The 114,131-nt window shown below is 62.9% G+C and carries 105 protein-coding genes, 2 tRNA genes, 3 pseudogenes and 1 riboswitch (1 of these 111 running past the window's edge); of the genes and pseudogenes, 67 read left to right on the forward strand and 43 right to left on the reverse strand.

Annotation, left to right across the window (positions count from 1 at the left end; all coding sequences use genetic code 11):
* Positions 1-235 (reverse strand): transposase (locus BMZ42_RS00005; protein ID WP_139207812.1); only part of this gene is annotated, 235 nt, incomplete at its 3' end.
* Between the two features lie 426 nt (positions 236-661).
* Between BMZ42_RS00005 and BMZ42_RS00010 the strand changes: the two genes are divergently transcribed.
* The 10 genes and pseudogenes from BMZ42_RS00010 to BMZ42_RS17885 form a co-directional block, all read left to right on the forward strand.
* Positions 662-931 (forward strand): helix-turn-helix transcriptional regulator, encoded by a 270-nt coding sequence (locus BMZ42_RS00010; RefSeq protein ID WP_091517346.1) that lies wholly within the window; start codon positions 662-664, stop codon positions 929-931.
* Entirely contained in the window at positions 932-2,008 is a 1,077-nt protein-coding gene (locus tag BMZ42_RS00015) for a replication initiator protein A (protein WP_091517348.1), read from the forward strand.
* 60 nt (positions 2,009-2,068) lie between these two features.
* Entirely contained in the window at positions 2,069-2,587 is a 519-nt protein-coding gene (locus BMZ42_RS00020) for a DUF2840 domain-containing protein (protein WP_091517349.1), read from the forward strand.
* Positions 2,584-3,129: a S26 family signal peptidase gene (locus BMZ42_RS00025; RefSeq protein WP_091517351.1), complete on the forward strand. Its 546-nt coding sequence runs from the start codon at positions 2,584-2,586 to the stop codon at positions 3,127-3,129. Before BMZ42_RS00020 ends, BMZ42_RS00025 begins: the two co-directional genes overlap by 4 nt.
* 35 nt (positions 3,130-3,164) lie before the next feature.
* Positions 3,165-3,500, forward strand: coding sequence for a DUF736 domain-containing protein (locus BMZ42_RS00030; protein WP_091517353.1), 336 nt, complete (start codon positions 3,165-3,167; stop codon positions 3,498-3,500).
* The gene (locus BMZ42_RS00035) at positions 3,497-4,429 is read left to right on the forward strand and encodes a lytic transglycosylase domain-containing protein (protein ID WP_091517354.1); all 933 of its coding nucleotides are present in this window, start codon (positions 3,497-3,499) and stop codon (positions 4,427-4,429) included. The genes BMZ42_RS00030 and BMZ42_RS00035 overlap by 4 nt, the downstream gene beginning before the upstream one ends.
* 505 nt (positions 4,430-4,934) lie before the next feature.
* Positions 4,935-5,396, forward strand: a pseudogene (locus BMZ42_RS18470) (relaxase/mobilization nuclease domain-containing protein); the annotation flags it as partial.
* A 168-nt stretch (positions 5,397-5,564) separates the two neighbouring features.
* On the forward strand, positions 5,565-6,797 hold the full coding sequence (locus tag BMZ42_RS18195) for a DUF3363 domain-containing protein (RefSeq protein WP_478209656.1): 1,233 nt from the start codon (positions 5,565-5,567) through the stop codon (positions 6,795-6,797).
* Positions 6,798-7,013: 216 nt separating this feature from the next.
* Positions 7,014-8,228, forward strand: a complete 1,215-nt coding sequence (floR, locus tag BMZ42_RS00045; protein ID WP_024353488.1) for a chloramphenicol/florfenicol efflux MFS transporter FloR — start codon at positions 7,014-7,016, stop codon at positions 8,226-8,228.
* Positions 8,229-8,321: 93 nt separating this feature from the next.
* Positions 8,322-8,438 (forward strand): annotated as a pseudogene (locus BMZ42_RS17885) (DUF3363 domain-containing protein); the annotation flags it as partial.
* Here BMZ42_RS17885 and tetR(G) read toward each other — a convergent pair.
* On the reverse strand, positions 8,435-9,061 hold the full coding sequence (gene tetR(G) / locus BMZ42_RS00055; RefSeq protein WP_024353490.1) for a tetracycline resistance transcriptional repressor TetR(G): 627 nt from the start codon (positions 9,059-9,061) through the stop codon (positions 8,435-8,437). The pseudogene BMZ42_RS17885 and the gene tetR(G) sit on opposite strands and share 4 nt — an antisense overlap.
* Positions 9,062-9,165: 104 nt before the next feature.
* On the opposite strand from tetR(G), the gene tet(G) reads away from it, so the two are divergent.
* Positions 9,166-10,341 (forward strand): tetracycline efflux MFS transporter Tet(G), encoded by a 1,176-nt coding sequence (tet(G), locus tag BMZ42_RS00060; protein ID WP_024353491.1) that lies wholly within the window; start codon positions 9,166-9,168, stop codon positions 10,339-10,341.
* Positions 10,342-10,430: 89 nt separating this feature from the next.
* Positions 10,431-11,348 (forward strand): LysR family transcriptional regulator, encoded by a 918-nt coding sequence (locus BMZ42_RS00065; protein WP_244523093.1) that lies wholly within the window; start codon positions 10,431-10,433, stop codon positions 11,346-11,348.
* Between the two features lie 34 nt (positions 11,349-11,382).
* Here the strand turns inward: BMZ42_RS00065 and fabF are convergent, their stop codons facing one another.
* Positions 11,383-12,645 carry a beta-ketoacyl-ACP synthase II gene (fabF, locus tag BMZ42_RS00070; protein WP_081650885.1) on the reverse strand — a complete coding sequence of 421 codons (1,263 nt, stop codon included), beginning with the start codon at positions 12,643-12,645 and terminating at the stop codon, positions 11,383-11,385.
* Positions 12,646-12,649: 4 nt separating this feature from the next.
* Positions 12,650-13,159 (reverse strand): winged helix-turn-helix transcriptional regulator, encoded by a 510-nt coding sequence (locus tag BMZ42_RS00075; RefSeq protein WP_042061242.1) that lies wholly within the window; start codon positions 13,157-13,159, stop codon positions 12,650-12,652.
* A gap of 195 nt (positions 13,160-13,354) precedes the next feature.
* On the opposite strand from BMZ42_RS00075, the gene BMZ42_RS00080 reads away from it, so the two are divergent.
* The 11 genes from BMZ42_RS00080 to trbF all read left to right on the forward strand — a co-directional run bounded on the left by BMZ42_RS00080 (position 13,355) and on the right by trbF (position 24,270).
* Positions 13,355-14,314 carry a LysR family transcriptional regulator gene (locus tag BMZ42_RS00080; RefSeq protein ID WP_035302746.1) on the forward strand — a complete coding sequence of 320 codons (960 nt, stop codon included), beginning with the start codon at positions 13,355-13,357 and terminating at the stop codon, positions 14,312-14,314.
* Positions 14,315-14,438: 124 nt separating this feature from the next.
* Positions 14,439-16,424 (forward strand): conjugal transfer protein TraG, encoded by a 1,986-nt coding sequence (locus BMZ42_RS00085; protein ID WP_024353495.1) that lies wholly within the window; start codon positions 14,439-14,441, stop codon positions 16,422-16,424.
* 10 nt (positions 16,425-16,434) lie between these two features.
* Complete coding sequence (locus BMZ42_RS00090) at positions 16,435-16,914, forward strand: hypothetical protein (RefSeq protein ID WP_024353496.1); 480 nt, start codon at positions 16,435-16,437, stop codon at positions 16,912-16,914.
* Positions 16,915-17,061: 147 nt separating this feature from the next.
* On the forward strand, positions 17,062-18,045 hold the full coding sequence (gene trbB, locus BMZ42_RS00095; RefSeq protein ID WP_091517359.1) for a P-type conjugative transfer ATPase TrbB: 984 nt from the start codon (positions 17,062-17,064) through the stop codon (positions 18,043-18,045).
* Complete coding sequence (locus tag BMZ42_RS00100) at positions 18,042-18,374, forward strand: TrbC/VirB2 family type IV secretion system protein (protein ID WP_024353498.1); 333 nt, start codon at positions 18,042-18,044, stop codon at positions 18,372-18,374. The genes trbB and BMZ42_RS00100 overlap by 4 nt, the downstream gene beginning before the upstream one ends.
* The gene (locus BMZ42_RS00105) at positions 18,374-18,655 is read left to right on the forward strand and encodes a VirB3 family type IV secretion system protein (protein ID WP_024353499.1); all 282 of its coding nucleotides are present in this window, start codon (positions 18,374-18,376) and stop codon (positions 18,653-18,655) included. Before BMZ42_RS00100 ends, BMZ42_RS00105 begins: the two co-directional genes overlap by 1 nt.
* 10 nt (positions 18,656-18,665) lie before the next feature.
* Positions 18,666-21,158, forward strand: coding sequence for a conjugal transfer protein TrbE (gene trbE, locus BMZ42_RS00110; RefSeq protein WP_042060251.1), 2,493 nt, complete (start codon positions 18,666-18,668; stop codon positions 21,156-21,158).
* Complete coding sequence (gene trbJ / locus BMZ42_RS00115; protein ID WP_024353501.1) at positions 21,155-21,928, forward strand: P-type conjugative transfer protein TrbJ; 774 nt, start codon at positions 21,155-21,157, stop codon at positions 21,926-21,928. The genes trbE and trbJ overlap by 4 nt, the downstream gene beginning before the upstream one ends.
* 13 nt (positions 21,929-21,941) lie before the next feature.
* The gene (gene trbK-alt, locus BMZ42_RS00120) at positions 21,942-22,208 is read left to right on the forward strand and encodes a putative entry exclusion protein TrbK-alt (RefSeq protein ID WP_024353502.1); all 267 of its coding nucleotides are present in this window, start codon (positions 21,942-21,944) and stop codon (positions 22,206-22,208) included.
* A 2-nt stretch (positions 22,209-22,210) separates the two neighbouring features.
* Complete coding sequence (gene trbL / locus BMZ42_RS00125) at positions 22,211-23,584, forward strand: P-type conjugative transfer protein TrbL (protein WP_042060253.1); 1,374 nt, start codon at positions 22,211-22,213, stop codon at positions 23,582-23,584.
* Complete coding sequence (trbF, locus tag BMZ42_RS00130) at positions 23,581-24,270, forward strand: conjugal transfer protein TrbF (protein WP_024353504.1); 690 nt, start codon at positions 23,581-23,583, stop codon at positions 24,268-24,270. Before trbL ends, trbF begins: the two co-directional genes overlap by 4 nt.
* Positions 24,271-24,275: 5 nt before the next feature.
* On the opposite strand, the gene BMZ42_RS00135 is transcribed toward trbF, so the two are convergent.
* Positions 24,276-24,653 (reverse strand): nuclear transport factor 2 family protein, encoded by a 378-nt coding sequence (locus tag BMZ42_RS00135; RefSeq protein ID WP_024353836.1) that lies wholly within the window; start codon positions 24,651-24,653, stop codon positions 24,276-24,278.
* Between the two features lie 18 nt (positions 24,654-24,671).
* Between BMZ42_RS00135 and trbG the strand changes: the two genes are divergently transcribed.
* The 7 genes from trbG (at position 24,672) to BMZ42_RS00170 (ending at position 29,870) form a co-directional block, all read left to right on the forward strand.
* The gene (gene trbG / locus BMZ42_RS00140) at positions 24,672-25,670 is read left to right on the forward strand and encodes a P-type conjugative transfer protein TrbG (RefSeq protein ID WP_029673238.1); all 999 of its coding nucleotides are present in this window, start codon (positions 24,672-24,674) and stop codon (positions 25,668-25,670) included.
* Positions 25,667-26,794 carry a TraB/TrbI/VirB10 family type IV secretion system protein gene (locus BMZ42_RS00145; protein WP_024353506.1) on the forward strand — a complete coding sequence of 376 codons (1,128 nt, stop codon included), beginning with the start codon at positions 25,667-25,669 and terminating at the stop codon, positions 26,792-26,794. Before trbG ends, BMZ42_RS00145 begins: the two co-directional genes overlap by 4 nt.
* Positions 26,795-26,796: 2 nt before the next feature.
* A complete protein-coding gene (locus BMZ42_RS00150; RefSeq protein WP_024353507.1) occupies positions 26,797-27,018 on the forward strand; it encodes a DUF2274 domain-containing protein in 222 nt (73 codons plus the stop codon).
* Between the two features lie 134 nt (positions 27,019-27,152).
* The gene (locus BMZ42_RS00155) at positions 27,153-27,470 is read left to right on the forward strand and encodes a hypothetical protein (protein ID WP_024353508.1); all 318 of its coding nucleotides are present in this window, start codon (positions 27,153-27,155) and stop codon (positions 27,468-27,470) included.
* Complete coding sequence (locus tag BMZ42_RS00160) at positions 27,467-27,820, forward strand: toxin-antitoxin system TumE family protein (RefSeq protein ID WP_024353509.1); 354 nt, start codon at positions 27,467-27,469, stop codon at positions 27,818-27,820. Before BMZ42_RS00155 ends, BMZ42_RS00160 begins: the two co-directional genes overlap by 4 nt.
* Positions 27,817-28,215, forward strand: a complete 399-nt coding sequence (locus BMZ42_RS00165; RefSeq protein WP_024353510.1) for an HVO_A0114 family putative DNA-binding protein — start codon at positions 27,817-27,819, stop codon at positions 28,213-28,215. Before BMZ42_RS00160 ends, BMZ42_RS00165 begins: the two co-directional genes overlap by 4 nt.
* On the forward strand, positions 28,212-29,870 hold the full coding sequence (locus tag BMZ42_RS00170; protein ID WP_091517360.1) for a recombinase family protein: 1,659 nt from the start codon (positions 28,212-28,214) through the stop codon (positions 29,868-29,870). The genes BMZ42_RS00165 and BMZ42_RS00170 overlap by 4 nt, the downstream gene beginning before the upstream one ends.
* Here BMZ42_RS00170 and BMZ42_RS00175 read toward each other — a convergent pair.
* Together BMZ42_RS00175 and BMZ42_RS00180 are read right to left on the reverse strand one after the other, a co-directional pair.
* Positions 29,841-29,917, reverse strand: a tRNA-Arg gene (locus tag BMZ42_RS00175). The genes BMZ42_RS00170 and BMZ42_RS00175 overlap by 30 nt on opposite strands.
* Positions 29,918-30,039: 122 nt before the next feature.
* Positions 30,040-31,530: a sensor histidine kinase gene (locus tag BMZ42_RS00180; protein ID WP_244523094.1), complete on the reverse strand. Its 1,491-nt coding sequence runs from the start codon at positions 31,528-31,530 to the stop codon at positions 30,040-30,042.
* Positions 31,531-31,801: 271 nt separating this feature from the next.
* Between BMZ42_RS00180 and BMZ42_RS00185 the strand changes: the two genes are divergently transcribed.
* From BMZ42_RS00185 to eutH, 8 genes are all read left to right on the forward strand, one after another.
* A complete protein-coding gene (locus tag BMZ42_RS00185; RefSeq protein ID WP_091517362.1) occupies positions 31,802-32,635 on the forward strand; it encodes an ABC transporter substrate-binding protein in 834 nt (277 codons plus the stop codon).
* Positions 32,632-33,525, forward strand: coding sequence for an amino acid ABC transporter permease (locus tag BMZ42_RS00190; protein WP_091517364.1), 894 nt, complete (start codon positions 32,632-32,634; stop codon positions 33,523-33,525). Before BMZ42_RS00185 ends, BMZ42_RS00190 begins: the two co-directional genes overlap by 4 nt.
* A complete protein-coding gene (locus BMZ42_RS00195; RefSeq protein WP_091517365.1) occupies positions 33,525-34,271 on the forward strand; it encodes an amino acid ABC transporter ATP-binding protein in 747 nt (248 codons plus the stop codon). The genes BMZ42_RS00190 and BMZ42_RS00195 overlap by 1 nt, the downstream gene beginning before the upstream one ends.
* Positions 34,272-34,476: 205 nt before the next feature.
* Positions 34,477-34,611, forward strand: a complete 135-nt coding sequence (rpmH, locus tag BMZ42_RS00200) for a 50S ribosomal protein L34 (protein ID WP_091517366.1) — start codon at positions 34,477-34,479, stop codon at positions 34,609-34,611.
* Positions 34,612-34,630: 19 nt separating this feature from the next.
* On the forward strand, positions 34,631-34,978 hold the full coding sequence (gene rnpA / locus BMZ42_RS00205; protein ID WP_091517368.1) for a ribonuclease P protein component: 348 nt from the start codon (positions 34,631-34,633) through the stop codon (positions 34,976-34,978).
* A gap of 8 nt (positions 34,979-34,986) precedes the next feature.
* Entirely contained in the window at positions 34,987-36,813 is a 1,827-nt protein-coding gene (gene yidC, locus BMZ42_RS00210; protein ID WP_091517369.1) for a membrane protein insertase YidC, read from the forward strand.
* Between the two features lie 116 nt (positions 36,814-36,929).
* The gene (yihA, locus tag BMZ42_RS00215; protein WP_091517371.1) at positions 36,930-37,598 is read left to right on the forward strand and encodes a ribosome biogenesis GTP-binding protein YihA/YsxC; all 669 of its coding nucleotides are present in this window, start codon (positions 36,930-36,932) and stop codon (positions 37,596-37,598) included.
* Between the two features lie 153 nt (positions 37,599-37,751).
* Positions 37,752-38,981 carry an ethanolamine utilization protein EutH gene (eutH, locus tag BMZ42_RS00220; RefSeq protein WP_091517372.1) on the forward strand — a complete coding sequence of 410 codons (1,230 nt, stop codon included), beginning with the start codon at positions 37,752-37,754 and terminating at the stop codon, positions 38,979-38,981.
* A 65-nt stretch (positions 38,982-39,046) separates the two neighbouring features.
* On the opposite strand, the gene BMZ42_RS00225 is transcribed toward eutH, so the two are convergent.
* Both BMZ42_RS00225 and BMZ42_RS00230 read right to left on the reverse strand, forming a co-directional pair.
* Entirely contained in the window at positions 39,047-41,497 is a 2,451-nt protein-coding gene (locus tag BMZ42_RS00225) for a GcvT family protein (RefSeq protein WP_091517374.1), read from the reverse strand.
* 2 nt (positions 41,498-41,499) lie between these two features.
* The gene (locus BMZ42_RS00230) at positions 41,500-42,396 is read right to left on the reverse strand and encodes a phosphotransferase family protein (protein ID WP_091517375.1); all 897 of its coding nucleotides are present in this window, start codon (positions 42,394-42,396) and stop codon (positions 41,500-41,502) included.
* A 257-nt stretch (positions 42,397-42,653) separates the two neighbouring features.
* Between BMZ42_RS00230 and BMZ42_RS00235 the strand changes: the two genes are divergently transcribed.
* Positions 42,654-43,022 carry a hypothetical protein gene (locus BMZ42_RS00235; RefSeq protein ID WP_091517377.1) on the forward strand — a complete coding sequence of 123 codons (369 nt, stop codon included), beginning with the start codon at positions 42,654-42,656 and terminating at the stop codon, positions 43,020-43,022.
* Positions 43,023-43,400: 378 nt separating this feature from the next.
* Here BMZ42_RS00235 and BMZ42_RS18200 read toward each other — a convergent pair whose 3' ends face one another.
* The 6 genes and pseudogenes from BMZ42_RS18200 to BMZ42_RS00260 all read right to left on the reverse strand — a co-directional run bounded on the left by BMZ42_RS18200 (position 43,401) and on the right by BMZ42_RS00260 (position 50,524).
* Positions 43,401-43,610, reverse strand: coding sequence for a formate dehydrogenase subunit delta (locus BMZ42_RS18200; RefSeq protein WP_244523115.1), 210 nt, complete (start codon positions 43,608-43,610; stop codon positions 43,401-43,403).
* Between the two features lie 57 nt (positions 43,611-43,667).
* A pseudogene (fdhD, locus tag BMZ42_RS00240) lies at positions 43,668-44,474 on the reverse strand (formate dehydrogenase accessory sulfurtransferase FdhD); the annotation flags it as partial.
* 37 nt (positions 44,475-44,511) lie between these two features.
* Entirely contained in the window at positions 44,512-47,388 is a 2,877-nt protein-coding gene (gene fdhF / locus BMZ42_RS00245) for a formate dehydrogenase subunit alpha (protein WP_091517380.1), read from the reverse strand.
* A 62-nt stretch (positions 47,389-47,450) separates the two neighbouring features.
* Complete coding sequence (locus BMZ42_RS00250) at positions 47,451-49,007, reverse strand: formate dehydrogenase beta subunit (protein WP_091517381.1); 1,557 nt, start codon at positions 49,005-49,007, stop codon at positions 47,451-47,453.
* Positions 49,004-49,480 (reverse strand): formate dehydrogenase subunit gamma, encoded by a 477-nt coding sequence (locus tag BMZ42_RS00255; protein ID WP_091517383.1) that lies wholly within the window; start codon positions 49,478-49,480, stop codon positions 49,004-49,006. Before BMZ42_RS00255 ends, BMZ42_RS00250 begins: the two co-directional genes overlap by 4 nt.
* A gap of 147 nt (positions 49,481-49,627) precedes the next feature.
* Positions 49,628-50,524, reverse strand: coding sequence for a LysR family transcriptional regulator (locus tag BMZ42_RS00260; protein WP_091517384.1), 897 nt, complete (start codon positions 50,522-50,524; stop codon positions 49,628-49,630).
* A gap of 146 nt (positions 50,525-50,670) precedes the next feature.
* On the opposite strand from BMZ42_RS00260, the gene BMZ42_RS00265 reads away from it, so the two are divergent.
* The 4 genes from BMZ42_RS00265 to BMZ42_RS00280 all read left to right on the forward strand — a co-directional run bounded on the left by BMZ42_RS00265 (position 50,671) and on the right by BMZ42_RS00280 (position 53,906).
* Positions 50,671-51,231 (forward strand): NADPH-dependent FMN reductase, encoded by a 561-nt coding sequence (locus tag BMZ42_RS00265; protein WP_342028898.1) that lies wholly within the window; start codon positions 50,671-50,673, stop codon positions 51,229-51,231.
* A gap of 149 nt (positions 51,232-51,380) precedes the next feature.
* Entirely contained in the window at positions 51,381-52,547 is a 1,167-nt protein-coding gene (locus tag BMZ42_RS00270; protein WP_091517387.1) for an Mrp/NBP35 family ATP-binding protein, read from the forward strand.
* A 100-nt stretch (positions 52,548-52,647) separates the two neighbouring features.
* Positions 52,648-53,451 (forward strand): 2-(1,2-epoxy-1,2-dihydrophenyl)acetyl-CoA isomerase PaaG, encoded by an 804-nt coding sequence (gene paaG, locus BMZ42_RS00275; RefSeq protein WP_091517389.1) that lies wholly within the window; start codon positions 52,648-52,650, stop codon positions 53,449-53,451.
* A gap of 44 nt (positions 53,452-53,495) precedes the next feature.
* Positions 53,496-53,906: a hypothetical protein gene (locus BMZ42_RS00280; RefSeq protein WP_091517391.1), complete on the forward strand. Its 411-nt coding sequence runs from the start codon at positions 53,496-53,498 to the stop codon at positions 53,904-53,906.
* 25 nt (positions 53,907-53,931) lie between these two features.
* Here the strand turns inward: BMZ42_RS00280 and pdxR are convergent, their stop codons facing one another.
* Positions 53,932-55,425, reverse strand: a complete 1,494-nt coding sequence (gene pdxR, locus BMZ42_RS00285; protein ID WP_091517392.1) for a MocR-like pyridoxine biosynthesis transcription factor PdxR — start codon at positions 55,423-55,425, stop codon at positions 53,932-53,934.
* A 237-nt stretch (positions 55,426-55,662) separates the two neighbouring features.
* Between pdxR and pgi the strand changes: the two genes are divergently transcribed.
* Both pgi and BMZ42_RS00295 read left to right on the forward strand, forming a co-directional pair.
* Entirely contained in the window at positions 55,663-57,306 is a 1,644-nt protein-coding gene (gene pgi, locus BMZ42_RS00290; protein WP_091517394.1) for a glucose-6-phosphate isomerase, read from the forward strand.
* Positions 57,307-57,310: 4 nt separating this feature from the next.
* Complete coding sequence (locus tag BMZ42_RS00295; protein WP_091517395.1) at positions 57,311-58,018, forward strand: HAD family hydrolase; 708 nt, start codon at positions 57,311-57,313, stop codon at positions 58,016-58,018.
* A gap of 56 nt (positions 58,019-58,074) precedes the next feature.
* Here BMZ42_RS00295 and BMZ42_RS00300 read toward each other — a convergent pair whose 3' ends face one another.
* Positions 58,075-59,763 carry a long-chain-fatty-acid--CoA ligase gene (locus BMZ42_RS00300; RefSeq protein ID WP_244523095.1) on the reverse strand — a complete coding sequence of 563 codons (1,689 nt, stop codon included), beginning with the start codon at positions 59,761-59,763 and terminating at the stop codon, positions 58,075-58,077.
* Positions 59,764-59,794: 31 nt separating this feature from the next.
* Between BMZ42_RS00300 and BMZ42_RS18205 the strand changes: the two genes are divergently transcribed.
* Positions 59,795-60,352, forward strand: a complete 558-nt coding sequence (locus BMZ42_RS18205; protein ID WP_244523096.1) for a hypothetical protein — start codon at positions 59,795-59,797, stop codon at positions 60,350-60,352.
* A gap of 140 nt (positions 60,353-60,492) precedes the next feature.
* Here BMZ42_RS18205 and BMZ42_RS00305 read toward each other — a convergent pair whose 3' ends face one another.
* The 6 genes from BMZ42_RS00305 to BMZ42_RS00330 all read right to left on the reverse strand — a co-directional run bounded on the left by BMZ42_RS00305 (position 60,493) and on the right by BMZ42_RS00330 (position 67,377).
* Positions 60,493-61,044 carry a DUF924 family protein gene (locus BMZ42_RS00305; protein WP_091517398.1) on the reverse strand — a complete coding sequence of 184 codons (552 nt, stop codon included), beginning with the start codon at positions 61,042-61,044 and terminating at the stop codon, positions 60,493-60,495.
* An 11-nt stretch (positions 61,045-61,055) separates the two neighbouring features.
* Positions 61,056-62,690, reverse strand: coding sequence for an ABC transporter ATP-binding protein (locus BMZ42_RS00310; RefSeq protein ID WP_091517400.1), 1,635 nt, complete (start codon positions 62,688-62,690; stop codon positions 61,056-61,058).
* A complete protein-coding gene (locus BMZ42_RS00315; protein ID WP_091517401.1) occupies positions 62,690-63,646 on the reverse strand; it encodes an ABC transporter permease in 957 nt (318 codons plus the stop codon). Before BMZ42_RS00315 ends, BMZ42_RS00310 begins: the two co-directional genes overlap by 1 nt.
* Positions 63,647-63,650: 4 nt before the next feature.
* Positions 63,651-64,634, reverse strand: a complete 984-nt coding sequence (locus BMZ42_RS00320) for an ABC transporter permease (protein WP_091517403.1) — start codon at positions 64,632-64,634, stop codon at positions 63,651-63,653.
* 171 nt (positions 64,635-64,805) lie between these two features.
* On the reverse strand, positions 64,806-66,386 hold the full coding sequence (locus BMZ42_RS00325; RefSeq protein ID WP_091517404.1) for an ABC transporter substrate-binding protein: 1,581 nt from the start codon (positions 66,384-66,386) through the stop codon (positions 64,806-64,808).
* Positions 66,387-66,840: 454 nt separating this feature from the next.
* Complete coding sequence (locus tag BMZ42_RS00330; RefSeq protein ID WP_091517406.1) at positions 66,841-67,377, reverse strand: TetR/AcrR family transcriptional regulator; 537 nt, start codon at positions 67,375-67,377, stop codon at positions 66,841-66,843.
* Positions 67,378-67,523: 146 nt separating this feature from the next.
* Between BMZ42_RS00330 and BMZ42_RS00335 the strand changes: the two genes are divergently transcribed.
* Positions 67,524-68,645: an efflux RND transporter periplasmic adaptor subunit gene (locus BMZ42_RS00335; protein WP_091517408.1), complete on the forward strand. Its 1,122-nt coding sequence runs from the start codon at positions 67,524-67,526 to the stop codon at positions 68,643-68,645.
* Positions 68,642-71,725: an efflux RND transporter permease subunit gene (locus tag BMZ42_RS00340; protein ID WP_091517409.1), complete on the forward strand. Its 3,084-nt coding sequence runs from the start codon at positions 68,642-68,644 to the stop codon at positions 71,723-71,725. The genes BMZ42_RS00335 and BMZ42_RS00340 overlap by 4 nt, the downstream gene beginning before the upstream one ends.
* Before the next feature lie 99 nt (positions 71,726-71,824).
* On the opposite strand, the gene BMZ42_RS00345 is transcribed toward BMZ42_RS00340, so the two are convergent.
* Positions 71,825-72,751: a hypothetical protein gene (locus BMZ42_RS00345; protein WP_091517411.1), complete on the reverse strand. Its 927-nt coding sequence runs from the start codon at positions 72,749-72,751 to the stop codon at positions 71,825-71,827.
* A gap of 146 nt (positions 72,752-72,897) precedes the next feature.
* Between BMZ42_RS00345 and BMZ42_RS00350 the strand changes: the two genes are divergently transcribed.
* Positions 72,898-74,217: an NAD(P)H-dependent oxidoreductase gene (locus tag BMZ42_RS00350; protein WP_091517413.1), complete on the forward strand. Its 1,320-nt coding sequence runs from the start codon at positions 72,898-72,900 to the stop codon at positions 74,215-74,217.
* Positions 74,218-74,223: 6 nt separating this feature from the next.
* Here BMZ42_RS00350 and proC read toward each other — a convergent pair whose 3' ends face one another.
* Positions 74,224-75,036: a pyrroline-5-carboxylate reductase gene (gene proC / locus BMZ42_RS00355; RefSeq protein WP_091517414.1), complete on the reverse strand. Its 813-nt coding sequence runs from the start codon at positions 75,034-75,036 to the stop codon at positions 74,224-74,226.
* A 192-nt stretch (positions 75,037-75,228) separates the two neighbouring features.
* On the opposite strand from proC, the gene BMZ42_RS00360 reads away from it, so the two are divergent.
* Together BMZ42_RS00360 and BMZ42_RS00365 are read left to right on the forward strand one after the other, a co-directional pair.
* Complete coding sequence (locus BMZ42_RS00360; protein ID WP_091517417.1) at positions 75,229-77,055, forward strand: hypothetical protein; 1,827 nt, start codon at positions 75,229-75,231, stop codon at positions 77,053-77,055.
* A 110-nt stretch (positions 77,056-77,165) separates the two neighbouring features.
* A complete protein-coding gene (locus tag BMZ42_RS00365; protein ID WP_091517418.1) occupies positions 77,166-78,062 on the forward strand; it encodes a bifunctional methylenetetrahydrofolate dehydrogenase/methenyltetrahydrofolate cyclohydrolase in 897 nt (298 codons plus the stop codon).
* 167 nt (positions 78,063-78,229) lie between these two features.
* Here BMZ42_RS00365 and BMZ42_RS00370 read toward each other — a convergent pair whose 3' ends face one another.
* From BMZ42_RS00370 to BMZ42_RS00380, 3 genes are all read right to left on the reverse strand, one after another.
* Positions 78,230-79,021, reverse strand: coding sequence for a TIGR02186 family protein (locus tag BMZ42_RS00370; RefSeq protein WP_091517420.1), 792 nt, complete (start codon positions 79,019-79,021; stop codon positions 78,230-78,232).
* A gap of 2 nt (positions 79,022-79,023) precedes the next feature.
* A complete protein-coding gene (locus tag BMZ42_RS00375) occupies positions 79,024-79,947 on the reverse strand; it encodes a sulfite exporter TauE/SafE family protein (protein ID WP_091517780.1) in 924 nt (307 codons plus the stop codon).
* 194 nt (positions 79,948-80,141) lie between these two features.
* The gene (locus tag BMZ42_RS00380) at positions 80,142-83,699 is read right to left on the reverse strand and encodes an SEL1-like repeat protein (protein WP_091517782.1); all 3,558 of its coding nucleotides are present in this window, start codon (positions 83,697-83,699) and stop codon (positions 80,142-80,144) included.
* 420 nt (positions 83,700-84,119) lie between these two features.
* On the opposite strand from BMZ42_RS00380, the gene BMZ42_RS00390 reads away from it, so the two are divergent.
* The 10 genes from BMZ42_RS00390 (at position 84,120) to BMZ42_RS00435 (ending at position 95,315) form a co-directional block, all read left to right on the forward strand.
* Entirely contained in the window at positions 84,120-84,554 is a 435-nt protein-coding gene (locus BMZ42_RS00390) for a MerR family transcriptional regulator (RefSeq protein WP_420492428.1), read from the forward strand.
* 694 nt (positions 84,555-85,248) lie between these two features.
* Positions 85,249-87,039, forward strand: a complete 1,791-nt coding sequence (locus BMZ42_RS00395; RefSeq protein ID WP_091517424.1) for an acyl-CoA dehydrogenase C-terminal domain-containing protein — start codon at positions 85,249-85,251, stop codon at positions 87,037-87,039.
* 302 nt (positions 87,040-87,341) lie between these two features.
* On the forward strand, positions 87,342-87,770 hold the full coding sequence (locus tag BMZ42_RS00400) for an endonuclease domain-containing protein (protein ID WP_091517784.1): 429 nt from the start codon (positions 87,342-87,344) through the stop codon (positions 87,768-87,770).
* On the forward strand, positions 87,767-88,939 hold the full coding sequence (locus BMZ42_RS00405) for an acyl-CoA dehydrogenase family protein (protein WP_091517426.1): 1,173 nt from the start codon (positions 87,767-87,769) through the stop codon (positions 88,937-88,939). The genes BMZ42_RS00400 and BMZ42_RS00405 overlap by 4 nt, the downstream gene beginning before the upstream one ends.
* A gap of 8 nt (positions 88,940-88,947) precedes the next feature.
* Complete coding sequence (locus tag BMZ42_RS00410; protein WP_091517427.1) at positions 88,948-89,433, forward strand: OsmC family protein; 486 nt, start codon at positions 88,948-88,950, stop codon at positions 89,431-89,433.
* Positions 89,426-90,634, forward strand: coding sequence for an acetyl-CoA C-acetyltransferase (locus BMZ42_RS00415; RefSeq protein ID WP_091517429.1), 1,209 nt, complete (start codon positions 89,426-89,428; stop codon positions 90,632-90,634). The genes BMZ42_RS00410 and BMZ42_RS00415 overlap by 8 nt, the downstream gene beginning before the upstream one ends.
* Before the next feature lie 201 nt (positions 90,635-90,835).
* Positions 90,836-93,052, forward strand: a complete 2,217-nt coding sequence (locus BMZ42_RS00420) for a 3-hydroxyacyl-CoA dehydrogenase NAD-binding domain-containing protein (RefSeq protein WP_091517431.1) — start codon at positions 90,836-90,838, stop codon at positions 93,050-93,052.
* Positions 93,053-93,311: 259 nt separating this feature from the next.
* Positions 93,312-93,851: a thioesterase family protein gene (locus BMZ42_RS00425; protein WP_091517432.1), complete on the forward strand. Its 540-nt coding sequence runs from the start codon at positions 93,312-93,314 to the stop codon at positions 93,849-93,851.
* Positions 93,852-93,922: 71 nt separating this feature from the next.
* Positions 93,923-94,576: a S24 family peptidase gene (locus tag BMZ42_RS00430; protein WP_091517435.1), complete on the forward strand. Its 654-nt coding sequence runs from the start codon at positions 93,923-93,925 to the stop codon at positions 94,574-94,576.
* A complete protein-coding gene (locus tag BMZ42_RS00435) occupies positions 94,557-95,315 on the forward strand; it encodes a thermonuclease family protein (protein WP_139207815.1) in 759 nt (252 codons plus the stop codon). The genes BMZ42_RS00430 and BMZ42_RS00435 overlap by 20 nt, the downstream gene beginning before the upstream one ends.
* On the opposite strand, the gene BMZ42_RS00440 is transcribed toward BMZ42_RS00435, so the two are convergent.
* A complete protein-coding gene (locus tag BMZ42_RS00440) occupies positions 95,304-96,962 on the reverse strand; it encodes a lysine--tRNA ligase (protein ID WP_091517439.1) in 1,659 nt (552 codons plus the stop codon). The genes BMZ42_RS00435 and BMZ42_RS00440 overlap by 12 nt on opposite strands.
* A gap of 163 nt (positions 96,963-97,125) precedes the next feature.
* Here BMZ42_RS00440 and BMZ42_RS00445 point away from each other — a divergent pair, with 163 nt between their 5' ends.
* Positions 97,126-97,539, forward strand: a complete 414-nt coding sequence (locus BMZ42_RS00445; protein ID WP_091517441.1) for a tellurite resistance TerB family protein — start codon at positions 97,126-97,128, stop codon at positions 97,537-97,539.
* 40 nt (positions 97,540-97,579) lie between these two features.
* On the opposite strand, the gene BMZ42_RS00450 is transcribed toward BMZ42_RS00445, so the two are convergent.
* Entirely contained in the window at positions 97,580-98,422 is an 843-nt protein-coding gene (locus BMZ42_RS00450; protein WP_091517443.1) for a transporter substrate-binding domain-containing protein, read from the reverse strand.
* 309 nt (positions 98,423-98,731) lie between these two features.
* Between BMZ42_RS00450 and BMZ42_RS00455 the strand changes: the two genes are divergently transcribed.
* Positions 98,732-100,789: a glycosyltransferase family 2 protein gene (locus tag BMZ42_RS00455; protein WP_091517446.1), complete on the forward strand. Its 2,058-nt coding sequence runs from the start codon at positions 98,732-98,734 to the stop codon at positions 100,787-100,789.
* Here BMZ42_RS00455 and ppk2 read toward each other — a convergent pair.
* The gene (ppk2, locus tag BMZ42_RS00460; protein WP_091517448.1) at positions 100,726-101,610 is read right to left on the reverse strand and encodes a polyphosphate kinase 2; all 885 of its coding nucleotides are present in this window, start codon (positions 101,608-101,610) and stop codon (positions 100,726-100,728) included. The genes BMZ42_RS00455 and ppk2 overlap by 64 nt on opposite strands.
* Before the next feature lie 144 nt (positions 101,611-101,754).
* On the opposite strand from ppk2, the gene apaG reads away from it, so the two are divergent.
* Positions 101,755-102,147, forward strand: coding sequence for a Co2+/Mg2+ efflux protein ApaG (gene apaG, locus BMZ42_RS00465; RefSeq protein WP_091517450.1), 393 nt, complete (start codon positions 101,755-101,757; stop codon positions 102,145-102,147).
* A 9-nt stretch (positions 102,148-102,156) separates the two neighbouring features.
* Here apaG and BMZ42_RS18365 read toward each other — a convergent pair whose 3' ends face one another.
* From BMZ42_RS18365 to BMZ42_RS00490, 7 genes are all read right to left on the reverse strand, one after another.
* The gene (locus BMZ42_RS18365) at positions 102,157-102,288 is read right to left on the reverse strand and encodes a hypothetical protein (protein WP_280139821.1); all 132 of its coding nucleotides are present in this window, start codon (positions 102,286-102,288) and stop codon (positions 102,157-102,159) included.
* A gap of 83 nt (positions 102,289-102,371) precedes the next feature.
* Entirely contained in the window at positions 102,372-102,632 is a 261-nt protein-coding gene (locus BMZ42_RS00470; protein ID WP_091517452.1) for a hypothetical protein, read from the reverse strand.
* Positions 102,633-102,752: 120 nt separating this feature from the next.
* Positions 102,753-102,914: a hypothetical protein gene (locus BMZ42_RS17890; protein ID WP_175556583.1), complete on the reverse strand. Its 162-nt coding sequence runs from the start codon at positions 102,912-102,914 to the stop codon at positions 102,753-102,755.
* Positions 102,915-103,026: 112 nt separating this feature from the next.
* Complete coding sequence (locus BMZ42_RS00475) at positions 103,027-103,377, reverse strand: MliC family protein (RefSeq protein ID WP_091517454.1); 351 nt, start codon at positions 103,375-103,377, stop codon at positions 103,027-103,029.
* A 68-nt stretch (positions 103,378-103,445) separates the two neighbouring features.
* Positions 103,446-104,438, reverse strand: coding sequence for an Hsp33 family molecular chaperone (locus BMZ42_RS00480; protein WP_091517456.1), 993 nt, complete (start codon positions 104,436-104,438; stop codon positions 103,446-103,448).
* A 122-nt stretch (positions 104,439-104,560) separates the two neighbouring features.
* Complete coding sequence (gene argF, locus BMZ42_RS00485; RefSeq protein WP_420492432.1) at positions 104,561-105,481, reverse strand: ornithine carbamoyltransferase; 921 nt, start codon at positions 105,479-105,481, stop codon at positions 104,561-104,563.
* Complete coding sequence (locus BMZ42_RS00490; protein WP_091517460.1) at positions 105,475-106,668, reverse strand: aspartate aminotransferase family protein; 1,194 nt, start codon at positions 106,666-106,668, stop codon at positions 105,475-105,477. The genes argF and BMZ42_RS00490 overlap by 7 nt, the downstream gene beginning before the upstream one ends.
* A gap of 383 nt (positions 106,669-107,051) precedes the next feature.
* Between BMZ42_RS00490 and BMZ42_RS00495 the strand changes: the two genes are divergently transcribed.
* Positions 107,052-107,567, forward strand: a complete 516-nt coding sequence (locus BMZ42_RS00495; RefSeq protein WP_091517462.1) for a GcrA family cell cycle regulator — start codon at positions 107,052-107,054, stop codon at positions 107,565-107,567.
* Between the two features lie 188 nt (positions 107,568-107,755).
* Here BMZ42_RS00495 and phoU read toward each other — a convergent pair whose 3' ends face one another.
* The 3 genes from phoU to BMZ42_RS00510 form a co-directional block, all read right to left on the reverse strand.
* Positions 107,756-108,481, reverse strand: a complete 726-nt coding sequence (phoU, locus tag BMZ42_RS00500; protein ID WP_091517464.1) for a phosphate signaling complex protein PhoU — start codon at positions 108,479-108,481, stop codon at positions 107,756-107,758.
* Positions 108,482-108,574: 93 nt separating this feature from the next.
* Positions 108,575-109,630 (reverse strand): ATP-binding protein, encoded by a 1,056-nt coding sequence (locus BMZ42_RS00505; RefSeq protein ID WP_091517465.1) that lies wholly within the window; start codon positions 109,628-109,630, stop codon positions 108,575-108,577.
* A 32-nt stretch (positions 109,631-109,662) separates the two neighbouring features.
* Positions 109,663-110,856 (reverse strand): O-succinylhomoserine sulfhydrylase, encoded by a 1,194-nt coding sequence (locus BMZ42_RS00510; RefSeq protein ID WP_091517467.1) that lies wholly within the window; start codon positions 110,854-110,856, stop codon positions 109,663-109,665.
* Positions 110,857-110,904: 48 nt separating this feature from the next.
* A riboswitch (SAM riboswitch) is annotated at positions 110,905-110,982 on the reverse strand.
* A gap of 76 nt (positions 110,983-111,058) precedes the next feature.
* On the opposite strand from BMZ42_RS00510, the gene BMZ42_RS00515 reads away from it, so the two are divergent.
* Complete coding sequence (locus BMZ42_RS00515) at positions 111,059-112,150, forward strand: 2'-deoxycytidine 5'-triphosphate deaminase (RefSeq protein ID WP_091517785.1); 1,092 nt, start codon at positions 111,059-111,061, stop codon at positions 112,148-112,150.
* A 53-nt stretch (positions 112,151-112,203) separates the two neighbouring features.
* Positions 112,204-112,277 (forward strand) — tRNA-Gly (locus BMZ42_RS00520).
* A 6-nt stretch (positions 112,278-112,283) separates the two neighbouring features.
* Here BMZ42_RS00520 and BMZ42_RS00525 read toward each other — a convergent pair.
* Positions 112,284-113,174 (reverse strand): universal stress protein, encoded by an 891-nt coding sequence (locus tag BMZ42_RS00525; RefSeq protein ID WP_175556584.1) that lies wholly within the window; start codon positions 113,172-113,174, stop codon positions 112,284-112,286.
* 156 nt (positions 113,175-113,330) lie between these two features.
* Positions 113,331-114,131: the 3' portion of a magnesium transporter gene (gene mgtE, locus BMZ42_RS00530; protein WP_091517470.1), read on the reverse strand. Its footprint extends 540 nt past the window's final position; only the last 801 of its 1,341 coding nucleotides appear in the window; the start codon falls outside the window, past its right edge — the gene reads right to left on this strand; its stop codon occupies positions 113,331-113,333.

Here is a 114,131-nt window from a genome sequence, read left to right on the forward strand (position 1 = left end):
CTTCCATCATCTGGATAAAGATGCCTTTGTCGCCCCAGCGTTTCCAGCGGTTATAAAGCGTCTTCGCCGGGCCATATTCCTTCGGCGCATCGCACCACCTGAGCCCGTTGCGGTTGACGAAGATGATGCCGCTCAGAACGCGTCGATCATCAACGCGCTGGCGACCATGGCTCTTGGGAAAATAGGGCCGAAGACGAGCCATTTGCTCGTCCGTCAGCCAAAACAAATTGCTCATCAGTCAGGCTCCTATACGCCCGTCTGAATCACACCCATTCCTCTAAATCAATGGGTCCTGAGCCTAGACGGCCCTATGACCTTTGGGCGGGTAGCCTTGGACATACGCCATAGGCTCCCCGACCATAGGGTCGAGGATCGTGGTGCCGTCACGGCCGGCACCAACCGCTAGTCAGGGGTTACTAAGCCCCAGAGCAGCGCGTCTGCTCCGCGTCTATTCTTATCCGACCCACGCGGGAATGTCTTTGCCTAATCATTGCGGCAGACAATGACGCGCTGAAAAGCCTCATCTTTTGACCATCGGACCTTCCTTATTGGGGTGCCGCCAGCGCATAGGCGCAAATGCGGCACGCTACGCGCCGCCGGTCCCTCGCCATGGTTCGCCACAGACCGCTGCCGCTCCCGGCAGTTCAACTGGAGGTGATCCATGCCCAACCCGATTGCGGGCCTGCCGCCGCGCCTGTTGCGCACCAAGGAAGCCGCGCGCTTCCTCGGCATATCCATCCGCACCCTTGAGAAACATCGCACCTACGGAACGGGCCCGACCTATCGCAAGGTCGGGGGCCGTGTCCTCTACACCGTCCGCGATCTGGAAGACTGGAGCGCGGGCGGCGAACGCAAATCCACCCGCGACAAGACAGCAGGCACCGTCTTTCCGGCGCGTCCGCTCACCCCCGAAGAACGGGGCGACCGCTAGATGCTGCGCGAGGACGGGCACGACCCCGCGCAGCCGGCCGAGGATAGCGAGCGCAGCCGCCTAGACCCCTTCGTGGTCGCAACGGGCGACGCGCCGCCGCGTGACCAGCGCGACTTGATGGAGCGGCCATTCTTCTCGCTTGCGAAGACACCGCGCACCAAACCGATTCTCTACAAGGCCGCCGACATAGAGGTGCAAGTGTTCGGGATGCCCGAGCACGGGATGGCGACCATTTGGGACGCCGATTTGCTGATATGGGCGGCCTCGCAGATCGTCGCGGCCGAGAATGACGGCCTCGCCACGTCGCGCTTCGTCCGCTTCACGCCCTACCATCTGTTGCGCGCCATCGGACGCCCGACCGGCAATCATCAATACCGCCTCCTGAAAGCTGCGCTGGCGCGGCTGCAATCCACCGTCATCGCCACCACGATCCGCAACGGCCCGCATTGGCGTCGCCGGCAATTCTCATGGATCAACGAGTGGGAGGAAATGACGACGCGCGCCGGCCGCGTCGAGGGCATGGAGTTCGTCCTGCCCGAATGGTTCTACAACAGCGTCATTGATCGCTCGCTGGTCCTGACCATCGACCCAGCTTATTTCCGGCTGACTGGAGGCATCGAGCGATGGCTTTACCGCGTCGCCAGAAAGCACGCCGGGCACCAGCGCCACGGCTGGATTTTCGAGGTCGCGCACCTTCATCAGAAATCCGGCAGCCTCGCCCGGCCGTCCGACTTCGCGCTTGACCTGCGCCGCATCGCGGCCCGTCAGCAACTCCCCGGCTACCGCCTCCAGATCGAGCGAGAGGACGGCCGCGAGTTGCTGCGCATCCGCCCCGAAAACTCATCAACAGGCACTGTTGATAACCCTGTTAATGCCATCGGCAGATCAGGCGCACGGGGTATCGGCACATCAGGCGCATCACTATCGGCAGATCAGGCGCACGAACCGCAGCTAACGCTTTGGCCTGAAAAGCGGAATCCGACCGCTAACTTATCTAACAGAGAATCTAACTCTTTTTCTTTGACGCGCGCGCAGGCGAAGCGTGGTGCCGGTTCTGCCGGGAACGGCGAGCCATGACGCACGCTGTTGACGCAGCGCACGCGCGCAACCCCACCAGCACATCGCCGGAGACGCACAATGACCCGTCGCGCCCATCGCAGCGCGCACGGCCGTCCGCTGCCGGACGGGCCTGCGCCCTTCACCACATTGGTCGAGCTGACTTTCGAGAAACGCCGCATCGAGCATTGGATCAGGTTCGGCCGCAAGAGCTATGAACAGATCATCGACCGCCGCCGCAGCGTCGTCGGCTTCGCGTCGGGCAGCGTCTTTGCCTTCGTGCGATGGGCGAAAGGCGACCATGGCACAGTCGTTTCCCGCATCGACATTGTGCGCGCCATCGGTCGCGGCGAGCCGTTCCAGACATTGCCCTTCGTCCGCCCCGGTGGCGAAATCCTGTTGCGCCTCGATAGCTGGTCCAAGGTGCAGCGCGGGCTTGCCGCCATCGACGCCGTGGAATCGCTCGGCCTCGATCCGGCCGACGCTGCACCGGAACACTGGCGGCACGTCCACAACCGTTTGACCGCCAATCTGGAGCCGCACGCCTACACGCCCGAGCGACATGCCGAGTGGCTTCACCGCCGAAGGATCGAGCCATGACGCGCCGCCGCACCCTCACGGTGACGGCGCTCGCCGTCCTCGGCATCGCCGCCGCCAGCGCCGTCGATTGGCCTTTGAGGCTCATCTGGAACGCCACGGCCAGCGCGCCCATCGGCTTCTACACCGTCGAGCCGGCCGACGCGCTCGACGTGCCCGAGCTGGTCGCCGTCATGCTGCCCGAACCGCTCGCCGCCTCCATGGTCGAGCGCGGCTATATCGCGCGCGGCGTCCCGCTCTTGAAGCGCGTCTTGGGCCTGCCGGGGCAGCAGGTTTGCCGCTTGCGATCCACGATCACGATGAACGGGATCGAGATGGGCGAGGCGCTGGAGCGTGACAGCCTCAGCCGCGATCTGCCCGTCTGGCAGGGCTGCCGTGTCATCGGCGACGGCCAGCTTTTCCTCATGAATTGGGAAGTCCGCGACAGCCTCGACGGCCGCTATTTCGGACCCATCCCCGCAGCTTCCGTCATCGGCCGAGCGGTCCCGCTCTGGACCGATGAGGAAGGCGTCGGCCGCTACGAGTGGCGCGCGCCGACGCACTGAAACCATCCCCGAAAGCCAATCACAGGAGATTTTCCATGGCAGAAATAGGCACCTTCACCCGCACCGAAATCGGCTATGCCGGAGAGCTTCATTCGTTCGGCCTCCACGAAAAGCTGTTCATCGTCCCGGCCAAGCCGAGCGACATGAAAAACGCGCCCGACTATCGCCTGCGCCTCGATAGCGAGGACGGCCCGGACGCTGGCCCCGCATGGAAAGACTCCAGCGAAAATGCCGGCGACTTCGTGTCGATGAGACTGGAGGGACCGATCTTCCCGTTCCCGATCCGCGCCAAGCTGTTCCAGTCCAACGACGATCTTTCGGTCTGGACGCTGCGTTGGAAACACCCCCGGAAAGTCGAGGACGAGGAATGACGGCCGCGCGCGTCCGGCCCGCCATCCGGTTCAAGATCGTCATCCCTTTGTTCGCGGAAAAGCCGTCTCATCCCTTCGTCCCGCTCTGCGACCAGACGGCCGGCGCGCATAGCGAAGGTCAGGGGCGGCCATCGGCCGGCGCTTGCGCCTTGCCCTTGACCGCAGCGAGCACGCTGGCAGGCTGGTGTCGAAGCGGAGACAGGACTGCATGGCATTATGCCGTGCTGATACTGGCCGGTGCGCTTTCCGTTTGCGCCGGATCGGGCGTCGCGGTCGCGCAATCCGCGCCCGTCGAGCGCCCGGCCGCCGCCCATCCCTATGCGGCTCACATCGCCGAGGCGTCGCAGCGTTTCGGCATACCTGAGCATTGGATCGTCGCGGTGCTACGCGCCGAGAGCGCGGGCGACGTGCGCGCGGTCTCAACGGCCGGCGCGACGGGATTGATGCAGGTGATGCCCGACACATGGGCGGGCCTGCGCGTCCGCTACGGCCTCGGCCGCGATCCCTACGACCCGCGCGACAACATCCTCGCAGGCACGGCCTACCTGCGCGAAATGTTAGACCGCTACGGCAATGTTGCGGCGATGCTGGCGGCGTACAATGCCGGCCCCGGCCGATACGATGAATATCTAGCGACCGGCCGGACCCTGCCGGCCGAGACGCGGGCCTATATCGCCGCGCTCGCGCCGATCCTCGGCGGCGCGACTTCAACCGAAGCGCCGTCATCGGCACCGCCACCGCCGCCAGATTGGCGCGAAGCACCGCTGTTCGTTATGCATCCGGGCGATGCACGGGCTGTCGCCGCGCCGCCGTCCGACGCACGATCCGGCGACGGCCGCGCGACCGTTCCGGCGCGCGATGCCGTCGATGCAAAGTCGCAGGGCGACGGCATTTTCGTCGCCGACGCAAGCGGTTCGGAAACGCCATGAGGGCGACGTTTCCGCGCTCGGCGGCACTCATTCCGGTGTCCAGTCAGGCAGGTTTTTGCCCGGCTGGATTCCCGGCAGGAGGGGCAGAAAAGGCAGAAAGGGCGGAGGGCAAGATTAAAGAAGACGGCACCATATGGGGCCGCTTCTGGAAATTGTTGTTGTCTGCACACTGGTTAGGTGGCCGGTTCCGGCACCATGGTTTTGAGGGGCCGCGTGCCGCGATTTTGCGCAAAGCCTTGGCTTTGCAGGGTTTCGAGCGGCACCATAGGCGCAGATCGGCCGTTTTTCGGCGGTTTGGGCTGGAGTCGTGCCCTTGAGCGCCGACGACGAAAACCGCTTCCGTCCGAAGCCCGGCCGCATCCGATCCGACACGCCGAAGGCCGGCAAGACCAAGAGCTTTTTCACGCAGGTCAGGAAGATCACCCGCCAGCATCAGGCGGCAGCCTCACGCGATCCTTCCATGCCGTCATCCGCGCGCCCGTCATCGCCGGGGCGGTCTCGCGCCATGGCCGCCAGCGGCAAGGGCGTGAAGCGCGGCCGGGGCGCGAGCTTCGTGCGCGCCCGGAACATATCCGGCAACTGGCATCATCGCCAGCCGGGCAGCCGCCGCGTGATCGTCAAGCAGCGCAGCGTCCGGGCCGCATGGAAGGGCGGCCGTGCCCGCGCGCATCTGCGCTATGTCCAGCGTGACGGAACCTCGCGCGACGGCGAACGCGGCCAGCTCTATTCGGCGCATGAAGACCGCGCCGATGGCGACGCCTTCCTTGATCGTGGTCAGGATGACCGCCATCAATTCAGATTCATCGTCTCGCCCGAGGATGGCGCGGAGCTGTCGGACCTCACGGCCTACACCCGCGATTTCATGAAACAGGTGGAAGGCGACCTCGGCACGAAGCTGGATTGGGTTGCCGTCAATCACTACAACACCGGCCATCCCCATGTGCATGTCATCGTCAACGGCCGCGATGATACGGGCGGGGATCTAGTCATCAACGGCGACTATCTCGCCAACGGCCTGCGCGAGCGCGCCAGCGAGCTTGCCAGTCTGGAACTCGGCCCCGTTACCGAGATTGAGCAGACCCGCAAGCTGTCCGCCGAAATCGACCAGGACCGTTTCGCCCGCATCGATCGCGCCATGGCCGAGGAAGCCGATGCCCGTTTCGTCGACCTGCGCCACGAGCCGGCAGCGCCGAGGCGGCAGTTCGAGCGAACGCTACGCCTGCGCAGGCTCGCCAAGCTGGAGAAGATGGGGCTGGCGACCGAGCACGCGCCCGGTGTTTGGGAATTGAGCAAGGACATGGAACCGGTCTTGCGCGAGTTGGGCGAGCGGGGCGACATTATCCGCACCATGCACAAGGCGCTTGGGCCGCAGGGCGGCGAACGCGATCCCATGAGCTTCCAAATCCATGACGGAGCGCCCGAGACGCCCATCGTCGGCCGCGTCGTGGACAAGCACCTGTCCGACGAGCTGGGCGAGAACCTGACAATCGTGGTGGACGGGATCGACGGCCGCACACACCACATTGCCGGCATCGCGCCCGAGCGGCTGGAGGACGCCCGCATCGGCAGTGTCGTCCAGATCGGCCCGGCCGAGGCGGCAGCCCGACCGTCCGACCGCAGCATCACCGCCATCGCCGAGGACGGCATCTATCGGCCGAGCCGTCATCTGGAGCAGGCGAAATTCGAGGGCCGCGTTCCCGGCGGCGACTATGAGGGCTATATCGATGCCCATGTCCGGCGGCTGGAGGCGCTGCGCCGGGCCGGCATCGTCGAGCGCATCGACGCCGACCAATGGCGCATCCCAGATGATCTGGTCAGCCACGCGGCTGATTACGATGCCGGCCGCGACCGGCAGGCCAGCGTTCGCGTGCTTTCCCCGGTTGATCTGCAAAGGCAGATACGTTCGGACGGCGCGACATGGCTGGACCGGCGATTGGTCCATGGCGAAACGGCCGACCTTGCGCCGACCGGCTTCGGGCAACAGGTCCGCGAAGCCATGGACCAGCGCCGCGAGCATCATATCGAACAGCGCGACGCTACGCGCAACAGGGACGGCCGCATCTTCTACCGGCGCAATCTTCTCGCCACCCTGCGCGAGCGGGAAGTTGCGCGCGCCGGTGCGGAGATGGCCGAGGGCAAGGCGCTGCCGTTCCGCGCCGCCAAGGATGGTGAGAGTGTCAGCGGCAAGTTCACCGGGACTGTCCAGCTAACGAGCGGCAAGTTCGCCATCGTGGAAAAGAGCCACGAGTTCACCCTTGTCCCGTGGCGGCCGATCATCGACCGCCAGCTCGGCCGCGAGGTCGCGGGTATCATGCAGGGCGGTTCGGTGTCGTGGCAGTTAGGGCGGCAGCGGGGGTTGGGGCTATAGGAGCCAACGATACCGCATTGCAACGCAACAAATAATTCGATAAGAGCTGCTATTCAATTTCGTAATCGTGGAGCCATCAGCATGGGAAATTCCAAGTCAGCAGACAAGTAAGCCGCAACATCAGAATTGTTGTTGCGGCGCTCTGTAAGACCAATCCCATCTGATTGCTGACGAGCAGACGCTGCCCGGTATCCTTAATCGAGCGGTTGATTCGTCATGACCACCACACGCCCCGCGTGGGCCTATACGCTGCCGGCAGCCTTGCTGCTTATGGCTCCCTTCGACATCCTCGCGTCGCTGGCGATGGATATTTATCTTCCAGTCGTTCCGGCGATGCCGGGCGTCCTGAACACGACTCCATCCATAATCCAACTCACGTTGAGCTTCTACATGGTGATGCTCGGTGTGGGCCAAGTGATCTTTGGGCCACTCTCCGATCGCGTCGGGCGACGGCCGATCCTGCTTGTAGGCGCAACGGCTTTCGTTGCTGCGTCTCTGGGAGCGGCTTGTTCTTCAACTGCATTAGCCTTTGTTGCGTTTCGTCTGGTTCAAGCAGTTGGAGCATCGGCCATGCTGGTGGCCACCTTCGCGACCGTGCGCGACGTATATGCCAATCGTCCCGAAGGTGCCGTCATCTACGGCCTTTTCAGTTCGATGCTGGCGTTCGTGCCTGCGCTCGGCCCTATAGCCGGTGCGCTGATCGGCGAGTTTTGGGGATGGCAGGCGATCTTCATCACACTGGCTGCACTGGCTTCGCTCGCACTCTTAAACGCCAGTTTCAGGTGGCATGAAACCCGACCGTTGGATCAGGCCAGAACGCAACGATCTGTTTTGCCGATCTTCGCGAGTCCGGCCTTTTGGGTTTACACAGGCGGATTTAGTGCCGGCATGGGCACATTCTTCGTTTTCTTCTCGACAGCCCCCCGTGTTCTCATAGGCCAAGCCGGCTATTCCGAGATCGGATTTAGCTTGGCCTTCGCGACTGTCGCGCTGGTCATGGTCACGACAACCCGCTTCGCAAAGTCCTTCGTTGCCAAATGGGGTATCGCGGGATGCGTAGCGCGCGGGATGGCGTTGCTCGTTTCCGGCGCGATCCTGTTGGGGATCGGCCAACTTTTCGGATCGCCGTCATTTTTCAGCTTCATCCTGCCGATGTGGGTTGTCGCGGTCGGCATTGTCTTCACGGTGTCCGTTACCGCCAACGGCGCACTTGCGCAGTTCGACGACATCGCTGGATCAGCGGTTGCGTTCTACTTCTGCATCCAAAGCCTGATAGTCAGTATCGTCGGGACATTGGCGGTGACGCTGTTAAACGGCGATACAGCGTGGCCCGTGATTTGTTACGCCACGGCAATGGCAGTGCTGGTGTCGTTGGGGCTGGCGCTCCTTCGATCCCGTGATGCTGCCACCGAGAAGTCGCCAGTCGTCTAGCCGACGACTGGAAGCAAGCCCGCTCCGATGCGGCGCAATAATCATCGAAACCTTGTGAATGGCGGTATCCTGTCCGGCAAGATACCGCTCATTTCCCTTGTCCCGTGGCGGCCGGTCATCGACCGCCAGCTCGGCCGTGAGGTCATCGGCATCGTGCAAAGCGGATCGGTGTCGTGGCAGTTGGGGCGGCAAAGGGGCATAAGCCTCTAATCTGTTGTAGATGAACGCAGCCGCTCGAAACCAGCGATGAGGCTGTCGAGTCCGAAGTTGAACGCAGCATCCATGCCGTCTGTTTCCAACTCGTGAAACAGATCGTGCAGGAAGGACGACGGTGCTTGCTCGGACACATCTGGCCTGTCCGGAACTCTCTCATCGGCATCAGATGCCTGCTGCTCGAGAACGGAACCGACCACATAGTGACTGACCGCCCGGAGCGCCCAAACAGCGTGCTTCGGACCAAAGCCCGCCGCGCAGAGAAAGCGTATTTGTGTCTCGGCAGCGCCAAAATTCGGTTCTGTCGGTCGAGTGCCGGCATGGATGCGCGCCCCGTCGCGATAATAGAGCAACGCCGTTCTGAAACTCTGGGCGTTCTCTTTCAGGAATAGCCGCCAGTCTTCGTTCTCTTCGGGTAGCGAGCGGGTGTGGCGTTCCGTCAGCATTGCCTCGGCCAGTGCGTCAAGCAGCGCGCGCTTGTTCTGGAAATGCCAGTAAAGCGCAGGCTGCTGAACCTTGAGGCGTTCAGCGAGCTTTCGCGTCGTCAGGTTGTCCATGCCAACCTCGTTCAGCAGCTCCAGCGCCGCTGCGATCACGGTGCCCTTGTCCAGTTTGGTCATTCACGTTCCTTCGCCAACGCTTGACAATTTATCACCGATAAGTTCTATGTCCATGTCCTTATCATTGATAAAGTCGCTCGCATTGAGCGGCGCTGGAGTTTCAGGTGCGCAGCTCTGCCATCATCGCCCTGCTGATCGTCAGTCTCGACGCCATGGGACTCGGCCTCATCATGCCGGTCCTTCCGACGCTTCTGCGCGAGCTTGTGCCGGCGGAGCAGGTCGCTGGTCACTATGGTGCTTTGCTGTCACTCTATGCGTTGATGCAGGTCATCTTCGCGCCCGTGCTTGGACAATTTTCAGATGCTTACGGTCGGCGTCCGGTGCTTCTGGCTTCCCTTGCGGGGGCCGCAGTCGATTACACGATTATGGCATCAGCGCCGGTCTTATGGGTGCTCTATATCGGCCGGCTCGTCTCCGGCATCACGGGCGCAACCGGAGCTGTAGCTGCCTCAACCATTGCGGATTCGACGGGGGAAGGTTCTCGCGCACGCTGGTTCGGCTACATGGGGGCCTGTTATGGGGCAGGCATGATTGCCGGGCCAGCACTTGGTGGTATGCTCGGTGGTATTTCTGCCCATGCTCCGTTTATCGCCGCTGCCCTTCTCAACGGCTTCGCGTTCCTGCTAGCCTGCATTTTCCTCAGGGAGACTCGTCGCGGCGATGGCGAGACCGGAAAGCCGGTTCGCATCAAACCATTCGTTCTGTTCCGGCTGGATGATGCATTGCGCGGGCTAGTGGCCCTTTTCGCAGTTTTCTTCATTATTCAACTGATCGGCCAGGTCCCTGCGGCCCTATGGGTCATATATGGCGAGGATCGTTTTCAGTGGAACACCACGACCGTTGGCTTGTCGCTCGCGGCGTTTGGAGCAACACACGCGATTTTTCAGGCGTTTGTTACCGGCCCTCTTTCAAGCCGGCTTGGAGAACGGCGCACGCTACTGTTTGGCATGGCTGCGGATGCGACTGGCTTCATTCTTCTGGCTTTTGCCACGCAGGGATGGATGGTGTTCCCGATTTTGTTGCTGCTTGCCGCCGGAGGTGTTGGCATGCCGGCCTTGCAGGCAATGCTTTCAAACAATGTCAGCAGTAACAAGCAAGGAGCTTTACAGGGAACGCTTACAAGCCTCACCAATCTAAGCTCTATCGCGGGACCGCTTGGCTTCACGGCACTCTATTCTGCCACCGTAGGAGCATGGAACGGTTGGGTTTGGATTTTCGGCGCGATCCTCTATTTAATATGTCTGCCAATACTACGCAGACCTTTCGCAACTTCATTGTGATTGAGTCATGGCGAATTGGTATGCGTAGACTTACGAGAAATGACGGATTAAATCCGTTGAGCAATCATCTCCTTTCGGGGCGAGTGCCAATGATGACCTTAGTTCACACTCTCGCTGTCGCCGAATATCTCAACTTCCGTCACGCCGCCAATGCGCTCGGCGTTGCACAGTCCAGCGTCAGCGCCCGCGTGAAGGCACTGGAAGAAGACCTCGGCATCCTCTTGTTCGAGCGTCATGCACGCGGCGTTCGGCTGACCGAGGCCGGACGCCATTTCGTCGAGCGGATAGCCGTAGGTATTGACCAACTCGACCATGCGGTGAAAACCGCCGGCATGGCGGCAGCCGGAGAAAGCGGCCGGCTTCGTATCGGTATCCATGCCCTGATTCCGCATAGCTTCCTCGCAAAGCTGATCGGCCAATACCGCAAGGATCACCCCGATGTTGAAGTCGAGATCGCCGAAGGCCCGGCCCGTGAAGCGGTGGTGCAGCTTCGCGCCGGCAGGTTGGACGTGGCGTTCGTCGCGGGCACGCCCCAACCACCCGACTGCCATTCCCGTCGCACATGGACCGAACCGCTCTTGGCGGTGCTACCGGAACGGCATCCGCTCGCCAAGCGGTCAGCCGTCACATGGCCCGATCTGGCAGGCGAGACGTTCCTTGTCCGGCATGGCGGCACTGGACCGCAGGTTCATAGCCATATCATGCTACGCCATGCCGAGCGCTGGCCTGCGCCGTCGATCCTGCGCTTCGACGTGGGGCGTGGCACCCTTTTGTCCTTGGTCGGACAGGGCTTCGGCATCACCATCGTCGGCGCGGCCACGGCGCTGTTGCCGACAAACGGCATTGTCTTCTTGCCCTTCGCCGACGAGCCGGAGCCGGTCGCCTTCTCGGCTGTCTGGTCGCCGTCCAACCGCAGCGCGGCGCTTCGTAACCTGCTCAGCCTCGCCAACGACATGGGCCGGCAGGTCTGCACGAATTCAGTACTGCCACGGATAGCGAGGGCGTGAGCCGAAGTGGTCGCGGAAGCACCGTCCGGGACTGTTATTGCCATCGCCGGAAAGCGACACTTGCATTAACGCCGCCAAAGCCGAATCCGTTGGAAATGGCATGTTCCATGAGAACAGGCCGTGCAGATTGGCGAACCAGATCGATACCTACGGCAATAGGATCGGGGCTCTCCAAATTTCTCGTTGGGGGAGCGATTTGATCCCGTAAGGCGAGTATCGTGAAGATCGCCTCAATGCCGCCAGCGGCACCGAGTAAGTGCCCCGTCGCTGACTTCGTGGCGCTTACAGCTACATCATGATCGCCAAAAACGGATTTTATCGCGGCTATTTCTCCTCGATCCCCTACGGGGGTGGAGGTTGAATGAGCGTTCAGATGTTGAACATCGTTGGGCTTCAAACCGGCACTTTGTAGCGCGATTTTCATTGCACGGGCCGCGCCTCGACCGTCCTCTGGACCGGCAGTCACATGGTGTGCATCAGCGCTTGTGCCGTATCCTACCAATTCGGCTATGGGTTTGGCACCCCGAGCAAGGGCATGTTCCAATTCTTCTATGACGATCAGACCCGCCCCTTCGGACATTACGAAACCATCGCGCTCGGTGTCGAACGGCCTTGACGCCATTTCAGGTGTAGTATTGTAGCCGGTAGATAGTGCTCGCGCGGCAGCAAATGCCCCGAGACTAACCTTGTCAATGCACGCTTCTGCTCCACCGCACAGAGCGATATCGGCTTCGTTGGAGCGTATCAGCCGCGCGGCGTCTCCGATGGCCTGAACGCTCGCAGCGCAGGCGGTTACAGGCGTGCCAATTGGGCCTGTAAATCCATGCCTGATGGTAACGTGTCCTGCTGCAAGGTTGGCAAGAAACGACGGCACGGTAAACGGTGAGAGCCTCCGTGCTCCCCGTGTATCCGTTATGCGAACTGCCGAAGCGATAGCAGGAAACCCGCCTATACCAGAGGCGATAATTGTCGCCGTGCGCTCACGTTCGTAGTCGCTCGTGGGATGCCATCCTGCCGTTTCAAGAGCCTCCTTCGCGGCCGCAAGTGCAAACAGAATGAAGCGATCCATTTTTCGTTGATCCTTTGTGTCAACGATTAAATCTGGATCAAAACCGGCTTCGGAATCTTCAATCAGGCTGGGAACGATTCCCCCGATTTTCACCGGTAGATCATTGGAGATTTCATCAGGCAAATTCCTGATTCCCGATTTCCCGTCGAGGAGTCTTTTCCAGCTTATTTCAGTGCCAGAACCAAGGGGGCCAACTAAACCCATGCCGGTTACAACAATTCGGCGCATTGGATTATTCCGTTTCTTTTTCTGAGCTTATTCGCTTCATGCGATTTATGACGCGCATCGTTTCCTCTGTTGCGGCGGGGCCTGCCAGAAGAACGGTGTTTTCGGGAGTGATTGCTTCTCCTGTATTCGCGTCGATGATAACGGCGGTCCTCTCCTGTCCGGTTTTCTTGTCACCAAGGCGCATGGCTATTTCATTGGGCGCAAGGTTCCGGTTCCCCCATGCGAACAGGGCGATTGCTACCGGATAGAAATCTCGCCCCTTGTCGGTAAGGACGTATTCAAATCGAGGCGGATGATCATTGTATCGTTGCCTTTCAAACAGTCCTTCCGCCGTGAGATGCTTCAATCGCCTCGCCAAAATGTTCGCGGAAATACCGAGATTCTTCTCGAATTCATCGAATTTGCTAAGCCCTTGGAAGGCGTCTCGCAGGATCAGGATGCTCCACCAGTCACCGACGCTTTCCAGCGCTCGGGCTGCGGGACACTCGAATGACAGAAAGCTTGTTCGTTGCATGACACATCCATAATGGTGTAACTTCCATCATGCAAGTCACTTATGCGCAGTAGGCGACATAGTAGGAGGGGTAATCCAATGCGTCATTCTAAGGGAGCCAAGCACCTGCGTCTGCTACGGCGTGGAACAAAGCACTGTAGTGGCATTTGAGCGATGCGGCGGCGATCAGCACCGATGGATGGTTGCCCATGGGGTATGCCGACCACGCTCGGATCGCGTATCCCCCTCGCATCGCTGATCCAGACACTCGCCGTCGCCGAATATCTGAACTTCCGCCACGCCGCCAATGCGCTCGGCGTGGCGCAATCCAGCGTCAGCGCCCGCGTGAAGGCGCTGGAAGAAGACCTTGGTATCCTTCTGTTCGAGCGTCACGCGCGCGGCGTCCGACTGACCGAGGCCGGACACCACTTCGTCGAGCGGATAGCGGCCGGCGTCGATCAACTGGACCATGCAGTGAAGACCGCCGGCATGGCGGCAGCGGGAGAAAGCGGCCGGCTTCGTATCGGTATCCATGCCCTGATCCCGCACAGCTTCCTCGCAAAGCTGATCGGCCAATACCGCGAGGACCATCCCGGCGTTGAAGTCGAGATGACGGAAGGGACAGCTCGCGAAGCGGTGATGCAGCTTCGCGCCGACCGGCTGGACGTGGTGTTTGTCGCGGGCACGCCCGAGCTGCCAGACTGCCACACCCACCCGATCTGGACCGAACAGTTGGTTGCCGTGCTGCCGGATGGGCATCCACTCGCCGGGCAGTCGGCCGTCACATGGGCCGATCTGGCCGGCGAGACGTTTCTTGTCCGGCATGGCGGCACAGGTCCGCAGGTTCATAGCCATATCGTGCTGCGCCATGCCGGGCGCTGGCCCGCGCCGTCAATCCTGCGCTTCGACGTGGGGCGTGGCGCGCTGCTGTCCATGGTCGGACAGGGCTTCGGCATCACCATCGTCGGAGCAGCTACGGCGCTGCTGCCCACGTCCGGCATCGTCTTCCTGCCTTTCGCCGATGAGCCAGAGCCGGTTGCGTTCACCGCCGTCTGGTCGCCGTTCAATCGCAGCGCCACCCTGAAAAACCTGCTCAACCTTGCAAACAATATGAGGCGTTGCGGCGATTCGCCCGGCCAGTTGCGCAGCGGCGATCACCCGGCCGGATGGCGGTGAACGCAACCCGTCCTATTTGCCGCCGATAGTATCCGGTAGCCCTCCCGCACCCCCTTTCCTGTTGCCTGTCCGGTTTTGCCTACTCTCTGATCGGCTCCGTTTCTTTTGCCGACTGGAGCCTGCATTGCGCGGAGGCCGAATCCTTTGGGGTCAAATCGCTGTCGTCTTCACCATCGTTCTGGTGATGGTGTGGGCAGCGACGCAATGGACGGCGTTCCGCCTCCGCTTCCAGCTCCAGCTTGGCAATCCGTGGTTCGAGCTGGCGGGCTGGCCGGTCTATTATCCGCCGGCCTTCTTCTGGTGGTGGTTTTCGTTTGACGCCTATGCGCCCGCAATCTTCGTCGAAGGTGCCATCATCGCGGCGTCCGGCGGTTTCATCGCCATCGCCGCCGCCATCCTCATGTCGATCATCCGGGCACGGGAGGCGCGCAACGTCGCCACCTATGGTTCGGCGCGATGGGCGGAGGATCGCGAAATCCGCGCCGCCGGTCTGCTCGGCCCCGATGGCGTGGTGCTCGGCAGATACGACCGGCACTATCTGCGCCATGACGGGCCGGAGCATGTGTTGTGCTTCGCCCCGACTCGCAGCGGCAAAGGTGTCGGGCTGGTGGTACCGACGCTGCTGACATGGCCGGGAAGCTGCATTGTCCACGACATCAAGGGCGAGAACTGGACTCTGACGGCCGGCTTTCGCGCCCAGCATGGCCGCGTCCTGCTGTTCGATCCCACGAACGCCAGATCGTCCGCCTACAATCCGCTGCTCGAAGTGCGGCAGGGGGAATGGGAAGTCCGCGACGTGCAGAACATCGCGGATATTCTGGTCGATCCCGAAGGCAGTCTCGACAAGCGCAACCATTGGGAAAAGACCAGCCATTCGCTGCTGGTCGGCGCGATCCTGCATGTTCTCTATGCGGAGAAGGACAAGACCTTGGCGGGCGTCGCCAACTTCCTGTCCGATCCCCGCCGTCCGGTCGAGGCGACCTTGCGCGCCATGATGGATACGCCGCATCTCGGCGAGGCGGGCGTTCATCCCGTCATCGCGTCGTCGGCCCGCGAGCTGTTGAACAAATCCGAGAACGAACGGTCGGGCGTGCTCTCCACCGCCATGTCGTTTCTCGGCCTCTACCGCGATCCCGTGGTGGCGCGGGTGACGGCGCGATGCGACTGGCGCATTGCCGATCTGGTCGGCAGCCGCCAGCCCGTCACGCTCTACCTTGTCGTGCCGCCGTCCGACATAAACCGCACAAAGCCGCTTATCCGCCTGATCCTCAACCAGATCGGCAGGCGGTTGACCGAGGAATTGACCACCTCCGGCAAGCGCCATCGGCTGCTATTGATGCTGGACGAGTTTCCGGCGCTCGGCCGGCTCGATTTCTTTGAATCGGCGCTCGCCTTCATGGCGGGCTACGGAATCAAAGGCTTCCTGATCGCGCAGAGCCTCAACCAGATCGAGCGCGCCTATGGCCCGAACAACGCGATCCTCGACAACTGCCACGTCCGCGTCAGCTTCGCCACGAACGACGAAAGGACGGCGAAGCGTGTTTCAGACGCATTAGGCACGGCGACCGAGCTGCGCGACTCCACCAACTACGCAGGGCACCGCCTAGCCCCGTGGTTAGGTCACTTGATGGTGTCGCGGCAGGAGACGGCCCGGCCGCTGCTCACGCCGGGCGAAATCATGCAGCTTCCACCCACCGACGAAATCGTCATGGTCGCGGGCACGCCGCCGATCCGCGCCATCAAGGCGCGCTATTTCGAGGATGCGCGATTGCAGGAACGCATCCTGACCCCGCCCGATCTGGTCGCCGCTCCGCTGGCGCCCAGCCCATCCGCCGATGATTGGTCCGGCCGCGTGGTCGCGGCGGAAAGCCGTTCCGCGACGTGCGGAAGCGAGGCCGAAGGCGATCCGGCCAATGCGGGCATCCGCCGCGAGCCGGAATTGCCCGAGCATGAGGAAATCGTCGCCCCGCCGCCATCCCCCGAACAGGAGTTCGAGTTTCTGGACGACGAGCCGGACGTTGACGCGGCCAAGGCCCGTGCCATGCGCCAGCGCATGAGGATGGTGGCGCGGCAGGTGGCGATGAACCCCGATGATGGAATCGACCTTTGAGGATACGCCCATGGCAACCAGAACCCGCCTGAATCTCTATTTCGACCCCGCGCTCATTCCACAGATCGAGGCGATGGCGCTGCGCCGCTCGGTGGCGCTGCGCCGCAATGTCTCGAAATCCGCCATCGTTGAGGCGGCGGTCATGTCCTACCTGTCCGGCGATTCCGCCGACCAGCTTGAAGCCGCCATGTCGCGCCGCTTGGACAAGCTCGGCCGCCAGATCGACACGCTCGACCTAGATCTCGCCGTCCTTGGCGAGGCGGTCGCGCAGTTCATCCATTTCTGGATGACCCTCACGCCGCCGCTTACGGGAGCCGCACAATCCGCTGCCCGCGCCAAAGGCGCGGAGCGCTTTGAGGGCTTCATGCAGAATCTCGGACGGCGTCTGGCGACGGGCGACAGGTTCCTCAAAGAGCTGTCGCGTGACCTCGACTCACTTCCCGACGATCCGTTGCCGGACGAGTCCGAGAGCAACGGCGATCAAGAATAAGTATTCGGACCCATCCTATTTACCGCCGTTCGCCGCCGATCACCGCACGCAGCTAGATACTTGTTGAACCGGCCAGATTTCGGCCTCTCTTAATCGACCCCGATCCGGGGATGGCCTGTCGCGTCCCCGCAAGAAGCCGGGGCCGACATGACCACCAACCACCAAAGACCGGAAGCCATTGCGCGCGGCGCACGCATGTTGCGCACCGCGCTCGGCCCCGCCATTGCCCGGCTGCTCGAAGACCCGGCCGTGGTCGAGGTGATGTTGAACCCGGACGGGCGGTTGTGGATCGACCGCCTGTCCGAAGGGCTTTCCGATACGGGCGAGCGCCTGTCCGCCGCCGATGGCGAACGCATCGTTCGGCTGGTCGCGCATCATGTCGGCGCGGAGGTTCATGCCCGCAGCCCGCGCATCTCGGCCGAGCTGCCGGAGTCTGGCGAAAGATTCGAGGGCCTGCTGCCACCCGTGGTCGCCGCCCCGACCTTCGCCATCCGCAAGCCCGCCGTCGCCGTGTTCAGCCTCGACGACTATGTGGCGGCGGGGATCATGTCCACCGATCAGGCCGCGACGTTACGCGCGGCCGTTTCCTCCCGCGCAAATATCCTCGTGGCGGGCGGCACCAGCACCGGCAAGACCACGCTGACCAATGCGCTGCTCGCCGAGGTGGCGAAGACGGCGGATCGCGTCGTCATCATCGAGGATACGCGCGAGCTGCAATGCGCCGCGCCCAATCTAGTGGCGATGCGGACGAAAGACGGCGTGGCGACGCTTTCCGATCTGGTGCGTTCCTCGCTGCGCCTGCGCCCCGACCGCATCCCCATCGGCGAGGTGCGCGGATCGGAAGCCCTCGACCTCCTGAAAGCGTGGGGAACGGGACACCCCGGCGGCATCGGCACCATCCATGCAGGCACCGGCATCGGTGCGCTCCGTCGCCTTGAACAGCTCATCCAAGAGGCTGTCGTCACCGTCCCGCGCGCCCTGATCGCCGAGACAATCGACCTTGTTGCTGTCCTTTCCGGGCGCGGTTCCGCGCGCCGGCTTGCCGAGCTTGCCCGCGTCGAAGGGCTGGGGCCGGACGGCGACTACCGCATCACCCCCGCAATCCAAACCAGCACAGGAGAATCTTCATGATCCGCACGATTTCGCGCGGCTATCGCTTCGCCGCGACCGCCGCATCCACCCTTGCTATCAGCTTCATGCTCGCCCCGGCCGCCCATGCGTCGGGATCGTCGATGCCGTGGGAGCAACCGCTTCAGCAAATCCTTCAGTCCATTGAGGGACCCGTCGCAAAAATTATCGCGGTGATAATTATCATCGCCACCGGCCTGACCCTCGCGTTCGGGGACACCAGCGGCGGCTTTCGCCGTCTGATCCAGATCGTGTTCGGCCTGTCGATTGCTTTCGCCGCGTCGAGCTTCTTCCTGTCGTTCTTCTCGTTCGGCGGCGGGGCGCTCGTTTGATGGCCGTCGCGTTCGAGCAACTGGACGCCGTGCCGGGCTTCACGGTCCCGGTTCACCGGGCGCTGACCGAACATATCCTGCTCGGCGGCGCTCCGCGCGCCATCGCCATCATGAACGGAACGCTGGCCGGAGCCGTGGGCCTCGGCCTGCGCCTCTGGCTGATCGGCATCGCCATCTGGGCAATCGGCCACTTCGCGGCCGTATGGGCGGCAAAGCGCGATCCCCTCTTTGTCGAGGTCGGGCGGCGGCATCTCCGCATCCCCGGTCATTTGGCGGTTTGAGGGTGCAGCCATGATGAACCTTTCCGAATTCCGCCGCACCGCCGCGCGCCTCTCTGATTATCTGCCATGGGCCGCGCTGGTCGGTCAGGGCGTTGTGCTCAACAAGGACGGCAGTTTCCAGAGGACGGCGAAGTTTCGCGGTCCCGATCTGGATTCCGCCGTCGCGGCCGAGCTAGTCGCCGTCGCCGGCCGCATCAACAATGCCGTGCGCCGCCTCGGCTCCGGCTGGAGCATCTTCGTCGAGGCGCAGCGTAGCGAAGCCGCCACCTATCCCGACAGCACCTTTCCCGATCCCGCGTCGGCGCTGGTCGATGCCGAGCGTAAGGCCGGTTTCGAGGAAGCGGGCGCGCATTTCGTGTCCGGCTACTTCCTCACCTTCCTCTGGCTGCCCCCGGCCGAGGAAGCCGCCCGCACTGAGGCATGGCTCTACGAGGGCCGGGAGAAAACGGGGGTGGACCCGTGGGAAGTCCTGCGCGGCTTCATCGACCGCACCGACCGCGTGCTGGCCTTGCTTGACGGCTTCATGCCCGAGTGCCGTTGGATGGATGACGGCGCGACGCTGACCTATCTCCATTCCACCATCTCGACCAACCGGCATCGTGTGCGCGTGCCCGAGGTGCCCATGCACCTCGACGCGCTGCTCGCCGACCAGCCCTTGACCGGCGGGCTGGAGCCGCGCCTTGGCGACGCGCATCTGCGCGTGCTGACCATCGTGGGATTCCCGACCGCGACGACGCCGGGCCTGCTCGACGAAATGAACCGGCTGCCGTTCCCATATCGGTGGAGCACCCGCGCGATCCTGCTCGACAAGACCGATGCAACCCGGCTGCTGACCCGCATCCGTCGCCAATGGTTCGCCAAGCGCAAGAGCGTCGCCGCGATCTTGAAAGAGGTCATGACAAACGAGGCGTCCGCGCTTGTGGACACCGACGCCGCCAACAAGGCGCTCGACGCCGACATGGCGTTGCAGGAGCTTGGGGCGGACGTGGCGGGCATGGCCTACGTCACGGCGACCGTCACCGTATGGGATGCCGACCCGCGCCTTGCCGACGAGAAGCTGCGCCTGGTCGAGAAGATCGTTCAGGGCCGCGACTTCACCGCCATGCCCGAGAGCGTCAACGCGGTTGATGCATGGCTCGGCAGCCTGCCCGGACACGCCTACGCGAATGTCCGTCAGCCGCCCATCAGCACTTTGAATCTCGCCCACATGATCCCGCTATCGGCGGTGTGGGCGGGGCCGGAACGGGACGAGCATTTCGGTGCGCCCCCTTTGCTCTTTGGAAAGACCGAAGGCTCAACCCCGTTCCGGCTAAGCCTCCATGTCGGCGACGTAGGCCATACCCTTGTCGTCGGCCCCACTGGCGCGGGCAAATCCGTGCTGCTCGCCCTCATGGCCTTACAGTTCCGGCGCTATGAGGCCAGCCAAGTCTTTGCCTTCGACTTCGGCGGTTCGATCCGCGCCGCATCGCTCGCCATGGGCGGCGACTGGCACGATTTGGGCGGCGGCCTCACGGAAGGGGCCGAGACGTCCGTTTCGCTCCAGCCGCTTGCCCGCATCCACGATACCTATGAACGCGCATGGGCGGCGGACTGGATCGCCGCCATCCTCATGCGCGAGGGGCTAACCATCACGCCCGAGGTCAAAGAGTATCTTTGGACGGCGCTGACTTCGCTGGCCTCGGCCCCCGTCGAGGAACGCACCATCACCGGCCTTGCCGTGCTGCTGCAATCCAACGATCTGAAACAGGCGCTCCGGCCGTTCTGCGTCGGTGGGGCCTATGGCCGGTTACTCGACGCCGAGACAGAGCATTTGGGATCGGCGGACGTGCAGGCGTTCGAGATCGAGGGGCTGGTCGGGACCGGCGCGGCTCCGGCCGTGCTCGCCTACCTGTTCCATCGGATCGGCGACCGGCTCGACGGGCGGCCGACGCTTCTCATCATCGATGAAGGCTGGCTCGCGCTGGACGACGAGGGTTTCGCCGGCCAGCTCCGCGAATGGTTGAAAACGCTGCGCAAGAAGAACGCCAGCGTCATCTTCGCCACGCAAAGCCTGTCCGACATTGACGGGAGCAACATCGCGCCCGCCATCATCGAGAGCTGCCCGACGCGGCTCTTGCTGCCGAACGAGCGCGCCATCGAGCCGCAGATCACGGCCATCTATCGCCGCTTCGGCCTCAATGACAGGCAGATCGAAATCCTCGCAAGGGCCACGCCCAAGCGGGATTATTACTGCCAAAGCCGCAGGGGCAATCGCCTGTTCGAGCTTGGCCTGTCCGAAGTCGGCCTCGCGCTCTGCGCCGCATCCGCCAAATCCGACCAGACGCTCATCGCGCAGATTGTCGCCGAACACGGCCGCGATGGCTTCCTCGCCGCATGGCTACAGGCGCGCGGCGTCGATTGGGCTGCCGACCTGATCCCGAACCTCACCAATCTCGCCGACCGACCGGAATCCGCCGCGCCGGCCGCGCCGGATATCCACCCCACACAGGAGATTCTTCCATGACCTATTCCAAGATCGTCGGGGCCTCGGCCCTCGCGCTGGCGCTCGCCGTGCCCGTCGCGTTGTCGCCTATGCTGGCAAGCCCGGCCCATGCGCAATTCGGTTTCGGCCGCATCGTCTATGACCCGTCCAACTATGCGCAGAACGTGCTCACGGCAGCGCGCACTCTGGAGCAGATCAACAACCAGATCACCAGCCTCCAGAACGAGGCGCAAATGCTCATCAATCAGGCCCGCAATCTGGCGAGCCTGCCGTATTCCTCGCTCCAGCAGCTCCAGCAGAACGTCCAGCGCACGCAGCAGCTTCTCGGCCAAGCGCAGAACATCGCGTTCGAGGTCGGGCAGATCGACCAAGCGTTCCAGCAGCAATATGGCAACGTCTCGCTTTCGGCGACCGAAGCCCAGCTTGTCGCCGATGCGCGCGGCCGCTGGGAGAATACCGTTGGCGGCTTGCAGGACGCGATGCGCGTTCAGGCGGGTGCGGTCGGCAACATCGACAGCAACCGCGCCGAGATGGCCGCGCTTGTCGGCCAGAGTCAGGGCGCGACCGGGGCATTGCAGGCGACGCAGGCCGGCAACCAGCTTCTCGCGCTCCAGTCGCAGCAGCTTTCCGACCTAATCGCGGTCATCTCGGCAAACGGCCGCGCCGACGCGCTGACCGAGGCAGAGCGCGCGACCGCCGCCGAGCAGGGCCGCATCCAGCGCGAACGGTTCCTGACGCCGGGCAGCGGATACCAGCCCGGCAACGCGCAGATGTTCAACGGCAACAACTGACGGGAGGCTCGCCATGGACGGCAAGATGCTGGCCCGGCTCGGGGCCGTGGTGTTCATCGCCATCGCCGTCACGGCGACCGCAATCGACATGGCGCGGAAGGACGAACCTTCCGTGCTACCCCCGGCGTCGGCCTTCCAGCCACCGGCCGATCCCCTGCGCGAAACCCTGCGCCGTTGCCAGCAGCTCGGCGAGGCGGCGGCGAGTGACACCGACTGCCTCGCCGCATGGGCTGAATCCCGCGACCGCTTCCTCGGCCGTGACCGCAGCGAGGCGCGCTGACCATGGGCAACACGGGCGTCATCGACAATTTTCTCGGCGTATTCACCTCCTACATCGACAGCGGTTTCGGGCTGCTCGGCGGCGAGGTCGCCTTCATCGCCACGACGCTCATCGTCATCGACGTGACGCTTGCCGCGCTCTTTTGGGCATGGGGCGCGGATGACGACATTATCGCGCGGCTGGTCAAGAAGACCCTGTTTGTCGGTGTCTTCGCCTACATCATTTCAAACTGGAACAACCTCGCCCGCATCGTCTTCGAGAGCTTCGCCGGCCTCGGCCTCATGGCGTCGGGTACCGGCTTTTCCGTTTCCGATCTGATGCGGCCGGGCCGCGTGGCGCAGACCGGCCTTGATGCCGGCCGGCCGCTGCTCGATTCCATTTCCGACCTGATGGGCTGGATCGCCTTCTTCGAGAATTTCATTCAGATCGCGTGCCTGCTGTTCGCGTGGGCGCTTGTGGTGCTCGCGTTTTTCATTTTGGCGATCCAACTTTTCGTGACGCTGATCGAGTTCAAGCTGACCACGCTGGCCGGCTTCGTGCTGATCCCCTTCGGCCTGTTCGGCAAGACCGCGTTCATGGCCGAGAAGGTTTTGGGCAACGTGGTGTCGTCCGGCATCAAGGTCTTGGTGCTCGCCGTCATCATCGGCATAGGCAGCACCTTGTTTTCGCAATTCACGGCCGGTTTCGGCGGGGCAACCCCGACCATCGACGAGGCCATGGCGATTGTGCTTGCCGCGCTGTCTCTGCTCGGCCTCGGCATCTTCGGTCCCGGTATCGCCAACGGCATCGTCTCTGGCGGCCCGCAACTCGGCGCGGGCGCAGCCGTGGGAACCGGCCTTGCGGTCGCAGGTGCAGGCGTCGCCGCTGGCGGCGGGGCCATGCTCGCCGCCAAAGGTGGTGCTGCTGCCCTGTCCGGTGGAGCCGCGGCCGTTCGGGGAGGCGCGACCGCCGCGGGCGCGGCGACCGCTGCCTATAACCTCGGCTCGCTCGGCCAGACCGGAGCGGCGGGCGTTGCCTCCGGCCTCGGCGGTGTCGCCCGAGCGGCAGGCTCGGCCGCCGTCTCGCCGCTCAAGCGCGCAGCCTCCAGCGCAACATCCCAAGCAAGCGAAAGCGTCAAGTCCAGCTTCTCCGCTGGCGCAAAGGCCGGCTTCGGCGCGACTGGCGGCAGCTCGACCATGAGCACGGTCGGCGGCGCGAGCGCCGCCCCGGCCGCCGCGCCGCCGACTTCCCCCGATGGTCCCCCGGCTTGGGCGCAGCGGATGCAGCGCCGGCAGGCCCTCAACCACGGCACCGCCATGACAGCCCATGCCGTCCGCTCCGGCGACAGCCACGGCTCCGGTTCCTCCGTCAACCTTTCCGAAAGTGACCGCTCATGAGCATCTTCAAACGACCCGCAACTCATTACGGCAAATCACCCGAACCCGAGACGCCCTACCAGAAGGCCGCGCAGGCGTGGGACGAGCGCATCGGCTCTGCCCGCGTGCAGGCAAGGAACTGGCGGCTCATGGCCTTCGGCTCCCTGATCCTTTCGGCCGGCTTCGCCTCGGCGCTGGTCTGGCAGTCGGCGCGCGGGACCGTGGTGCCTTGGGTTGTTCAGGTCGATAATCTCGGGCAGGCGCAGACCGTCGCGCCGGCCCTAGCCGACTATCGCCCGACTGACCCGCAAATCGCTTTCCACCTCGGCCGCTTCATCGAGCAGGTCCGCGCGATCCCGGCCGATGCGATCATTGTCCGCCAGAATTGGCTTCGGGCTTATGAGTGGACCACGGATCGAGGCGCGGCTGCCTTGAACGACTACGCCCGCGCCAACGACCCGTTCACCCGCGTCGGCCGTCAGCAGGTCGCCGTCGAGGTCTCGAGCGTCATCCGCGCGTCCCCCAACAGCTTCCGAGTGGCGTGGACCGAACGCCATTTCGAGAACGGCCAACTCTCCACGACCGAACGCTGGACCGCGATCCTGACCATCGTGATTCAGCCGCCTCGCAATGCCGAGCGCCTGCGCGCCAATCCGCTCGGAATCTACGTCAACGCAATTTCGTGGTCGCGGGAGATGAGCCAATGAAAACTTCAGCTTGCATCAATCACCTCGCTGATCTTTCCCTCGGAGATCATGAAAAACGAGGTGCCCGTCATCTCGATCTCCTGCCCGGCCTTCCAGCCATTGGGCAGGTCGGTCTTGACCTTGGCGCGATAGCCGATGCGCACGGCTGCACGGTCGTCTATCGCGATACAGTCGAGGATCGTCTGTTCTCTTTCAGCAAACAACTGGACGCCCTGTTCCGCCAGCGCACGGAATGCCTCGATCCCGTGCGTTTCGTTCGTCGTCTCTCCGTTCGATCTGTTGATAAACCGAACGTCGCCCGACAGGCAGTCGAGCATCGCCTGAACATTCATCCTGTTGTAGGCGTCGATATACCGGGCAACAATCGTCGGCACAGAATCCATTCTGTCGATTCCTCCTTACTGATCCTGAAGTCGCTAACCTATGCGATTTTTGCGACGGCGTTTGCAATTACTTTGGCAGGCTGCGCGACCAACCGGACACCGCAATTCAGCTACGATGCCAGCGTTCCGCCGCTGCCGACCGTGCAGGCGGCGGCAACCGACAACACGCCCCGGCCGCTGCATGTGCCCCCGGCATGGACCGTGGCGCGCGGCGGCACCGCCGCAGGCACACCGACCGGCCGCGTCGAGAACGCAAATGCCGCCGCCCGCGTCGAGCCGCGCCGGGAAGGCTACTACAACGCCATCCAGATTTATCCGTGGTCGGAAGGCGCGCTCTATCAGGTCTATGCCGCAGTCGGGCAGATCACGACCATTGCGCTGGAGCCAGGCGAGAGCCTGACAGGCGCGGGGCCGATCGCGGCCGGCGATACGACAAGGTGGATTATCGGCGACACAGAGAGCGGCAGCGGTGCAAACCGCCGTGTCCATATCCTCGTGAAGCCGACGCGCCCCGACATTTCCACCAACCTTGTCGTCACCACCGACCGGCGCACTTACATGCTCGAGCTGCGCGCGCGGGAATCGCTCTACATGCCGGCCGTGGCATGGGCCTATCCCGCACCGCCTGCCGGCCAGCGCCAGACCGTTCCGGCCGCACCCATCATTCCCGCCGAGGCAGCGCGGAACTATCGTTATGGGTTGCAGGTGCAGGGCGATAGCCCGCCATGGCGGCCGGTTTCCGTCTTCGATGACGGCAGGCGCGTTTATATCGTCTTCCCGGCTGGGATCGTGCAGGGCGAGATGCCGCCGATCTTCGTGCTTGGCGCGAACGGCGAGCCGCAGATCGTCAACAGCCGTGTCCACCAGAACGTCCTGATCGTTGACCGCCTGTTCGGCACGGCCGAACTGCGCCTTGGTTCTGGCAACCGCCAGCAGACGGTCAGGATCGTCCGCACCAACCCGACGCAGGCCGCAGCCCAGCCGGCCAGCGCGACCACGGGAGGATCGTCCTCATGAGCGATACCGATACCGCCGCACCCATGCGCCTGCGCGCTGAATCGCCCCGCGTCACCCGCCTGTCCCGCAAAATGCTGGCAGGCGTCGGAGCCGTCGCGCTTCTCGGCTTCGGCGGGGCGCTGATCTACGCGCTCCAGACCCGCGACGGAGGGCCGGACGGCGGCGAACTTTACTCGACCAACAACCGGCAAACCGCCGATGGGCTGGCGGGCCTGCCGAGCGACTATAGCGGCCCGGTGCTCGGTCCCGCGCTGCCGGGCGACCTTGGCCGCCCGATCCTTGACGCGCAGAACAGGGGCCAGCCAGTCGCGCCGCCCGTCATGACGACGCCCGCCGTCGATCCCGAGGAAGAACGCCGCAGGGCCGAGGAAGAAGCCGCGCGCTTGAGCAACGTCTTTTTCCAGTCCGGCCCGCGCACGGTAGCGCCAGCCGGCACGGCCATGCCCGGCCTTGCCGGTCTTGGCCTCGGCGGGCAGCCCGCGACACAGGATCGCCACGCGGCGTTTCTCAACGGGCCGGTGGACCGGCAGACCGTCGCCCCGGATCGCGTTGTGCCGCCAGCATCGCCCTATATCCTTCAGGCCGGGGCCGTGATCCCGGCCGCGCTCATCACCGGCATCCGTTCCGACCTTCCGGGCCAGATCACCGCGCAGGTGACGGAGAACGTCTATGACAGCCCGACCGGCTCGCTGCTCCTGATCCCGCAGGGCACCCGCATCATAGGCCAATACGATGACGGCGTGACCTTCGGCCAGCGCAGGGTGCTCTTGGTGTGGAACCGCCTGATCCTGCCGGGCGGCCGCTCCATCGTTCTGGAGCGCCTGCCGGGCGCGGACGCCAGCGGCTATGCCGGCCTTGAGGACGGTGTTGATTACCATTGGTGGGATCTAATGAAGGCCGCAGGGCTATCCACGCTGCTTGCAGTCGGCTCGGAGCTGGCCACGAGCGACGAGGACCGGCTGATCCGCGCCATCCGCGACGGGGCGCAGGATACCGTCAATCAGGCCGGCCAGCAGATCGTCCAGCGCCAGTTGCAGGTTGCGCCGACGCTCACCATCCGGCCGGGCTTTCCGGTCAGGATCATCGTCACCCGCGATCTTGTGTTCGAGCCGGCAGGAGGTTGACCATGACGAAACTGAAACTCGGCCCGCTGCCCGACGACAAGCCTGTCAAGGTGACGGTGGAACTGCCCGCGCCGCTTCACCGCGATCTGATCGCCTATGCCGAGGTGCTGGCCCGCGAGAGCGGCCAGCCCGTTGCCGATCCCGCCAAGCTCATCGTTCCGATGCTTCAACACTTCATCGCCACGGATCGCGGTTTCGCCAAGGCGCGGCGAGCCTCCAGCTAACCCCATTCCGGCAGGGGTGCCGCCAGCGCATAGGCGCAAATGCGGCACGCTACAGGCCGCCGACTGCCCTCCATGGTTCGCTTAATTCCGGGGCCAATAGCGCCCCGGAATCCGCCAGAACCAAGGAGGATTCCATGTGCGCAGAGCGCCGCCGCGCCCGCAAAGGGCGACCGCGACAGTCGATCCCCGAACCACTTCCCGACGATCTGTTCGACTACGCCGACGATCCTACGCCGGACGACCGGACGCGAGCCGGCAACACGCCACTTCTCGGCCCGGACGGCCAGAGGATGCGCGTTACCGACGATTGGCCGGAGGACATTCCCGTTACCGAGGCCGAGATTGACGTGTTCGAGCGCTGGTTCGGCGATGTGTTCGACGAACTCTTGAACCCGGGAAAGCCGGATGACAGCTTGCAATTCCTATCTCAAACTGATAGGAAAAAGGCATGAGCGCGGATCGTGATCCGGGCCTCGACACGCTTCTGGACCTCGACGGACAGATGCTCTTTGTCGATCCAGAGGGCGGCCATTGGGTGAAGTTCGTCGTCACCCGCGTTCCGGCATCCCCGGAGAAGCCGCACGGCCTCGATTATTCGCTCACGCTTCACGGGCCTTCGGGCGAACGACTGGTCGGCTTCGACAATGCCCACCCGGTCGGCCGGGGCAGGCGCGGCGAGCCGATGGACCATCGGCACCGCTTTCAGACCGTGAAGCCTTACGCCTACGAGGATGCGGCCACGCTGCTGGCCGACTTCTGGCAGACCGTGGACGCGGTATTGAAGGAACGAGGTGCCCTATGACCACATTGAAAGTCGGGATTGCCGACTATGAAGAAATGAAGGCCCGCACCATGCGGATCGCGCGCGGCGAGGAAAAACCTGCGCCCAGCGATCCGAAGGTGTGGTTCACCTCGACCGAATCCTTTGCCAAGGTGCTGTCGGCCGGCAACCGCGAACTGCTGCGCATCATCGCCGAGAAAGCCCCGGCATCGCTGGAGGAACTGGCGGAAATCACCGGCCGGGCCGGCTCCAACCTGTCACGCACCCTGAAAACCATGGAGAGCTATGGCCTTGTGCGGTTTGAACCGGGGCATGGACGCAAACTCGCGCCCAAGGTGGTGCATGACCGGGTGGAGCTGGCGTTGCCCCTGATCGACCGCCCCAAGGCGAAGAAAGCTATGGGAGGCCAAGCATGAACAAGCACAGCCCAACCACTACCGCCCGTGCCGCCCTCTATCTGCGCGTCTCGACTGCCCGGCAGGCCGAGCATGACATTTCCATTCCCGACCAGAAGCGGCAGGGCGAAGCCTATTGCGAGCAACGCGGCCTGCAACTGGTGGAGACGTTCATCGAAGCAGGCGCAACCGCCACCAACGACAAACGCCCCGAGTTTCAACGAATGATCGAAGCGGGCACGACCAAGCCCGCGCCCTTCGATATTGTCGTGGTCCACTCGTTCAGCCGGTTCTTCCGCGATCACTTCGAGATGGAGTTCTACGTTAGAAAGCTGGCGAAGAACGGCGTCAAGCTGGTGTCCATCACGCAGGAGATGGGCGACGATCCCATGCACCAGATGATGCGGCAGATCATGGCGCTGTTCGACGAATACCAGTCGAAGGAGAACGCCAAGCACGTCCTGCGCGCCATGAATGAGAACGCCCGGCAAGGCTTCTGGAACGGCGCACGGCCGCCTATCGGCTATCGCATCGTCGCAGCCGAGCAGCGGGGATCGAAGATCAAGAAGAAGCTGGAGATCGACCCGCTGCACGCCGACACCGTGCGGCTGATCTATCGCCTGTTCCTCGAAGGAGACGGCACGTCCGGCGCGATGGGCGTAAAGGCCATCGCCACCTATCTCAACGAGCGCCGCTTCTTCACCCGCGACGGAGGGCGTTGGGGATTGGCGCAAATCCACGCCATCCTGACCCGCACCACCTATATCGGCGAGCACAGGTTCAACACCCGCTCGCATAAGGACCGGGAGAAGAAGCCGGAGAGCGAGGTCGCTATCATGGCGGTGCCGCCCCTAATCGAGCGCGAGACGTTCGACGCGGTGCAAGCCCGCCTCAAGTCCCGCAATCCCATGGTGACGCCTGCACGTGTCTCCAGCGGCCCGACGCTCCTGACCGGCATTTGCTTCTGCGCCAAGTGCGGGGGAGCGATGACCCTTCGCACCGGCCAAGGCAGCACGGGCGCGACATACCGCTACTATACCTGCTCGACCAAGGCCCGGCAGGGCAAGACCGGCTGCAAGGGTCGCACAATCCCCATGGACAAGCTGGACCATACGGTCGCCGATTATATCGGGGACCGCCTGCTCCTGCCCAAGCGGTTGGAAACCGTCCTTGCCAGCGTCATCGACCGCCGACAGGAACGCACCGAACGCCGCCGCGAGCATCTTGCCGAGCTTCAAAGGCGAATCACGGAAGCCGACCAGCGGCTCGGCCGTCTCTTTGACGCCATCGAAGCCGGCATGGTGGACAAGGACGACGCCATGGCAAAGGAACGCATGGTGAGCCTCAAGGCATTGCGGGATCAAGCCGCCGCCGACGCGGAGCGCACGCAGCTCGCGCTCGATAGTTCAGGCAATCAGGGCGTCACCCCCGATATGCTCAAGGGGTTTGCCCGCAAAGCCCGTGAACGGATCAAGCTCAACGATGGCGGCTACCGCCGCGACCATCTACGCGCGCTGGCGCAGCGTGTCGAGGTTGCCGACGACGAGGTTCGCATCATGGGATCGAAGTCGGAACTGCTGCGAACGTTGGTCGCCGCTTCAAGCGTAGAAACGGCGGCGTTCGGCGTTCATAGTTCTGTTCTGAAATGGCGCGCCCGAAAGGATTCGAACCTCTGACCCCCAGATTCGTAGTCTGGTGCTCTATCCAGCTGAGCTACGGGCGCGTGCCATGCCGATTTCTCGGCGGAGCCGGTGATCACTGCTAGGTGGCCCGGCGTTGTGGGCGTTACCTATCTACTCATTTCGCCAATTGCAAGCGGGATTTCGCAAAACTTTCAAAGAGATTTCATGCGGGCCTGCGAAACGTGCCGCGGGCACTGTGGATATCCACAGGCTGGTCGGGAATTGCGATCTCGAACACGGTGCGCCCGCCGTCGCGCTTTCCCGCCAGCTTGATCGTGCCGCCATGGGCGCGCACCAGTTCGTGCGCGATGGCAAGGCCAAGGCCGGTGCCGCCGCTGCGGGCCGCGCCGCGAAACGCGCTGAACAGGTTCTCACGCGCCTTGGGCGGCAGGCCGGGGCCGGTATCCTCGACAAAGATGCGGCACACGCTGCCTTCGCGCTCGCCATGGATCGCGAGGCGTTTGACCACGACATTATCCGCGTCGGCCGCCATCGCCTGTACCGAATTGCGGGCGAGGTTGGAAAGAACGCGGAAAATCTGCTCCGAATCGGCGTCGATCTCGACTTCCGAATCGACTGCGTTGACGAACTCGATGTCGGAATCAGGTGCCAGTCCGAGAAAATCCTCCACCTCTTCGACCAGAAGGCGTAGGCGCAGGCGGCGGCGGGCGGGCGGCGCTTCCTGTGTGCGGCCATAGGCCAGCACTCCCTCGGTGTAGGAGGCGGCGCGGTCGATCGCGCGCACCAGGCGTGGCGCGAGGCTTTGCGCCAGCGGGTCCTTCACCGTCGCCAGCCGGTCGGAAATCAGCTGCGCGGCGGCGAGGGTGTTGCGCATGTCGTGGTTGATCTTGGAAACGGCAAGGCCGAGATCGGCCAGATGTTTCTGCTCGGAGAGCGTGCGTTGCAGTTGCGACTGCATGGCGGCAAGTTCGCGTTCGGCGACGCCGATCTCGTCATCACGATGGGCGTCCGGGCGGATGATTCGCGTCGGGTCGTCCGGTGCCTCGGCAAAATCGAGCATGGAGCGCGTCATCACCCGCACGGGCCGTATCATGATCCGGTTGATCGCGTAGTACACCAGCCATGCGGTCACCAGCGACAGGATGAGTGCCAGCACAGCGACATTGCGAGCATAGCCGAGCATCGACTTGCGCAGATTGCCATCGCCCATCACCAGTTCGAACTCGCGTTCGTGGTCGCCGACGGCGCCAAACACGCGCAGCGTCCGTTCGCCGCCGAAGAACAGCGTGTCGAGCGCGTCGGTCAGCGCTTCGAGAGGGGGTGTGTCGTCGAGGTTGATGTGATCGTCGACGGCGGGAGGCATCTGCGATACCGCCAGCAACTGCGAGACGCCCTGCGAGCGCACCGCAACGGCTTCGGCGCCGAGCGAGATCAGCACATCATCCTGCACCTGCTGCGACAGGCTGCCGGGGGCGCTCTCGACCAGCACGATGCCGACGGCGGCGGCAGTGGCCAGCCGTTCGTCAAGCCAGCGCAGCCGGTACTCGGCCACCGATGGCAGGAAGATCAGCACTTCGGCCAGCATCACGAACAGGATCGTCAGCAGCAGAAGCTTGGTCGACAGCCCACGCGACAGCGGCACCTGCTCATCGGTGCGCTCTTGCCCGCCAGCATCATCAAGGGTCGGCCGCACGATGGTCCCGCTCCAGAAATGGCTGTCCCCGCCCGAAAAAATGGCAGTCCAAGCCTTGTCAGATCTTGCAAATAGGAATTTGCGGCAATTTTGCGAGGAATTGAGGTTGAAAAGCGGCGCGGCGCAAAGACAAGGCACCTTTTCGCCGGCAACACAGAAGTATCTTCTCTACTAAGGCCTTGGTGCGCGGATGAAAATTCTTGTCTGTCCACACTTGTGCCGCCTATGGTGGACCAACGAGATGTAATTGTCCGGACGGGGAGGAGTTTTCATGTCCATGGCACTGACAGGTGTTTATCGCGCGCTCATGGCTGTGGCCGTATCGCTCTTTGTCGGGGGCGCCGCGTTGGCGCAGGAAAAGACGCCGCAGGATCCGCGCCTGCACACGCCGGGCAAGTTGACGGTCGCCACCAGCGATCCTGCCTATCCGCCATGGGTGATCAACAATGCGCCGGAAAGCGGCGAAGGCTTCGAGAGCGCGCTGGTCTATGCGTTGGCCAAGGAGCTCGGCTTCGAAAAGGACGATGTCGTCTGGGTCCGCGAGACCTTCGAGCAGGCGATCGCGCCGGGCAAGAAGAACTATGATTTCGGCATCCAGCAGATTTCGGTGACGGAAGCGCGGGCGCAGATCGCGACCTTCTCGCAGGTCTATTATCAGCCCGACAAGGCGCTGGTGGCGCTGCCGGGCGGTCCCGCTGACGATGCGTCCACCTTCGATGAGTTGCGTAAGCTGCGCTGGGGCGTCGCGCTCGGCACCACCGACCTGACCTATGTCGAGAACATTCTCGGCGTGAAGAACGCGGCGGTCTATGACGATCAGGTCGGCGTCTTCCAGGCGCTGCAGGCACGCCAGATCGACGCGACGGTGGTCGCCGTTCCCACCGCGCTCTATCTGACCGCGGTGCAGGTTCCGGATGCCTCGATCGTCGCGCTTCTGCCGGGCGATGAGAACGATCTTGGCCACGGGCTGATCTTCCAGCAGGGCAATCCGATCGTCGGCTGGATCGATGAGGGGCTGATGGGCGTCGTCGGCAAGGGCGTGGTGGACGATCTGGTCTACCAATATCTTGTCGCCGACCCCAATGTGAAGGTCATCAACGAATGAGGCCCGATGCCGCGTCGCCGGCATTCGTCGGCGCGGCAGAGGAGGCGCTCACAGACAGCCCGCCACCGCCGCCCGCGCGGCGCAGGACCAGTCTGCGCGACCAGATCGTGCCGATATTCACCAGTCTTGCCAGCGTCGCTCTGTTTTTCGGGGTGATCGCCTATGTGGTCACCTCTGCCCCGGAGTGGCCGCGCATCAAGCGGCAGTTCTTCAGCCTCGATGCGATGATCGAGGCGTTTCCTGCGGTGCTGCGCGGCTTCTGGATCAACATCCAGGTATGGCTGATCGCGCTGGTGGCGATTGCCCTTTGGGCGATGGTGCTGGCGCTGGCGCGTTCGCTGCGGGGGCCGTGGTTCGCGCCGCTGCGCATTTTTGCGATTGTCTATGTCGACGTGTTCCGCGGCCTGCCGGCCTTGCTGCTGGTGCTGCTGTTCGGTTTCGGCATTCCGGCGCTGAACCTTCCGGGGCTGCCGTCCAGCGGCCTGTTCTGGGGCACGGTGGCGATGATCCTGTGCTACGCCGCCTATGCTTCCGAAGTGTATCGCGCCGGCATCGAGGCGGTGCATGACGGGCAGCGCATGGCGGCCAAGTCGCTCGGCCTGACTCAATGGCAGGCGATGCGCTACACGATCTTGCCGCAGGCGATCCGCAATGTGCTGCCGGCGCTCCTCAATCTGACGGTCGCCTTGCAGAAGGACGTCGCGCTGCTGTCGGTGATTGGCGTGCGCGATGCGGTGCGCGAGGCGCAGATCTACACCGCGCAGACTTTCAACTATTCGTCGCTGATTGCAGCCGCTGTCCTGTTCATGCTGGCAACCGTGCCGATGGCGCGCCTCACTGATTACATCTCGCGGCGCGATCGCTTGCGTCGTCTTCAGGGGGCTGCGTGATGGAAGATCGCGTTTCCATCGATTCTGTCACCAAATATTACGGCAGCAAGCTGGTGCTCGACCGGGTGAGCCTTTCCGTCAGGCGTCACGAGGTGGTCTGTCTCATTGGCGCGTCGGGGTCGGGCAAGTCGACGTTGCTGCGCTGCATCAACCGGCTGGTCGAATACGACCATGGCGTGATTCGGCTCGATGGCGTTGCGACCGAGGATCCGTCCTTTGGCAAGGTCGGGCTCTACCGGCGCATCGGCATCGTCTTTCAGGCCTATAATCTGTTTCCGCACATGAATGTGCTCGACAACATCACGCTGGCGCCGCGCCGGGTGCATGGTGTGGCGCGCCGCGCGGCGGAGGACAAGGCGCGCGAGCTGCTGGCCGGCTTCGGCATGAGCGAGCATGCCCTGTCTTATCCAGAGCAATTGTCCGGCGGGCAGCAGCAGCGCGTCGCCATCGTGCGTGCGCTTGCCACCAATCCGCAGGTGCTGCTGCTCGATGAGGTGACGGCGGCGCTCGACCCGGAGCTGATCGGCGAAGTGCTGCGCATTGTCCGACAGCTCAAGGATGACGGCATGACGATGGTGATCGTCACCCACGAGATGGGCTTTGCACGCGAGGTGGCGGATCGGGTGTGTTTCCTTGAAGGCGGACGCATCGTCGAACAGGATGCACCGTCGCGTCTGTTCGCCAGCCCGCAAAACCCGCGCACCCAGAAATTTCTTCAGCGCATCATCGAGGCCGGGCGGTTATAGAGCGGGCTGCATTGAGGCGGCTGTGAGAAGGGCTGACGCAAAGCGAGCTCTCATTGACTCGCCCTGCGCATCCACCTATAAGCCCGGCCACGCTCGGGCCTTCGGTTTCGGCGCAGCTTGATGCTGTTCAGAAACGAAGCGGGCGAACGCTCCTGCTCATAAAGAGTCAGATCTAAGAAGGGCCGCACACCGCGGTATTAAACAAATGAAGCGCACCTACCAACCTTCCAAGCTTGTTCGCAAGCGTCGTCACGGTTTCCGTGCCCGTATGGCCACCAATGGCGGCCGTGCAGTGATTGCCGCACGCCGCTCGCGCGGTCGCAAGCGGCTGTCCGCTTAAAGCCCGGAAGGCCGGAACCTTGTCGGACCGGCCCACCGGTAGAATTCCCGGGCGCTTGAAAAAGCGCTCGGAATTCCTGGCCGTGCGACGCGGAGAAAAGCGTCGTGGACGGCTTTTTCTGCTTGAAGTGCTTGATCGTGCAGATGGCGATGCGCCCCGCGTCGGGTTCACCGTCACCAAGAAAGTGGGCAATGCGGTGGTCAGAAACCGCGTCCGCCGACGGCTGAAAGAAGCCACGCGCGTTCATGCCGCTGATGACATGACGACGGGCAGCGACTATGTGATCGTCGGGCGACGCGAAGTGCTGAATGCCTCCTTTGACGATCTGAAGCGGGAACTGTCCCGCAGAATACGTGGCTCGCGGTAAGGGTACCGATGGAAAACAATCGTAATTTCTTCATCACGATCGCGCTTTCCGTGCTGATCCTCGTGCTTTGGCAGGTGTTCTACATGAACCCGCGCGTCGAAGCACAGCGTGAGGTCGCCCGCATCGAAGCCGAGCGTAACCAGGTTGCTCAGGAAGCCGTCACGCCGCAAGCCGGCGGTGGCGCAGCGGATATTCCCGGTGCCGCGCCTTCGGATAGCGCCGCCTCCGTGCCGGGCGCAGCGCTTGGCGGGCCACTTGGCCCGACCCGTGATGTCGCGCTGGCTGCGAGCAATCGCATCGCTGTCGACACGCCGCGTCTGAGCGGTTCGATCAATCTCGTTGGCGGTCATATCGACGATATCCTGTTGAAGGACTACCGCACGACGGTTGAGCCGAATTCGCCCAATATCGAATTGCTGCATCCGGCCTCGATGGCCGATGGCTATTATGCCGAAGTCGGCTTTGTCGGCAGCGAGTCGACGGGAGAGGTTCCCGGTCCGGCCACGGTCTGGTCCGTCGAGGGCGAACAGACCCTGACCCCGGCAACGCCCGTGACCTTGACCTATACCAATGACAAGGGCCTGACCTTCACGCGCACCATCGCGGTCGACAACAATTACATGTTCACCGTGTCCGACGCGGTGGCCAATGCCGGCAGCGCGCCGGTCACCTTGTCGAACTATGGCCGTATCGCGCGTATTGGCCAGCCGCATACCGACGGCTTCTTCATCTTGCATGAAGGCCTGATCGGCGTCACCGGCACTGAAGGGCTGCAGGAGATCAAATATTCCGATCTCGCCGAAAAGCGCCAGATTCAGCCGGGCAAGTCGCAGGATGGCTGGATTGGCGTCACCGACAAATACTGGGCCGTCGCCATCGTGCCGTCGAGCGCGCAGCCGTTCCAGCCGCGCTATGCCTATTTCGATGATGGACGCACCCGCTATCAGGCCGACTTCCTGACCGATCCGCTGGTGGTCGAGCCGGGCCAGTCGCGCACGGTCGAGACGCTGGTTTTCGCTGGCGCCAAGGAAACCGCCCGCATCGACGCCTATCAGGACGAGCGCAACATCCGCCAGTTCGACCTTCTGATCGACTGGGGCTGGTTCTATTTCATCACCAAGCCGATGTTCTATCTCATCGACTTCCTGTTCAAGATGCTGGGCAATTTCGGCCTTGCCATCCTTGCGACCACGGTTGTCGTGAAGGCCATCTTCTTCCCGCTCGCCAACAAGTCGTACAAGTCGATGGCGAACATGAAGAAGGTGCAGCCCAAGCTGCTTGAAATCCGCGAGAAATACGCGGACGACAAGATGAAGCAGCAGCAGGCGATGATGGAGCTGTACAAGACCGAGAAGATCAATCCGCTCGCAGGTTGCTGGCCGATCCTGATCCAGATCCCCGTGTTCTTCGCGCTCTACAAGGTTCTCTACGTCACCATCGAAATGCGCCACGCGCCGTTCTTTGGCTGGATCAGGGATCTGTCCGCGCCGGATCCGACCTCGCTGTTCAACCTGTTCGGTCTTCTGCCGTATGACGTGCCGTCCTTCCTGATGATCGGTGTCTGGCCAATCATCATGGGCATCACGATGTTCCTGCAGATGCGCATGAACCCGACACCGCCCGATCCGACGCAGGCCATGATCTTCAACTGGATGCCGGTGATCTTCACCTTCATGCTGGCGACGTTCCCGGCCGGTCTGGTGATCTACTGGGCGTGGAACAACACGCTGTCGATCACCCAGCAGGGCATCATCATGAAGCGTCAGGGCGCCAAGATCGAATTGTGGGACAACCTCGTCGGCCTGTTCAAGCGCAAGCCCAAGGCAGCCGAATAGGCGCAGCGGGAAATACATTGACAGAAGGCCCGGACGACGGGCCTTCTTTGTGTCTGCTGTTGGGTGTGCGCCCTAAAGGACGCAGCCGGCAGCACAATAATTCAGGGACGAAACCGATGACAGATGTGACCACTCCCGTACTCAGCGAAACCGCGCGTGGTCTCTTCAACCATCCGTGGGTGTTCATCCGTGGCGTGCCGTCGCTTAAATTCCTGCCGCCAGAAGGGCCAGCCGAGATCGCCTTTGCCGGCCGCTCCAATGTCGGCAAGTCGTCGCTGATCAACGCGCTGGTGGGCAAGAAGGGGCTTGCGCGCACGTCCAACACGCCGGGCCGCACGCAGGAACTGAACTACTTCGTCCCGGATGGCTATTCCGGCGAGAAGGGCGACCTGCCGCCAATGGCGCTGGTCGACATGCCCGGCTATGGCTATGCGCAGGCGCCCAAGGAACAGGTGGAGGCCTGGACCAAGCTGGTGTTTGATTATCTGAAGGGCCGCGTCACGCTCAAGCGCGTCTATGTGCTGATCGATTCGCGCCACGGCATCAAGAAGAACGACGAGGACGTCCTTGCCCTGCTCGACAAGGCTGCCGTGTCCTACCAGATCGTCCTGACCAAGCTGGACAAGATCAAGGCTGCTGGCGTGCCGCGGCTGATGGCTGAGACCGCCGAGAAGATCAAGAAGCGTCCGGCGGCGTTCCCGCAGATCCTGGCGACGTCTTCCGAGAAAGCGGAAGGTCTCGACGAATTGCGCAACGCTATTGCGCTGGTCGTCAACGGCGGTTGAAAACCGCTTCGCGCCACCATTACCTAGCGTAAAGTTTGTGGCGCAAGCCATGTGCTTGGCATACGATTGCGTTGCCTGTGGGGAAATTGCGTCCGAAGGCGCAGACAGGCGGCGCGGAGCCGCGAGGTTTCGCTTCTTGGAGGAGGGGAACCTATGGCTTCAATCGGAACTTACGTCATCTACATCATCATGGCGTGCGCGGTTGCCGGTGCCATCGCATCGATCCGCAACGCTGAAGAAGGGCTCGGCAAGGAATTCCGCGAAGGCATCTATGCCATCGGGCCGATCTTCATTCCGGTCGCCGGCATCATGGCGTCGATTCCATATCTGTCGGAATTTGTCCGGGTGCTGGTTGGCCCGCTCTTTTCCGCCATCGGCGCCGATCCTGCGATTGCCGCCACCACCATCATTGCCGTCGACATGGGCGGCTATCAGCTTGCCGACGCCCTGGCGCAGACCCGTGACGGCTGGATCATGGCCTCTGTGGTCGGCTACATGGCCGGCGCGACGATCATCTTCTCGATTCCCGTCGGTCTGGCGATGCTGCAAAAGAGCGACCACAAATATATGGCGCTCGGAATCATGTCCGGCATCTTGAGCGTTCCGATTGGCGTGTTCATCACCTGCGCGCTGCTCGCCATCTCGGGCATGGATGTGCGCCCCGCCATCGCCACCGCAGATCCGGAAACGATGCATGCCATCGGGCTGGGCTTTGGCACCATCATCATCAATCTCTTGCCGCTGATCGTGTTCTGTGGCGCCATCGCGCTCGGCCTGCGCTTCATCCCGGATGCCATGATCACCGGCTTTCTCTGGTTCGGTCGCATCATGTATGCCGGCATCACGCTGGTTCTGGTGTTCTCGATCGTCGAATATTTCACCGGCTTCTTCTCCAACGTCATCGGCGGCTGGGGCTTTGACCCGATCATCGCCGACGAGGCGGACCAGTTCCGCGCCCTCGAAATCGCCGGCTATATCGGCATCATGCTCGCCGGCGCGTTTCCGATGGTCTACCTTCTGACCAAATATCTTGCCGGCCCGATGGAAGCGTTGGGCAACAGGATCGGGGTCGAAGCGCAGGGCGCAGCCGGACTGCTGGCGGCTTGCGCCAACATTCTGGCGATGTTCCGCCTGATCGCCGGGATGCGTCCGAAAGACAAGGTGCTCGCCATCGCGTTCGCCGTCTGCGCCGCGTTCATGTTCGGCGATCACCTCGCTTTCGCCGCCAATTTCCAGCCGACAACGATCCTGCCATTGCTTCTGGGCAAGATTGGCGGCGGCATGGCTGGCTTTGCCATCGCATTGTGGCTGTCGGTGCCAAAGGCGGAACAGCTGGCCGCCAGCGAGCCGGATATGGCCATCGTGCAACCGGCGATTGCCTGACACAGCAAGGGGGACAGTCTGACCGGACTGCCCCCCTTTTCTTTCCAAATGCTCGAAAGCTCGGATCAGGCCTTCACGCGCTCTGCCTTCGGGTCGTAGAGCGGCTCCATGTGCAGCGTTGCCGCAACAGTTTCCATCGCCACCACCAGCTTATAGGTGCCGGAGTGGAGGAACGCGTCGCTGACGCCGCCATCATGGCGGACATAGCCGTAGCCGATGTTCTTTCCGACCGTGTAACCATAGCCGCCCGAGGTGAGATAGCCGACCGGCACGCCATCGCGCAGGATCGTTTCGCGTCCGACCAGCACCACGTTAGGGTCATCAACGGTGAAGCCGGCAAACCTCTTGGCCGGCTGCTGGCCGATTGCCGCCTGCGCCGCCTTGCGCCCGAGGAAGTCCGTGTCCTTCTTCAGCTTCACCGCCCAGCCGAGTCCCGCTTCAAACGGTGTATCGTTGGGCGTGATGTCCGAGCCCCAGGCGCGATAGCCCTTTTCGAGACGCAGCGATTCCAACGCGCGATAGCCAACCGGGCGGATGTCATAGGGCTTGCCCGCCTGCATCAGCGCGTCGAACACGTCGCCGGTGGCATTGATCGGGATATGCAGTTCCCAGCCAAGCTCGCCGACATAGGTGACGCGCAGCGCCCGCACGAGATGGCCGGCAATGTCGATCTCGCGCACATGGCCAAACGGGAACGCAACGTTCGACACATCCGCCGCCGTCACCTTCTCCAGCACCCGCCGCGCCTCCGGTCCCATCAATGACAACGTGCCGAACTGTTCCGTCACATCGCTTAGCGTTGCATCGAGGCCGGCGTCGATATGGTCGGCGATCCAGCCAAGATCGTGGGTACGGAAGCCGGTGCCGGTAACGATGTAGAACAGATCGTCCGCCAGCCGCGCCACGGTCAGGTCGGATTCGATGCCGCCGCGCGTGTTGAGCAGCTGCGTATAGGTGAGGCGGCCCGCTGGCTTTGCCACGTCGTTGGCGCAGATCCAGTCGAGCGCCTTTTGCGCATCCTTGCCGCGCAGTTGATATTTGGCGAAGGACGACTGGTCGAACACGCCGACCTTGTCGCGCACATGCGCATGCTCGCGCCCGACCGCGTCGAACCAGTTCTGCCGTCCCATCGAATAGACATCCTTGCCGCCGCCCTCTGGCGCAAACCAGTTGGGCCGCTCCCAGCCGAGCTTGGAGCCGAACACCGCGCCATGCGCCTTCAGCCGCTCATAGAGCGGCGAGACGATGGCCGGGCGACCGCTGTCATATTCTTCATGCGGATAGCCGATCGTGTAGTGCTTGCCATAGGCTTCCAGCGTGCGCTCGCGCACCCAGTCGCGGTCGCGATGCAGGCCGGAGAAGCGGCGAATATCGACGGTCCACAGATCGAGCGGCGCTTCGCCATCGACCGCCCATTGCGCCAGCACCCAGCCTGCGCCACCGCCCGACGCGATGCCGAACGCGTTAAAGCCCGCGCCGACGAACATGTTGGCGCATTCCGGCGCCGAGCCGAGGATGAAATTGCCGTCGGGGGTAAAGCTCTCGGGGCCGTTGATCATCTGCTTGACCCCGACATTCTCCAGTTCGGGAATGCGGATCATCGCCTGTGTCATGTGCTGTTCGAAATGGTCGAAATCGTCGTCGAATAGGCGAAATTCCCATTCGTCCGGAACGTCGCCCCCGGCAAGGCCGGTTGTCCAGGCCTGCGGGTTCGGCTCATAGCCGCCCATCACCAGTCCGCCGACTTCCTCCTTGAAATAGATGCGCCGGTCGGGATCGCGGATCGTCGGCGCGTCGCTTGCCAGTCCCGCTACCTTCTCGGTGATGATGTATTGATGCTTGACCGGTTGCAGCGGCACGTTGATGCCAGCCATCGCGCCGACCTGCCGCGCCCATTGGCCGGCGCAGTTGATCACCGTGTCGCAGGCGATGTCGCCTTGCGTCGTCTTCACCTTGACGATGCGGCTGCCATCCATCTCGAAGCCGGTGACGCGCACCCCTTCAACGATTTTCGCGCCATGCATGCGCGCGCCCTTCGCCAGCGATTGGGTGATGTCGGACGGGCTTGCCTGTCCGTCGGTCGGCAGCCATGACGCGCCGACGAGGTCCGACACGTCCATCAGCGGCCACATCCGTTTCACTTCTGCCGGCGAGATCAGCTGCATGTCCATGCCAAAGCTTTTGGCGGTGGTCGCCAGCCGCTTGAATTCGGTCCAGCGGTCCTGATTGGTTGCCAGCCGCAGGCAGCCGGTCATCTTCCAGCCGGTCGCAAGGCCAGTCTCGGCCTCCAGCCCCTTGTAGAGATCGACCGAATACTTCAGCACCCGGGTGATCGAGGCCGACGAGCGCAGCTGGCCGACCAGCCCTGCCGCATGCCAGGTCGAGCCGGAGGTCAGCTGGCCCTGTTCGAGCAGCAGCACGTCGGCCTTGTGATCCTTCGCCAGATGGTATGCGGTGGAGCAGCCGATGATGCCGCCGCCGATGACGACGTAGTGCGCGTGGGTTGGCAGCGCCATGGTCAGGCCTTTCCGTAGCTGGTGCGATAGGCATCGAGCATGGCGTCGAGCCGTTCCAGGTTTTCATCCGCATAGGCGACGAAATCGACGCCGGGCGTGTTGAGATGCAGTTCGGAGACCATGCTCCACATCGCCTCGCGCAGCAGCGAGGCGCATTGCATCGCGGCCATCGACTTGCGCAGCGCCGGAGTCGGCGTGGCATCGAAATAGATCCCCAGCAGTTCCTCGGTCTCTTCCGGCGAAAAGCCTGCATTGGACGACAGGCCCGCCAGATCAAACATTGCGGTCGAAAACCCGGCATATTCGAAATCGATCAGCCAGAGCCGGTCGCCGGTATCCAGCAGGTTTGCCGGCAACAGGTCATTATGGCCGAACACGATGGGCAGCGGCAGCTGTGCCTTCTCCAGTTCATCGGCGAGTTCCAGATAGATGCCAAGTTCGGGCACCTTGCGGCTGTTGCCTGCTTCCAGCGTGCGGGCATAGTCGCGGATGACGTGGAACACCCAGAACATGAAGCCTGCGCCCGACACATGAGCGGCCATCGTGTCGTGGTAGTCGCGCATGATCCTGGCGACGCGCGGCAAGTTCTCGCGCACATCTTCCGGCGTGAATGTCCGGGCGCCGAGATGCGCGCTGACCATGACGCCGGGGCGGTAATATTCCAGCGCCGGGGCAAAGCCTGCCTCATGGGCGGCGCGTGCGGTCATCGCCTCGCGCTCGCGGCAGACATGATGAAACGGGTAGTCGCTGCCGAAACGCACCACGTGGCGTCCGGCATCGTCGACCACAAGGAAATTCTCGTTGGACAGCCCGCCATGTAGGGGCTCGACCGTGATCGCGCCCTGCCACAGCGGCAGCGCGCGAATGCGACCCGCAGTTGTTTCGGTCAATTCTTGCATCTCCTCCCAGCGTGCAAAAGAGAAGACTAAGCTGAACTTTCTGCCGGTGCTAGCGCATGTCTGACGAAAATGGGGACCGGATTGAAGCTTCAGGTGTCAGGCATGAACTTTTCGCGGCACCGAAAGCTGTCCTGCCTCGCGGTTCTGGGGCTGGTGACGCATCCTGCAGTCGGTTGTTTAGGGTTTTCTAAAAAACACGTGCAAGCGCCGCCGTTTGGTGAGATATTTCCTTCACCTCTATGAAGGGAGGGGAACAAATGCCAAGGTTGTCGAACTATTATTTCGGAACTGCCATCCTGTTCCTGATTGCCGGCATCATGGTCGGCCTGCACATGTCGATGACGCAGAATTACACATCCACCGGTGCGCATGCTCACATCAACCTTCTGGGCTGGGTGACCATGTCGCTGTTCGGCATTTATCTCGCACTCAATCCCGCCAAGGCCGCATGGGGTTTGGCGCGGATTCAGTATTACGTCTATGTGCTTGGCGTGCTGGTGCTGACGTGCAGCCTGTATCTGTTGCTGAACGGTTATCAGCAGATGGAGCCGGTTGTCGCCATCTCGTCGCTGGTTGCCTTTCTGGGCGTGCTTTTGTTCGCGGTCATCATTTTCCGCCGCGCCTGAAAGCCTGTCATGCGCCTGTCACATGCCGCGCGTATTACAACCAGGAACCGAACACCCAGCCAATGACCGCGGATGAACCGGCAGCGGCAGGGAAATCGGGAGAAGGTCGGGCTCACCCGGCCTTTTTTCTTTTTTTCAAAGCAATCCCAGCAAAAGTGCGAAGCGGTTTTGCGTTCGGGATTGCGTAGAAACAAGGAACCGCAGCAATCCCAGCAAAAGTGCGCAGCGGTTTTGCGTTCGGGATTGCTTGGGAAAGGGAACCGGAACAATCCCAGCAAAAGTGCGAAGCGGTTTTGCGTTCGGGATTGCGTAGAAACAAAGAACTGAAGCAATCCCAGCAAAAGTGCGAAGCGGTTTTCGTCTGGGGTTGCGTAAAACCTATGCTGTCGCGTGCTCTTCGGCGGGGCGTCGGATCGAAGCGCCGGCTTCCGCCACGATGGGCCGCAGCCCTTCGCCGCCGGCATCCAGCACCTCGAAGAACTGCCGGCGCATGCGTGGCTCCCAAAACTTGTTGATGTGTTCGGCAATCCCGGCAACCCCTTCCGCATGCGGCTTGGATTCGAAGAAGACGCCGATCTGATTGGCCATGCGAATGATCTTGGCATGGCGATCCTGGCTGTGCGCCTCTTCTTGCTGCACGTCATCAACTCCGATTTTCAGTCGTTCCGGGTGGGTAAACACGTCGAATTCGTCGCCGCGCACCAGCGCGACCAGCGTCATGCCCGACATTTGCGCCGTGCGCACGGCCAAAGCCGTCGGGGCGGAAACGGCAACGATGAACGGCGAGCCGATGGCCGCCGCCTTCTGCACCATCTCGACCGACACGCGCGAGGTCACGATCACCGCGCCGCTGCCGCCGTCGATGCCGGCCTTGGCGAGTGCGCCCGCAAGCTTGTCGAGCGCGTTGTGGCGGCCGACATCCTCGCGCGCTGCAACGATGCCCTTGCCGGGAATGTAGAAGCCGGCGGCGTGCACCGCGCCGGTCTGGGCGTGAAATGGCTGCTGGCGCGACAATTGCCGCACTGCGCCGGTGATGTCGTCTTCATTGAGCGTCAGCGTCGAGGCGCGCACGTCGCTGGCGCTGCGCATCGCCTCATCGATCGACTCGATGCCGCACAGCCCGCATCCGACCGGACCTGCCAGCCGCCTGCGCCGCGCCTGAAACCGCGTGTTGGCGCTGTCCTTGAGGCGGATCTGGATATCCACCCCGGACTCAACATCCTCCACGTTCACCGAGGCGATCTCGTCGAGATGCGAAATGATCCCCTCGGTCAGCGAGAAGCCGAGCGCGAAATCGTCAAAGTCGGCGGGGCTTGCCATCATCACCGCATGCGTCGTGCCGGCATAGGACAGCGCCACCGGCGTTTCTTCCGGCACGTTGCGGTCGGCCCGGCTGGTGCCGTCCTTGCGGTGGGCGATGCGCGAGGCGGTGCTGATCGGCGGGCGGCTCATGGCGTCAGTTTCCTTCATGCCGACCCGCTGTACCGCATCATTCTGCGGCCTCCAGCGGCTTGGCGATCACGCGCGAGCGGCGCGACAGGTCTTCATATTCTTCCTGCCATTCCGATGGCCCGTTGGACGGAGCCACCTGCACCGCCGTCACCTTGTATTCCGGGCAGTTGGTCGCCCAGTCGGAGAAGTCGGTGGTGATGACATTCGCCTGCGTGTCGGGGTGGTGGAAGGTGGTGTAGACCACGCCCGGCGCCACGCGGTCGGTGATCAGCGCGCGCAGCGAGGTCGATCCGGCGCGCGAGGCAACCCGCACCCAGTCCTCATTGCGGATGCCGCGCTGTTCGGCGTCGTGCGGGTGGATTTCCAGCCGGTCTTCTTCATGCCAGGCATTGTTGCCGGTGCGCCGCGTCTGCGCGCCGACATTGTACTGCGACAGGATGCGACCCGTCGTCAAAAGCAGCGGGAAGCGCGGGCCGGTCTTCTCGTCGGTGGCGACATATTCGGTGCGGATGAACTTGCCCTTGCCGCGCACGAAGCCGTCAATATGCATGATCGGCGTGCCCATCGGCGTCTTCTCGTTGCACGGCCATTGCACCGAGCCGACCCGCTCGAGGAAGTCGAAGGAGACACCGGCAAAGCTCGGCGTCGTCTGCGAGATCTCGTCCATGATCTGCGACGGGTGGGTGTAGTTCCAGTCGAGGCCGAGTGCGCGGGCCAGCGCCTGCGTCGCCTCCCAGTCGGCATAGCGCGCCTTCGGCTCCAGAACTTTGCGCACCAGATTGATGCGGCGCTCGGCATTGGTGAAGGTGCCGTCCTTTTCGAGGAAGGTCGATCCCGGCAGGAACACATGCGCAAAGCGGGCTGTCTCGTTGAGGAACAGGTCGTGCACGACGACGCATTCCATCGCTGCCAGACCCGCCGAGACATGCCTGGTGTCCGGGTCCGACTGCAGGATGTCCTCACCCTGAATGTAGATGCCCTTGAACGAGCCTTCGACTGCCGCGTCGAGCATATTCGGAATGCGCAGGCCCGGCTCGTTGTCGAGCTTCACGCCCCACAGGCTTTCATAGATCTCGCGCACCGCGTCGCCGGAGATGTGGCGATAGCCCGGCAGTTCGTGCGGGAACGAGCCCATGTCGCACGAGCCCTGCACGTTGTTCTGGCCGCGCAGCGGGTTCACGCCGACGCCACGACGGCCGATATTGCCAGTCGCCATCGCCAGATTGGCAATCGCCATCACCGAGGTCGAGCCCTGGCTGTGTTCGGTCACGCCGAGGCCATAATAGATCGCGCCATTGCCGCCGGTGGCATAAAGGCGCGCCGCGCCACGGATCGTTTCGGGATCGACACCGGCATAGGCGCCAACCGTCTCCGGGCTGTTTTCCGGCATCGCCACGAACGACGCCCAGTCCTGGAATTCCGCCCAGTCGCAGCGCTCGCGAATGAAGGCTTCGTCGAACAGCCCCTCGGTCACGATCACATGCGCCAGTGCGGTCAGCACCGCGACATTGGTGCCCGGCTTCAGCGGCAGGTGGAAATCGGCTTCGACATGCGGCGTGCGCACCAGGTCGATGCGGCGCGGGTCGAGCACGATCAGGCGCGCGCCTTCGCGCAGCCGCTTCTTCATGCGCGAGCCGAACACCGGGTGTGCGTCGGTCGGGTTTGCACCGATCAGCAGAACGACATCGGTGTCTTCGATGGAATCGAAGTCCTGTGTGCCAGCCGAAGTGCCGAAGGCTTGCCCGAGGCCATAGCCGGTGGGCGAATGGCAGACGCGGGCGCAGGTGTCGACATTGTTGTTGCCGAAACCCTGCCGCACCAGCTTCTGCACGAGGTAGGTTTCCTCGTTGGTGCAGCGCGAGGACGTGATGCCGCCGACCGCGCCGCGACCATATTGGTACTGTATGCGGTGAAATTCGCTGGCGGTATATTCGAGGGCCTCTTCCCACGACACTTCGCGCCACGGATCGGTGATCTTCTGGCGGATCATCGGCTTGAGGATGCGGTCCTTGTGGGTGGCATAGCCATAGGCGAAGCGACCCTTGACGCAGGAATGACCGTGGTTTGCATCGCCGCCCTTGTAAGGCACCATCCGCACGACCTCGTCGCCCTTCACTTCGGCCTTGAACGAGCAGCCGACGCCGCAATAGGCGCAGGTCGTCACGGTCGAGCGTTCCGGCATGCCCAGTTCCAGCACGGACTTTTCGCGCAGCGCGTCGGTCGGGCAGGCCTGCACGCAGGCACCGCACGACACGCATTCGGACTCGATGAAGCTCTCGTTCATCGAGGCGACCATCCGGCTTTCGAAGCCGCGTCCCTCAATGGTCAGCGCGAAGGTGCCCTGCACGTCCTCGCAGGCGCGCACACAGCGCGAGCAGACGATGCACTGCGACGGATCATAGGTGAAATAGGGGTTGGATTCGTCGTGGGCGATATAGTCGATATTGAGCGAGCCGTTGCCGGGCGCGAGATGGTTGCGGCCATCGCTGCCATAGCGCAGATCGCCCAGCCCGACATCGCGCGCCACCTTGTCGAACTCGCTTGCGCCGGTGCCAGCCGTCTCGCCACGCCCGATGGCGTGGTCGGAAGCGTAAAGCTCCATCACGCCGCGCCGCACGGCGGTCAGCCGGTCCGACTGCGTCTTGACGACGATGCCCTCGGCGACCGGTGTGGTGCAGGACGCCGGCATGCCGTTGCGCCCTTCGATCTCCACCAGGCAGACCCGGCAGGAGCCGAACGCGTCGACCATGTCGGTCGCGCACAATTTGGGGATTTCCACCCCGGCTTCCATCGAGGCGCGCATGATCGAGGTGCCTTCGGGCACCGTCACGCTCTTGCCGTCAACGATCAGCGTGACCTGCTTTTCCGCCTTGGATTCAGGCGTTCCGTAATCGATTTCGTGGACCAGACCCATGGTTCAGGCTCCTGAGAAAGATATAGCGCACGAACGCGGCAGGATAAGGGGCGCAAGCTGGCTCATTCGGCTGCCTCCAGCGCCGCGCGCGGGCGGAAATCGTCGGGGAAATGCGTCAGTGCGCTCATCACCGGGTAGGGGATGAACCCGCCCAGCGCGCACAGCGAGCCGAACTTCATCGTTTTGCAGAGGTCGGTAACCAGTTCGATCTGCGCTTCGGGCTCGATGCCCTGCGCCAGCCTGTCGAGCGTCTCCATGCCGCGCACCGAGCCGATGCGGCAGGGCGTGCACTTGCCACAGCTTTCGACGGCGCAGAACTCCATCGCAAAGCGCGCCTGCTTGAGCATGTCGGCGCTGTCGTCGAACACGGTGATCCCGGCGTGGCCGATCAGCCCGTCCTTGGCGGCAAAGGCTTCATAGTCGAACGGCGTGTCGAACAGATCGCGCGGGAAGTAGGCGCCCAGCGGTCCGCCCACCTGCACGGCTTTCACCGGGCGCCCGCTGAACGTGCCGCCGCCGATCTCATCGACGAGCTCGCCAAGCGTCATGCCGAAGGCCGCTTCAAACAGGCCGCCATGCTTCACATTGCCGGCAATCTGGATCGGGATCGTACCGCGCGAGCGGCCCATGCCGAAATCCTTGTAATAGGCCGCGCCCTTGTCGAGGATCACCGGCACCGAGGCCAGCGAGATGACATTGTTGATCACCGTCGGCTTGCCGAACAGGCCTTCAATCGCTGGTAGCGGCGGCTTGGCGCGCACCACGCCGCGCTTGCCTTCAAGGCTGTTGAGCAGCGAGGTTTCTTCGCCGCAGACATAAGCACCCGCGCCCGCGCGGATTTCCATGTCGAAGGCATGGGCCGAACCCATCACGCTGGTCCCGAGGATGCCGGCGCGCCGGGCGATCTCGACGGCACGGTTCATCGTCGCGATGGCGTGCGGATATTCCGAGCGCAGATAGACAAAGCCCTTGGTCGCGCCCGTGGCGATACCGGCAATCGTCATGCCCTCGATCAGCACGAAGGGGTCACCCTCCATGATCATCCGGTCGGAGAAGGTCGCCGAGTCGCCTTCATCGGCATTGCAGACGATGTATTTCTGGTCGCTTTGCGTGCCCAGCACCGTGTTCCACTTGATGCCGGTCGGAAAGCCTGCGCCACCGCGTCCGCGCAAGCCGGACTCGGTCACGGTCGCCACGATGTCGGCGGGCGCCATGCTGGCCGCTTTTTCCAGCCCGACGAGGCCGCCATGGGCGCGATAATCGTCGAGCGACAGCGGGTCGGTGATGCCGCAGCGTGCAAAGGTCAGGCGCGTCTGGCGGGCAAGGAAGGGGATTTCCTCGACCCTGCCGAGCGACAGGCGGTGAGCGCCGCCGTTGAGGAACCCGGCATCGAACAGCGCGCCGACATCGCGCGCCATCACCGGGCCATAGCCGATGCGGCCTGTCGGTGTTTCCACCTCGACCATCGGCTCCAGCCAGTAGAGCCCGCGCGAACCGTTGCGCACGATCTGCGCGTCGATGCCGCGCGCGGCCAGTTCCTGGGCGATGGCTTTTGCCACCTTGTCTGCACCCAGCGCCAGCGCGCCGGAATCTGCGGGAACGTAAATCTTCGTGGTCATGCCCGCACCTCGGCAACAATCTCGTCGGCCTTGGCGGCGTCCAGCCGTCCGATCACTTCGCCGTCCAGCATCGCGGAGGGCGCGCAGGCGCACAGGCCGAGGCAGTAGACCGGCTCCAGCGTCACCGCGCCGTCAAGCGTCGTCTGGTGGAAGTCGATGCCGAGCAGGCGCTTGATCCGCTCCGCCACCGCGTCCGATCCCATCGACTGACACGCTTCGGCGCGGCACAGCTTGAGCACATGCCGTCCCGCCGGAGCCTTTCGAAAATCGTGATAGAAGCTGGCGACGCCATGCACTTCGGCGCGCGACAGGTTCAGCGCGTGGGCGATGACCGTCAGAGATTCCTGTGGCAGATAGCCGAAATCGGCCTGAACCTCATGAAGAATGGGAAGCAGCGGGCCTTCGAGGCCGGCGAGCCGCTCTACGATCTCCGCCGTCCGTGCCGAGACTTCGGTACCTTGCGCCTGCACCATGCGGCAGCGCCCTCCCTGCATACATACTCAACGTTCCTCTATGAGATACTGCGCATCCGCACGAGAAAATCAATAAAGCTGCGCCGTTGATTGATAGAAGAACCCTATCAAGCGCGAGCGATGTATACAGTTGAACTGTTCGGTCGGCTATTTGCTCTGGAAGGCTTTTGCCAGCCGCTGCGCCTCCTCAAGCAGTGCGGCGACCAGCGGGGTGCGCGGCTCGCGCGCCGCCACCACCAGCCCGACGCTGTGCGAGGCGTCCGGCCCGACAATCGGGATCGCCCGGATCGGCTCGGCAAAGCCGAATGTTTCGGCCAGGTTCAGCGGCATGATTGACGACCATTTGCCGGTGCGGATATGCGAGAACAGCACGATCATCGAGTTCGATTCCAGCGTCGGTCGCGCCGATGCGCCCGCTTCCGCCAGATGATGATCGATGATGCGCCGGTTCTGCATGTCCGGTGTCAACAGACACAGCGGCCGTTCGGCGACTTCCGACCAGGTGACCTGCTCGCGTTCCGAAAGCGGCGTGCCTGCCGCCGTGATCAGCTGATAACGCTCGGCATAAAGCGGCACTGACAACACCCGCCCCAGCGGCTCGTTGTCGAGATAGGTGATGCCGGCATCAATGTCGAAATTGCCCAGCAGCGACAGCACTTCAATTGAGGTGCGCGACAGGATGGTGAACGACACGCCCGGATGGCGCTCGCGAAATGGCGTCGTCAGAAGCGGCGTCATCGCCAGCGCGGTCGGAATCGCGGCAATGCGCAGCCGTCCCGACAAGCCGCGCCGTGCCGCGTGCATTTCCTCGCGCATGGTGCGCGTGTCGTTGGTGATCCGCCGCGCCCAGACCAGCACCTGCTCGCCTTCCGGCGTCAGCGCCTGAAAGCGCGAGCCGCGCAGCACCAGCATCACGCCAAGCTGGTCTTCCAGCTGCTTGATCCCCGCCGACAGCGTCGGCTGGGTGATGCCCAGTTCCTCGGCTGCCTTGCCGAAGTGCCGCGTGCGCGCCAGCGCCATGAAGAATTCGAGCTTGTCGATCATGGCGGCAAGCCTAGCCGAGGCGCGTGCGCCACGCCAGCAGGGCAGTCACCTGAAAGTGCCTGCTTGTCCTTTTTGCTGCATCGCGTCATCAGGTCCGCAAGGCGTCCTCCCGCGCCTGCAAATCTGAAATGAAGAAGTGAATTGCAATGAAACTCAACATCATCATCGGCAGCACGCGTCCGGGCCGCATCGGTCCCAAGGTTGCAGCGTGGGCCGAAACCTTCGCCCGCGAGCACGGCAAGTTTGACGCCAATCTGGTCGATCTGGCCGATTTCGCCCTGCCGGTCTATGACGAGCCCAAGCATCCGCGCATGCAGGATTATGCGCATGACCATACGAAGAAATGGGCTGCGTCCGTCGATTCCGCCGACGCCTACCTGTTCGTGACGCCGGAATACAACTATTTCCCGCCGGCTTCGCTCATCAACGCCCTGAGCTATCTGAGCCATGAATGGGCCTACAAGCCCGCGGCAGTCGTCAGCTATGGCGGGATTTCGGGCGGTCTGCGGGCCGCGCAGGAACTGAGACTGATGCTGACCACGCTGAAGATCATGCCGATCCCGGAGGGCGTGCCGGTGCCGATGGTGTTCGGCATGCTGAACCCCGAAACCGGCTTCACGCCGACTGAACCGGTTGTGGACGGCACCCGCCTGGTGCTGGACGAATTGCACAAATGGGCTGACGCACTGACGGCGCTGCGCCAGTAGTCAGCTTCGCTGGAGGCCGGGCGTCGCAGGGCCCGGCCTTCCGTGACGTGGAATAGCTGGCCTGCGACGCTGGCAGACTTGGTTCGCGCGCCAAACTGGACTATCTCAGATGCAGCCAACGGCTTGAGCCCAAGGGGTAGTGCTTAAAGATGTCAGTTACCAAAGACGCCGTCATTGAAACGCTGAAGACCATCAAGGGGCCCGATTTTGAAGGCGATCTCGTATCGCTCGGGCTGGTCTCGGATATTTTCATAGCCAACAACAAGGTTTTCTTCTCGATCACCGTGCCAGCGGATCGCGCCCAGGCGCTTGAGCCGCTGCGTGCCGCCGCCGAACGTGCGGTCAAGGCAATTCCCGGTGTCGAAGGCGCGGTCGTCGCGCTTACCGCGGAAAAGAAGGGCGGCGGCATGGAATCTGCCCCGCCGCGCCCCGCACCTGCGCCACGTCCCGCCGCTGCCGCGCGTCCGGCTGCGCCGCTTGCGCCAGCAGGTCGCCAGCAGGGCAAGGCCGGCGTTCCGGGTGTCGGTGCCATTATTGCCGTTGCGTCCGGCAAGGGCGGCGTCGGCAAGTCGACCACGGCGGTCAATCTCGCGCTTGGTCTTTCCACGCTCGGCCTCAAGGTCGGCGTGCTCGACGCCGATATTTACGGCCCGTCGATGCCGCGTCTGCTCGGCATTTCCGGTCGTCCCGAAACGGTTGACGGTAAGGTTCTCAAGCCGATGCAGAACTACGGCATCAAGGTGATGTCGATGGGCTTCCTCGTCGAAGAGGAAACGCCGATGATCTGGCGTGGACCGATGGTGATGTCGGCTTTGTCGCAGCTTCTGCGCGAAGTCGAATGGGCGCCGCTCGACGTGCTCGTGCTCGACATGCCGCCCGGCACCGGCGATGCCCAGCTTACCGTCGCCCAGCAGGTGCCGCTCGCCGGCGCCGTGATCGTCTCGACGCCACAGGACATGGCGCTGATCGACGCACGCAAGGGCATCAACATGTTCAAGAAGGTCGACATCCCGCTGCTCGGCATCGTCGAGAACATGAGCTACTTCCTCGCCCCCGACACCGGCGCGCGCTACGACATTTTCGGCCATGGCGGTGCCCGCCGCGAGGCCGAGCGTCTCGGCGTGCCGTTCCTGGGCGAAGTGCCGCTGACGATGGATGTGCGCGAAAGCTCCGACGGTGGCCGCCCGGTCGTTGCCTGCGATCCCGAAGGCGCACAGGCGAAGATCTACCGCGCCATCGCCGCCAAGGTCTGGGAGCGTGTTCAGGTCGAGCAGCAGGCAGCCAAAGCCGCCGCGCCAACGATTGTGTTTGAGTAGAGGGAAGGGGAGTAGGGAGTTAGGGGAGTAGGGAAAATACCTGCTGCCTGTTCCCTTACTCCCTTTTTCCCCTATTCCCCTAACTCCGGAGGAACCCCGCTTGACCGAAACGCCCGTCATCTTCGAACGCCGCGACTTCTATGCTGTCATCACGCTTAACCGCCCGGATCGCCTGAACTCGCTCAATGAAGCGATGCATCTGGCCCTGCGCGCCGCACTGGAAGAGTGCGAGGCGGATCCAGATTGCGGCGCGATCATCCTGACGGGGGCAGGGCGGGGCTTTTGCGCCGGGCAGGATCTGGCCGGTCGCGATCCGACCTTGCAGGGCGAAAGCCCGGACCTCGGCAGCACCCTGCAGACCTATTACAACCCGCTGGTGCGCAAGCTGCGCGCCATGCCCAAGCCGGTGATCTGTGCGGTCAACGGCGTTGCAGCGGGTGCCGGGGCCAACATCGCATTGTCCTGCGACATCGTTCTGGCCGCCCATTCGGCGAAATTCATTCAGGCCTTTTCCAAGATCGGCCTCATCCCCGATGCGGGGGGCACTTACTGGCTGACGCGTCATCTGGGTGAGGCGCGCGCCAAGGCGCTGGCGCTCACCGCCGCGCCGCTGTCGGCGGAAGATGCCGCCAATTGGGGTCTTATCTGGAAGGCGGTTGCCGATGAGCAGCTGATGGCTGAGGCCGTCGCCCTTGCCGAAGGCTTCGCCAATGGTCCGACGCGTGCGTATGGACTTACCAAGCAGGCGATTCAGGCAGCCTCGACCAATTCGCTCGAAGAGCAGCTCGACCTTGAACGCTCGCTGCAGCAGCAATGCGGCTGGTCCGACGACTACAAGGAAGGCGTGCTGGCGTTTCTGGAAAAGCGTCCTGCCGATTTTCGCGGTGCACGCAAGAAGCAGTAGCGTAAGTTTTCACTTACCGAAACCCAGTGACGGGAAACCGCATCATGACGCGTCGCAACTCTTCTCTCGGTTTCCTTGGCCGGTTCGGGCGCTCTGCCGATCTGCGCGCCCTCGATGCCGCCTTGCGTGCTGTCGATATCCATCCGGCAATGGTGCCGGATGGCGCAAAGCTGACCATCGTCAATCTGATGAAGGACCAGTGGCCCGATCAGGAGCCGCCGCAAAGCGCCTATCCGCCGGTGGCGCAGCTGTTCGGTTTCTGCATCGTCGGGCCGGACGAGTTCGCCCGCGCCAATGGCCCCGATGCCACGGCTGAGGCTGAACGGCGTCTCGACAGGGCACTTGAGCGCGAAGAAAGCTTCGACGCCCAGCTCGTGCTGCTGGCGCTGCATTCAAAGCTCGTCAGCCCCAAGCTGGTCGAGCTTTACGGTCTCAGCGCCTCCAGCGAGGATTGAGAAGATCAGCCAGGCAGCGTGCTACTTATGCCGCCGCGCGTCGTTGCACCGCCTGTGCCAGCTCCCGAATTCCCGGCTCGATATTGTTGAGCGTGATCGACGAGAAGCCGAGCCGCAGGAAATGGCCGTTCTGCTGCGGCTGATCGAAGAAGCGCGCGCCTTGCTCGATCAGCACGCCCCGTGCTGCCGCCGCTTGCGCGATGGCCGCGCCATTGGTGCCGCGTTGGCCGCGCAGCCAGATCGAGGTTCCGCCCGGCGTGTCGGTAATGTGCCATTCCGGCATCTGCGCCTCGATCGCTTGCGTCAGCCGCTTGCGCCGCTCGGCAAAGGCCGTTGAAAGCCGGCGCACCAGCGCTTCATGATGGCCCAGCGACAGGAACAGCGCCACGGCGCGCTGGTTGTTGGCGGGCGGATGGCGCAGCATGAAGCGGCGCAGGGCCCGCAACTCCGCGATCAGCCCCGCCGAAGCAACGATGTAGCCAAGCCGCAGGCCCGGTGCGAGCGTCTTCGACAGCGAGCCGACATAGATCACGCGTCCCGCGCGGTCCTGTCCGCGCAGCGCCTGCTGCGGTGCGTCATCGACCAGCTGGCTGTCATAGCCATCCTCGATGATCAGCCGGTCATGCTTCTCGGCATCGTCGAGAATCTGCTGGCGACGTTCCTGCGACAGCGGCACCATCGTCGGGCAGTGGTGGTTGGGCGTGACGAACACGAAGTCGCTGTCACGCGGGATTGCCGAAGGGTCGATGCCTTCCTGGTCCACCGGCACGGGCGTCACTTCAGCGCCGGCAAGCCGGAAGATCGAGCGCGCATCGGGATAGCCGGGGTCTTCCATCGCCACCTTGGTGTCGCGTCCCATCAACAGCGTCGCCAGCATGTAGAGCGCGTGCTGCGCGCCCAGCGTCACGATGATCTCGTCCGGATTGGCGAAGATGCCGCGCCGGGGCAACAGCCGCGCCTGGATCTGTTCGATCAGCAGCGGGTCGTCGCGGTCCACCATGTCGGCGGCCCAGTTGCGGATTTCCAGCACCGCCAGCGCCATGCGGTTGCACTCGCGCCATTCGGCGGTCGGAAACAGCGACGGGTCGAACTGGCCGTAGACAAACGGGTAGGACGCCTTGATCCAGTTCTCGTGCTTGCGCGGTTCGGGCATTTCGGACGGCGCCATCTTGCGCCGCGCCTTCCAGTCGATCGTGTCCTGTTTTTCCTTGATCCCCGGCTCGCGGATGCGCCCCGGCGTTGCCAGCACTTCCGGGTTCACGAAGTGCCCGCGCCGTTCCTTGGCGACGAGAAAGCCCTGATCGACCAATTGCTGGAACGCCAGCACCACCGTCCCGCGCGCCACGCCAAGCTTCTGCGCCAGAATCCGGCACGAGGGCAGCGGCATCGAGGCCGCGATCTGCCGGTCGAGGATGGCAGCGACGATTGCCTGACGGATCTGTGCCTGAAGGGTCTGCCCGGAATCGGTCGAAATTCGAAACAGCCCGGACCAGATAGCCGGATCGGTACGTGATGACATGCAATGCTCCCCAACTGCACCGGATCCACTGGGCTGCGGTTCTGGCTCAACGCATTGAAGACTGGTCCAATGATTTGCACCAGTGAAATAAATTGATCGTACCAATGCGCATCACTGATACGTGCGATTTGCGCCAGAACCGTGCCTTGGCCGTCTGTTTTGACAATTGTCGCTTGAACCCTGACGCTCTCGGGGCATATGAGTTGCGGCACCTTCTGCTGGTTTGCGGAGATTGATATGGGCACCAAGAATTTCGACGCAGCTCTTGCCGCGCTCAAGGCTCACCGGGAACAGCAGGGTGATTTCGACCTGCGCGCGGCGTTCGCTGCCAATGGCAATCGTTTCGAGGCGTTTTCTGCCCGGCAGGACGACCTGCTGTTCGATTTCTCCAAATGCGCTCTGACCAGCGAAACGCTGACGCTGTTGCACACGCTTGCCATCGCGGCAGGTGTGGAAACGCGTCGCGCCGCGATGTTTTCCGGCGGCAGGATCAACAACACCGAGGACCGTGCGGTGCTGCATGTCGCCTTGCGCGCGCAGCAAGGTGAGCGCGTGATGCTCGACGGCCATGATGTCGCCGAAGACGTGCACGCCGTGCTTGCGGCGATGGCGGACTTTGCCGAAGGCATCCGCAGCGGCGATCTGACCGGCGCCACCGGCAAGCCGATCACTGATGTCGTCAATATCGGCATCGGCGGCTCCGATCTCGGCCCGGCGATGGCGACGCTCGCTCTGGCGCCCTATCATGACGGGCCGCGCACGCATTTTGTCTCCAATATCGACGGCGCGCATATCGCCGACACGCTGAAGGGTCTTAGCGCCGAGACCACCCTGTTCATCATCGCGTCCAAGACCTTCACTACCATCGAGACGATGACCAATGCTGCCACCGCGCGGCGCTGGGTCGCCGAGAGGCTTGGCGAGGAAGCTGTCGGCCATCACTTTGCCGCCGTTTCCACTGCGCTCGACAAGGTCGCCGCCTTCGGCATCGCTTCTGATCGCGTCTTCGGTTTCTGGGATTGGGTCGGCGGGCGCTATTCGGTGTGGTCGGCTGTTGGCCTGCCGGTCATGATCGCCGTCGGCGCGGACAATTTCCGTCAGTTCCTGGCCGGTGGCCACGCCATGGACCGGCATTTTTCCGACACGCCAGCCGCCCGCAACGTGCCGCTGCTGATGGGGTTGGTCGGCTATTGGAACCGCGTCGTGTGCGGCTATCCGACCCGCGCGGTGATCCCGTACGATCAGCGCCTTGCGCGCTTGCCGGCCTATCTGCAGCAGCTCGACATGGAGTCCAACGGCAAGGGCGTCACAATTGATGGCGCGCCGGTGGCAACGCCGACCGGGCCGGTGGTGTGGGGCGAGCCGGGCACCAACGGCCAGCACGCCTTCTTCCAGCTTCTCCATCAGGGCACCGACATTGTGCCGGTCGAGTTTCTCGTCGCCGCCAACGGCCACGAGGCGGATTTGCGCTTCCATCACGAATTGCTGCTCGCCAATTGTTTCGCGCAATCGGAAGCGCTGATGAAGGGGCGCACGCTCTATGAGGCGCGCGCGCAGATGCTGGCGAGGGGCATGTCTGCCGATGAGGCCGAACGCCTCGCACCGCACCGTGCGTTCCCCGGCAATCGTCCGTCGGTCACGCTGCTCTACCGGATGCTCGATCCCTATACGCTGGGGCGCTTGATCGCCCTTTACGAACATCGCGTCTTCGTTGAGGCGCAGCTATACGGCATCAATGCCTTCGACCAATGGGGCGTCGAACTGGGCAAGGAACTCGCCACCGGCCTCTTGCCTGTCGTGGAAGGCAGAGAGAATGCCGCAAACCGCGATGCCTCCACCGCAGGCCTCGTGGCACATATGCACGAACTTCGCGAAGGATAATCTGTTGGCCGAAATCAAGGGCATTCTGTTCGACAAGGATGGCACGCTTGTCGACTTTCATGCGACGTGGTTCGCTGCCGGCGACACCCTCGCCATGCGCGCAGCCGAAGGCAATCGCGAGCGCGCCAATTTATTGATGGAGCAGGCGGGGTTCGATTTCGAAACCCATCGCTATCTGCCCGATTCCGTGTTTGCCGCAGGCACCAACGCTGACATTGTCGAGTTGTGGTATCCCGAGCTCGACCTTGCGGCGCGAAACCTCATTCTCGCCGATTTCAACAGTTTCACCTCGTCGCAGGATGCGGCAACGCCGGTGCCGCTGGCAGGCTGCCGCGACACGCTTACGACGCTGCACGCGCGCGGCCTCAAGCTTGGCATCGCCACCAACGATTCCACCAGCGGGGCGGAGCGGACGTTGCTCGCCCTCGGCGTGGCGCAGATGTTCGAGGCGGCCTATGGCTATGACGCGGTCGCCAATCCGAAACCCGCGCCCGACACCGTCTATGCGTTCTGCGACCTGACCGGCCTCAAGCCGTCGCAACTCGCCATGGTCGGCGACAATCGTCACGATCTGGAAATGGCAAAGGCCGGCGGCGTCGGCCTTGCGGTTGCGGTCCTGTCCGGCACCGGCACCCGAGAATCGCTCACCCCGCTCGCCGACATCGTGCTCGACTCGATCAGCGATCTTCCGGCCTATCTGGCCGGGGCTTGAAACTGGCGTCATGAAAAAGCCCGCGCGAAGCGGGCCTTTTAAGTTGTCTCGTCGGATCAGCGCAGCTCGCGCCGCAGGATCTTGCCGACATTGGTTTTCGGCAGCTCGTTGCGGAATTCGACATGGCGCGGGCGCTTGTAGCCGGTCAGGTTGTCGCGGCAATAGTCGAGAATGTCCTTCTCGGTCAGCGCCATGTCCTTGCGCACCACGAACACCTTCGGCACTTCGCCCGACTTCTCGTCCGGCACGCCGACAGCTGCCACTTCCAGAATGCCCGGATGCATCGCCAGCACGTCCTCGATCTCGTTCGGATAAACGTTGAAGCCGGAGACGAGGATCATGTCCTTCTTGCGGTCGACGATCTTCACATAGCCCTTCTCGTCCATGAAGCCCATGTCGCCAGACTTGAAGTAGCCGTCTTCGGTCATCACCTTGGCGGTCTCGTCGGGGCGGTTCCAGTAGCCGGCCATCACCTGCGGGCCGCGGATGAGGATTTCACCGACATCACCCAGCGGCAGATCGTTGCCATCGTCGTCGCGGATCGCGACATCGGTGGACGGGATCGGCAGGCCGATGGTGCCGGAGAAGGATTCCGCGCTGAACAGGTTGGCGGTCGCCACCGGCGATGTTTCCGACAGGCCGTAGCCTTCCGAGATCATGTTGCCGGTCAGCTTGTGCCAGCGTTCGGCAACCGCGCGCTGCACCGCCATGCCGCCGCCAAAGGTCAGCATCAGCGGCTTGAAGTCGAGCTTCTGGAAGTCCTCATTGTTCAAAAGTGCATTGAACAGCGTGTTGAGGCCGGGGAAAACGTTGATCGGATGCTTCTGCAGATCCTTCACGAAGGCCGGAATATCGCGCGGATTGGCGATCAGCACGTTCTCCGCGCCTTGCTTCATGCCCATGAACGCGTTCACGGTCAGCGCGTAGATATGATAGAGCGGCAGCGGGCACACGAAGACGAGGCGCGTCGGGCGCTGGCGCTTGGTGAAGGCGGTTTCGAGCCATGCCTGGTTCTGGCTGGTATTGGCCAGGATGTTGCGATGGGTCAGCGTCGCGCCCTTGGAAACGCCCGTCGTTCCGCCGGTATATTGCAGGAAAGCCACGTCCTCCTGGCCGATATCGACCTTCTTGAACGTTCTTGAGCGGCCGTCCTTCAGCATGTCCTTGAAGCTGATATGGCCCGGCAGGTTCCAGTTCGGCACCATCTTCTTGACGCGACGCACCACCAGATTGACGACATGGCCCTTCAGCCCGAGCATGTCGCCCATGGCGGCCACGACGACGTGCCTGACCGGCGTGTTCTTGATGACGGTTTGCAGCGTGGTGGCGAAATTCTCCAGAATGAAGATCGCCTCCGCGCCGGAATCCTTCAGCTGGTGCTCCAGTTCGCGCGGCGTATAGAGCGGGTTGACGTTCACCACGGTGTAGCCGGCGCGCAAAACCGACATCAGCACCACCGGATATTGCAGCACGTTCGGCATCATGATCGCGACGCGCGCACCCTTCTGCAGGCCTTTCGACTGCAGCCAGGCCGCAACATGCAGCGAGGCTTCATCGAGCTGTGTGAAGGTCAGGCTCTTGCCCATCGAGGTGAAGGCGGGACGGGTCGAATATTTCGCACAGGCCTTGGTCAGCATCTCGGCCAGCGAATTGTCCTCGATCGGTCCGATCTCTGGTTTCACGACGCTTGGATAGCTGGAGAGCCAGGGTTTGGCAGCGTAAGGCGAGGCAGGAGTAGCAGTCACGGTTTCAGGCGCTTTCACGGCAGCTTTGGTCTTGGAGCTGTCAGTCGTTGGTGTTTTAGCCGCAGTTTTCGCCGCAGTTCTTGCTGGCTTGTCGGCTGTTGCTGCCTTGGCGGCGGGTTTGGCTGACGCCTTGTCGGCGGCGGGTTTCGAGGCGGTCTTGGCTGGAGCCTTTGGAGCAGCGGCAGCTTTGGTCGTGGCTTTCGCGGCCGGCGCGCTCTTGGCTGCAGCCGGCTTGGCGGTTTCTGCCTTCGGCGCGGCAGCGGCCTTTGTGGGAGCAGGCTTCGCCGGGGTGGCCTTTGCGCTGGCCTTCGCCACCGGTTTTGCCGCGGTCTTCGGCGCGCTCGCCTTTGCCGTCGCCGCTGCGGCCTTGGCAGGCGTCGCCTTTGGCTTTGGCGTGGTCTTTGTCTTGGCGGCGCTGTCCGCGCTTTTTGCTGCCGAGGCCTTCGAGGTGGCGGCCTTCGGGGTGGCGGCTGGTTTTGCCGCAGCCTTGCTGGCGGTCTTCACCGCTTCCGGCTTGGTGGTCGCTGGTGCGTCGGTCTTCGTCGAAGCTGCTTTTGCCGGTGTTTTCGCCACTTTGGTTTCCTCCTGAGTTGGGGGGTCTGCGGCGCGCCTGTCCGGCACGTCTCTTGCGTCTTCAAAGTCTGTCTGGCTCTGAAGACCGCCCCGCCTTATCTCGTCAACTATGGCGACAATTTCGAGCGGTGCAAGTCTTCAGCAGGCAGGATTGCGCTATTGGCCGTATCCTGGGTGGCTTTCCAGAAGTTCGACTTCCGCTGCGGTGCTTTCGCGGCCCAGCGCCTTGTTCCGGTGCGGGAAGCGACCGTATTTGGCGACCATGTCACGATGCTCGATGGCGAATTTCAGGCCGTTCTCGTTGCCGAGGCTACGGAACAGGTCGACGCATCTTTCCTGGTCCGCCATCACCTCGGAGTGCATGAGCGGCATGTACATGAACTGCTTTTCGGTGTCCGACAGCTGCCGGTCGAATTCCCGGTCGAGCGCGCGACGGGAAAGTCCGAGCGCCATGTCGTCGGTGCCGAACGCCGCCGGCGAGCCGCGATAGATGTTGCGCGGGAACTGGTCGAACAGGATGATCGCGGCCAGCGCCGTGCGAGCATCTTCCACGCTGTCGACGCGGAAGTTGCTGCGCATGTCCTGATAGAGCGGTTTGAAGCGCGTCTTGATCGTCTCGTCGAGCGTCTTGTCGCCGCCAAACCAGTCCTGTGCGGTCAGTTCCTTGAACCAGAAGTCCAAAACTTCATCGACCCATTTTTCGCTCATCGCGAACTCCTTCAGTTTACCTTCGAGATGTCCGGAACCGCGTTCAGGAGCATCTGGGTATATTCGGCCTGCGGGTTGTCGAAGATGTCGTCAACCTGACCCTGTTCCACCAATACACCCTTGCTCATGACACCCACATCATCGGCCATCTGGCGCACAACCGCGAGGTTGTGGCTGATCAGAAGATAGGTGAGGCCATACTCGTCTTGAAGGCTGCGCATCAGGTCGAGCACCTGCGCCTGCACCGACACGTCGAGCGCTGACGTCGGCTCGTCGCAGACGATGAATTCCGGCTGGCTCGACAGCGCGCGGGCAATGGCGATGCGCTGGCGCTGGCCGCCCGAAAATTCGTGCGGGAACTTGCGCATCGAGATCGGGTCGAGACGCACCTTTTCCAGAAGGTCCGCCACCCGCTCTTCGGCTTCGCGCTTGTTGGCGACCAGCTTCAGCGCCCGCATCGGCTCGGCGATGATGTCGCCGACGCGCCAGCGCGGGTTGAGGCTGGCATAGGGATCCTGGAAGATCATCTGCACCCGCTGGCGGCGCTGCTGGGTGCCCGAGCCACCGGCCCAGATGTCGTCGCCCTCGAGGAGCACCTGGCCGTTGGTTGGCTTGATCAGGCCGACGAGCATGCGCGCGCAGGTCGACTTGCCGGAACCCGATTCCCCGACCAGCCCGTAGGTCGAGCCCTTGCGGATGTTGAAGGAAACATCCTGCACTGCCTTGACGACGGTGCGCTTGGAGCCCTTCAGCATGCGGTCGAGCATGCCCGGCGACAGGTCGAAGTCGCGTGTCAGGTTCTTCACCTGCACCAGCGGCGTTGCTGCCGGCGGCACGTCGTGGCGGCGCGTCTCGTCCTTGATCGACGGGATCGAGTTGATCAGGTTGATCGTATACTCTTCCTGCGGACGCTTGATGATGTCGCCGACGGAGCCCGTCTCGACGATCTTGCCCTTGTTCATCACGATCATGCGGGTGGCCGTCTCGGCAATCACGCCCATGTCGTGCGTCACCAGCATCACGGCAGCACCCCGGCTTTCGCACAGCTGCTTCAAGACGCGGATGATCTGCGCCTGCACCGACACGTCGAGCGCCGAAGTCGGCTCGTCGGCGATGATGAGGTCGGGCTCCGCCGACAGCGCGAGCGCGATCACGACGCGCTGGCGCATGCCGCCCGAAAACTGGTGCGGATAGCTGTCGATGCGCGTTTCGGGGGAGGGGATGCCCGCCTCCGCCAAAAGGTCGATCGCCCGCTGACGCGCCTGCGCCTCGTTCATCGGCAGGTGGCGGCGGATCGTCTCGATCAGCTGTTCACCGATGGTGTAAAGCGGGTTCAGCGAGGTCAGCGGGTCCTGGAACACCATGCCGATGCGCTTGCCGCGCAGCTTGGCCATCTCGTCGGGGGGCAGATTGTCGATGCGCTGGCCGCTCAGATAGACCTCGCCGCTGGCAATGCGCCCCGGACGGTCGATCAGGCCGATGATGGCCGAGCCGGTCATCGACTTGCCGGCGCCGGACTCGCCCACCACGCCAAGGATTTCCCCCGGCATGATGTCGAACGAGACGCCGTTGACGGCGGTGAAGAGACCGCGTCGAAGTGGAAACTCCACCACGAGATTGCGGACTGAAACGATAGGTTCGCTCATCAGCGCAGCCTCGGATTCAGCGCATCGCGCAGCCAGTCGCCCAGAAGGTTCACGGCCAGCGCAAGCAGGATGAGGGTGATGGCGGGGAAGAACAGGATCCACCATTCGCCCGAGAACAGGAACTGCTGGCCGATGCGGATCAGAGTTCCCAGAGATGGCTGGGTTGGCGGAACGCCGACGCCGAGGAATGACAAGGTCGCCTCTTCGATGATCGCCAGCGCGAGGCCAATGGTCGCGATCACCAGCACCGGTGCCATCACGTTCGGCAGCACATGGCGCACGAGGATGAACAGCGGATGCACGCCCATGATGCGGGCGGCCGACACATAGTCCTTCTGCCGCTCCACCATCGTTGCGCCGCGAACGGTACGGGCGAACTGCGCCCAGTTCGACAGGCCGATGGCGATGATCAGAACCCAAAGGGCCATGTTTTCCTGCTTGCTCGGCGGAATGATGCCGCGCGCAATGCCGAAGATCAGCAGTGCAATCAGGATCGCCGGGAACGACAGCTGGATGTCGGCGACGCGCATGATCACCGCGTCCGTCTTGCCGCCGACATAGCCTGCGGTCAGGCCCAGCGAGATGCCGATCAGCATCGCGAAGGCCGTTGCCAGAACGCCGACGAACAGCGAGACGCGGCTGCCATAAAGAATGGTGGAAAAGACGTCGCGGCCCTGATGGTCGCTGCCCATCAGGAAGTAGTTGCCCATCATCGACTGCGAGTTGGGCGGCGTGAAGCCGTCCATCAGGTTGAGGCTCGACGGGTCGAACGGATTGTAGGGCGCAATCCACGGCGCAAGCAGCGCCGCGCCGATCAGCAGCACGGCGACGATGGCCGCCACGATGGTCACCGGCGAGCGCCGGAACGAAAAGAAGATGTCGGAGTCCCACATGCGATAGAGGCGCGATCTGGGTTTGGCGGCCGCCGGAGGGGCCAGGTTCGGTTGAGTTGTCATGGGGCTACTTTCCCGATCCGGACGCGTTGATCCGCAAGCGGGGATCGACTGCGTAGTAGAGGATGTCGACGATCAGGTTGATGACGACAAAGACGAAGGCGATGAACATCAGGTAGGCCGCCATCACCGGCACGTCGACGACCTGCACGGAGTTGATGAACAGCGAGCCGACGCCCGGCCATTGGAACACGGTTTCGGTGACGATCGAGAACGCGATCACCGAGCCCAGCTGCAGACCGGTGATGGTGATGACCGGCACCATCGTGTTCTTCAGCGCGTGGCCGAAATTGATCGCCCGGTTGGACAGGCCGCGGGCGCGCGCGAACTTGATATAGTCCTGGCGCAGCACTTCCAGCATTTCGGCACGCACCAGCCGCATGATCAGCGTGAGCTGGAACAGCGACAGGGTGATGGCCGGCAGGATCAGCGAGCGCAGCCCCGATTCCGTCAACAGGCCGGTCTTCCACCAGCCCAGATCGACCACCTGGCCGCGCCCGAATGAGGGCAGCCATTGCAGTTCGACGGCAAAGACATAGATCAGGCCGATACCGATCAGGAAGGTGGGCAGCGACACGCCGACCAGCGACAGCGTCATCACGACGCCGGTCAGGAAGCTGCGTGGCTTGAGCGCGGTGAACACGCCGAGCGACAGGCCGAACACCAGCGCGATCAGCGCCGAGGCGAAGGCCAGCTCGATGGTTGCGGGCAGGCGGCTCATGATCAGTTCCGTCACCGGCGTCTGCAACCGGTAGGAAATGCCGAATTCGCCCTGCAGCGCATTGCCGACGAAACGACCGAACTGGACGTAGAACGGATCGTTCAGGCCAAGGCGCTGGCGAAGATCTTCGAAGTCTTCCAGCCGCGAATCCTGTCCGAGCAGCGAAGCTACCGGGTCGCCGACATAGCGGAAGAGCATGAATGAGATGAGAGCGACGACGCCCATCACGACGATGGACTGCGCGAGCCGTCTCAGGATGAAGGCAAGCATGGTTTTATCCCCGTCTAGGCGTCTTGTTCGAAAACCCTACGAACAGCGCAAGCTGCACAAGCCACGGCTTCCGGCATGCGAAAGTCGGGCGCTGCGAGACTATGATTTCGGGATGCTAACGAAAAAGGCCCGCGCCGCAATGGCTGCGGCGCGGGCACTTGTTCTCGTCGGTTACTGTCCGATCGTGATGTTATACAGGCGCGGCTGGTTTTCCGGATGAACCGCCAGCGACAGGCCGTCCTTCATCGCATAGGCCAGCACCTGGTTGTGGATCGGCAGCAGGACGCGATCTTCCTGAACCTTCGCCCAGATCTCTGCAATCGTCGCGTTGCGCTTGTCGAGATCGACTTCGGTGCCCAGCGACTGGATCTTGGCGTCCAGTTCCTTGTTGGAGTAGCCGCTCGGGTTGTAGGCGCCGTAATGGCCTTCCTTCGAGTGGATAAGGTCGTTGAAGACATAAGCCGAGTCAAAGGTTGGAACACCCCAGCCGAGCAGGTAGAAGTCTGTCTCTTCGTTCTGGATCAGCGGCGAGTGCTGGGTGACCGGACGCGATGCCAGCGTCACCTTGATGCCGATCTGGCCGAGCATGCCGACAACGGCCTGGCTGATCGCCTCGTCGTTGATGTAGCGGTTGTTCGGGGTGTCGAGCGTGATGGTGAAGCCATCTGCGTAGCCGGCATCGGCGAGCAGCTTCTTGGCGCCTTCAATGTCAGCCTTTTCCGGATAGGCGTCGAGTTCTGGCGTCCAGCCATTGACGAAGGGCGGGTTGGCGACGCCGGTCGGCATCGACTGGCCGCGCATCACAACCTGCTTGATCGCGTTGCGGTCGATCGCAAGATGCATCGCTTCACGCACGCGCACGTCGCTGAGCGGGTTCTTGTCGGTGATGTTGGACGTCTTCAGCGGGGCTTCCGAGACGCGGTAGCCGAAATAGATGAAGCGGTTTTCCGGGCCGGTTTCGACCTTGAGGCCAGCGGTGTTGCTGAGGCGCTCGATGTCCTGCACCGGCACGTCCTGGACGAGATCGACTTCGCCCGACAGAAGCGCTGCCACGCGGGTCGCGTTGTCGGCGATCGGCAGGAAGATGATCTCGGTCACTGCCGGCTTGGTTTCAGCCCAGTGGTTTTCGTTGATCTTGAGCACCGAACGCACGTCCGGGTCACGCGATTCCAGAATGTAGGGGCCAGTGCCGTTGGCGTTGCGCACGGCATAGTTGTCATCGGCGGAGCCAGCTTCCTGAACCGTCACGGCGTTGTTCGCCTCGGTCCAGGTCTTGTCCATGATGAAGGTGTTGGTCAGGTTGTTCGGATAGAGCGGCGACGGGCCGGCCATCTTCACTTCGACGGTGTGGTCGTCCACAGCGGTGACGCTCTCGACCGATGCGTGCAGCTGCTTCATGTTCGACTTGTCCGAACGCGCGCGGTCGAGCGAGAACACGACGTCTTCTGCGGTGAAGTCCGCGCCATCGTGGAACTTGACGCCTTCGCGCAGCTTGAACACCCACACGTTCGGGTCGTCGGCCTTGACGCTCCAGTCGGTTGCCAGACGCGGGATCAGCGAGCCGTCGACTTCACGATCCACCAGCGTCTCGTAGATGTGGTGAGCAAATGTGTGCGTCACGCCCTGGTTCTGCGAGTGCGGGTCGAGCGTCAGCGAGTCCGAGTTGCGAGCCCAGCGAACCGTTTCGGCCGAAGCCGGCATGACAGCGGCGCCGATCGCAATGATGCTCGCAGTAAGAAGAAGTTTGCGCATAGTGGTTCCCAAACCTTATTGCTTGTTGTTGCGTTCCCCGTGAAGGCCTGAGCCCTGCCCACGATTGGGCAACACCTTAACGAGGGGGAGCGCGTTTGGAAAGCGCCCTTTTTACAGGCTGGGCGACGCCACTTTGTTGTTATCTAAGCAATTGATTTCATTGTCACAAACGGGAATTTTCTGTGGATTTCCGGGTGCCGGGATGCCGAATCCGAAGGGCCTCGAAATGCGAAATTTCTCCGCGTTGTTTCAATCTTGAAATATTGTTCGCCGAACAGGCCGTCGCGCGACATATTCCACCGGCAGCCTTGTGGACAAATTTGCCCACTACTTGGCTGGCAAGTGTCTTTGGCGTTTTTTTATCCGATTTGGGGTGTTCCGGCGCGTCTACTTGGCGCATTGCAGTAGATGGCGGTCGCGCCTCTGCGTGACCGGCCTTGCCCGCTCCGGGTGGTCAGTCCCGGACCATCTGACGCAGCCGGGCCACGACGTCGTCGAAAATCGTTTCGGGAAGATGCTGGAAGTCAAAAAGGGCGTTCGATCGGATGCCCTGCAATGCAAGATATGCGATCGTTGCGTCGGTCCGGTCGCGGGCCGAGGACTGGATGCGTTCCAGAAGCGCAGTGTGCTGCTTGCGGATCGGCTCGATGAATTCGGGGTTTTCGGCAAGGGCGGCGAGGAGTCCCGAAGGCGGCGGTCGCCCGAAGCTGCGTTCCTGCACGAACATCTCGACAACGGCTGCGCCGACATTGCCGCTCTGGCTGCTGCCAGTGCCGATCCTTGCCGCCAGCTCGGCTTCGAACTGTTCGATGAAGCGTTCGACCAGCGCTTCCAGCAGCTTGGCCTTGGTGGGGAAATGATAGAGCAGGCCGCCCTTGGAGACGCCCGCCCGCGCGGCAACCGCGTCCAGCGACATGTTCCCGGCGCCATTTACATGGGTCAGTTCTTCTGCAGCGCGAAGCAGGCGGCTGCGAACGGTTTCCTTGGGCATCCGGTCCAACTGGCGATCATCCTCCTTGACATAACCGTCCAGACGGTACAGTAACGTTCATCTAACAGCAACCCTGACGTGCTAGGTCTTTACCGAAGCGCCTCCGGGCCCTATGTTTTTTTACCCACTGCTGGGAATCTCGACCCATGATAAAGCGTTTTCTAATCGCCATCGTTCTGCTCGTGCTCGTGGCCGGCGGGGTGGTCGGCTTCAACATGTTCCGCGATCAGGCGATCGAGCAATTCTTTGCCAATATGCCGGTCCCGAACGTCACCGTCTCCGTCACCAAGGCTGAGCCGTCCACCTGGACCCCTTCCATCGAGGCGATTGGCACCGTCAATGCCGCGCGCGGCGTCGATCTGACCGTCGAGACGACGGGCATCGTGCGCAGCGTTGACTTTGAGGCAAACCAGATTGTCGAGGGCGGCGCCCTGCTGCTTCAGCTGGATGACGACATCCAGCAGGCGGATCTGGAAGTGGGCCGCACACAGGCCGAACTGGATCGCCAGAATCTGCGCCGCTCGCAGGAATTGCAGCAGCGCGGCGTCGGCTCCAGCGTCTCGCTTGAGGCGGCTCAGGCAGCTGCCTCGGTTTCGGCAGCTCAGGTTTCGCGCCTTGAATCGGTCACGGCCCAGAAAAAGCTGGTTGCCCCGTTCAAGGGCACCATCGGCATTCCGCGTGTCGATCCGGGCCAGTATGTCTCGCCCGGCACGATCATCGCGACGATCCAGGATCTGGAAACGATGCGCGCCGACTTTACCGTTCCCGAGCAGCAGCTGTCGTCGGTCAAGATCGGCCAGCGCGTGCGTCTTGGGGTTGGCGGCAGCGATTATCCGTTCACCGGCGAAGTCATCGGCATTGATCCCAAGGTCGACCCGGCCAGCCGTCTGGCTTCGGTGCGCGCGCGGATCGACAACACCGATGGCGCGCTGACGCCGGGCCAGTTCGTCGAGATCAAGCTCGACCTCGACGCCGAGGAAAACATCATCGCCCTGCCGCAGACCACCGTCGTCACCAGCCTTTATGGCGACTATGTCTATGTCGTGCGCGAGCGCGAAAAGCAGGAGGGCCAGGAAGAGGCGCAGCTGGAAGTCCGTCAGGTCTTCGTTCAGGTTGGTCGCCGCGCCGGAACGCTTGTCGAGATCGCATCGGGTGTTGCGGCGGGGGATCAGGTCGTCAATGCTGGCCAGAACCGTCTCAACAATGGCTCGCCGGTTGTCATCGACAACACGATCGACCCGTCGAAATCGCAGGCGGCAGCAAAATGAATTTCTCCGCTCTCTTCATTCGCCGGCCGGTCCTGTCGACCGTGCTGGCACTCCTGATCCTGCTTCTGGGATTTCAGGGTCTGTTCAACCTGCAGGTGCGTCAGTACCCGGAGGTTGAGGAAACCGTCATCACGATCACGACCGTATATCCGGGAGCCAGCGCCGAGCTGATCCAGGGCTTTATCACGTCGCCGATTTCGTCCGCCGTCTCGACCACCGAGAACGTCGACTATGTCACGTCGCAGAGCCGTCCGTCGGCCAGTGTCGTGACCGTCCAGATGCAGCTTGGCTCCAATCCGGACATCGCGCTGACCGAAGTCATGTCGAAGGTGCAGCAGGTGCGTGGCCGGCTTCCGTCCGACGCTGATGATCCGATCATCGTCAAGGGCACCGGCATGCAGTTCGCCACGATGTATCTGGCGATGCAGAACCCCAACATGACGCCCGAGCAGCTCACCGAATATATCGAGCGCGTCGTGCGTCCGCGTATGTCCACCATCGAGGGCGTTGCCGAGGTCCAGATCATGGGCGCGGCCAACTATTCGATGCGGGTGTGGATCGACCCGATCCGTCTTGCCGCGCATGGTCTGACCGCCACTGAAGTTCTGGCCGGCATCAACGCCTCCAACTTCCTTGCGGCGCCGGGCAAGACCCGCAACGAATATGTCACCTATTCGGTGAACATGGACTCCACGCTGCAGACCCCGGAAGCGTTCGGTGCCCTGCCGCTGCGCGCCAAGGGCGACGATGTCGTGCGTCTGCGTGACGTTGCCCAGGTGGAGCTTGCCGCCAAGAGCAGCGACATGGTGGTGAACTTCAACGGCCAGCCCGGCACGTTCATCGGTGTCTTCCCGACACCGTCGGCAAACCCGCTGACCACCGCTGCGGCCGTTCATGCCGAGCTGCCTGCAATTCAGGCGAGCCTGCCGGATGGCATGTCGATCACTGTCATGTTCGACGCGACGGAATCGATCAGCGCGTCGATCACCCAGGTGTTCAAGACCATCGCCGAGGCGGTTGTCATCGTTGTGCTGGTGATCCTGCTGTTCCTAGGCTCGTTCCGTTCGGTGCTGATGCCGATCATCACGATCCCGCTGTCGCTGATCGGCGTGTGTTTCGTTCTTCTCACCCTTGGCTATTCGATCAACCTGCTGTCGCTGCTGGCGATGGTGCTGGCGATCGGCCTCGTCGTCGACGACGCCATCGTCGTGGTCGAGAACATCCACCGTCACATCGAGGACGGCATGGCGCCGATGAAGGCGGCCTTTGTCGGCATGAAGGAGATCACCGGCCCGGTCATCGCCATGACGATCACGCTGGCAGCCGTTCTTGCGCCGCTGGCCTTTACCGGCGGCCTCACCGGCGCGCTGTTCCGCGAGTTCGCCCTGACGCTGGCGGGCGCAGTTGTCATCTCCGGTCTCGTCGCCTTGACGATCACCCCGATGATGTCGGCCCGTCTTCTCAAGCGTGGCAATCACAGCCGTTTTCAGATCATCGTCGACAGCACCTTCGAGAAGCTTGCCAATGGCTATGAGCGGCTCGTGTCGGGATCGCTGAAATATCGCCCGGTGACGCTGCTTGTCGTGCTTGTGCTGGTCGGACTTACCGGCTTCATGTTCGTCAAGACGTCGTCCGAGCTTGCGCCGGAAGAAGATGAAGGCGCGCTCTTCTCGCTGGTGACCGCGCCGCCTTACGCGACGACGGACTACACCCGCTCCTATACCGACCAGATGCGCGAGCTGACCAAGGACATCCCCGAGCTTGACGCGAATTTCTCGATCGTCGGTTTCGGCGGCCAGACCAATTCCGGCATCGCGCTGTGGGCGTTCAAGGACTGGTCGCAGCGTGAACGGTCGCAGAAGGAACTCCAGCAGGAGATCCAGCAGCGGCTGACGAAGATTGCCGGCGTGCAGGCACTGGTGTTCGCGCCGCCATCCCTTCCGGGTGCCGGTGGCGGCCTGCCGATCTCGCTGGTCATCCAGTCGACCGGCGATCCGAGCCAGGTCTTCGAGGTTGCCGACGAAATCCGCCAGAAGGCGCAGGCGTCGGGCCGCTTCCTGTTCGTGCAGAACTCGCTGTCGTTCGACGCCCAGCAGGTCACGGTCACGGTCGACCGCAACCGTGCTGCCGCGCTCAACCTGCCGGTTCGCGATGTCGGAAACACGCTCAGCCTGCTCGTCGGCGGTGCCGCCGTCGCGCAGTTCGAGCGCGATTCCAACAGCTACGACATCATCCTCCAGGTGCCGCAGGAATATCGTGACAACCCGGCGCGTCTGGGCGACTTCTTCGTGCGCAGCACCACCGGCCAGATGGTTCCGCTCTCTGCCGTCGTCGACATCACCACTGGTGTTTCGGCGGCTGCCATCGAGCAGTTCAACCAGCTCAACTCGGCGACGATCTCGGCTCTGCCGATGATCGGCATCTCCACCGGCGACGGCCTTGCCGCGCTTGAGGAGATCGCGCGGCCGCTGCTGCCCGATGGGTTCTTTATCGACTATTCGGGCCAGTCGCGTCTGGAAGTTGCGCAGGGCAACACCATCCTGATCGCTTTCGCGCTTGCCGTCATCGTGATCTATCTGGTGCTGGCCGCTCAGTTCGAAAGCTTCCGTGATCCGCTCATCATCCTGATGACGGTGCCGCTGTCGATCTTCGGCGCGCTGTTGCCACTCAATCTTGGGCTGGCAACGCTCAACATCTACACGCAGGTCGGTCTGATTACGCTGATCGGCCTGATCACCAAGCACGGCATCCTGCTGGTGGAGTTCGCCAACCAGCAGCGTCACGAACACGGGCTCAACCGCTTCGAGGCCATCGTCGCTTCGGCCAAGGTGCGCCTGCGTCCGATCTTGATGACCACCGCCGCCATGGCGCTCGGCGTCGTGCCGCTGATCCTGGCGTCGGGTGCCGGCGCTGCCGCGCGTTACTCGATGGGTCTGGTGATCTTCACCGGTCTGATCATCGGAACGATGTTCACCCTGTTCGTGGTGCCGATGTTCTACACCTTCATCGCCAGCAAGAGCGTCCACCGCATCGTCGACGAGAACGGCGACGATCCGGCGCTGGCCGAACCGGCCCACTGATCGCTGACAAACAAAAAGGCCGGGAATTTCCCGGCCTTTTTCTTGAGCTAAAGCAATTCCAGCAAAACTTACGCGGCGGCGTAGCGTCCGCAATTGCGTCTAGACGTCCATCTTGAGTGCTGCAATGCCGATGCTGGCCGCTGCGGCCGCTGGCGCAGGAAATGCCAGCTGCTCTTCATTGCCACTAAAGTCTTCGTCTTCAATAACTTGCGGCGGTTCATGGCCTTCCGCTAGGGCAGATAGGTGATTTGCCATTGCAGCAAAGCTGTGGGCGGCGTCGATGTTGCGCTGGGCTGCCACGCGGGCGCCGTTCAGGGTGTGGCAGGCGACTTTGAGTGCCTCTTGCGGGTCGGCTGGCGCGGTCTGTTCGATGGTCGCCAGATCGTCTTCGATTCGCTGCGCCAGCTTCTCGGCGCGTTTGGCCAGTTGCTCTGCGGCGGCGGCGATGTCGCCGGCCTGCGCCGCCAGTCGGGCATCCGGCAAGGTGGATGCGGCGAGCCTTGCTTCGAGGTTTTCCATCGCCCGGTTGAAGTCGTCCTGATAGGGGCGGTAAAGCTCCGGCAGGTCGACGGTGATGCGCACCTTGTAGTCGCCGTCGGCCAGCCGGCTGATCCCCGCGCCCAGCAGGCGCGCCACGGCGGCGTGGATCTTGCCGGTGCGGCTGCGGTCGGCAACGGCAAGGCGGCTGCGCTCCAGCGCAGCGGCCAGCGGCGCGGTTTCCAGCGCGTTCGGCAGCACCGGAATGGCGGTTTCGGTGGCAAACAGGCGCTCGACATTGCGCGTCATCGGATCGAGCAGTTCATGCAGCGCGCGCCGCGAGGCAACCCATGTTGCCGCCGCCACACCAAACGGGGCCAGCAGGAACGGCGCGACGACCAGCACGGCGCGCGCCTCGCCTTCGGGCACAAGGCTCCAGGCCAGAAGGCCGATTGCCGAGGCGCTGGCGGTGGCAATCCCCGCAGCCAGCGCGGGGTGCGCGGCGGGAGCCATCCGGCGCCCGGTTCCATGCTGTTCATTCTGGTTCATGCTAGCCTTGCTGCGCCACGTCAAATGACATCACCTATAGGCAACCAAGCTTGCACGAAGTTTGCGCCGGCTCACTTCGTCGCGCCACGGTTGAACAATCGCTGGCGCTCGTCTATTTCCGCGCAGACTGATCGAAGGATGCCTCCATGACCAATGTTGCCTTGACGGGCCTTGCCCGTGACCTTGCACAAAGGGCTGCGGAAGGCCGCCCCGTTCGGATCGGGGTCGTGGGTTGCGGCGAGATGGGCACCGACATCGTCACGCAGGTGGCGCAGATGCAGGGCATCGAGGTCGCGGCCATCGTCGCGCGTCGCCCGCATCAGGCGCACGATGCGGTGCGCATCGCCCAGCGCGAGGCTGACAGCGCCGTAGAGGTCCAGACCGATTCGGCGATCAGCGCCCTCATCGAATCCGGCAAGACCGCCATCGTGCCGGATGCCGACCTGCTGATGAACAATGGCCTCATTGACGTCATCGTCGACGCCACCGGCAAGCCGGTCGCCGGTGCCGAGATCGGCCTCAAGGTGATCGAGCACGGCAAGCATCTGGTGATGATGAATGTCGAGGCGGACGTGACCGTCGGGGCCTATCTCAAGCAGATGGCCGACAAGATGGGCGTGGTCTACACCGTCGGCGCCGGAGACGAGCCGTCCTCCTGCATGGAACTGATCGAGTTCGTCACCGCGATGGGGCACACGGTCGTCGCCGCCGGCAAGGGCAAGAACAACCCGCTCAATCATGATGCGACTCCGGACGACTATCGCGAGGAAGCGATCCGCCGCAACATGAACCCACGCATGCTGGTCGAGTTCGTTGACGGGTCCAAGACCATGGTCGAGATGACCGCCATCGCCAACGCCACCGGCCTCGTGCCCGACCTTCCCGGCATGCACGGCCCCGCCGCCACGCTCGAGCAATTGCCCAAGGTTCTGTGCCCGGTCGAGGATGGCGGCATCCTGTCGCGCAAGGGCGTGGTCGATTATTCGGTCGGCAAGGGTGTTGCGCCGGGCGTGTTCGTCATTGCCGAGATGGCGCATCCGCGCCTGCGCGAGCGCATGAACGACCTGAAGCTGGGCGAGGGGCCGTACTTCACCTTCTTCCGCCCCTATCACCTCACCAGCCTTGAAGTGCCGCTGTCCTGCGCGCGCGCCGTCATGTATGGCAAGGCCGACATGGTGCCGCTGCAAAAGCCGGTCGCCGAAGTCTGCGCCGTTGCCAAGCGCGATCTTGCGCCCGGCGAGCGTCTCGACGCCATCGGCGAATACACCTACCGCTCATGGGCAATGTCGGTCGGCGATGCGCGCGCTGCCAATGCCGTGCCGTGTGGCCTGCTGGAAGGCGGCACTGTCACCGCGCCGATCGCCAAGGGTGAGCTGATCACCTATGCCAACGCGGCCCCGCAGCCGGATTCGCCGCTTGTCGCCCTGCGCCGCAAGCAGGATGAGATGGTCGCGGCGCTGGGCTGACCGCGCCTATTTGCCAAGCTCGATGGAACGCAGGCGGGCGGCTTCTACCGCGTCGCCGACCAGTTTCTTCAGCCGGTCTTCGCCCATCAGCACGTTCAGCGCCGCGGCGGTGGTGCCGTTCGGGCTCGTCACCTGCCGTCGCAGTTCGCCCGGCTCGTCGCTGCTTTGCGCGGCCAGCGAGGCTGCGCCATAAACCGTCTGCATCGCCAGAAGCTTTGCCGTCTCGCTTGGCAGCCCCGCCGCTTCCCCCGCTGCCGTCAGGCATTCGATGAAATGAAACACATAGGCCGGGCCTGAGCCGGAGACGGCGGTCACCGCGTCCATCTGTGCTTCGTCCTCAATCGTGGCCACAGCGCCGCTCACCGCCAGAAGGTCGCGCACATGGGCGTTGGTCGCGGTGTCGACATGGGCGTTGGCATAGACCACCATCATGCCCTTGCCGATCGCGGCGGGCGTGTTGGGCATGCAGCGCACGATCGCCGCCTCATCGCCAAGCAGCGCAGCGAAGGTCGCAACCGGCGTTCCGGCGGCCACGCTGATAAAGGTCGCGCTGTCGCTGAACCGCGCATAGGCTGGCACCACATCGAGGATCGACTGCGGCTTGACCGCAAACAGCACCAGCCGTGGCGCTTCCGCGTCGCTGATCGCGGCAGCGTCTTCATGGGCCTGCACGCCCAAAGCGGCGGCGCGTTCGCGCAGGGCCTGCGCCGGTTCGATCACGATCACGTCTTCAGGCTTGAGATGCCCGGCGGCAATCCAGCCTGCCAGCATCGCGTAGCCCATGTTGCCGCATCCCACCAGAACCAGTTCCGCCGCCATGTGTTATCTCCTGATTGCCGCCGTTCGCCGGTCGGTCGCATCATCTATGCATAGCGCGCGCATCCTCCATTGCAACCGTTTGCCACCGGCGCGAGCCTGGCGGTTAACGTTTTGTTTCCCATCCGCGTTTAGCTTGGCTTAACCATGGAACCGTCCGGTTCGTGCCGATTTGCATAGCCTGAGAGCCACCCGATGCCTCGCCTGGATGATCAGTTCACGCCGTCCCTTGCGCCTTCGCTTCCGGCGACGGCAAGTTCCGCGCGCCGCGCCATCATCGGTTTGACGCTGGCCGGGGCAGTGGCGGGAAGCCTTGTTGCGCTGGCCTGGCCTGCCACCTTCCGCGCCACCAGCGAGGTGATGCTCGCGCCCTCCGTCGCCGCTTTGCCCGATGCAACCTCAAGCGCACTCATCGACGGCCAATTGCGCGCGCTGCGCTCGGGGGCAGTTCTTCGCGCTGCGGTCGAGCAGCTCAATCTTGCCGCCGATGGCGAGTTCAACGGCAACGATGCCGGCCCCTTCGGCCTTGGCGGCACGCTTGCCAATATCGGCAGGCTGGTTGCCGGCGACGGGGCGATGATCGACGAACGCCGCCAGCGCGCCGTCGAGACGCTCGCAAGCCGCATCGACTTTGAGCGCATCGGCAATTCGCCGCTGGTGGCAATCTCGGTCCAGACGGCCGACCCGCAAAAGTCAGCTGACATCGCCAATGCGCTGTCCCAGCTGTTCGTGGCCGAAATCACCGGCTCGACCATCGCCACGCAAGCCCAGGCGAATCACGAAGCGCTCAAGGGCGAGCTTGTGGCTGCCGAGCGCGCCGTCGCCGCGTTTCGCACCGAAAACGGCCTGCTGGCCTCCGCCGAAGAGATCGACCTTCTCACCGAGCAGCTGGCTTCCGCCCGTGCGCGCACGGTTGCGCTCAACACGCAGATTGCCGCCGCGCGTGACCCAGGCATCGACCTGATGGCGACCGGCTCGATCACTCCTTCCGATGCAGCCGCGGGGAACGTCTCCGCGGTCGACGATGTGCGCCTGCGCGTCGCCGATCACAGGCAGCGCGTCGATGCCCTGTCGGCCCGCCTCGGCCCGCTTCATCCCGAACTGATCAGCGCCAAGGCCGAGCTGGACAGCGCCCAGCGCGAACTCGATGCCGAGACGCGTCGCCTTTCCTCGGCGCTGCAAGGCGAGCTTGCCGCCGCCGTGCGTCAGGAACAGGAATTTGCCGCCCGCGTGGCGCAGGTGAAGAGCCAGGGCGAGGGCGCCGACGACAAGCTGTCGATCCTGCGCGATCTTGAGCGCGTGGTCGAAGAGCGCCGCGCGGCGCTGGAGGCGGCCAGGAACGACACCGCTGCAGCCAGTTTCGCTGGCGACGGAACGCGCATCGTTGCGGCGGCAGACACGCCGTCGCAGGCGTCGGTTCCGCCCTTGCCGGTGCTGTCGCTCGCCGGCGCGCTTGCGGGGCTACTGTCGGGCCTCGGCCTGAGCGCATGGCGGCGTGAGCGCGACGAGGGCGAGCACGAAGACGCCTATCGCGTCGATGACGAAGCGCCGCAGGATTTTGACGAGCATCACCACTGGGACGAGGACGAGGGTCACCTGTCCGAAGCCGACACTCACCATAGCGAGGCACCCGAGATGTATTCCAATTCCCGCCGCAGCCGCCGCGACGAGCCTGCCCACTACGCGCAGCCTGAACCGGTCACGCAGGCCCATTGGGCGCCCCAGCACCCCGCACCACAGCCAATGGCGGCTCCCGCAGCCTGGCATCAGCCCCAGCAGGCTCCCGCCTACGCCCAGCCCTATCCGGGCCAGCAGCCTTATGCCCAGCCGCAGGCGCCGACGGTGGTTTATGTGCCGGTCGCCGTCCCCGCGTCGATGCACCAGCATCTGACACAGGAGCAGCTGGCGCTCCACGCCTTCATCGACCAGCGCACCGATGCCGCACTCGACGAAATTCGTCACAGCCTGCGCGCCTTGCGTGAAGCGATCGAGGATATCGCCGAGGATCGCTACTACAACTGATTGCGACCGACTGCCGCTCTGTCGCCTTTGCTGCCGCCATCGTCGCCTTCTGCGCTTGAATTGCGCTTCAGGGGATGGCACTTCCTGTGCAACGAATGCGGAGAGGGCAGATGGCTCAGCTAATTGACGGAAAGCAGATCGCCGAGACGGTTCTGGCGACGGTAACGCAGACGACCGGCGAACTGTCCGCGAGGGGCATCACACCCGGCCTCGCAGTGGTCATCGTCGGCGAGGATCCCGCCAGCCAGGTCTATGTCGCGTCGAAATCGCGCAAGGCCAAGGAATGTGGCTTTCATTCCGTCCAGCACACGCTGCCTGCCGATACCGATCAGGCGACCCTCGTCGCCCTCATCGAAACCCTCAACGCCGATCCTGCCATCCACGGCATCCTCGTGCAGCTGCCGCTGCCGGACCACATCGATTCCGGCGTCATCATCCAGACGATCTCGCCTGAAAAGGACGTTGACGGCTTCACCTTCGTCAATGTCGGTCGCCTTGGCACCGGCGAGATCGACAGCGCCTTCGTGCCCTGCACCCCATCGGGTGCGATGATCATGATCGAGCGGGCCCGTGGCCGCGACCTGTCCGGCCTCAACGCCGTCGTCGTCGGTCGCTCCAACATTGTCGGCAAGCCGATGGCCAACCTGCTTCTGGCCGCCAACTGCACCGTCACCATCGCCCATTCGCGCACGGCCAATCTGCCGGAACTGTGCCGCAGCGCCGACATCCTCGTTGCCGCGGTTGGCCGTCCGGAGATGATCAAGGGCGACTGGGTCAAGCCCGGCGCAACCGTCATCGACGTCGGCATCAACCGTATTCCGGCCCCGGAAAAGGGCGAGGGCAAGACGCGCCTTGTCGGTGATGTTGCCTATGACGAAGCCGAGAAAGTTGCCGGTGCAATCACCCCCGTTCCGGGCGGCGTTGGCCCGATGACGATTGCGCTCCTGATGGCCAACACCCTCGTCGCCGCCTGCCGCACCGCCGGCATCACCCCGCCGAGATTCTAGCGCCTGTCTCCCGAAAGTGGGAACCGGTTTCGGGCACAAGACATGCGCAAGAACAAGCACGTCTCCCGAAAGTGGGCACCGGTTTCGGGCACAAGACATGCGTCACCAAAAACACATGAAGCGTGTGCTGCGACGTCGGAAGAACGCGACACGCTTTAGCCCGCCCATCAATCCTTACGGAATATCAGCCTGCCGAGCCAGCCGGTCAGAAAGGCCAGCAGCACGGCGAAGATGCCGTAGGCGAGGCCGTTCGTCTGGGCGTAGCGATAGATGCTCTGTTCGAAACCGGCCTTGGTGATCACCAGCTGCGCCGAATTTTCCTTGATGAACGCGCCGTTCTTGAACAGGAAGGCGCGGGCGCGGTGGGTGCCCACCGGCACGTTCGGCGCCAGATGCAGCGAGGCGCGGAACAGGTTCTGCGACAGGAATTGCACGCCGCCGATGCGCTCGCTGTAAAGCCCGCTGGCGCGCTTGCGCTCGCGCAGCGCGGCGGTGAACTCGGTGATCGTCGCGGCATCGCCGTTGCGGTCATAGGGCGTCACCGTGACGTTCTCGCTGCCGAGCGCCATCTGGCGGTAGTTTTCCGGATAGGTGATGTCCTGCAGCGCGCGCGATGTGGCCAGCGAATAGGACACCGGCACGTTGAGGAAGGTTTCCGACTGGGTGTTGATCCACATGCCGAGCACGCGGGTTTTCTTGCGCACCACCACCGGGCGCGGCGGGCCTTCCAGCACCACGATCACATCATAGCGGCCCTGGCGGCTGACCAGCGGATCGGCATTGTCGAGCGCGCCGAAAATTGTCAGGTCCGCGCCGGAAAAGTCGGTGGTGATCGACACGCGGTCGGTGGAAAGACCGATCTGGATGTTTTCCTGCACCGGGTTTTCCGGCGCCTGCGCGTGCGCAGGGGCCGGGGCCGTCAGCATGAGGGCAAGGGCGGCGAGGGCGAGTGTCCTCATCCTCACAGCCCCGAAAGGGAAGAAAGCGAATAGGGCGAGCTTGGCGGCACGAACAGATCGAACCCCAGCCGCATCGCCACCGCCAGCACCAAAAGCGCCAGGAGGGCGCGCAATTGTTCGCCGCGCAGCTTCTGGCCCGCCCGCGCGCCATATTGCGCCCCGGCGACACCGCCGACCATCAACAGGAAGGCCAGCACGACGTCGACCGTCTGGTTGGTCGCCGAGTGGACGATGGTCGTGTAGGCGGCGGTGAAAATGATCTGGAACAGCGAGGTGCCGACAACCACATTGGTCGGCACCTTGAGCAGATAGATCAGCGCCGGAACCATGATGAAGCCGCCGCCCACGCCCATGATCGAGGCGAGGAAGCCAATGAACACGCCGATCACGATCACCGGAATGACGCTGACGAACAGCTTGGAGGTGCGGAACCGCATCTTCCAGGGCAGCCGGTGAATCCAGTTGTGCTGCGTTGCCTTGGGCGCTGTGCCGGGCAGGGTGCCTCTGGCCCGCTGGATCGCGCGCACGCTTTCCACCAGCATCAGCGCGCCGACAGTTCCCAGCAGCACGACGTAGAGCAGCGACACGAACAGGTCGAGTTGGCCGACGCTGCGCAGCAGCGAAAACACCCAGACGCCCACCGTCGAGCCGACGACGCCGCCTGCCAGCAGCACGGTTCCCAGCTTGAAGTCGATGGTGCCCTTCTTGAGATGCACCAATGCGCCTGAAACCGACGACGCGACCACCTGGTTCGCGCCGGTCGCCACGGCGATGGCTGGGGGAATGTTGTAGAAGATCAGCAGCGGCGTGATCAGAAACCCGCCGCCGACGCCGAACATGCCTGAAAGAAAGCCAACGGCAGCCCCCATGGCCAGTAGCATGACCATGTTGACGGACATTTCTGCGATCGGGAGATAGATGCCCACCGCCAAACTCGACTGCTCGTGACCTGACTCAGGAACCGTTCCATCACAACGTGGTCAGGACGGTCATTCGTTCTTGCGCCTGCGCCGGCGCGAAGTCAAACCGCAGGTTCCATTTAGCGCGGAAAACGGAAGCTTTTGCAACCGTTTGCGGCTTTCGGCTCCAGCGAACTGAAATTCCCCACCTGGTCGAAGGCTCAGCGCCGTTCCAGCAGCGCCTTGACCAGCGCTTCATCGACCTCGCCGGTCGCCAGCATGCCGTTGTCTTTCTGGAATGCGGCGATGGCAGCCACCGTCTTCTGCCCCATCAGGCCGTCCTCGGTGCCGGCTGCGTAGCCGTTCTTGTTGAGGATGTGCTGGATGTTGCGCACAGCCTGGGTCATGTCGACGCTGGCGGTGGTCGTGGTGTCCTCGCTCCAGCTTTCGGGGCTGGCGACGTCGTTGGCTTCCGCGCTCGGGGTCTTGGCGCGCCACAGCTCGACGGCGGCGCGGGCGGTCTCCAGCTGCTCGGGGCGCAATGCCTTGGCGACTTCGTCGCGCTTTTCAGCCGCGTCCTTGTCGCCGCTCTGCGCCACCAGCGCGAACCATTTGTAGGCTTCGCTCAGATTCTGCGTCAGGCCGACCCCCTTGGCCGACAGGATCGCCAGGTTGAACTGGCTGTCGGTGACGCCGAATTCGGCGGCTCTGGAGAACCAGCGCGCGGCGGATTCATTGTCGGTGGTGCCATCGGCGCCCATCGCAAACAGCACGGCAAGATTGTGCATCGCAGCTGCATTGCCCTGTTCGGCGGCGAGCTGGTACCAGGTCTTGGCCTGTGCGACGTCGCGTTCGACGCCGTTGCCCTTCTCATACATGTTGCCGATGCGGTACTGCGCCGGGGCCAGCCCCTGTTCGGCGGCCTGGCGGTAATAGTCGGCTGCAGCGCTCATGTTGACGTCGCCGCCGCGCCCTTCGGCATAGCGGTTGCCGATTTCGAACAGCGCCTTGGCGTCGCCGGCAGCAGCGGCTTCGCGCAGCGGCAATGGGCCTGCATCCAGCGGGATGGTTTCGGCCTGAACCTGCGGCGCTTCGACGGCAGGTGCGATCTCTTCAGTCGCCGCTGCGCTATCCTCGGTCGCCGTTTCCTCGACAGCCTGCGTTTCGATCGGGCTTGCCGCCTCGACATTCAGCCAGTCGGTGCTGGCAGCCTCGCTTGCCTGCACCGATGTTTCGGCCAGCGGCGGCACAGCGACGGGATCGGCGAAAGCTTCGGCGATTTCGGTTGCCGCTGGTTCGACGGCATCTGCGATCTCGACCTGGCCCTGTCCCATCAGGCCCTTGCCATATTGCAGCGCTGCCAGTGCCAGAAGCACGGCGGCAACGCCCATCAGCACCGGCTTGCGGCGGCCTTTCAGCGTGTTGAGAAGGCTGCCGGAGCCGCCCTTGGTTGCGGGCTCAGCGGCCTGTTTCTTCATGCCGCCGGCTTCGGCAGCGGCGGCCTGCGCGGCGCGGCGCGCGGCGGCGATGAAATCTGCCTTGGCAGCGTCCGCTTCCGCACCGCGACCCGACTGGCCGCGTTCGTCGCGCACACGGCGCATGATCGCGTTAAGGTCCGGCGCGCCGGAGCCCGGCTCCAGCGGACGGTTTGCCAGTTCTGGGTCGATCCGCACTTCCGGGTCGATTGCAGGCGCTGCGCTTGGTGCCGATGCGCCATCCGCCCCGCCCTGATCTGCGGCAGTGGCGGCCTTCTGTTCCGTCGCCTTGCGGCCTGCAAAAGCCCGGCTCAGCCCGCCGAGCATCGAGCGCCGCTTCTTGACGGTGCCATCGGCTTCCGCCTTCGTTGCGTCCAGCGCTGCGCCTTCGAGGTCGAGTTCAGCCTCGACGCCAAGCGAATCGAGCGTCACCGCATCGTCAGCCGGGGCAATCGAGGGCGTGTCCTTCATGCCGAAGGTGCGTTCGCGCGTTGCGGTCTGCAGTGTTTCGACCGCGCCGAGGCGGTCGACGATCTTCAGCAGCGTGTCGTGGATTGCCTCGAATGTCTTGCCATTGCGCTCGTCCGACTTGCGCGTCAGCGTTTCGAGCGACTTGAGGTCTTCGACCAGCCCGACCACCAGCAATCCTTCGCCGGTTCCCGGCTGGAATGCGCGCACGGCCTCTTCTGCCGCCTGGCGGGCGGCTTCCATCACGTCGTTGCGGCCCTCGGCGATTGACTGCTCGATCTGGTCGAGGCGCGGCAGCAGCTGCGCGGCTTCGGCGCTGGGCTGCGGCTGCGCGATATGGGCCGTCAGCCCGGCGATCTGCGCTTCAAGGCTGCGGATGAGGTTGGGGTCGACGCCGGCCTGCTGCGGCGCGGTTTCGATATGGCTGGAAATTGCGTCGAGCCGCGCTTCAAATTCGCGAATCGCGCGGTCGTCCTGCGCGGTGCTTTTCTGGTCGATGCGGGCGGCAAGCTCGGCAAAGCGCGCATCCATCGTCTCCAGCAGATAATTGTCCTGCGCCAGCGCGTCGTCCTGGCGCTGCTGCAAGGTCGCCGACAGCGACAGGAACCGGTCTTCGATGCCGCGGAACACATCGTCGATGTCGCCGGCCTGCGGCGTTTCGTCGAGCTTGCGCGAGATCTGTTCGATCTGCGCCGCCAGGCGGTCGATGGTGGCGCCGGGAATGTCGACGCGGTCGGCAATCTCGTCCATCCGCCGCGCCAGCACCTCGATCTGGACGCCCAGCGAATGCGAATTGTTGTCCTCGACCACCTTTTCGAGCTGACGCGCCATCATGGCGATGCGCTGCTCCAGCCGCTCGAACGGCTCGCCCTGCATCGACGAAACCGATGCGCTCACCGATGTCTCGATGGCGCGCGCGATTTCTTCGAGGCGGTCCTCGATGGTCGCCAGTGTTTCCGGCGCAATCCGGTCCTGCCGGTGGGCGATCCGCTCCACCGTGCCGCTCAGTGCGCGCATTTCGTCTTCCAGCGCCAGCATCGACACCGATGTCGGCAGCGCCTTCACCGCGTCGCCGATCTGCTCCAGCCGTGCCGACAGCGAATCGAGCGCGGCATGGCCCGCCGTGTCGTGGCGATCCTGCTGCAGATGGCTGGCAATGTCGCTCCAGCGCTGGTCAAGTTCGTCCCAGCGCCGGTCGAAGGCGCGCACCGTGTCTTCACGGGCCATCTGGCCCAGCGCGCGCTTCATGTCCTCCATCTCATCACGCAGAAGCGCGATCTGCCGGTCGCCCGGCTGGCCACTCATCTTGTGGATCATCGCGGCAAGGCGTTCGAATTCGACGCTCAGTTCGGCGACGTGGCTCGCCGGGGCTGCCGTGTGCAGCGCGTGCCGGATGTCTTCCTTTAGTCGGGCAAACTCTTCGCGCAGGCCCGCGCTCATCTGCTGGCGCAGCTCTGCGCGCAGGGTGTTCAATTCGTCGGCAACGGCACGTTCATTGAGCGCGCGTGTGCCGTAGGGCTCGCGCCGGTCGCCGGCGCTGCGCTCAAAGCGCGGGCGGCCACCTGTTGCGGCGCCCATTGATGCTGGCGCTGCGGCATAGGCCGCACGCCGTGGCGCGGCTGGCTCATAGGGCGGCGTATGCGACGTGGCGGAAGACAGGCGCTGGCTGCGGGTGCGCAAGCCAGCGGCTTCACTGCGCGGCTCGCGTGTCGGGCGCATTCTCTCCAGACGGCTTTCCAGTTCGTCCAGCGTGCTGCTCAGCTGCTCCAGCGAGGTGCTGGGGCGGCGTCTGCGACCTGCATTCATCGAATCAAGGTAGGACTGTCTGTTGTTCATCGAAGCGTCCGCCGCCGCATTGAGTGCCGAAGTGCCGGCTGTTTCTGCCTGGTCTGCCAAACGCCTTGCAGAGAGCGGCTTTGTTGCCTTGCGCGCTGTCTGGTCTGGCGTTGGGGGAAGAACCGTGCGCAACGAATTACATGGGTGACACGGGATACCGCCGCACACACCATTCCCCACACATGGTAAACAAGCCGTTAACCATCTTTTCGGGAGAGGCCGCTGCGGCAGGCGCAGTGCCCCTGCGTCAGGAATTCGCACTTGCAGCATTATTTTTATGGCACTATATGCCCGCCATCGAACGGGTCGGCGACGGCCCGTTTTTGATGTGAGTGTCCATTCACCGGAAAGCCTTCAACCTCCAAGGTTCTTCCACTTGGTGCCGTGCTTCGTATGGCGCCATGTACGCGGATATTGAAAATGATGAACATGGTTCCGGCCAGCGAAAGCCTGGCCAATGCTACCGAATTGTCGGATGCATATATTCGTATTGGTGACCTGGCGAAGCAGTTCGGCGTCACCCTGCGCACTCTGCGTTTCTATGAAGACAAGGGCCTCCTGACTCCCAAGCGGGAAGGCAACCAGCGTCTCTACAGCCAGCGCGACGTGACCCGGCTGCGCCTGATTACGCTTGGAACCAAGGTCGGTTTCTCCCTGCGTGAGATCAAGCAGGTCATGGATATGTACGATCCGAACGGCAGCAACACTCGGCAGCTGCGCTTTCTGCTTGAAAAGTCCGAACGTCAGATGGGCAAGCTGGAAAAGCAGCGCGCCGAGATCGACGAGGCGATTGACGAGCTCAGGAACAGCATGGACGGCTGGCGCGAGCTTCTGACCCAGCGTCAGGCCGCCTGATCGCCACCGATCCCGATCCTTCTGAAAAGCCCGCCTCGTGCGGGCTTTTTGTTTAAGCATGCCTCCCGAAAGTGGGAGCCGGTTTCGGGTCAAAGGCATGCGTGAAAACGAGCATGTCTCCCGAAAGTGGGAACCGGTTTCGGGATCAAGGCATGCATGAAAACGAGCATGCCTCCCGAACGTGGAGACCGGTTTCGGGTCAAAGGCATGCGTGAAAACGAGCATGTCTCCCGAAAGTGGGAACCGGTTTCTGGTTAGAGACATGCGTAAGAGCGAGCATGCCTCCCGACAGTGGGAACCGGTTTCGTGAGCAGCTAAAGCGCCAGGCGCGACTCTCAAAAGATCGCGACGCGATTCAGTGTGCGGCGGGCCTGCCGATCACCTCTGGCCAGCCACGCACCGCCCCACTTCCTAGCCTTGCTCCGTGTCACCGCGTCCGCGCGGCACTTCTGCCCCGACACGCTTCCCGCCTTGCCAGTTGCGAGCAACGCCCTTCCGTCGCATCAACGTCGCGTCCCGTCGTCATCCTCGGCTTCCCCCGGTGCATCCAGCCCCGCTCTTGCGCGAATTTTCACCTTCCGACTTCACAATTGACGTTTACGCAAACGTCAATTGTTGGTAATATGTGGCATCCTGGAACAACCGGCGGCATGATCCGGTCTGCTGCCTCACGCCTGCTGTCTGGAGGACATCCATGCCAATTTACAAGGCTCCCGTCGCCGATACCCTGTTCGTGCTCAATGATGTGCTCGGCTATGAGCGTTACGCCAACCTTCCCGGTTTTGCCGATGCCGGCCCCGACATGCTCGAAGCGATCCTTGGTGAAGCCGCGCGCGTCGCCGAAAATGTCATGCACCCGCTCAACCGCGTTGGCGACGAACAGGGCTGCGTCCGTCACGAAGACGGTTCTGTCACCACGCCGAAGGGCTTCAAGGAAGCCTATGACCAATATCGCGAAGGTGGCTGGATGAGCCTGTCGCTGCCGGCGGAATTCGGCGGACAGGGGCTGCCCTACACGATCCACTCCGCCGTCGGCGAGTACATGTCGTCGGCCAACATGGCGCTGATGATGTATCCGGGTCTGACGCAGGGCGCGATTGCCGCGATCCTGGTCCATGGCACCGACGAGCAGAAGCAGACCTATGTGCCGAAGATGACCGAAGGCGTCTGGACCGGCACGATGAACCTGACCGAGCCGCATTGCGGCACCGATCTTGGCCTGCTGCGCACCCGCGCCGTGCCGACCGGCACTGGTTCCTACAAGATTTCCGGCCAGAAGATTTTCATCTCGGCTGGCGACCACGACATGGCCGAGAACATCATCCATCTGGTGCTCGCCCGCATCGAGGGCGCGCCGGAAGGCACCAAGGGCATCTCGCTGTTCATCGTGCCGAAGTTCAAGCTCGATGCCGACGGTAATCCGGGCGAGAAGAACGGCGTTTCGTGCGGCTCCATCGAGGAGAAGATGGGCATTCACGGCAATTCGACCTGCGTCATGAATTATGACGATGCCGAGGGCTTCCTCATCGGTGCCGAAAATGGCGGCTTGCGCGCCATGTTCGTGATGATGAACGAGGCGCGTCTCGGCGTTGGCCTGCAGGGTCTGTCGATCAGCGAGATCGCCTATCAGAACGCCGTTGCCTACGCCAAGGAGCGCATCCAGGGCCGTTCGCTGTCCGGCCCGAAAGCGCCCGAGCTGAAGGCCGATCCGATCATCGTTCACCCCGACATCCGTCGCAACCTGATGAACATGAAGGCGATCAACGAGGCGGGTCGTGCGCTGCTGTTGTGGACCGCGCTTCAGGCTGACGTCACCCGTTCCTCGCCCGACGAGGCCGCTCGCCAGACGGCGGAAGACCACATGGGCCTGATGACCCCGATCATCAAGGGCGTCCTCACCGACAAGGGTTTTGACCACGCCGTGATGGCGCAGCAGGTCTTCGGCGGCCACGGCTATATTGAAGAGCACGGCATGAGCCAGTTCGTGCGCGATGCCCGCATCGCCATGATCTATGAGGGCGCCAACGGCATTCAGGCGCTCGATCTCGTTGGCCGCAAGCTGGCGATGAATGGCGGCCGCGCGGTGCAGACCTTCTTCAAGGAAGTCGGCGATTTCTGCGAGGAAAACCGCGCCAACGAGCAGATGGCTCCGTTCACCAAGGGCATTAAGAAGGGCCTCAACGATTTGCAGGCGGCAACCATGTGGCTGATGCAGAACGCGATGGCCAAGCCTGACAATGCCGGTGCCGCCTCGACCGACTACATGCACCTCTTCGGTCTGGTCGCGCTCGGCTATATGTGGGGCCGCATGGTCAAGACCGCGCAGGAAAAGATCGCCGCCGGCGAAACCGCGCCGCTCTACGAAGGCAAGCTGGTCACCGGCCGCTACTTCATGGACCGCATCATGCCCGAAACATCAGCCCATCTCGCCCGCATCTCGTCCGGCGCGGACTCGATGATGGCCCTCGACGCGGAAGCGTTTTGAGGTCTGGCACAGCCTGCTCCCTCCCCCTCGAGGGGAGGGTGGACATCCGCCGCAGGCGGATGGACGGGTGGGGTTATCTCCACCCGGCTCGACCTTCCTTTTTCCACGTCCCGCCCCGTCGTACCCACCCCACCCCGGCGCTTGCGCGCCGACCCTCCCCTCAAGGGGGAGGGAGATCCGGCGGCCTTTCCCTCCCCCTTGAGGGGAGGGTGGACAGCCGCCACAGGCGGATGGACGGGCGGGGTTGCGTCGGCAGCGCGTCAGCGCTTCTATGCTCCGGCTATCCGGGGAGGGGCGTTATCGTGCCGCGCACACGTGTCAGTGCCGAGATGCGTCACAAGGCACGCTCGTTGCGCAATCACGCGACGCGTGCGGAGACACTGTTATGGTACGAGCTTCGCGACCTTAAATCGCAAGGCATCAAGTTTCGTCGCCAATGCCCGATCGGGCCGTATATTGCCGATTTTGTCTGCCCGGCTGTTCGGTTTGTTTTGGAGATTGATGGTGACAGCCACGAGCGCGAGGAGGGCAAGCGGCATGACGCAAATCGCGACGCCTATTTGCGCTCGCTGGGGTATGAAGTTTTGAGAGTTGATGAGCCGGACGTGATTCACAGTGCCTGGCACGTCTCACAAATGGCAAAGAATAAAGTCGCGGCCCTCGTCAGCGACCCCACCCGACCGCTTCGCGGCCACCCTCCCCTCGAGGGGGCGGGAGAGGAGAGATCATGAGCACGAACCCAGCCACCATTCTCGATCTTCCGAAACCGGCATGGGCCGATGAAGAAGTCGCCATGCTCTACGACATGGCCACGCGCTTTCTCGAGGCCGAGATTGCGCCGCGCTATGAGGAGTTCGAGAAGGCCGAGATCTTCGACCGCGAGAGCTGGAAGAAGGCCGGTGAAAACGGCCTGCTCTGCGCCTCGATCCCCGAGGAATATGGCGGCTCGGGCGGCACCTTTGCCCATGAGAGCGCGATCATCGAGGCGATCAGCCATGTCGGCGTCGACGGGTTCGGCATCGCGCTGCACAATTCCATCGTCGCGCCCTACATCCTTCATTATGGCTCGGAAGAGCAGAAGAAGAAGTGGCTGCCGAAGATGGCCACCGGCGAACTGATCGGCGCCATCGCCATGACCGAGCCGGGCGCAGGTTCCGATCTTCAGGGCGTCAAGACTCGCGCCGAGAAGGACGGCAACCACTACCGCATCTCCGGCTCCAAGACCTTCATCACCAACGGCCAGCTCGCCAATCTCATCATCGTCGTCACCAAGACCGATCCGTCCGCCGGTGCCAAGGGCACGTCGCTGATCGTGGTCGAGACCGATGAGGTCGAGGGCTTCGAACGTGGCCGCAATCTCGACAAGGTCGGCCTCAAGTCCAACGACACGTCGGAACTGTTCTTCAACGACGTGCGCGTGCCGACCTCGAACCTGCTCGGCTCCGAGGAAGGGCAGGGCTTCATCCAGCTGATGCAGCAATTGCCGCAGGAACGGCTCCAGATTGGCACCACGGCGATTGCCGCCTGCGAAAAGGCGCTGGCGCTGACCATCGATTACGTCAAGGAGCGCAAGGCGTTCGGCAAGTCGATCCTCGAGTTCCAGAACACCCAGTTCAAGCTCGCGGAACTGAAGACCGAGGCCACCATCGGCCGCGTCTTCTACAATGACTGCGTCGCGCGTCATATCAATGGCGGCCTTGATCCCGTCACTGCTTCCATGGCCAAATACTGGCTGTCGGATTTGCAGGGCAAGATCATGGATGAATGCCTGCAATTGCACGGCGGCTATGGCTATATGAATGAATACCCGATTGCGCGCATGTGGCGTGACGCGCGGGTGCAGCGCATCTATGGCGGCACCAACGAGATCATGAAGCTGCTGATTGCGCGCAGCCTTTAGGAGCTGGAATGTCAACGCATATCGCGGAAGTGATCTGGCGCGCGCGCCCGGGCGATGAGTTCCTCGCCGGTCGCTATTCGCGTTCGCACGAGCTGCGCTTTGACGGTGGGGCGGTTGTCGCCGGCTCGCCGTCGCCCTCTGTCGTCCCGGCCCCCTGGTCGGACGCGGCGGGCGTGGACCCGGAGGAGATGTTCGTCGCCTCGCTGTCGTCCTGCCACATGCTGTGGTTTCTCGATTTCGCGCGCCGCGCCGGTGTCGAGATCCACGCCTATCACGACCTTGCCGAAGGCGTGATGGCAAAGAATGACGAGGGCCGCATCGCCATCACCCGCGTCGCACTCCGGCCCACCATCGACAGCGACGCCGATAGGGCGACGCTCGAAGACTTACATCACAAGGCGCACGAGGCCTGCTTCATCGCCAATTCGGTGAAGTGCGAGGTCGTCGTGGAGCCACAAACCCGTTCTGAAGGGAAGGAAGCAGATCATGTCTGATGCTTATGTCTATGACGCCGTGCGCACGCCGCGCGGCCGCGGCAAGAAGGATGGCTCGCTGCACGAGGTGCCGGCGGTGCGTCTGGCCGCCAAGGTTCTGGAAGCCGTGCGCGACCGCAACGGCCTCGACACCTCCCAGGTCGATGACATCATCTTCGGTTGCGTCGATCCGGTCGGTGAAGCCGGTTCCGTGATCCCGCGCTCGGCCTCGTTCGAGGCTGGTTACGATCAGCGCGCTCCGGGCATCCAGCTGTCGCGTTTCTGCGCCTCGGGCCTCGATGCCATCAATCTCGGCGCAGCCAAGATCGCCGGCGGTTCCGACGACATCGTCATCGCCGGCGGTGTTGAATCGATGTCGCGCGTCGGCATGGGCATGTCGGGCGGTGCCTGGTTCATGGACCCGTCGGTCGGCCTGCCGGGCTATTTCGTGCCGCAGGGCGTTTCCGCCGACCTGATCGCCACCAAATACGGCTTCTCGCGCGACGACGTCGACGCCTATTCGGTCGAAAGCCAGAAGCGCGCCGCCCATTCGTGGGAGCAGGGCTACTTCAAGAAGTCGGTCGTGCCGGTCAAGGACCAGAACGGCCTCGTCATCCTCGACCATGACGAGCACATGCGTCCCGGCACCGACATGCAGTCGCTGGCCTCGCTCAACCCGTCCTTCGTCATGCCCGGCGAGATGGGCGGCTTCAACGCCGTCGCCATCCAGCGCCACCCGGAAGTCGAAGCGATCAACCACGTCCACCATGCCGGCAATTCGTCGGGCATCGTTGACGGTGCTGCCGCCGTGCTGCTCGGCTCCAAGCGTGCCGGCGAGACGATGGGCCTCAAGCCACGCGCCCGCATCCGCGCCTTCACCAATATCGGTTCGGAACCGGCCATCATGCTGACCGGCCCGGTCGACGTGACCGAGAAGCTGCTTGAAAAAGCCAACATGAAGATCTCGGACATCGATCTGTTCGAGCTCAACGAAGCCTTCGCTTCGGTGGTGCTGCGCTACATGCAGGCGTTCGACATTCCGCACGACAAGATCAACGTCAATGGCGGCGCGATTGCCATGGGCCATCCGCTCGGCGCCACCGGCGCGATCATTCTCGGCACCGTGCTCGACGAACTGGAGCGCCGCAATCTCAACACCGCTCTCGTCACGCTGTGCATCGGCGCGGGCATGGGCACCGCGACGATCATCGAAAGGGTCTAGCACGGGGCTTTCCCTCCCCCTTGAGGGGAGGGTCGGCGCGTCAGCGCCGGGGTGGGGTCCTCGCGGCCACGCTCAACGTAATTTCAAAGGCCGTGCGCGGCATCGGGAAACCCCACCCGGTACGCTTCGCTCGCCACCCTCCCCTCAAGGGGGAGGGAAACCGCGGCCCCGCCGCAACCGTTTTCAAGGAGGAATTCTCCAATGACTGATTACAAGAACTTCACGGTCGAAACCGATGCAGACGGCATTGCGCTCGTCACCTGGGACATGAAGGACCGTTCGATGAACGTCTTCACCGAAGAGGTGATGGACGAACTCGACAAGATCATCGATCAGGTCGTCGCCGACGCGGCGGTCAAGGGTGCCGTCATCACCTCCGGCAAGGAGACCTTCTCCGGCGGTGCGGACCTGACCATGCTGCAAAAGATGCTGAGCGTCTTTGCTGCCGAGCAGGCCAAGGACGAAGACAAGGCGATCCAGCTTCTGTTCGACAATGCCGGTCGCATGAGCCAGCTGTTCCGCAAGCTGGAAACCTGCGGCAAGCCTTGGGTTTCCGCCATCAACGGCACCTGCATGGGCGGCGCATTCGAAATGTCGCTGGCCTGCCATGGTCGCGTCGCCGCAGATAGCGACAAGGTCAAGATGGCGCTGCCAGAGGTCAAGGTCGGCATCTTCCCCGGCGCCGGTGGCACCCAGCGCGTCCCGCGTCTGGCCGATCCGCAGTCGGCTCTGCAGATGCTCACTTCGGGTCAGAACCTGTCGCCGAAGAAGGCGAAGGGCATGAACCTGATCCACGAGATCGCAGCTCCGGACCAGCTGATCGAAACCGCCAAGGCGATGATCAAGAATGGTTTGAAGGCGGTTCAGCCGTGGGATGAAAAGGGCTTCAAGCTGCCCGGCGGTCCGGTCTATTCGGCAGCCGGTGCAAATCTGTGGCCGCCAGCAATCGCGATCCTGCGTCGCGAGACCTATGGCAATTATCCGGGCGCTGCGGCGATCCTGAAATGCGCCTATGAGGGCCTGCTGGTTCCGTTCGACACCGCCCTGCGCATCGAACAGCGCTACTTCACCCAGATCATGCGCTCGACCGAAGCCCGCATGATGATCCGCTCGCTGTTCGTCTCCTTGCAGGAGCTGAACAAGGGTGCGCGTCGTCCCGCTGGCGTGCCGGAGACGAAGTTCAAGAAGATCGGCGTTCTCGGCGCTGGCTTCATGGGCGCAGGCATTGCCTATGTCACGGCCAAGGCCGGTATCCCGGTCGTCCTGCTCGACCGCGACATGGCGTCGGCTGAAAAGGGCAAGGCCCATTCGGCTGGCCTGATGGACGGCGCGATCAAGAAGGGCCGCGCAACGGCAGAGCAGAAGGACCAGCTTCTGTCGCTGATTACGCCCACCGTCGACTACAAGGATCTTGAGGGCTGCGACCTCGTCGTTGAAGCCGTGTTCGAGGATTCCGAAGTCAAGAAGGGCGCGACCCAGCAGACCGAGGCGGTCATCGCTTCCGATGCGATCTTCGCTTCCAACACCTCGACCATCCCGATCTCGTCGCTGGCGCAGAACTCGTCGCGTCCGGCCAATTTCATCGGCATCCACTTCTTCTCGCCGGTCGACAAGATGATGCTGGTCGAGATCATTCTGGGCGAAAAGACCGAGGACAAGGCGATTGCCACCGCGATCGACTATGTCCGCGCGATCAAGAAGACCCCGATCGTCGTCAACGACACCCGTGGCTTCTACGTCAACCGCTGCGTGCTGAAATACATGGCCGAAGCGTTCCAGATGCTGATCGAGGGCGTTCCGGCGGCGATGATCGAAAACTCGGCGCGCATGGCCGGCATGCCGGTTGGCCCATTGGCGCTGACCGACGAAACCGCCATCGACCTTGCCCAGAAGATCATGAAGCAGACCATCCGCGATCTCGGCGAAGGCGCTGTCGCCGCCGATCAGTTCGCGCTGGTCAACACCATGGTCGACACCCATGGTCGCCATGGCCGCAAGAACGGCAAGGGCTTCTACGACTATCCGGAAAAGCCAGCCAAGAAGCATCTCTGGGCTGGCCTCAAGGATCTCTATAAGCAGCAGGACGCCGACAAGATTGATGTTGAGGAACTGAAGCAGCGGTTCCTCGTCACCATCGCTCTGGAAGCTTCCCGCGTGATGGAAGAGGGCATCGTCACCGATCCGCGTGAAGCCGATGTCGGCTCGATCCTCGCCTTCGGCTTTGCGCCCTACACCGGTGGCGCGCTCAGCTACATCGACGGTATGGGCGTCAAGCAGTTCGTCGAACTGGCCAATCGCCTCGAAGGCAAGTACGGCGCGCAGTTCAAGGCGCCTGCCTTGCTGATCGACATGGCCGCAAAGGGTGAGACGTTCTACGACCGTTTCAACCCGTATCCGAAGGCCGACAAGGCCGCCTGACCGGAGTTGTCACCCTCTCCCCCGCGGGGGAGGGTGATTTCCTGTCGTTGACACCGAAATGACGAAAACGCGCCGGTCTATTTGCGGCATTGTCCTTTACCGGCGCGTTTTTGGACTCGTTTTGCCACGCTTCGTCGCACAGAGTTCGCAAGTCATTGATTTTCAATCACATCTCAAAGGAAGCTGGAAAAACTCTTCCACCTTCCTTTGAAATGTGGATCACTTTCCACCGCGTTTGAAATCAAGGGGTTGAGCCTGAATGTATGTCTGGGGACGCCTTGCTCGCATGATGCTGACCGCCAAATCGCGCGGTCGCTATATGATGGGCGATGAGAGCAGGCTGAAGTTTCGTTGCCTGCCAACCGACATCGATTCCAACATGCATCTCAACAATGCGCGCTACATGATGCTCGCCGATGTTGGCCGCATCGACATCTTCTATCGCGCCGGCCTGATCGACCTCGCCCGCAAGAATGGCTGGGCTCCGATGATGGGTGGTTTGCAGACTGTTTTCGTTCGCGAAATCCGGCTCTGGAAGAAGTTCGAGGTCGTTTCCACCGTCGAAACCTGGGAAGACACGCAAGTCATCGGTCGCCATCGTTTCGTGCTTGAAGACGGTCGCACGGCGGCGTTGGTGATGACGACTGCCGGAATTTATGACTTCAAAAACAAGAGCTTCCTGCAAATCGACGATCTCGTCGCCCAGCTCGGCGCGTCCATCCGTCCGCGCGAACCGAGCGAGGAAGAGCGCATCTTCATGGCCTCTCACGGGCGTCTGCGCCAGCTCGCCAAGGGCTGAGTTCTGGACAGCCCGTATCGCATGTCTTACCTATTGAGAGAGGCATTTTTTCCTGTTTCGAAGGACGTCCGATGCTTTCGCATGAACAGGTTTGGGCTGCAATCGACGCATTGGCCGAGCGCCATGCCCTGTCCGTGTCGGGGCTCGCCCGCCGGGCAGGTCTCGATTCTACCGCTTTCAACAAGTCGAAACGCTATTCCGCCGATGGCCGTCCGCGCTGGCCCTCGACCGAATCGCTTGCCAAGATCCTCGAGGCGACCGGCGCTTCATTTAGCGAACTCATTGAATTGGTTGAAAATTCCCGCTCTGGCGTAGCGCAATCAACGCCCCGGCGCGCTTCCTCCACGCTGCCCATGATGGGCTTTGCGCAGGCCGGAACCGGTGGCTATTTCGACGACGCCGGTTTCCCGGTCGGGCAGGGTCTTGAGGAAATCGATGCACCTGCCGAGGCCGGCGAGGGCGCTTATGCGCTGAAGGTGTCGGGCGATTCCATGATGCCACTTTATCGCGATGGTGATATCCTGATCGTGCAGCCGGGGGCGAGCTTGCGCAAGGGCGACCGCGTGGTCGCCAGAACGCGTGGCGGTGAAATAATGGCCAAGGTGCTCGCAGCGCGCACGTCCGAAACGGTGACATTGATGTCGTTGAATCCGGTTTATCCGGATCGCGCCCTGCCGTTGGTCGAAATCGAGTGGATGGCAAGAATTGTCTGGGCAAGTCAATAGGTTAACCGCGCCCGTCGCGTTGCTGGCGCTCGGTGGAATCGCTGTCGCAGCCTTTTTATATACGGTTGCGGGCAATCGGATTCTCTCGCAATCGTCGGTCGTTGACGCTGGCGAGATGATCCTGGAAGTGCCGGAAATCGGAGAGCTGGATCTCGGCCCCGAAATCGTTGCGGAGACGGTCGTGCCCGTCATCCGTCCGGTCGCCCCCGACATTCTCGGCGCGCCGATCATCGAACCCGGCCAGTTCGAACGCGTCGAGGACCGCGATCCACTGAGCCCGATGGGACGTGCGACCGATCCGCGTGACCTGCCACCACAACCGACCGCGCTGCATCGTCCCGTCGTGACCGCCGCCGGCTCCTTCGAAGCGCAGGGCCACAAGGTGGTGCTCGGTGGTATCGAAGTCACTGATCCGCAACAACAATGTGGCGATAGCGGCAAGCAGTGGCCATGCGGCATCCACGCCCGGACGGCATTCCGAACCTGGCTGCGCGGCCGTGCGCTTTCGTGTGTGGTAACGCCTGTGCCGGTTCAGGAGGCGGTCGTCAGCGACTGCACCCTCGGCACTCACAATCCCGCTGAATGGCTGGTTTCCCAAGGTTGGGTCAAGGCTGCCGCCGATGGCCCCTATGCGAAGCTTGGGGCTCAGGCCGAAAAGGAAAGGCGAGGCCTGTTTGGACCCGCCCCCGATAGTTCAATTCCGTCCACTGCGTTGCCGCAGGTTCAATCAGGCAACTAGCTGACCGCTCAGCGCTTTTTCGATCAGGCCACGCGTGTTGTCGATGCCGTAAAGCGCCGCAAACGAGCCAAAACGCGGCCCGCGCTCCTGTCCGATCAGCACCTGATAGATCATCTGGAAGAAGGCGACCGAAACACCGGGTCCGCCTTCCGGGCTCTTCTTGCTATGGTCCTGATAACGCTCGATATTGCGTGCGACGTCGAGCGCGGCGTTCTGGATCGCCTCGCCATCGGCGTCTGCCGGAAGGGTGCCAAGCTTGTCCGACAGCGCCTTGAGCGCCTCCGTCTCGACCTCGTCGGCAGCACGGAACACCTTGGTTGGCCTGACGAAATCGTCGAAATAGCGGATCGCATAGCCAACCAGTCGGTCGAGTTCCGGATGGGTCTCCGGCGTCACGCCCTCAGCATGGCGCGAGATGAAGCCCCACAGTACCGCCTTGTCATGGGCGTTCGAGGCGCTGACCAGATTGAGCAGCAGCGCGAACGACACCGGCAGGTCGATCACCGGCGGGTTGCCATTGTGGATGTGATAGACCGGATTGCCCAGACGCTCCTTCCAGCCCTGCCGCTGATAGGCGGAGAGGAACTGGTAATATTCATCGACGGCGCGCGGAATGACGTCGAAATAGAGCTTCTTGGCCGTGCGCGGCTTCTGGAACATGTAGAGCGCAAGGCTTTCCGTCGGCGCGTAGGTCAGCCACTCGTCGATGGTCAAGCCGTTGCCCTTCGACTTGGAGATCTTCTCGCCGTTCTCGTCGAGGAACAATTCGTAGACGAAATGCTCCGGCGGACGCCCGCCGAGCGCCTTACAGATGGAATCGTACACGCCCATGTTCGGGCCGTGGTCCTTGCCGAACATTTCGAAATCGACGTTGAGTGCCGCCCAGCGCGCGCCGAAATCGGGCTTCCACTGCAGCTTCACATTGCCGCCAAGGATCGACTGGGTGACTTCCTCGCCGTCCGGATCGTCATAGGTGATGGTCGCGTTGACGGCATCGACCTTCTTGATCGGCACATAGAGAACCTGGCCGGTCTTGGGTGAGATCGGCAGGAACGGCGAATAGGTCGCGCGGCGCTCTTCGCCGAGCGTCGGCAGCATGATGTCCATGATGGCGTCATAGCGCTCGGCAACGCGGCGCAGGATCGGGTCGAACTTGCCCGACTTGTAAAATTCCGTCGCGCTTTCAAAGTCATAGTCGAAGCCGAACGTGTCGAGGAAGCGGCGCAACATGGCGTTGTTATGCGCGCCAAAGCTGGCATGCTCGCCGCCGAACGGGTTCGGCACGACGGTCAGCGGCTTGTGCAGATGCGGCTCGAGGAACGAACGGTCCGGCACGTTGTCCGGGATCTTGCGCATGCCGTCCATGTCGTCGGAGAACGACAGCAGGCGTGCGGGAACCTTGCCTTCGGTGAGGATGCGGAAGGCATGCAGCACCATCGTGGTGCGCGCCACTTCGCCGAATGTGCCGATATGCGGCAGGCCGGAGGGGCCATAGCCGGTCTCGAACAGGACGACCTGCGGCCAGTCCTTGCCCTCATACCGTTTGACGATCTTGCGAGCCTCCTCGAACGGCCATGCTTTGCTCTCCTGCGCGGCGGCGAGGATTTCAGGCGAAAGCGTGAGCGAGTTGGATCGCGTATCAGTCATTGAGGGCTTCCTGTGAGAGTTTGCGGGCACTGGGCCAGTGCGGGGCCAGCGCTCGCAAGCTCTAGGCTTGGTTTCGCAAAACGTCAATGTTTGCGCGGGTTTTACGTTGCGATGCGGCCTGTGCGCACCTATTTTCGGCCCAGTTCAAACGATGGAGAACCCCATGTCAAAACCTACACCGCAAGAAGCGCTCGTCTATCTGATGGTCATCATGTCGGCGGCCGACCGCGATATGGGAGACCGGGAGCTGGCGCGGATCGGTGCGATCATCCGCACGCTGCCGGTGTTTGAGGGGTTCCCGCAGGCCCGCACGCTTGAAGTGGCGCAGCAATGCCAGCAATTGCTTCAGGAAGAAGCCGGTCTTGGTGGCCTGCTGGCGTTGATCAGGTCGGCGCTAAGCGACGAGCTTCGCGAGACGGCCTATGCGCTCGCGGTTGAAGTTGCTGCTGCCGATATGTCGGTGAAGGAGGAGGAAACGCGCGTGCTCGATATCGTGCGGGATCAGTTTGCAATCGATCCGCTGGTGGTTGCGGCGATCGAAAGCTCGGCTGCCATCCGTCATCGCCGGGCAGCCTGACCGTATCCAGGGGCGCAGCGTCTCGTTCGGGGCGCTGCGCTCAGTAGAAGCTGATCGGAAAGTGACGCAGATAGAGTTCGGCGAAGGTGCCGTTGACCGTCAGGTCACGCAACGCATAGTCGAATGCCTCGGCAAGCAGGGCTTTCGTGTGCGGGACGGCGATGGCAAGGCCGGAGCCGAGAAATTCCGGCGCGATATAGGGGCCGCCGACGAAATGGCAGCAATCCTGCGAATTGCTTCCGGCCAGCCAGAAAGACAGGCGCATGCCGTCGCCGAATATGCCGTCGAGCTTGCCGCCACGCAGCCCCTCAAACAGCCATTCAGGCCGCGCGAAGGTCACCACCTGGGCATCGGGGAAGTAGGTGCGGAGCATGGCCTCATGGGCAGACCCGGCCAGAACGCCGATGCGCCGGCCCGCCACGGTGCTGTGCATCGGCTCGGCCAATGTTGACGAGCGCGGTACGGCGAAGCGGGCGGGGAAGCGCAGATAAGGACGTGAAAACGCATAGCCGGTGCGTGTTTCAGCTGTCACCGGCGTGCCGGCGATGAGAGCTTCGCCCTGACCGGAGCCGATCGCCTCTTCCAGTTCGTCCCATGGCAGTGCCTGAATCTGGCACAGGTCGGCAATCTGCAATTCACGACAGATGGCGCGGACCAGATCGACGTGAAAGCCGGTCAGTCGCCCTTCGGCATCCAGATAGTTGAATGGCGGAAAATCGACGGTCGTCAGGAAGCGCACCCGTTCGACCGATGACAGGTCGGGCCGCGAGAGCCGTTCCTTCTCGTCCCAGTAGTCCGGGATGGCTGGTTGCGCCAGCGCGGATATGACCCACGCTGACAGCGCCAGAGCGGACAGGACAGCGATTTTCAGCAGATCATTCATGGCGCGCCGGATTGCAGGGGGCTGGTCTTTTATTCGCGCCTGCCGCCGCCGTGTCAACCGCGACACGGGGCCGTAGGGTCCATCCAGGCGATGCGGCAAGGATGGATCAAATATAGCTGCAAGCAAAGCGACTCATCATGCTTAACGAAGTCTTGCCAGAAAAGATTATTGGAATAGACTTCAATTCGGGTGGGCTGGATAGATGAATAATCTCGTCAATTTTCGAATTGAACGTCCAGGCTTTGTTGTGTCGCGGCGGGCGTCGACCTGCCCTGCGATGAGAAACCCCGCACAGCTGATGCGGCGGCGATGGTAGCGCCGGCGCCACATCGCGAAAAATTCCCGCACGGACTGGCGGGTGTGGCGAGCGTGTGGCGCGGCGGACGGATGATGGCGCCGGCACGTCGCCCGGACCTGCGCGGATCGCGTGACATGCCGCGCAATGTGGATGCGATCCTGGCGGTCATGGTGCCATGGCAAGCCATACTCGATCGGCTCAATATCTCACGGGTGCAGGCCTATGACCTTGCCGAGCGTGCTTTGTCCAATGGCTCCAGTTTCCTGCAGGAATGGCTTGTCTCGGGTCTGAACGGCGATGTCGAGATCTATCGCGCGATTGCGGATTATCTCGGGCTGGGGTTCCTGCCGGAGATCGCGCCGGACCGGCTGGTGCTGAACGAGCGCCAGTGTCTCGATCTGCTGCGCCAGAGCGCGTCGCCACGGGTCGTGCCCTTGGCGCAGGCGGGCGGAAAGCTGCAATTTGCGCTGGTCGACGGCAATCTCGACATTTCTGCGCTGCGCGAACGCCTGACGCGCAATCCAGGGCTACGCCAGCGTCTGCATGTCGGGACACCTTCCATGTTGCGCCGGGCTCTGTTTGTGCGCTGTGAAGAGCGGCTGCTGGAAGATTCACGCCATTCGCTGTTTCGCAGCCGACCGGAATTGTCGGCGCGTCTGGTGGCGAATGGCTGGCAGGGGGCGATGGCGGCGACACTCGTGCTGGTCCTTGTCTGGGGCATGCTGGTTGCACCATGGGTGACGCTCGCTGCGCTCAATCTCATCGCTGCGCTGACGTTTTGCGCCTGTCTTCTGTTGCGGTTGTTTGCGGTCAAGGGTGCCGGGCCTCTCGATCTTGCGCCGCTGCCACCGCCCCAACGCGCGCAGATGCCGGTCTATTCGGTGCTGGTAGCGCTGCGCAAGGAGCGCGCGGTGCTGCCGCAATTGCTGGTGGCGCTCGGCCAACTGCAATGGTCGCGCACCCGGCTGGAGATCAAGCTGGTGTGCGAGTGTGACGACGTGGAAACGCTGAGCGCACTGAAGGCGATGCAGCTGCGCGGCAATATCGAGATCATCGAAGTGCCGCCATCGGAGCCGCGCACCAAGCCGAAGGCGCTGGCCTATGCGCTGGCGGCCTGCAGTGGCGAGTTTGTCACGCTCTACGATGCCGAAGACCGTCCGCACCCGCTGCAACTGGTCGAAGCCTGGCAGCGCTTCGCCATCGAAAGCGATGAGATGGCCTGCCTGCAGGCGCCGCTGGTGATCACGAACATCGCCCACAGCGGTGTCGCGCGGATGTTCGGCTTTGAATATTCCGGTCTGTTTCGCGGCCTCTTGCCCTGGCTGGCGCGCCGCAGGCTGGTGACGCCGCTGGGTGGGACATCGAACCATTTCCGGATGGCAGCACTGCGCAAGGTCGGCGGCTGGGATCCATACAATGTGACCGAAGACGCGGATCTCGGCCTGCGGCTGCGCCGCTATGGATATCGCACCGGAACGCTGTCCTATCCCACTTTCGAAGATGGGCCGGAGGATGTCGCGACATGGTTCCCGCAGCGGGTGCGCTGGTTCAAGGGCTGGCTGCAAACCTGGCTCGTGCATATGCGCGACCCGGCGGTGTTGCGGCAGGAGCTGGGGCTGGGCAACTTTCTGGTGACCCAGGTGCTTTATCTGGGCATGGTGCTGTCGGCGCTCGTGCATCCCGTGGTGCTGGGCACGGTGTTGCTGTCGGCGCTGCGACTGACGATCATCGCTCCGACTGCACTCGATATTGCGCTGCTGATCTTTGCCGCGGTGAGCGTGGCGGGCGGATATGGCGTCTTCATCTGGCTGGGCGGGGTGACGCTGGGCCGCGGCGAGCGACGCGGGTTCTGGCGCGTCGTCGCCATGACCCCCGGTTACTGGCTGCTGCTGTCAGGCGCAGCGTGGCGCTCGCTGTGGGAAATCCATCGGCGACCGCACCACTGGGCAAAGACGGCGCATCTGCCCGCCCGTCCCATCGTGGTCGTCAGCCAGGCCAGGAAACCTCAAGGGCCGCCGATGATTGCCGCGTCTTCCTCGCCGATAGCGCTTTCGTCCCGACCATCATAGGGAATCGAAAGCAACAGGCGGCGGATGACGGCAAGGCGCGCGCGACGTTTGTCATTGGCCTGCACCACGATCCACGGTGTGTCCTGCGTGTGGGTGCGTTCGAACATCTCGTCACGCGCTTTCGTGTAGTCGTCCCACTTCTCGATGCCGGCAATGTCGATTGGCGAGAATTTCCAGCTTTTCAGCGGGTCGTGGCGGCGATCATGAAATCGCCTGAGCTGGGTTTCCTGGCCGATGGCGAGCCAGACCTTGAAGAAGCGGATGCCGTCGGCGACGATGCCGCGCTCGAAATGTGGTGCTTGCTCAAGGAACAGCTCATGCTGTTGCGGGGTGCAAAAGCCCATCACCGGCTCAACCCCGGCGCGATTGTACCAGGACCGGTCGAAGGTGACGAATTCCCCCGCCGTGGGGAAGTGAGCGACATAGCGCTGGAAGTACCACTGCCCGCGTTCGGTCTCGGTCGGTTTGGGCAACGCAACGTTGCGCGCGGTGCGCGGGTTCATGTACTGGCGCATGGCTGCGATCGTGCCACCCTTGCCGGCGGCATCACGCCCCTCGAACAGGATCATTACGCGTTCGCCGGCGCTTTGCAGCCAGTATTGCAGCTTCACCAGTTCGATCTGCATGCGCTCGAGCGCCTGCTCGTAATCTTCGCGCTTCATGCGCTTGTCATAGGGGTAGCCACCAGCACTCAGGTCGCTGTCATCGATCCAGTTCGGCAATTTTGGGTCGTCGATGTCGAAGGTGCGTTTCTGGCCGTTGATTTTCAGCTTGATCGGCTTGGGTTTGGTCGAGGACTGCGATTTGCCAGCTTTTGCCATGGGTGGTTTTCCTCTGCGTGACGGCGATGCTATGTCCGTGTCTCGTGCCGGTCCAGCGCATTTTTGGCTGCTGCGGCACGCAGGTTTCTCTTGAGTTTCGACCCGGCGGGTCCATATGCAAATATGAGGAAGCGGAAAAACTGCATGTATCGAAGCACCACACGCGATGTCGACGTCGAGGTCGTCCCGTTCTATCTGGCCGACCGTTCCAGCCCGGAAGACAACCACTATGTCTGGGCCTATCAGGTGACGATCTCCAACAAGTCGCAGGAGCCGTTGCAACTGATCGAGCGCTACTGGCGTATCACCGACGCGGCAGGCAAGATCGAGGAAGTGCACGGGGCAGGGGTGGTCGGAGAAAAGCCGGAAATCGCGCCCGGCGACGCATTCCAGTACACGTCCGGCTGTCCGCTGCGAACGCCGTCCGGCTTCATGGTCGGCACCTATACGATGCAGACGAAGCTGGGCGAGCGGTTCGATGTTGCGATTCCGGCATTCTCGCTCGACATGCCCGAAGCACGCCCCTCGATCAATTGATGCGGGTGGTCAGCGTTTGGGCGCGGGCAGGCGGCGCGGTTTCGCATCGCTGTCAGCCAGCTTTGCAGGTTGCAGCAGCTGGTTTTCCTGACAGATTTTCCACAAGGCCCATGAACCCAGAGCCAGAAGAAGCAATCGCATAGCCACATCTCCAAAATTGTCTCAGACAACTTGGAAGTGCGGCGGAAAGTTCCGTGGGTGCGCGAAATGATGTTTGCTGGCGGTCAGCCCGCGTCGGCGTCTTCCGGCTCGGGAAAAAGATCGGTGTCCATCAGGGCGCGGCCGAAACGGTAGAGAATGTCGGCGGCCAGATCGCGCTGCTCGCCCAGGAGGCGGTTATAGGCCTTGCCGGCGGCGAAATTCATCCGCCGATGGGCTTCCGGGTCAAGGTCGTGAATTGCCTGCGCAATACAGATCGCGATCTCGCAAACTGCCTCTGCGGTTTCCTCTCGCAATTCAGCGCGGGTTGCGGCCATGTCCGGCATGCTGGTCCTGTCATCGCTCCTCTGGAGCCCGTCGGCATCAGCCGGTCCTTCCCACTCCAGTTGGATGCACGATTGCACGCCATCCCTTGAGGTTTGATTAAGGCTGGAGGGCGCTGGAGATCAGCGCACGAAGCGAGTGGAACATTCGTTGCCGGCCCATTGCTCGCAGGCGACGCGTTGTCCCTCAGGCCCGATGGCAAGTTCGGAATGCCTGACCAGCGACGAGAAGCCCCAGCCGAAGGCGGCGGCCATCGCAACAATGAGCAGAAATTTCGCGGTCATGATCGGTGTCCACTCCCAGTTCCCGACCCCCGCCGCAACGGGACTCTTGCGGCTAAAATCTTCATAAAATCTTGCCGCTAGCGTTAATCTGTGAGGCCTTATTGTGGCTTCGTCACGAGGCCTCGCGGCAGGATATTGCGGGGGCGTCCTCGCCGCCTTCCATCAGGTCGTACAGATCGGCGCTGTCGCCCTTGGTCCACCAGATATATTGGCCGCCGGCATAACGCGCACCGGATGCCGACACGACGTTGGACGCCACGACCGTCTTGTCCTCGAACTCCAGCAGTGCCAGCGAAATGTCGCCGGCATTGATATAGCTGACATTGATGGTGCGATCACCGCAGGCATAGCTCGCCTCGACGGTCTCGGCCTCGACGCCTTCTGGCAGCGGGATTTCAAGGCTGGCCGCTGACGCTGTGGCGGCAAGGCCGACAAGCGTCAGGGCGGTAAGCAAACAACGCATCCGTACTCTCCAGTCTACAGTCCGGCGGACTATACAGGCAGTTTGCGGACAGAATAAAGCCCGTGCTGCTATTCGACCGGGGTCAGTTCTGCCGGGTCGAAGCTGTATTTTTTCGAGCAGAACTGGCAGGAGACGTGAATCTGGCCGTCTTCGGTGCTCTCGGCGATCTCCTCGGCGGAAAAGCCCTGAAGGATGGTCTGCAGCTTTTCGCTCGAACAGCTGCATTGATCGATGACGTGGACGCCTTCATAGACGCGCACGCCGTGCTCGTGGAACAGCCGGTAGAGCAGCCGTTCCGATCCAACCGTCGGATCGAGCAGTTCGTCCGCGCCGACAGTGCCGACCAGCGCCTGAACTTCAGCCCATGCGTCATCGACAGGCAGATGGTTCGAGCCATCATCGCCGTCGCCGCCGTGAAGGTCAGGGCCGCGCATGCGCTCTGGCGCTGTGGGCAGGAACTGCGTCAGCAGGCCACCGGCGCGCCAGCCTTCAGCGACAACCCCGTCCTCGCCGCGGACCATGTGGCGGGCGACCGACAGACGCACTTCCGTCGGAATCTGTTCCGATTGACGGAAATAGGTCCGCGCGGCCTCTTCGAGCGAGGTTGAATCGAGCTGCACGATGCCCTGATAGCGCTGCATCCACTCGCCCTGATCGATGGTCAGGGCAAGGACACCAGCACCCAGAAGATCGGCAGGGGAAGCCTTGTCGGCGGCGATGGCTTCTTGCAGGCGGGTTTCATCGAAACGCGCATAAGCGCGCAGCGAGCCGGGTGTGGTGAAGTCGGCGACCAGCATGTCGACTGGACCGTCGGAGCGCGTCTGCAGGATGAACTTGCCATCGAACTTGAGCGACGTGCCAAGGAGAACGGTCAGCGCCATGGCTTCGCCGAGCAGCCGCGCGACCGGTTCGGGGTATTCATGACGCGAAAGGATGGTGTCGACGATCGGCCCGAGCTGAACGATGCGGCCGCGCGCATCAAGCGCCGACACATCGAACGGAACTACATTGTCGTCACTGGCAAAACCGAAATCGCCAAGCTCTCTTGATACATCTGCCACGGGGCCTGTCCTGTCTGTGCGCTCGCGCGCCGGGTGACACCCGGCGGCATGGAATGGCGCGCGCTATAACATCATCTTGCGGATGAGCGAAGACCGACAGATAGGAGCAGGTCTGCCGGCGTTCAAGCGCCGAAGCACCAGGCAAGGATCGCCTTCTGCGCGTGCAGACGATTTTCGGCCTCATCGAAGACCACCGAGTTCGGCCCGTCGATCACGGCATCGGTGACTTCCTCGCCACGATGGGCCGGAAGGCAGTGCATGAACAAGGCGTCGGACTTTGCATGCGACATCAGCTCTTCGTTCACCTGATAGGGCTGGAAGACGTTGTTGCCACGCGCACGGTGCTCCTGACCCATCGAGACCCAGGTGTCGGTGACCACGCAGTCGGCGTCCTTGACCGCCTCGGTGGCCGAACGCATCAAGCGCACTTCACCGCCATTGGCATTGGCCCAGTCGACATAGTGCTGCGCCGGCTCGCTGCCCTCCGGCACCGCGACATTGACGCGGAAGCCAAAACGGGCCGAAGCTTCCATCAGCGAATGAAGGACGTTGTTGCCGTCGCCGGTCCAGGTGAAGAGTTTGCCTTTCACCGGGCCACGATGTTCCTCATAGGTCATGATGTCGGCCATGATCTGACACGGATGGGTGTCGTCGGTCAGCGCGTTGATGACCGGCACGGTGGCGTGCTCGGTTAGTTCCAAGAGGCGTGCATGTTCGGTGGTGCGGATCATGATCGCATCGACATAGCGCGACAGCACCTTGGCGGTGTCGGCGATGGTTTCGGAGCGGCCAAGCTGCATTTCCGTGCCGGTGAGCATGATGGTTTCGCCGCCGAGCTGGCGCATGCCGACATCGAAGGAAACGCGCGTGCGCGTGGAGGGCTTTTCGAACACCATGGCCAGCGCCTTGCCGGCGAGCGGGCGCTGGGTTTCGGTGCCCGACTTCAGGCGCAGCTTGCGCGCGCGCGCATCATCAAGAATGCCGCGCAGATCGTGGCTGGGGATGCTCGAAAGATCGGTGAAATGCCTGAATGTGTTCACGATGCTGCTTTCTTTGCTTCGGTCAGGACCGTGGCCGCCGCATGAATGCGGGCGACCGCGTCGCGAATTTCCTCGTCGCTGACGGTCAGGGGAGGCAGCAGGCGGATGACGTTGTCACCAGCCGGAACCACCAGCAGTTTTTCGTCGCGCAGCGCAGCCGTCACCGCCGTGTTCGGCACCTTGCACTTGAGCCCGAGCAGGAGGCCGGAGCCGCGCACTTCTTCAAAGATTTCAGGGAATTCATCGACCACGGAAGCCAGAGACTGCTTGGCGATGAGCGCCTTGTCGTTGACCGCCTGCAGGAAGCCATCTTCCAGGACGACGTCGAGCACGGCGTTGCCGACGGCCATCGCCAGCGGATTGCCGCCGAAGGTGGTGCCGTGGACGCCTGCGGTCATGCCCATTGCGGCGCGTTCGGTGGCAAGGCACGCGCCCAGCGGGAAGCCGCCGCCAATGCCCTTGGCAATCGCCATGATGTCGGGCGAGACACCGGACCATTCATAGGTGAAGAGCTTGCCCGAGCGGCCAATGCCGGTCTGAACCTCATCCAGAATGAGCATCAGGTCGTGCTGGTCGCACAGGGCGCGCAGCTTCTGCATGAACGCGGCAGGGACGGGGCGGATGCCGCCTTCGCCCTGGATCGGCTCGATCAGGATGGCGGCGGTTTCAGGGCCGATGGCGTTTTCTAGCGCTGCGACGTCGCCGAACGGCACCTGGTCGAAGCCGTCGACCTTGGGGCCGAAGCCGTCGATATATTTCTGCTGCCCGCCAGCGGCGATGGTCGCAAGCGTGCGGCCATGAAACGCGCCTTCGAAGGTGATGGTGCGGAAGCGCTGCGGATTGCCCTTGGCATAGTGGTAGCGGCGCGCGGTCTTGATCGCGCATTCCAGCGCCTCGGCGCCCGAATTGGTGAAGAACACGCGGTCGGCGAAGCTGTTCTCGACGAGACGCGCACCAAGACGCTCCTGGCCGGGGATCTCGTAGAGGTTCGAAACGTGCCAGAGCTTGGCTGCCTGCTCGGTGAGGGCGGCGACCAGCTTCGGGTGGCTGTGACCAAGCGAATTGACGGCAATACCGGCGGCAAAGTCGAGGTAGCGCTCGCCGTCTTCCGTCACCAGCCAACTGCCTTCGCCACGGTCAAATGCCAGAGGTGCGCGGGCAAAGGTCTCGAAAAGTGCGGATCCGCTCATTATATACCTCTCAGACTGCCTGAACGGGGCTCGTACCCGTTTGGAAAATCAAAAAGCCGCCCAAAGGGCGGCAAAGGCGGAGATATATCGACCTTTCCGCTTTTTGTGTCAATTGAAACGTCTTTTGTGAAAGTCATGCCCCGGCGCGGCACGTGTGACAGATTGGACTCACATTCGAGCCAAGTTGGGGAAAACCATAAAATCTGATTCGTCAAACGGCTCAGACTCTTGTCATGGAGTCAGCCCGTACTGTAGTTTGGCGATAGAAAATAACTAGATTTCGTGCGGCGGATCTAATCACCCGGTAGATGTAGTATCGTTGCGGCATTTTGCCGAACGGTGAGGGATTCCGTTTACCCGCCGCCAGAGCAGGAGCTTTTCCCATGAACTGGACCGACGAACGGGTTGAGTTGCTGAAGAAGTTGTGGGCTGAAGGGCTGAGCGCCAGCCAGATTGCAACGCAGCTCGGCGGCGTAAGCCGTAACGCGGTTATCGGCAAGGTGCACCGCCTGAAGCTGTCGGCGAGGGGGCGTGCGTCAGCGGCGCAGCCAAGGACAAAGAAGGCTCCTTCAGTGTCGCCGGCCCCGGTTCAGAAGCCGGTTGCACGCCCGGTGCGTTCGGCTCCGGCCAGCGTCGGCGCGACCGCGCTTGCTGTCCAGTTCGAGGCGCAGCCGGCCGCGCGTGCGATGGTTCACATGTCGGAAAACGTGGTGTTGCCGATCTCGCGCAACCTGACGCTGATCCAGCTGACCGAACGCACCTGCAAATGGCCGAACGGCGACCCGCTGAGCGAAGAATTCAGCTTCTGTGGCAACGAGGCCGGCGAGGCCGGGCCTTACTGCGGCTATCACTCCAAGCTGGCTTATCAGCCGGCGTCCGAGCGTCGCCGCGCCCGCTAAGGCGATTGAAGGTTTCCCGGCCCGTGCGCGACAGTCGCGACGGGCCGGAAAGACCGCATCAAAGCGGTTTGGTGCGACATTTCAATTGAGCCAGATGCTGCCAATTGATCGCACATGCCGGGCGAAGCCCCGCAGTTTACAGCAGCAGTTCAATTTCCAGATTTTGCGCGACGCCGAGCCGTTGATGGCTACGCCTTGTCGCCGTCAGCAGACAGGACCACGCGGTGGCTCTTGTCTTCTTTCGGGCGTTCCGGCGGCAATTGCTCGCCGGTGACGACATAATAGACCGTTTCGGCGATATTGGTGGCGTGGTCGCCGATGCGCTCGATATTCTTGGCGCAGAACAGAAGATGCGTGCACGGTGAAATGTTGCGCGGGTCTTCCATCATGTAGGTGAGAAGTTCGCGAAACAGCGACGTGTACATGGCGTCGATCTCTTCATCGCGATCGCGCATGAAGGAGATGGCCTCGACGGAACGCGAGGCGTAGACGTCCAGCACCTGCTTGAGCTGGGTGAGCGCCAGCGTTGCCAGCGCCTCAAGGCCGCGAAACAGCTGGATCGGCTGGCGCGCATCGGAAACGGCCACGACGCGCTTGGCAATGCTCTTGCCCAGATCGCCGACGCGTTCGAGATCGGCGGCGATGCGGATCGTGCCGATGATCTCGCGCAGATCGTCCGCCATCGGCTGACGCCGGGCAATCAGGAGAATGGCGCGATCATCGATCCAGCGCTGGCCTTCATCCAGTATCGCATCGTCGGCAATGACCTTGCGCGCCAGGGCTGCGTCGGCGTTGATGAGGGCGGCAACGGATTGCTCGACCATGCGCTCGGCATGGCCGCCCATGGATGCGATGCGATTGCCAAGAGAGGCCAGTTCCTCGTCGTAGGCACGGACGATATGCTTGGAAGTCATCAACGATACAGGCCCTGCGAGATTCTACGGTCTACTGGTCATAGGCTAGCCTGATGACAGGAAAAAGAAAGCGTGCGACGGGATTGTGACACCTTATTGCGCAGGCAGGTGAATGGTGAAGCTTGCGCCCTCGCCAAGTTTGGATTTCACGCTGAGCCGACCGTCATGGCGGGTGAGGATGTGCTTGACGATGGCCAGCCCAAGCCCGGTGCCGTTCTTGACCCGGCTCGTCTCTCCGTCGATGCGATAGAAGCGCTCGGTGATACGCGGAATGTGCTCCTCGGCGATCCCTGGCCCATAGTCGCGGATGGTGACGACGACTTCCGGGGCAGGACCGTCGCTGGACTGGCCGATGGTGACGTCGACGCGCTCGCCGGACTGGCCATATTTGCAGGCGTTTTCGAGGAGGTTGACGAGAACCTGGGTCAGTTCATCCCGGTTGGCGGGGGCGAGCACTTTTTCCTGTGGCGGTACGAAGTTGACGGTGACGCCTAGATCCCGTGCCAGATGGCTGAGGGATTCCACGACACTGGCGACGATCTCGCCAATGTCGATCTTCTCGCCCGTGCGCGCGAACGGCTTCATCTCGATACGTGACAGCGACAGAAGGTCGTCGATCAGGCGCGCCATGCGCGATGTCTGCGTCTGCATGATCTGCAGGAAGCTGTCGCGGGCCTTCTCGTCGTTGCGCGCGGGGCCGCGCAAGGTTTCGATGAAACCGGAAATCGAGGCGAGCGGCGTGCGCAATTCGTGGCTGGCATTGGCGATGAAATCGGCGCGCATCCGGTCGATGCGGCGCGTTTCGCTCTGATCCTTGAAGTGGATCATCAGAAGGTTGGTGCCTTCCAGCGGCAGGACGGCGACCCTGAAGGCGCGCTCCAGCGGCACGCGCTCGACATATTCGAGCGCACCGGGGCGCATCTCCCGCAGCGCGGTCTCGATGATCTTCTGCATCTCGGGCGTGCGGAATTTGTGGGTCAGCATCGTGCCCGCCGGGATGTGCCCGAAGGCGCTGATTGCCGCGGGATTGGCATAGCGCGTGGTGCCGCGCCGGTCGAAGATGATGATGGGATCAGGCACCGCCGCAGCAAGCTGTTGCGCCGAAAGCGTTTCGATCTGTTGGGCGTTGGCGCCCTGATCCCGTGTCATGCCGGTCTCCGGATAGCGAGGCGGGGGAATGCTCAGGCCAATTTGGCCAGAGCGCGGTCAAAATCCTCGATCAGGTCGTCGCCATCTTCAAGGCCGACGGACAGACGCAACGTGCCGTCGAGGATGCCGACTTCGGCGCGCGCCTCCGCCGTCATGTTCTTGTGCGTCGTGGTCGCCGGGTGGGTGATGAGGCTCTTGGCGTCGCCCAGATTGTTGGAGATCTTGACGATCTGCAGGCCGTTCAGCAACGAAAATGCACCGGCCTTGCCGCCCTTGACGTTAAAGCAGATCAGCGACGAGCCACCCGTCATCTGACGCGCGATGATGTCTGCCTGCGGATGATCCTTGCGTCCCGGATAGAGCACCTTTTCGATCGCGGGATGCGATGCAAGATGGTCGGCAAGACGGCCGGCGTTCTCGGTCTGCTGGCGCACCCGCACGGGGAGCGTTTCAAGACCTTTCAGCAACGTCCATGCATTGAACGGGGACAGCGACGGGCCGGTGTGGCGGAAGTAATCCTGAAAATGCTCCTCGATCCACTTGCGGTCCGAAAGGACGACGCCGCCCAGACAGCGACCCTGACCGTCAATGTGCTTGGTGGCCGAGTAGACGACGACATGCGCGCCCAATTCCAGCGGTTTCTGCTGCAGCGGCGTGGCGAACACGTTGTCGACGACGAGGCGCGCATTTGCCTGATTGGCAAGCCTGGCCACGGCGGCAATGTCGATGACTTCAAGGGTCGGGTTGGTCGGGCTTTCGAGGAAGAAGATCTTGGTGTTGGGACGCACGGCGCGCTCCCACTCGCCAAGGTCCGTGCCGTTGACCAGGGTCGTCTCGATGCCATAGCGCGGCATCAGGGTTTCGATGATCCAGCGGCAGGAACCGAACAGCGCGCGCGCGGCAACAACATGGTCGCCAGCGCTGACGCTGCACAGCAAGGCAGCAGCCACTGCCGCCATGCCCGACGCGGTGGCGCGCGCCTCTTCGGCACCTTCCAGCTCGCACATGCGACGCTCGAACATGTCGTTGGTGGGGTTGGCATAGCGCGAGTAGACAAAGCCCGGCTCGTCGCCCTTGAAACGTGCTTCAGCGGCTTCGGCGGATTCATAGACAAAGCCCTGCGTCATGTAGATGGCTTCGGATGTCTCGCCGAATTGCGAACGCAGCGTTCCGCCGTGCACCAGACTTGTGGCCGGCTTCCAGTTATTCCTGTTGTCGCTTGTCATTGTCTCGGGTTCCAAACACAAAAAAACCGGCCGCAAGAAGTCGCGCGCCAGTTTCCTCATCGGTCCCTTTTAGCGACTTGTTTAACGTGGCTGCAAGCCGACCGGCAAATCACCACGGGATAACGGTGCCTTACGCCTTCCCATGGCTTGCGTCAATTCATCACGTCATTAAACCTCATCCTAATGAAAAGGACTTTTGCACGTGCGTACAACAGGTATTCTACCGGATCGTGACATCGCGGCATTGTTTGACGCGGGCGCGCTGAAAAGCGCCGGGCCTCTCGACGTGGACCAGATCCAGCCGGCGAGCCTCGACCTGCGCCTTGGCACCAAGGCCTATCGCGTGCGCGCCAGCTTCCTGCCCGGACCCAACAGCACGGTGGCCGACAAGCTGGAACGGCTCAAGCTGCACGAGATCGACCTGTCCGGCGGGGCGGTGCTGGAAACCGGATGCGTCTACATCGTGCCGCTGCAGGAATCGCTGACCTTGCCGGCCGGCGTGTCGGCTTCGGCCAATCCGAAAAGCTCGACCGGGCGGCTCGACATTTTCACTCGCGTCATGGCCGACCGCACGCAAGAGTTCGACAAGATCCCTGCCGGCTATGACGGGCCGCTGTTCATCGAAGTCAGCCCGCGCACCTTCCCGATTGTCGTGCGCGCCGGATCGCGGCTGTCGCAGATACGGTTCCGCATGGGGCATGCGCTGCTGTCGGAGATCGAATTGCAGGGCTTGCATGCCCGCGAAACGCTGGTCGCGTCGGATGAGCCCAACATTTCAGGCGACGGCATCGCGCTGTCGATCGATCTGGTCGGCGACCGCGAGGGGCTGATCGGCTATCGCGGCAAGCATCACACGGCGGTCATCGACGTCGATGTGCGCGGGGCGCAGGATTTGCACGATTTCTGGGAGCCGCTTTATTCGCGCGGCAAACAGGAACTGATCCTCGACCCGGACGAGTTCTACATTCTGGTGTCGCGCGAAGCGGTGCATGTGCCGCCGGATCATGCCGCCGAGATGACGCCGTTCGATCCGCTGGTCGGCGAATTTCGCGTCCACTATGCCGGGTTCTTCGATCCCGGTTTCGGCAACACCGAAGCCGGCGGCACGGGCAGCCGCGCGGTGCTGGAAGTGCGCAGCCACGAAGTGCCGTTCATCCTCGAACATGGCCAGATCGTCGGGCGGCTGGTGTATGAGCACATGCTGTCACGCCCGGACCGGCTCTATGGCTCCGACCTGAAATCGAACTATCAGGCGCAGGGCCTGAAGCTTTCGAAACATTTCCGCAGCCCATGATGCATGATGCCGCTTGACAGACCTGCCCGCGCTGGATGATTAATCGCGCGGTTGCGGGTGTAGCTCAATGGTAGAGCAGAAGCTTCCCAAGCTTACGACGAGGGTTCGATTCCCTTCACCCGCTCCAGATCGCCTAAGCTGATGCTGTGGCGGATACCGCAAGAACATCGCATCCCGAACCAGCCAGAACCTTTCGCGCGACGCTGCCAAGCAGATGCTGGGCGACGGCGTTGTTGCCTTGGGTGCCGAGGGCAACCAGATCGGTTCCTGAGCGGCGCGAGGCCGTCAGCAGGGCAGAGGATGGATCGCCACGAGCGATCCTGATTTTCGTTGCCGATGGAAGTCGCCCTTTATCGCCGAACAGATCAACGATCTGCTTGCGCGCGGCCTTCGCCCTGGCCTGACGATAACGCTCGATTTCCGCCTGGCTGGTGCCGGTATTTCTCATTGCCTGCTCGAAGGCCAGCGGGATTTCCATCGCGTGGATGAGTTCGCGCGATGCGGCGGGAACAAGGTTTGAAGCGGCAGTTACAGCTGCTTTGGCATGGTCTGAAAAATCAACGCCGATTGCCACATGGCGATAGGCGTTGATGTTGAAATCGCGAACGACGAGCACCGGGCAGGGCGAGCGCCGGACCAGGCGGTCGGCGGTGGAGCCGAAAAATTTCTCGCGCGCGTTCCGGGCAACGCCTGCCCCCATGATGATGACATCGGCGTTGTACGAAACGGCAAGATCCTCGATGACTGCAAAGGGTTTGCCGGTCGCGACATGGAGCATCGCCGGGATTTTCGTGCCACTGAGTGTTTCGGAGAGACGCTGGCGGTTCTCGTCGGTGATGCGCACCGTCAGCGCATCCAGTTCGAGACTGGAGGGCATCCAGGTTTCGGCCGTGTCGATACCTTCCAGCACGTGCACGCCGATGAGCTGAGCGTTGTGTTCATTGGCGAGCTGCACTGCACGCCCGGCAATGTGCTGGCAGTCCTGCTCGAACGCCAGTGCCACGATTATGGTTTTTATCGCCATGGCATGTCCTTTCCGCAATGCGGGCTCCGGTCGCTGCGGCATGATCGGGAGCCCGAAAACTAAACCTGAGCCCTTGTACCCTGCCATCGGGGAAAAATCAGGCCCGCCTGCATGCGGGCCGGAAACTCCCAGATTTGCAGATCGACCGGACCCTGTTCAAGGCATCTCAAGAATCGTGCGCGCAATGCTGAAATAGATCAGCACGCCGGTGGCATCGGCGATCGACGTGACCAGCGGCGTGCTGGCCGTGGCCGGGTCCATGTTGAACCGCGAGAGAATGAACGGCAGGAGCATGCCGATCAGGCTGCCGACGATGACGATGAGGATCATCGACAGGGCAATGACCAATGCGATTTCCGGTCCGCCGCGAACCACGCCGATGACCGCAATCGCACAGGCCATGCTGAGGCCGAGCAGGATCGCCACGACAAGCTCACGGCCGAGAACCCGACCCCAGTCCGACATGCCGATTTCACCGGTTGCCAGCGCACGCACCATCAATGTCGCAGATTGCGACCCGGCGTTCCCGCCGGAGGCGATCAGAATTGGCAGGAAGAACATCAGGGCCAGATGGGCTGCGATCGTGTCTTCGAAATGAGCGATCCCTGCGCCGGAAAAGATGTTGCCGAAGACAAGGACCATCAGCCAGACGATCCGCGCCCGGTAAAGCATCGGGATCGACGCCGAGCCCACGCTGGCCTCAAGCCCGGTGACCGTACCGACGCGGTGAAAGTCGTCGGTGGCTTCCGCCTGCATGACGTCAAAGGCATCGTCATGCGTGATGATGCCGACCAGCCGCCCGGCTTCATCGACGACAGGCAGCGCGACGACGTCGTAGTGCGCGATTTTGCGCACGGCATTTTCGATGTCGTCATCAACTCGCACCGCATGGGTGTTGGTCTCCATGATGTCGGCGACTTTGGCGTGTGCGGGCGCGGTGATCAGATCCTGCAGCCG

Source organism: Aquamicrobium aerolatum DSM 21857, from assembly GCF_900113935.1.
GTDB classification, from domain to species: Bacteria; Pseudomonadota; Alphaproteobacteria; order Rhizobiales; family Rhizobiaceae; genus Aerobium; species Aerobium aerolatum.

Coding starts and splice junctions, on each gene's coding strand:
- BMZ42_RS00185 (WP_091517362.1), top strand. CDS start 31,802: ATGTCCATGGCACTGACAGGTGTTTATCGCGCGCTCATGGCTGTGGCC.
- BMZ42_RS00090 (WP_024353496.1), top strand. CDS start 16,435: ATGGCAACCAGAACCCGCCTGAATCTCTATTTCGACCCCGCGCTCATT.
- BMZ42_RS00145 (WP_024353506.1), top strand. CDS start 25,667: ATGAGCGATACCGATACCGCCGCACCCATGCGCCTGCGCGCTGAATCG.
- BMZ42_RS00035 (WP_091517354.1), top strand. CDS start 3,497: ATGACGGCCGCGCGCGTCCGGCCCGCCATCCGGTTCAAGATCGTCATC.
- BMZ42_RS00450 (WP_091517443.1), bottom strand. CDS start 98,422: ATGAATGATCTGCTGAAAATCGCTGTCCTGTCCGCTCTGGCGCTGTCA.
- BMZ42_RS00425 (WP_091517432.1), top strand. CDS start 93,312: ATGTATGTCTGGGGACGCCTTGCTCGCATGATGCTGACCGCCAAATCG.
- BMZ42_RS00160 (WP_024353509.1), top strand. CDS start 27,467: ATGAGCGCGGATCGTGATCCGGGCCTCGACACGCTTCTGGACCTCGAC.
- BMZ42_RS00325 (WP_091517404.1), bottom strand. CDS start 66,386: ATGCGCAAACTTCTTCTTACTGCGAGCATCATTGCGATCGGCGCCGCT.
- BMZ42_RS00410 (WP_091517427.1), top strand. CDS start 88,948: ATGTCAACGCATATCGCGGAAGTGATCTGGCGCGCGCGCCCGGGCGAT.
- BMZ42_RS00505 (WP_091517465.1), bottom strand. CDS start 109,630: ATGACACGGGATCAGGGCGCCAACGCCCAACAGATCGAAACGCTTTCG.
- BMZ42_RS00405 (WP_091517426.1), top strand. CDS start 87,767: ATGAGCACGAACCCAGCCACCATTCTCGATCTTCCGAAACCGGCATGG.
- BMZ42_RS00445 (WP_091517441.1), top strand. CDS start 97,126: ATGTCAAAACCTACACCGCAAGAAGCGCTCGTCTATCTGATGGTCATC.
- trbK-alt (WP_024353502.1), top strand. CDS start 21,942: ATGGACGGCAAGATGCTGGCCCGGCTCGGGGCCGTGGTGTTCATCGCC.
- BMZ42_RS00230 (WP_091517375.1), bottom strand. CDS start 42,396: ATGCAAGAATTGACCGAAACAACTGCGGGTCGCATTCGCGCGCTGCCG.
- BMZ42_RS00330 (WP_091517406.1), bottom strand. CDS start 67,377: ATGCCCAAGGAAACCGTTCGCAGCCGCCTGCTTCGCGCTGCAGAAGAA.
- BMZ42_RS00320 (WP_091517403.1), bottom strand. CDS start 64,634: ATGCTTGCCTTCATCCTGAGACGGCTCGCGCAGTCCATCGTCGTGATG.
- BMZ42_RS00135 (WP_024353836.1), bottom strand. CDS start 24,653: ATGGATTCTGTGCCGACGATTGTTGCCCGGTATATCGACGCCTACAAC.
- BMZ42_RS00255 (WP_091517383.1), bottom strand. CDS start 49,480: ATGGTGCAGGCGCAAGGTACCGAAGTCTCGGCACGGACGGCGGAGATC.
- BMZ42_RS00265 (WP_342028898.1), top strand. CDS start 50,671: ATGAAACTCAACATCATCATCGGCAGCACGCGTCCGGGCCGCATCGGT.
- BMZ42_RS00190 (WP_091517364.1), top strand. CDS start 32,632: ATGAGGCCCGATGCCGCGTCGCCGGCATTCGTCGGCGCGGCAGAGGAG.
- BMZ42_RS00020 (WP_091517349.1), top strand. CDS start 2,069: ATGACCCGTCGCGCCCATCGCAGCGCGCACGGCCGTCCGCTGCCGGAC.
- yihA (WP_091517371.1), top strand. CDS start 36,930: ATGACAGATGTGACCACTCCCGTACTCAGCGAAACCGCGCGTGGTCTC.
- BMZ42_RS00360 (WP_091517417.1), top strand. CDS start 75,229: ATGCCTCGCCTGGATGATCAGTTCACGCCGTCCCTTGCGCCTTCGCTT.
- BMZ42_RS00490 (WP_091517460.1), bottom strand. CDS start 106,668: ATGAGCGGATCCGCACTTTTCGAGACCTTTGCCCGCGCACCTCTGGCA.
- BMZ42_RS00365 (WP_091517418.1), top strand. CDS start 77,166: ATGGCTCAGCTAATTGACGGAAAGCAGATCGCCGAGACGGTTCTGGCG.
- BMZ42_RS00350 (WP_091517413.1), top strand. CDS start 72,898: ATGACCAATGTTGCCTTGACGGGCCTTGCCCGTGACCTTGCACAAAGG.
- BMZ42_RS00415 (WP_091517429.1), top strand. CDS start 89,426: ATGTCTGATGCTTATGTCTATGACGCCGTGCGCACGCCGCGCGGCCGC.
- BMZ42_RS00390 (WP_420492428.1), top strand. CDS start 84,120: ATGATGAACATGGTTCCGGCCAGCGAAAGCCTGGCCAATGCTACCGAA.
- trbJ (WP_024353501.1), top strand. CDS start 21,155: ATGACCTATTCCAAGATCGTCGGGGCCTCGGCCCTCGCGCTGGCGCTC.
- BMZ42_RS00080 (WP_035302746.1), top strand. CDS start 13,355: ATGCCGACCACGCTCGGATCGCGTATCCCCCTCGCATCGCTGATCCAG.
- BMZ42_RS00310 (WP_091517400.1), bottom strand. CDS start 62,690: ATGAGCGAACCTATCGTTTCAGTCCGCAATCTCGTGGTGGAGTTTCCA.
- BMZ42_RS00495 (WP_091517462.1), top strand. CDS start 107,052: ATGAACTGGACCGACGAACGGGTTGAGTTGCTGAAGAAGTTGTGGGCT.
- rpmH (WP_091517366.1), top strand. CDS start 34,477: ATGAAGCGCACCTACCAACCTTCCAAGCTTGTTCGCAAGCGTCGTCAC.
- floR (WP_024353488.1), top strand. CDS start 7,014: ATGACCACCACACGCCCCGCGTGGGCCTATACGCTGCCGGCAGCCTTG.
- BMZ42_RS00165 (WP_024353510.1), top strand. CDS start 27,817: ATGACCACATTGAAAGTCGGGATTGCCGACTATGAAGAAATGAAGGCC.
- trbE (WP_042060251.1), top strand. CDS start 18,666: ATGATGAACCTTTCCGAATTCCGCCGCACCGCCGCGCGCCTCTCTGAT.
- BMZ42_RS00010 (WP_091517346.1), top strand. CDS start 662: ATGCCCAACCCGATTGCGGGCCTGCCGCCGCGCCTGTTGCGCACCAAG.
- BMZ42_RS00150 (WP_024353507.1), top strand. CDS start 26,797: ATGACGAAACTGAAACTCGGCCCGCTGCCCGACGACAAGCCTGTCAAG.
- BMZ42_RS00225 (WP_091517374.1), bottom strand. CDS start 41,497: ATGGCGCTGCCAACCCACGCGCACTACGTCGTCATCGGCGGCGGCATC.
- apaG (WP_091517450.1), top strand. CDS start 101,755: ATGTATCGAAGCACCACACGCGATGTCGACGTCGAGGTCGTCCCGTTC.
- fabF (WP_081650885.1), bottom strand. CDS start 12,645: ATGCGCCGAATTGTTGTAACCGGCATGGGTTTAGTTGGCCCCCTTGGT.
- proC (WP_091517414.1), bottom strand. CDS start 75,036: ATGGCGGCGGAACTGGTTCTGGTGGGATGCGGCAACATGGGCTACGCG.
- BMZ42_RS18200 (WP_244523115.1), bottom strand. CDS start 43,610: ATGGCCAATCAGATCGGCGTCTTCTTCGAATCCAAGCCGCATGCGGAA.
- trbB (WP_091517359.1), top strand. CDS start 17,062: ATGACCACCAACCACCAAAGACCGGAAGCCATTGCGCGCGGCGCACGC.
- trbF (WP_024353504.1), top strand. CDS start 23,581: ATGAGCATCTTCAAACGACCCGCAACTCATTACGGCAAATCACCCGAA.
- BMZ42_RS00305 (WP_091517398.1), bottom strand. CDS start 61,044: ATGAGCGAAAAATGGGTCGATGAAGTTTTGGACTTCTGGTTCAAGGAA.
- BMZ42_RS00430 (WP_091517435.1), top strand. CDS start 93,923: ATGCTTTCGCATGAACAGGTTTGGGCTGCAATCGACGCATTGGCCGAG.
- BMZ42_RS17890 (WP_175556583.1), bottom strand. CDS start 102,914: ATGACCGCGAAATTTCTGCTCATTGTTGCGATGGCCGCCGCCTTCGGC.
- BMZ42_RS00105 (WP_024353499.1), top strand. CDS start 18,374: ATGGCCGTCGCGTTCGAGCAACTGGACGCCGTGCCGGGCTTCACGGTC.
- eutH (WP_091517372.1), top strand. CDS start 37,752: ATGGCTTCAATCGGAACTTACGTCATCTACATCATCATGGCGTGCGCG.
- BMZ42_RS00340 (WP_091517409.1), top strand. CDS start 68,642: ATGAATTTCTCCGCTCTCTTCATTCGCCGGCCGGTCCTGTCGACCGTG.
- ppk2 (WP_091517448.1), bottom strand. CDS start 101,610: ATGGCAAAAGCTGGCAAATCGCAGTCCTCGACCAAACCCAAGCCGATC.
- BMZ42_RS00030 (WP_091517353.1), top strand. CDS start 3,165: ATGGCAGAAATAGGCACCTTCACCCGCACCGAAATCGGCTATGCCGGA.
- BMZ42_RS00025 (WP_091517351.1), top strand. CDS start 2,584: ATGACGCGCCGCCGCACCCTCACGGTGACGGCGCTCGCCGTCCTCGGC.
- BMZ42_RS00235 (WP_091517377.1), top strand. CDS start 42,654: ATGCCAAGGTTGTCGAACTATTATTTCGGAACTGCCATCCTGTTCCTG.
- pgi (WP_091517394.1), top strand. CDS start 55,663: ATGGGCACCAAGAATTTCGACGCAGCTCTTGCCGCGCTCAAGGCTCAC.
- BMZ42_RS00470 (WP_091517452.1), bottom strand. CDS start 102,632: ATGCCGGACATGGCCGCAACCCGCGCTGAATTGCGAGAGGAAACCGCA.
- trbL (WP_042060253.1), top strand. CDS start 22,211: ATGGGCAACACGGGCGTCATCGACAATTTTCTCGGCGTATTCACCTCC.
- BMZ42_RS00260 (WP_091517384.1), bottom strand. CDS start 50,524: ATGATCGACAAGCTCGAATTCTTCATGGCGCTGGCGCGCACGCGGCAC.
- BMZ42_RS00345 (WP_091517411.1), bottom strand. CDS start 72,751: ATGAACCAGAATGAACAGCATGGAACCGGGCGCCGGATGGCTCCCGCC.
- BMZ42_RS00315 (WP_091517401.1), bottom strand. CDS start 63,646: ATGACAACTCAACCGAACCTGGCCCCTCCGGCGGCCGCCAAACCCAGA.
- pdxR (WP_091517392.1), bottom strand. CDS start 55,425: ATGTCATCACGTACCGATCCGGCTATCTGGTCCGGGCTGTTTCGAATT.
- BMZ42_RS00440 (WP_091517439.1), bottom strand. CDS start 96,962: ATGACTGATACGCGATCCAACTCGCTCACGCTTTCGCCTGAAATCCTC.
- BMZ42_RS00155 (WP_024353508.1), top strand. CDS start 27,153: ATGTGCGCAGAGCGCCGCCGCGCCCGCAAAGGGCGACCGCGACAGTCG.
- phoU (WP_091517464.1), bottom strand. CDS start 108,481: ATGACTTCCAAGCATATCGTCCGTGCCTACGACGAGGAACTGGCCTCT.
- BMZ42_RS00100 (WP_024353498.1), top strand. CDS start 18,042: ATGATCCGCACGATTTCGCGCGGCTATCGCTTCGCCGCGACCGCCGCA.
- BMZ42_RS00510 (WP_091517467.1), bottom strand. CDS start 110,856: ATGACAAGCGACAACAGGAATAACTGGAAGCCGGCCACAAGTCTGGTG.
- BMZ42_RS00420 (WP_091517431.1), top strand. CDS start 90,836: ATGACTGATTACAAGAACTTCACGGTCGAAACCGATGCAGACGGCATT.
- BMZ42_RS00250 (WP_091517381.1), bottom strand. CDS start 49,007: ATGACCACGAAGATTTACGTTCCCGCAGATTCCGGCGCGCTGGCGCTG.
- BMZ42_RS00280 (WP_091517391.1), top strand. CDS start 53,496: ATGACGCGTCGCAACTCTTCTCTCGGTTTCCTTGGCCGGTTCGGGCGC.
- BMZ42_RS18365 (WP_280139821.1), bottom strand. CDS start 102,288: ATGCGATTGCTTCTTCTGGCTCTGGGTTCATGGGCCTTGTGGAAAATC.
- BMZ42_RS00380 (WP_091517782.1), bottom strand. CDS start 83,699: ATGAACAACAGACAGTCCTACCTTGATTCGATGAATGCAGGTCGCAGA.
- BMZ42_RS00015 (WP_091517348.1), top strand. CDS start 932: ATGCTGCGCGAGGACGGGCACGACCCCGCGCAGCCGGCCGAGGATAGC.
- BMZ42_RS00455 (WP_091517446.1), top strand. CDS start 98,732: ATGGTAGCGCCGGCGCCACATCGCGAAAAATTCCCGCACGGACTGGCG.
- BMZ42_RS00065 (WP_244523093.1), top strand. CDS start 10,431: ATGATGACCTTAGTTCACACTCTCGCTGTCGCCGAATATCTCAACTTC.
- BMZ42_RS00075 (WP_042061242.1), bottom strand. CDS start 13,159: ATGCAACGAACAAGCTTTCTGTCATTCGAGTGTCCCGCAGCCCGAGCG.
- BMZ42_RS00170 (WP_091517360.1), top strand. CDS start 28,212: ATGAACAAGCACAGCCCAACCACTACCGCCCGTGCCGCCCTCTATCTG.
- BMZ42_RS18195 (WP_478209656.1), top strand. CDS start 5,565: ATGGCCGAGGAAGCCGATGCCCGTTTCGTCGACCTGCGCCACGAGCCG.
- BMZ42_RS00270 (WP_091517387.1), top strand. CDS start 51,381: ATGTCAGTTACCAAAGACGCCGTCATTGAAACGCTGAAGACCATCAAG.
- BMZ42_RS00195 (WP_091517365.1), top strand. CDS start 33,525: ATGGAAGATCGCGTTTCCATCGATTCTGTCACCAAATATTACGGCAGC.
- BMZ42_RS00475 (WP_091517454.1), bottom strand. CDS start 103,377: ATGCGTTGTTTGCTTACCGCCCTGACGCTTGTCGGCCTTGCCGCCACA.
- BMZ42_RS00395 (WP_091517424.1), top strand. CDS start 85,249: ATGCCAATTTACAAGGCTCCCGTCGCCGATACCCTGTTCGTGCTCAAT.
- BMZ42_RS00335 (WP_091517408.1), top strand. CDS start 67,524: ATGATAAAGCGTTTTCTAATCGCCATCGTTCTGCTCGTGCTCGTGGCC.
- BMZ42_RS00525 (WP_175556584.1), bottom strand. CDS start 113,174: ATGGCGATAAAAACCATAATCGTGGCACTGGCGTTCGAGCAGGACTGC.
- fdhF (WP_091517380.1), bottom strand. CDS start 47,388: ATGGGTCTGGTCCACGAAATCGATTACGGAACGCCTGAATCCAAGGCG.
- BMZ42_RS00370 (WP_091517420.1), bottom strand. CDS start 79,021: ATGAGGACACTCGCCCTCGCCGCCCTTGCCCTCATGCTGACGGCCCCG.
- yidC (WP_091517369.1), top strand. CDS start 34,987: ATGGAAAACAATCGTAATTTCTTCATCACGATCGCGCTTTCCGTGCTG.